Raw genomic sequence first — 101,479 nt, 5'->3', positions numbered from 1 at the left:
AGCTCGATGCAACATGACCGGACGTTTACGCTGACCATCATCTGCTACATATTCCAGATTGAAACGTTCTGGCAGGTTCATATCCACTTGCAAGGTGCCACATTGCCAATCACGACCAATGGCATCGCGTAATACAAACTCAAGCTTGGGTCCATAAAAAGCGCCTTCGCCGACATTCAGCTGATAGGGCAGTTGCATGCTATCCAGCGAATTTATTAAAGCACCTTCCAGCATATCCCAGGTTGCTTCATCGCCCATTCGATTCTCCGGGCGGGTGGAAAGCTTGATATCCACGTTATCAAAACTGAATACTTTATAGATATCCAGCACCATGGAAATGACCTTACGGCATTCATCAAGCAGTTGCTGCTCGGTGCAATAAATATGCGCATCATCCTGAGTAAAATGACGCACGCGAAGCAGGCCATGCAATGCACCTGACGGTTCGTAGCGATGTACCTTGCCGAATTCGCCCATTCTGATCGGCAGATCCCGATAACTTTTCAAGCCATGTTGAAACAATAAAACGCTTCCCGGGCAATTCATGGGTTTTAATGCCAGAGAACGTCCATCTTCTGTGGCCGTGGTAAACATGTGTTCACGATAGTTTTGCCAATGACCGGATATTTCCCAAAGCGAACGATCCATCACATCGGGGCTGTTCACCTCTATATAACCAGCATCTTGTTGCCGACGTCTCATATAAGCGATCAATTGCTGGAAAACTGTCCAGCCGCGACTATGCCAGAGCACTGCTCCCGGGGCTTCTTCCTGAAAATGGAACAGATCCAGTTCACGGCCCAGCCGCCGGTGATCGCGTTTTTCCACCTCTTTGATATGCTCAAGATAGGCATTAAGTGATTTTTTATCTGTCCAAGCCGTCCCATAAATGCGTTGTAATTGCGCATTTTTGGCATCACCGCGCCAATAGGCACCGGAGAGTTTGGTGAGTTTGAAGTGTTTGAGAAAACGGGTGTTGGGTACATGAGGCCCACGGCACATATCAACGTATTCTTCATGAAAATACAGATTGATTTGCTGCGCTTCAGGCATATCCTCAATCAAGCGTAATTTGTAATCTTCGCCACGCTCTGTAAACAGCTTGATGACAGCTTCACGGGCTGTGACTCGTTTAATAACGTCGTAGTCTTTGGCAATCAATTCCTGCATTCTTTTTTCGATGGCCAGCAGATCCTCCGCTGTAAAAGGACGGTCCAAAGCGATGTCGTAATAGAATCCATCGCCTATCACCGGGCCGATAACCATTTGTGCCGTTGGATAGAGTTGTTTGACTGCATGGCCGATCAGATGGGCGCAACTGTGGCGAATAATATGCAATCCTTCGGCATCGCTTGCAGTGATGATTTGGACTCTGGCGTTGTCAGTAATGGGATCGCTCAAATCCACCAGTTGATCATTTAATTTCGCTGCCACGGCTTGACGGGAAAGCCCTGAACCAATAGCCGCGGCTATTTCACCGGCAGTGACTGGTTGATTGAAATCGCGTTGCGATCCATCCGGCAAGGTGATTGAGAAATTTGATTTGTCTTGTATGTTCATTGTTAAAACTCGTTCTGAATGTTTTTGTAGCCCAGAACCAGTTCATTATTGGTACGTGCAACATCTTCGGAAAAGTCAGAGGCATCCGCTGATACCTGAGCCAGACGGGACAGATCCGTATCAGGACCAATACGTTCAGTTGAGGGCACGTAGAAGTTTTCTGGCAGATGACAGCCATCGACCACGGCGTTGTAACGCACCACGCAGCCATCATCAACGATACAATTGAACAACACACTGTTAAAGCCGATAAACACCGAATTACCCACTTTACATGGACCATGCACAATGGCGCGATGGGCGATTGAAGTGTGCTGACCAATGGTGACTTCAGCCCCTGATTTTGAATGAATCACCACCCCATCCTGAATATTGGAATGCGCACCAATAATGATTGGATCGATATGGCCATTCTCATCCATTTCATCAGCACGAATGACCGCATAGGGGCCGATAAACACGTTCTCTTCGACGATCACCAATCCACACAGAATGGCGGTAGGATCAACAAAAGCACTGGGGTGAATCTGTGGCAGGTCGCCACGGGGATTTTTACGAATCATATTTTTTTCTGAGTTTGGATAATAAGGGAACTGTCAGGCTGTTTGAGTTAAGCAACATATAGCGCAGCGCAGTCAGGTGTGGGAATTCCAGCAACATACCAATCACAATTGCGGCATAGATTAGCGGTTGGCCGGGAAGGGCTACCATCGTCACTGCCAGCATCAGCGGCGCATTTCGTGCCGCAATGGTCATGGTGAGCAATGCATGTTCGGGATAGCTGAGTCGGAATAGACGGCTGATCACTTCGCCCAACAGAAAAGTAGCGACAAAAAAGATGAAAACACCCAGTAACAACCAGCTGAACACCGTACTGTTTTGCAGAATCACCGTAATATTGCTGGCAAATATTTCCAACACCAGCAGGGCAATGACCCAGGGTGTCAGTTGATCGACGCGTTGCAGAATGTGATTGAAAACATCGCGTTTTACTAAAAATCGTAAAAGATAATGCAAGCAGATCGCCAATAGCAGTGGCAGTAAAAACCATTGCAATAAGGTGCTGCTGATAATGCCCGGATCGACTTGCACAATGTTATTGGTAAACAGCTGCAGGTAAAGCGGGTAAAGCAGTAATTGCAGCAGCATATTAATAGGTATCAGCGCGGTGCCCAGCGCCACATTGCCTTTTGCTAATTGGGTGAACCCTAAAAACCAGTCGGTACAGGGTGACATAAAATAGATCAGCAATCCGACCATGATCAGTGGATAGTCAGGCATTAAAACAGAGGCAATGGCGTAACCTATCAAAGGCACCAATACAAAATTGGCGAACACGGCAATACTGATAAACCGAAGATGGCCAAACGAGCGAACGATGGCTTCAAATCTTACCCCGAAGAAAAGCAAAGTGATCAGCACTAATAAGGTCATATCAATTCGATCTCCCAGCCATTCGCCGGCAGAAGGGGAGAAATAACCCGTCGTGGCACCGATAGAAATACCCGCCAACAGCAGCATGGAAATATTCACGAATAACAGTCGGTTTAATAGTTTCAACATTCGCATCCCTCACAACATTCGCTGTTTCCAAACGGTCCCCACACGCCGGGTCCCGGGTCTAATTCACTACTATTGAGGTTTTTGCACAGGGCCAGATTTTGAGCGAGCATCGCAAAGCGCTGCCGGAACTTGTAAATAAAACAATAGATACGATCTTCCTGACGAACCTGTGGGCCAATCAAAAACAAGCCGGGCGTTTTGCTCGACTCATCCGCCTCGGTCAGCATGATCTTTCCTGACTCATCCCACTCCCACAGATCGGCTATCTGCTTGGCACCACCGCCACTGACAAAACCGGTTGCCAGGATCGGTTGGCTGTTTTCCTGCCAGGATCGACCATCAGCGGAATCAACACGAAAACCACCATCAGCCAGTTGTTCAACCTGTGTCACATCTACCCCAAACACCACTTCCAGCAGGCCACTGTTCAGCGCCTGTTCAAGTAGTTCCCGACTGTAAGGCGAGAGGGCAATGCTGGGGTCATCACTCTTGCGGTCCCAACTGGGTTTTCGAACCAGCAACCGTACCTGGCGACCCAGTTTCACCAGATTAACCGTTGCATCAACACCGCTCTCATAACCACCTATCACGGTATAGCGTGGTGCTTCAAAATCCTTCCAGGTCACAACCTGCGCATAGTGCGCACAAAGATTTGCACCGGGGAAAGCGTCCAGATCCGGAAACTGATATTCACCTGTGGCCCATATCACAAACTGTGCGGTCAACGGGCCTTGCTCTGTTTTCAGAACAAATTGTTTTTCAGCAGAACGGTTCAGTTCCAATACCTTGCAACCTGTGACCACAGGTAATTTATGAAACTGAACTATCATGTTCAGATAGTCGGCATAGAGTTCACCACTTAAGTGTTCCATAGCAGAATAATGGGCCGGTGAACTCAGTTCGTTCACCGCATTCAGATCGGCCATGCCAAAGGGATTGCTATAAAACGAAGGGGTGATAAACCGGGTTTCCTGGGGCCAACGTCTGAATGATTCACCGATACGGCCACTCTCGATCAGCCCGAAATGTAAGCCGGGTATTTTTTGTAATGCGAGCGCCATACCAATGCCGGCAGGGCCAGCACCTACTATGGCGACATCCAGATGCTGCATCAGGCGTTTCCTTTTAAGCTTGCAAGCGATGGTTTTATAAACAATGTATTGCGGATCATGCGTTGTGTTTGCTGGCAGCTAGGCAGGAAGCCGCATACTCACGGATCTGTTGGATCATGCTCATCAATCCGGTGGATCGTTGGGAAGACAAGTGGTCGATTAAACCGGTTTGAACAATAAAATCCGGTTGCAGAGTAATGACTTCTTCTGCAGGTCTATTCGAGAAAACTTTCAGAATAACGGCCATTAACCCTGAAACAATCAGTGAGTCACTGTTTCCCTTAAAGCGGACTATGCCGTTTTGACATTCAGCGGTCAGCCAGACATTGGCCTGACACCCATAAAGGCGGTTTTCTTCACATTGTGGAACATTGCTATCCCGATTTAATCTACGTCCTAAATCGATGAGATATTGATAACGTTCATCCCAGCTTCCCAATATGTGGAAGTCTTCGATAATCTTTTTTTGCACATCATCGGTGCTGAATTTCGCGGGTGTAGAATTCATATAAAGTGACATTTAATGGTTGGAGATCACCCTATGCAAAGGGTTATTAACTTAGGTATTTCACTGAGATTGGCGCCGTCATAATGGCTTATTAATGATATGTTGTATCATATCTAGGTGGGGCTTTCAAATTGGCTAGCTAGTGTTAGGCAGAAATGTCAGTACTGATAAAACATGGTCTTTACGGTTATTACTTGTGTGAACTGGCTTGGTTGTGCTAACAAGGAGACAGGAATCAGCAAGGAGCCGAGGTCTATGAGCAAAGAAATAGAACAAAGCATGATTATTCTGGCGCGCCATCGTTTGAAATGGTTAAGGGTGGCACTGGCGGGGCGGGACGCCGATTTAAATCTGGTGCAAAACACCTTTCATCAACTGACAGGGCTGACCAGTTTACGCTTTGTGCAGGACAATGGGCTCAGCGCAGCAACAGCAAAAGAGCTAGGTATTATCGATAACCTGGCGATCCTCAATGTCCAGAATCAACACCCTGAAGTACTGGAAAAGTTTTCCAATGAATCACAAAAACTGTCGAAATATCTGGATATGCCCGCCCGGGAATTAATCGATTTGTTATTTAAAGAAGGTGAGCGGTTTCATAATCAAGAAGCTATTTCTGTCGCCATGCATCGTGGTTTGATTATCGATATCCATCATGAAAAAGAGGCGTATGCCAGGCTGGATGAGCGAGAACAGAAAAGAGATGGCTGAGGAGTTTGCATCACCATTTAATCGACTTACCTTGCCAGTCAACAAAGGACAACTCACCGTCAGCAGGCAAATTTTTTAATATTTCAAACAGCCTGTCGGCTACAAAACTTGGGCTGAATAACTGGTCTTCGGGTACGTTGGCACTATAGGGACGGGAAAGCGGGGTATCAGTAGTACCGGGATGAAAAGCAATTAGTTTTACTTGTTTGGCTCGACGGGCATATTCAATAGCAGTCGTTTTTAACAACATATTCAACGCAGCTTTGCTGGCCCTATAACTGTACCATCCGCCCATCTGATTATCTTTGATGCTACCGACTCTTGCACTGAAGATGGTTAACTGACAGGTTACAGATTGTTTAAGCACCGGTAACAGATGTTTTAGCCAGAGCACGGGTGTTATCGTATTAATATTGAGTATGTGGCTGATTGAATCAGCAGAGAGTTCTTCCAGGCGTTTTTCAGGTTTTATCTCACCATCATGTAATACGCCGTGACAGATAAAGACTTTTTCAAAATTACGCTGTTCATCATAAAACTGCATGGCCAGATTGTTCATACTGGCCTCGTCATATTCAGACTGATGCCAGATGACATTGGCAAATTTATCTGGTCGCTGCCCACGACTGATAACAACAATGTTTTCTGCCGTGAGATAAGTCAAAAGTTTATCAATAATGGCCTGGGCTATTTGCCCACTGCCTCCAATCACTAATACGGATGTTTTCATTAAGTGAGTATGGTCCTGATGATGTGAATTTTGTGTGTTAGAAAAATTAAATCATCAAGAAATGCCAGAATTTTCGGCGAACGATAGCGATACGTTTTTTATAAACGGCATTTTTGAGTCAGTGATGAGTCATGGCTGTATCATGAGACTTGGTAAGGAAATTAATTATCGTTATTCAGCTACCAGCTGGCTAGGGTCTGTTGATCTTTCAGAGCCACCACTGCTGGAGGCTATTTTTTCGTCCTACAAGGCGGAAATGATGCGATGTAGTTGTTCTACATAAGTCATTTTCAACGCCGTAGGGCGGAAAAATAGCCCCAGCCCTGCGGGTTGAGGCTGAAAATGCACCACTCTTCGTTACTCGTCGTTTATTTAGAATGACTAAACTGCTCTCCTCGCGCCTTGATTGGTGCATTTTCAGTCACAACAGAGGCGGCTATGAAAGATCAACAGACCCTAGTACTTTGTATGATGTGTGTTGTCTGAAAGAATAAGTGAAAAACTTATGCACGGTGTTTGCTGACAAATGTTTTACCTAGTAACTGAATAACAATAATTCTCTATTTTTTTCCTGTAAGTGTTAATGGATTAGTGCGCAATCTTATGAAAATACTTAAACAGCGTTATCTGGATTTCCTGAGTTTATTCTCATTGAATAAACTGATGGGCCTGATATTGTCAGTATTAATGATTGGATCTATAACGGTTCACGCGGAAGAGGCAACAAGCTCTGCGGATGAATGTGGCAAAGCTGATATCCGTTACAGTGATAGTCCTGAACTCACCAGAGCAGAACGCATAGCATTAATGGAAAAAGCTTTTTTTGACTCGCTTAACCGCTTTGAATTATGCAAATTAACCGATCCTAATAATACTTCTGCAGATAGTGGCGGTGGTGCCGAGCAGGGAGGTGGTGGTCTGGAAGGCAGTGGTAATAATTCAGTCGCCAGTCAGGAAATGCAGGGAACCGAAGCGGAAACTCAGGATTCAAGGCCGCCTGAGATGGGGAGTTCCGGAGATGAAGACAGTATCACAGGTTCATCTGGCATTCCGGTTAACGCTGCTAACAATGGTGCGATTCCAGAAGATATCCCATCCGCCAACAATGACGATGCCATTGCTTCACAAATCAGGGTAGCCGCCGAAGCGGAGCAGGATCCGGAAATTAAAAAGAAACTCTGGAATGAGTACCGCAAATACAAGGGGATGAACGTTGTTAAAGATTGAAAATTTTAGAGCTCCCTCTAAATTCCTGATCTACATGATCATTATGATGCATGTATTGACGGGCTGTGCGACGACGTCGGGTACTACCGGTGATGTAAAAACCGGTCCGCAACTTGCTTCGGCTCAGGAAGCCCCCAAAGAGATCCCTTATCAGGGCATCAAGCTGGATGTCATTATTCCGGTATTTTCACCTGGGCTTTCAGGTAAAGCAGCTGATTATGAAGAAGAAGGTATCTGGCCTGAATTACGCCGGGCTGAAGCAAATAGATTTGCCTATAAATTAAAAACCGCTCTGGATGAAACGGGCAAATTCGGTGCCGTTCGTGTTGCGCCGAACAGCACGGCATCAGGCGATTTATATGCTGTGGGTGAAATCCTTGAATCTACCGGTCAAGAGGTCAAGTTTCGTCTTAATGTAGTGGATGCCAGCAGCAAACAATGGTTAAACAAAACCATTGACCACGAGGTCAGTGAAGGTTTTTATAAAAATCCACGTAATGCTGGCAAAGATCCTTATGATCCTGCATTTGCCGAAGCCGCTCAGGCCATCGTAGAAGCATTACTAAAGCAACAACAACGCGAGCTAGCTCAGCTGCAGAATATTGCTGATCTACGCTTTGCTGCCAGTTTTAACGAGCAGGCCTTCATGGAACATCTTGATAGCAGCGGTCGGCAAATCAAATTGGTGAGCATGCCAAGTGATTCCGACCCCATGTTTGAACGGGTGAAATCAGTTCAGGTTCGGGAACAGCTGTTTATTGATAATTTGCAACAGAATTACAGCGCTTTCTCACAGCAAATGGACGACAGTTATCTGGCTTGGCAACAAGCCAGTGCTGCGGAAATGCAACTTCGCAAAGAAGCCAATACCAAAAGTATGTGGAAGATGATCGGCGGAGCTGTGCTGATTGGTGCTGCCGTTGCTGCGGCTACTTCGGGCAATTCGCGTAATCCCAATATTGGCAGAGATTTAGCAACGGTTGCCGGCGGTATCGGTGGTGCTGTGCTGTTGACCAGTGGTTTTAAATCACGTGAAGAAGCCAAATTTCATCAGGACGCTTTAAACGAACTTGGTGAGTCCATCAATTTGGAAATGGCGCCGCAGGTTTTGACTTATGAAGAAGAGTCGGTGGAATTAACCGGTGATATTGATGAGCAGTTCCGTCAATGGCGTGCATTTTTGAATCGCATGTATCAACTGGAATCCACGCCTGATGTACAACTGTAAGAGATAAGAATGATCACGCAGAAAATTGCTGAAGCTAAACTCGCCAAAAGAAAGCTATTCTTCCAGACACTGATCATTATCCTGCTGCTGAGCGTGTTATGTGTGGCGTTAATTATTTGGGCTTCGATGCCCAAAACTATTATCGAAGCAAGCGAAGCTGAAACAGCACAACCCTTGGAAAGTGTTGAAATCCCGGCATCAACCGACAGTACGCAAGATAAAGAAATGCTGCGGCAGGCTTATCTTGAAGCGTATGCTTATTATGAAAACACCCTGAAACCCGAGCTGAACAAGATTGATCTGCAACAGTGGGATAAAGCTTTGGCAGAGCGTTTAAAAACCAATGAAACAGCGGCTGTCAAACAGTTTGGTGAAGCAAAATACGCGCAGGCAAAAGCCACATTGGATGGTCTTATTAAGCTTGCAGAAACAGCGATCACCGACAGCCAGAATCAATTTAAAACGGCAATGCAGGATGCCCAGCAGGCTTTTGATGACAATCAATACCAACCGGCGAAATTAGCGATATCCAAAGCATTGATGCTGGATACCTCTTCTCAGCCAGCCGTTGATTTGGCGGATAGAATCGAGCAGTTACCTGAGATTGCCGCACTGGTGGAGCAGATTAATGTCGCGAAGGTGGAAAATGATCTGCAAAAAGAGCTGACGTTAATCAACAAGTTGTTAACGTTAACGCCGGAAAGGGAAGCTTTCAAACAGCGCGCGCAAACCTTGCAAACTACGCTTAATAATCAGCGGTTTCAGTCACTTATCACACAATCCTATACTGCCATTGAGAATGGTCGTATTGATGCTGCCAAATCAGCATTGAGTCAGGCGAGAAATATTCACCCCAATCGCTCCGAAATTGGCGATGTAAATGCAGCGATACAGCAATATGAAAAAAATCAGCGAGTTCAGACTGCTCTGACAAATGCTTCTCAGGCTGAGTCAAAAGATGACTGGCAAACAGTCAAAACCAATCTTGAGCAAGTGCTTAAGGAAACCCCCAACAATCAGTCGGCAACGGACAAGCTGGCAATGGCAAATACGATTTTGTCACTGAATAAAAAGATTGATGACTACCTTAAGACACCCTATCGGTTGTCAAACCCTGAGCTGGTTGATCAGGCACGATCGGCCATCAATGAAGCCGCAAAATATCGTAATCAAAGTGCGTCGCTGACCAAACAGAGTCGTGAGCTGGAGAATGTGTTAACCGCGGTGAACCGAACCATTCCGGTGGAAGTTCGCTCGGATAATCAAACCCACATTTTGGTGCGTGGAGTAGGCAATGTTGGTGTGACTGATTCAAAAGTGATTCAGCTCAAACCGGGACAATATACCTTTGAAGGCAAGCGTCAGGGATTCAAATCCAAACTGGTTGAGGTGACGATTCCATTCGATCTGAACAGTTACAGTTTACGAATTGTTTGCGATGAGCCAATTTAACCAGCAACTGGAGCTTGCCCGAAAACGCCAGCACCGAATGTATTTGTGGTTGCTGACTTCATTTGCTTTGGTTTTTCTGGTGATAGTGACGATTATCTTTGCCTCGCGCGGCACGCGAATTGAAGTTAAACCAGATGATGCAACCGGAGTATCAATCAATTCCGACTCATGGCTGGCAATGGTGATGTTTGGTTCGGTTTACTCGTTAGCGGATACCACTGAAATCGAAGTCACTGCAGATGGCTTTTATCCACATCAACAAACCATCGAACAGACCGATTCGGGCAAAGTTCTGCACATCACGCTCACTCCATTACCGGCCAAGATCGTGCTTTCCACTTCGCTTGAAGATAATCAAACCAGCTGGATGATGGATGGCCAAATTATTGCAATCGCCAATGTTCTTGAACGTGAATTGCCAGCCGGAGAGCATCAGCTCAGCGTTCAGCACCCTTACTATCAAACAATGACTATCGACTTGGTACTCAGTCGAGGTGAAACCATGGCAGAGGATGTGGAGCTGCAATCATTGCAGGGCGAATTCACGGTCAAATCGGTTCCAAGTGGTGCCATGGTAACCATCGACCAGGCTGAAGTGGGTCAAACACCACTTACTTTACCACTGCAAGGTGGCTTGCATAATGTCAAAGTGGCCTTGGCAAAATATGAAAACATCGAAGAAACCATTGAGATAAAAAACAGCAAACCGGAAGTAGAAAGAAATTATCGTTTATCAGCAGAAACGGCTGGCGTGCGTTTACAACTTCAACCAGCCGGTGGTCAGTTGACCTTAAATGGTTTGCGTGTTGAAAACTCGGGACTCATTTCCGTAGAAGCCGATAAATCGCATCGGTTGACCTATTCCAAACCGGGCTTTATTACCCAAAGCGAAACATTCACTTTGTCGACCAATGAAAAACGCAGTTTTGACATCACGCTAAAGCCTGAAATGGGCAAAATAGAAGTGCTTTCAACACCATCGGCGGCAGTCACTGTCGACGGTAAAACAGTTGGTAACACGCCGATTGAATTAGATTTACAAGCTGTTTCTCATAATATTGAGCTCACTCTGAATGGCTATCGAACTGTGTCAAAATCCGTGACACCATCGGCAGCTGAAATACAGAAACTCTCCTTTACACTGTTGCCAGAAGCACAAACCAAACAAGCCGAAGCACCCAGGCTGTACAAAAACAAAGGCGGGGGTGAAATGGCACTTTTTTCTCCCAATGACATTATCAACATGGGAGCGGGGCGTGATGAACCGGGACAGCGTGCCAATGAGTTTTTAAAACAGGTCCGGCTCGATAGACCTTTTTATGCCGGTACACATGAAGTCACCAATGCGGAATTCCAGCAGTTTGTTAGCAGTAAATCCGGTGACGCCCAATTACCCGTCACCAATGTGAGCTGGCTGGAAGCCGTAAAATTCTGTAACTGGTTAAGCAAGCAGGAAGGTTTGACACCGGTTTATGATGTGCAGGGCAATCAGTTAAATCGAATTAATGTGAATGCTGATGGTTACCGATTATTGATGGAAGCCGAATGGGAGTGGCTGGCCCGCAAAGCTGGTAAGCCGGAACAGACTCTGTTTGTCTGGGGTAATGATCGCGTGATCCCGACGAAAGCAGTGAATATCGCTGATGAGGCAGCCAAAGGCAGTGTCAGCCTCTATGTGCCAAGATATTATGATGGTTTTGCTGGAGTTGCTCCGGTGAAAAGTTTCACCCGCGAAAAGTCCGGGCTTTATGATCTGGGTGGCAATGTCAGTGAATGGGTGCATGATAGTTATTCGTTAACGGCACCCAAATCAGGTACGGTTTATCCACATAGTCTGGATAGCTCAACACTCAGCATGCGCGTGGTAAAAGGTGCAAACTGGCGATCAGGATCGCTGAGTGAATTAAGATCATCCTATCGTGACGGTGCCGAGCAGGCCCGCGATACGCTTGGCTTTAGAGTCGGGCGCTTTGTGAATGGAGGAAATGAATAATGCTTATCTGGAAAAAAGTGTTGCTGATTGGGGCTTCGATCCTGCTTATCGCGCTCCTGTCATTGATGATCCACAACGCCTGGGCAGGTAAATCGGTTATCAGCCTGAACTCTCCCGTTTCCTTCCCGGTGGATATTTAATAATGAGTGATCTGATGAAAAGCTTTGCCGCCTTGATCGTGTCGATCATTGTGGTGCACATGATTTATATCGGCTATGTCCGCCCTGAAGCGGCACAATTAATCGATCTCGCCTTGCAACAGCAAGAGTCTTCACCTCGTAACATTGTGGTGATCATTAAAGATTACGAACAGGAAATCTGTTTTATTTTAATGATGTGGGGCTGTTTTCTCATTGCCAGCTCCTATCGTGAGATTCTGAAAACCAAGTATCTATACAGTGTCGATTTGATTGAAGACCCCAAACTGGAAGATGAAGATACGGAGAGCAAGACGCCCACCGATCTGGATGTCAACCGTATTATTCATCGACTGGATACCGAGATCCCGCAAGATTGCATGTCTTCACCTTTGGTTCAGACATTGCGCTCATCATTATGGCGCTATAGTTCTACCAATAACGTGCAAAACCTGTCGGATGCGATTGAAAGCAATCTGGAAGCTTTGGCCGTCAAGCAGGATTCTGAAAACACCATGATCCGATATCTGATCTGGGCCATTCCCTCAATCGGCTTTATCGGTACAGTGCGAGGTATCGGACAGGCACTTTCTCAAGCTGACAAAGCGCTTGCAGGTGATATCTCAGGCATGACGGATAGTTTGGGTCTGGCGTTTAATTCAACGTTAGTCGCATTACTTATCAGTATATTTTTAATGTTTCTGTTTCATCAGCTGCAACGCATGCAGGACAGTCAGATTGTCGATACTCAAAGCTATTGCGACAAATTCCTGCTGAGACGTATTCGCTAACAGCAAATGGCTTATCGTCGTAAAAAAGCCGAGGGTTCCAATCTGGCATTCCTGGATATCATGTCCTGTGGTCTTGGCGCCGTAATTCTGGTGTTTATGCTGGTCAAACAAAAAATTGATGAAACCCCGGTTGAAATTGACAATCTCAAACAGGACATCAGTCAGCTGGAACAGGCCAGAGATGATGCTGGCTCTACGCTGGAGCAAATCAGGCAACAACTCAGCAGCGAAAATGCCCGTTATCAGGACTTAAAAAAACAGCTGGACGAAAAACAGTCGACCTTAGCCAGCCAGAGTCAGGAAATTCAACGCTCTGAAAGTGCTTTAGAAGAACTGAAGTCCAGCATCACCTCTATCGAAGTACCCAAACAACAGGCTGATTTGGTTGAAGCACCAAGAGTGAATGAAGAAAACTACTTGTTGGGACTAAAGGTCGAGGGTCCGAAAATTGCCATTCTGGTTGATACCAGTGCTTCGATGACCAATGAAAAACTGATTGATATTATCCGAACCAAAAGCAGCTCCCAACAAAGCAAGCAAAATGCACCCAAGTGGCTGCGGACCAAAAATGTAGTGGAATGGTTATTGGCACGCTTACCGGAAAACAGTGAAGTTGTGGTGGTCGCTTTTAGCGAAGACGCCAGAGTATTAGGGGATCAAAAAAGCTGGCAAAAAGCCAGTTCATCACAAACGGTCTCGTCAATCTTACGTGACTTAAATACCGTCATTCCCGAGGGCGCGACCAATCTTCAAAAGGGTTTGAATACAGTCAACCAGTTTTCTCCATCTAATCTCTATGTCATTACCGATGGCCTGCCGACTAAAGGCGAGTCGCAATATCGCAGTTTGAATCCTTTTTCCAGTTGCAGCTCGCTCACCGGCAATGCTCAGACAATTTCCGGTGAATGTCGGGTCAAGTTGTTTCAGCAAACCATCAATGAAAGTGGCAAACGCAGTACGCAAGTCGATGTTATTTTGCTGCCATTGGAAGGCGACCCCGATGCTGTCAATCAATATTGGGTCTGGGCGGCAACCACTGGTGGTCTATTGATTAGTCCAGCGAGTAACTGGCCATGAAATTCCGTAAAAAAGGCCTGGATATCTTCAGTCTGTCTTTTCTGGACGTAATTTCCTGTGGTTTTGGGGCGGTGGTGATGCTGATCCTGATTTCCAAAACCGATGTTGATGTTTCCATTGCAGGTGCTGATGACGTCAGCAGTTTATTAGCATCATTGATTGGCCTGGAAAACTCAGTGGCTGAACTCAGTCAGCAAATTCAGCAAGAGCTTTCCACACTGGATGCGTTATCCAGCGAACAGCAATCCATTGCTCAGGCGGAATCATCATTGGAAAGCCGTCTCAAAGCACTACAACAACGAAATTCTGCACTGGAAGAAAGCATCTCCGGTTTGAGCCTGGTGGAATCACGATTAAAACAAGCCGCCTTGCCGACACCACGCAAACCAACCGACAAACGTTCAGAAGAAGTCGGCGGTATTCCTGTCGATAGTGATTACGTGGTGTTTGTTATTGATACCTCTGGCAGTATGAAACAAATCTGGTCGCGGGTTTCTCGAGAGGTGGTGAATGTGTTGAATATTCACCCGGAAGTAAAAGGTTTTCAGATATTAAACGACATGGGCACATCGATGATCTCCGGCTATGAAGGTCGTTGGATGCCGGATACGCCATCCACCAGAAACAGTGCAATTCGCATGTTTGATAACTGGTCAGCGATGTCTAACAGCAGCCCGGTCGAGGGTGTGGAAATGGCATTGAGAAAATATGCCAAACCCAATATCACCACATCAATTTATGTGTTTGGTGATGACTATACCGGCACATCCTATGATCCTGTGATTGAACGTATAACTAAACAAAACAGGCAACTTAGTGATGGCCGCCGATTGGCTAAAATTCATGGTGTAGGTTTTCTATCGATTCACAGTACCGATAGATACAGCATTCTGATGCGAGAACTGACTAAACGTAATGACGGTACCTATATCGCGTTACCACCCTAGGCTCTGAAAAATAAACAGACAGAGGGGACTCAAACGGAGGACCATTTGAGCCAGAGAAAGTTAAAATACAAGTAAACTCGTTCCCACGCTCCAGCGTGGGAACGCACATGAGCTAATCAATAAAATCATACTTCCAGCGAATCTCATCCGGCTTCATCATTTGCCCGACACTAAAGCGAATCATATTAGTCGGATCCGAAGGTTTGCCAAGCAACACATAACGACTGCCGTCACTATCAAAGCCCACACCGGTTTTATCATTAAATTCTTTGATAGCACTGCTGTTTTGCAGGATAAACGGCAGCAGATCATCTGCGGCATCAGGCGGTGCAAATGGCGGAACGGTCTCTGGCCGATTACACAAACCGACAAAGATTTCCTCATCGGTTGGCAGAATAAGAATGTTCCAATTGAAAAGGGTATGGACCGATTTACCAGCGTTCTTCATTAGATGAACAGCTCAGTTGGGTGATTTCCGCAGAGGGTAGTGGGAATCAGATTAAAAGAAGCTCCCACGCAGAGCATGGGAGCCGAATTAGTCATTTAAACTCGTTCCCATGCTTATGCGTGGGAACGTGTCTGAACACTATTAACGTAAGGTTCTGCTGAACAAATTCAACGCCAGTTGATAACCGATTTGGGCAGTTTGAGCATCGTAACGGCCACCATCACCTTCATCACGCATAAACGCATGTTCGGCATTAAATTCATGCCAGGTGAACGGAATCGTAGTTTCATTGAGTTTGCTGTAAATCAGAGTACGACCTTCGGATGGCACATGGTTGTCCTGCTTGCCCCAGATCATCAGTAATTCACCTTTGATATCCGCCAAACGTTCCATACTGTGTTGGCCCGGCTTGTTTGGGATTTTCTGAATATGCAAATCGGTGGCATAAAAACAGGCCGTACCTTTCACTTCAGGTTGCAGTGCAGCTCGGAAAGCCAGATGACCACCAATACAATAACCCATCGCACCAAACTGACCGTTGCACCAGGATTGTTGCTTGGCGAATTTGATTAACGCTGCATTATCCGTGTCATAGCCTTGCACGTCTTTCGCTTCTTTATCGGCATTGCCTTTATCACGTCCGGCATCGTCATAGCCCAGTACTGTGCCAATCGGATTTAGTTCATGGAATACCTCAGGTACCAATACGGCATAGCCATGGCTGGCCATTAATCTGGCGGCACGTTCGATTGGGCCGGTTTGTTGAAAGATCTCGGAATAAAACAAAATGACAGGGTAGCTGCCTTCGCCAACAGGACGGTGAATATAAGTACGCATCACACCGGTGGGTGTATCAAGATCGGCAAAATGGCTTTGGATTTTCATGAAAGCTCCCTTGAAGTATGGATAGAAAAATAATTGGCTATTGTACAACGAGTAATTGATTTCCAGAGGCCCGATTAAGCGTAATCTTACCCTCGATAAGTTTGCCAAACTTTGATAATCATCGGTTCGAAAATAGTTTAGTATTTATCCCTATTAAATTTAAACATTCTCAAGTAATTGAAATTAAAAACAAAAACACGGATTGTTTCGTAATACTTTAATAATCTCATGTTGGTATAAAGCCGTACCAAATACCAAAGATTTATTACTTAAATTTATCTACAAGGAAAGTCCTATGAAAAAAATAATTGTTAAAATTGGCTTGATATTGGGCATTATGACTTCTTACACACTGAGCGCTAATGAGTTGCCAGTGACAGAAAGACTGGTTGATACACTTTCAGAGCTGGCCGGTGGACCACACCCGGGTATTCGCTCCAATCACGCAAAAGGTCTTATGGCATCAGGTTATTTTGAAGCTTCGAAAGACGCTTCCAGCATCACCTATGCTCCCCACTTTAATACGCCTAAAAGCGATGTTGTAGTTCGGTTTTCAAACGCGAGCGGGGTGCCTGATATTGCTGATTCAAGTCCTGATGGTTTTCCTAAAGGCATGGCGATCAGATTTATGCTGCCCGAAGAAGAATACACCGATATTGTGGTGATTTCGGTTGAGCGATTCCCGGTAAAAGATCCCGAAAGTTTTCTTCAATTATTAACAGCGATTAAAGATTCAGCAAATGCCCAAACTAAACCGACGCCAATAGAAGCTTTTCTTGAGCAACATCCTGAAACGCTGAGCTATGTGCAATTATCAAAACCCGCTCCAGTCAGTTATGCCACGGAAAAATTCCATGGTATTAATGCATTTGAGTTTGAAAATGAACAGGGAAAAACAGTTTACGGACGTTATCTTATTACTCCGGCAAATGGGCCCGAATATATTTCAGATGAAGAAAGAGCTGTTGCAGCAAAAGATTATTTATTAGAGGAGCTGCCAGTACGGTTAAATAATGATGGTGAAGCCAAGTTTATTATTGCTTTGCAAATTGCCGAAGAGGGCGATGCCATTACTGATCCTACCGTCGTGTGGCCAGCGAATAGGAAAATAGTTCAGTTAGGCACACTAACACTTACTGACATCATGACCGATAGCAGTTATGAAAAAGCCAATATGTTTAATCCGTTGGCATTACCTGAGGGTATCAGCCCAACAAATGATCCAATTTTGTTAGCTCGACCAGTCAGTTACGCGATAAGTTTTGGCAGAAGATTAAACCCTTAAGCTGTTTTAAAAAGGCCTGAGTTAGGTTTAACTCAGGCCTTTTTGTATACACCATCCATTAAAAACAGGCTTGAAAAGGTTAAATCGACAGTTTTCCCTGAACCAAACCATTATGCAATTGGAAATAGTTCAAACAATCTGATTCGGCTATCGGTGGGCTATAGAAATAGCCTTGAAAAATATCACAGCCCATGTCGGCCAAAGCTTCACGTTGTTCTTTGGTTTCCACATATTCCGCGACCACATGTACATTTTGTGCCTGACCCAGTGAACAGATCGTTCTGACTATATCGGCATTAGTATCGTTGATAAGAACATCACGGGTGATAGAGCCATCAATCTTGATCGCATCCACCGGAAACCTGCGCATATACAATAATGATGAATAACCCATACCAAAGTCATCCATCGCCAGATGCACGCCAGTATCAACAAGCTGTTGCAGGATAATATCTGTCAGGTGAGTGTCCGGAATTTCTGATGACTCGGTGATTTCGAGTTCAATTTCTTCAGCAGTGATGCCATATTCATTGATGTATTTTGTTAGAAAAAACGGTAAGTCTTTGTCTGTTAGCTGATTGGGCGAAATATTTACCGCGATAGTTAAAGCCTGATAACCGGCCGCATTCCAACGGGCTTTACAGGCACAGGCCTGCTTTATTACCCATCTTCCCAGATGGTTTATTAGCTCGCCGTCTTCAGCCACAGTAACAATAACTATCGGTGAAATCATCCCATATCGAGGATGCGACCAACGCAACAGGGCTTCTACACCAATGATATGGCCCTGACGATCATGTTTGGGTTGGTAAACCAATGTCAGTGCATTTTGTTGTATCGCAACCTGCAAATCAACCACCAGATCGCGGGCAATCATGCCAACCTTATCCTGTCTGGTGACAATTCTTTGCCTATTGTGCCCCACCTTGATAATCGTATCTGATGCTTGCTTGAATGCTGCCATGGTTTGTTGCTGCCGGTTTTTTTCTGCCCTTTTCACGAAAGGTAGATAACACAGCGTGCTGATAGCAATTAACAGCATTTGAAACACCACACCACGCCAGGATTCGGTCAACATCCAACCAGAAAATAATGCCGGGGTTGTCCAGCTCACTTGTACTGAATCAAGAATATGAATAAAACCGAAGTGCACTGCGGCCAGTGTAATCAGCATTAAAAGAAATGGGACCAGAATAAACGGGATAAGGTAAAACGGATTTAAAACAATCGGCAGTCCGTAGATCAGGATGTCATTAATATTGAAGATAGACGGTACGACGGACACTTTGGCAATTTTGTTCTGAATGCCTTGGCGTGTGGTGATAAAAATAGCGATTAACAAACCAAGCGTGGATCCAGATCCACCGATAGTCACAAAATTATCGAATAAGGTTCTGAGGATAAGATTAGTCTCGAATCCTGCAGTCGTACTCGATGCAAATAAAGCACCTTCTGCTGTCCCTAGCAGGAATACGCCGCCATGAAGACCGAAAAACCAGAGCAGCTGATTCGTCAAAATAAAAAATGAACTTAATATCCAGTTTCCATTTCCATCAGCTAACGCCCAGTCGACAATCATCTGAGTAATATTGGGAAACGGTGGCGTTGCTGCCAATAGCATACCGATAGCAAAAAAGAGAATACCGCTAAGAATGACAGAAGGAATCAGACGCATAGCATGATAAAACGTGGTATCCGAATCAACCGGCAACTTAAGTAAATCAAGAGAAGGGCGTTTTACAGCAAAAACCATCAACTCGGCCGACAGTAAACCAATAACAATTCCCAAGAAAATAGTGCCGGCACTAAACGCCATCGGCGAGAGGTTAGGCAGTGCGGTAGTCACGATCAGGAAGTTAATGATGGCACTAAGAGCCACCATTAATGGTGGAACAATCTCGCGATGTTTGGTTGGTCGGGGAATACGGTAAACCAGTTGAGTCGCGACCACGGCAGCCAATAACAGGCCCAAAAAATTAAACGCAGTGTTAATCATTTGTTGCAGCGGTTCACGCCATTCGGCGCCCAGCCAAAGATCCATTGACTGCTGATATTGTGGCCAGGGTAAGTTAAGAATTAATTCAGCGATTACTCGAAGGAAAGTAAGGGGCAAAAGTGCAACAAAACTGTTTCTTGTCGCTATCATCCATAAATACAGTCTTTGCTTCAATCTTGGCTCCCAAAACCAAAAGTTGTTTGAATAGCTTATAAACTACGCACATTGTGCTTAGCAATTGCTTATTAATTGACCACACATTTTATAATACTATCCATAAATGGGAATTTTGCAGGAAATTGGGACAGGATGTTTAATTATTTGTAACAGTTTCTATAAAACTGGGGACTACTTCAAAAAATACGATATATCTATGACTGCTGTGGCATCTTTTGCTCGATATACAACGTTGAAATAATGCTTTAGCTAACAGGGGTTACTGCACGGCATCTTGGAAATGTCGAGCAACCCCAAAATGGCTTGCCAGCATTCACACCTGTTTTGGTCTCCCTTAACACCATCGCATTGCCACATCTCGGGCAAATCTGCTGAGTTTCCTTCTCAGCGATAATGGTTCGAACATGACGCACATGATCACGATTGGTTTTAAAAGAGGGTTGTAAACGCCCAGCTCCAATGGCCTGAGTAACTTCATGTACCTGTTTTGGATCGAGGACCTTATCCGTTTTTGACAGAATATAGCGGATATAGCCCATTCCATAGGTTACGTTATCCGGCAAATCTGTTTTAAAAGTACTACTACCGATAAACACGACAACAGAATGTATCTGATGATCTTCCAGGTTTAAAAGTGATTGAAGGGTTTTACAGTGTTTGTAATTTTGATGCAGCGGGTTTTGGAATTTGTTTTTATGTTTGTAGATTTGCTGCGTCCACATTTTTTGCTTGGCAGAGCCAAATATCCAACCTCTGAGATTTTTGGTTTCCACTACAAATACGCCATAGATAGACACAATAATATGGTCAATTTGAGTGGTGCCATTCTCAGTAGGCAAAGTCACATTTTTAATTAAATGATAAACCGCTTTATCCAGCTTCCATTTAGCGAAAATGTTAACAATAAATTCACCTAATACGCCTTTAAACCAGGAGGAATTAATAATAACGGCAAAAATAAAGAGCGGGATTAAAAACCAGAATGAGAACAGGGAATGATAGATTGGTGAAAAGTCCATTTTTATCAATCCTTTATTAAAAGGTTATATTTACATTTTCAGTCACAGGAATTTGTGGCTTTCAACGAAGCTTATTATCTTTTTCAGCATACATTTTCTTATCGGCGGCAGCTAAAAGGTCATTAATATCAATATGGTTTTCTACTAAGGTGTTAATAAATCCAACGCTGTATTCAATATCATAACCACGCGCGGCCTGCTGATTGTAAGTTGAAATTTCTGTTTTAAACCGTTCAATCACTCTGACAGTATTTTCAGCATCAACATCCATCATCAATACTGCAAATTCATCGCCACCCAGGCGACCAAATACGTCGGATTCACGGAAAACAACTCGCAAAGCATTGGCAAACACGATTAATGCTCGGTCACCCTCAGCATGACCAAATTGATCGTTTATCGGTTTAAATTTATTTAAATCAAACAATAAGATCGATACAGATAAGTCTTTGCGTTTGCAGACATTTAAACTGTGTTTTGCCAAATCCGCAAAACCGCGACGGTTGGAGATTAAGGTTAGATCATCCAAGGTTGCTAATTGCAAAGCTGCAATTTCCTGTTCGGCCATCACGCCGAGATCTTTCAACAGCTGCAGATCCTCCGGCTCAAACTTTCGGGGTTCATCATCGATGATGCAGAGCGTGCCAAGGGCGCTGCCATTATTCACTTTTAATGGATAGCCAGCATAGAAGCGGATTTTGGGGGTTCCTGTCACCAATGGGTTATCTTTAAAACGATGGTCTTCTAGCGCATCTTCAACCACGAAAACATCATTACCCAATATGGCATGTCCACAAAAAGAAATTTCTCGAGACGTTTCATCCGGAAGGTCCATCTCTAATGCTTTGGATTTAAACCACTGACGGCCGTCATCAATCAGACTTAACACAGAAATATCGACACCAAACATACGTTTGGCCATACGCGTCAGCCGGTCAAATCTCTCTTCTGGAGCCGAATCAAGGATTTTCAGCGCCCTCAGCTTTTCGAGACGTTGTTTCTCATCTTCGGGAATCATTGGTGAAGTCATGGAGGGGTTCCTTGCCAAGTGCTCGGCGAATGCTAAACAACAGGCAACTTAATGGATATGAGTTAACCGATGTAAGTAACTGCCGTACATAAACTGGTTTTATATAAGTAGTAGTTTAACGATGTCGGAGTTCAGAGCTGCTCATCAATCCGCTCATAACCGTTTCTAATTGTGATTTCAGTGCCTTTTGGCTGTTTTTCAAGGACCATGCTGTTTTCACCAATGGAGATTTTGAAGCTTTCCCGTGAGACGTCTGAAACGGTGTACTGAGTCTGGTCAAGTAACAGTTTATTGCCTTCTAAGCGCGTAATACTGTCGTCCGTCTGTGACAGATACATCATATTTTCATCGTAATAAGACACCAGCTCAGAAACGGTTTCCATCCCTTGTTCGGTCATGGTGAAGGTTAAAGCAAATGTGTATTGTCCCTGATGACCAATCCATGTCGAATTATCCAACATTGCATAGTCGACACCGCGGGTCAGTGTCATCTCATCAGCTTCGAGATTTCCATCTTCTTTCACTTTAAGCGTATTAGCCGGTAAATCCTGTTCAGAAATCAGCTTAATGATGCGATCGTTACTTTTATATTCGTACTCTGCGGTGCTGACATCCTCTCCCTGAACAACTGCAACGCTTCCGTCTGTTTGAAACTCATAACTGATATTGCCATCCGGCCCGATAAATCTGCCCTCAAATTCATCATAACCACAGCCGGTAAGCAGGAGAGGGAGGCTCAGGCTGAGCAGCATTAAAAGTTGTTTCATTGCGTCAGGTTTCCTTCGTTGGATCATAATTAATGTGACTGAGGATACCTTGAAACCACTAATGCACAAAACCCAGCAAATAAACTGAAAGTTCGATTTTTGCATATCAGCAAAAGCAAATAGCCAACCAAGGCTGATCTGAATTTTGATCAGCCTATAGTCACATAACCTGTTATCCCTGATTTTTCTGCATAATTTCTAAAACCGTTTGCAATCTATCGGCTAATTCTTGATTGTTAAGAGACAATGCGCCATCAATTCCTGAACGAGCGCTTTCCATAAAATTAATGCGGGTTGAATCCGTTGCCATATCAACAGATTGTCCGGTTTCTACTGATATTTTCATCGTCATTAGCAATAAAGGTGAACTCTCATCCAATGTCATTTGGCCACTGCGGATTTGATTATTCATCCAATCAAACATCTCTTGTCGAGTCATATTGGTAAAATCGGTTTGATTACTGTCTTTAGGTTCAATCGAACCAGTTTGCTTAGCTTGTTCAGTTTGGGCGTGCATGATATCGGCGAAAGATACAGCGTCTTTATTTACGTTGGTTGTATGGCTTTGGCTGGAGTTGTGTTGATTTACTACGTTATTGATAAGCATGTTTGAATCCCTTCCTTTGAGTGATAGAAAGTTTGCTAAAGCAAAACTTATTCCATGACTAAAGAGCTAACTATTGCGGTTAATTACAGCAGGATTTGTTTCGATCTATAGGTAATTTTTGCCGTTATTTAGGCAATCATGTGCCGCTATCAGCAGCATCAACTTGCCTAATAACAACATTCGCTGATGCGAGTCACTGAATTAAGCTTATGTAAGGCCAAGCTTTAAAAACAAAAAAGCCGGACAGTTGTCCGGCTTGTTCATATAACAATCAGCATTAAATCAGCTGTATTCCACCCCCAAAGCTGCGATAGATATTCACTAAGCGGATAAAACTTTGTTGCTGTAGTTGTGCCAGCTGATCGCGGCTGCGAAGCAGTTCGCGTTCGGAGTCGAGCAGATCAAGAAATTCGCCGGTGCCGGCATCATAACGCTCGCGGGAGATCTCTACCGCTTTGTTACTGGCCTGCCACTGCAGCTCGGTGCTTAACTGCTGCTCACGGCTGAGATTGTAGCTATTCAGTGCCAGTTGCATTTCATTTATAGCGTTAAACACTTGTTGTTCAAACTCTGCTAGCGCCATTTGCGAGCTGGCTTCAGCCTGACGGATACGTGCTTTCACCGATCCTAAATCTGCAGCCTGCCAGCTTAAAGTTGGGGCAACGGACCAGCTTTTAGTGTTACTACCCAACGTTAAACCCGGACCAGATAAAAAGCCTAAGAAGCCGCTTACTGAGACATTCGGATATAACTCGGCGGTAGCGACCCCAATATCAGCCGTGCGAGCTGCTAATAACCGTTCACTGCTGGCAACATCAGCCCGATACCGCAGGTAGTTTTCACCTTCAACGACGGCTACGGGTTGTTTTAACTGTGGTAGTCGGGGCGCATCATCAAGTCCTAACTGGCCTGGCCGCTGTGCCAATAAAGCTGACAAAGTCGCATCTGCTGTTAACAGTGCTACGCGATATGTTGGAATAGCAGCATTCACCTGATGCAGTTGCACGTCTATTTGTGCCAGCTCCAGCTCAGAGGCCATACCGGCCTCTAATCTTGCTATTACAATAGCGCGGCTTTGCTGCAGATTTTGCAAGTTCTGCTCTGCTACAACTAAGCGTAACTGAGCCCCACGGTATTCACCGTAACTGGTTGCCACCTGGCTGATTAACAGGACCTGGGCATCGTGCCATAAAATATCCGCCTGCTGAGCCTGTGCTTCTGCTGCTTCACTGGCACGGCGTAATTTACCAAACAAGTCCAGATCCCAGCTTAAATTGGCGCCGGTGCTATAGCCTCGGATAATCACATTGTCATTGCCTGGCTGCAGTACAGCATTTTCACTGGCCTGATAACCAGCATCTAACGTGCCTTTGGGCAGAATATCGTTTTCCGCATCCCGAAATACGGCATACGCCCGATCAACGTTGGCTCTGGCTTGTGCCAGTGTCCGGTTCTCAGCCAGAGCACGTTTAATCAGCCTGTTCAGCGATTCATCGTCAAATGCTTGCCACCAACTTTGTGCTAACTCCGCCTGCTGATATGGGCTGCTAACGTTGATATCAGCCAACGTGGCAGGGGACTGATAATCTGGTCCCACTGCACAAGCGCTTAATGACATCACTAATATAGCAATCGTTGTGAGTTTTGATGTATTACGCATGTGTAGTCTCCAGCTTATCTGTAGTTGCAGTTGACGCTGGCAGCGATTTTTTCTCACCACGCTTGGCCAACATGTAATAAAACAGAGGCGTTAAGATTAATCCGAAGAAGGTGACACCTATCATGCCGGAGAACACCGCGACTCCCATAGCCTGACGCATTTCAGCACCGGCACCGGTTGAAAATACCATTGGCACCACACCCATAATGAAGGCGATAGAGGTCATCAATATTGGTCTCAAGCGCAGACGACCTGCTTCCAATATAGCTTCCATGGCAGTCATTCCATGGTCCTGCAGCTCTTTGGCGAACTCGACTATTAGGATGGCATTTTTAGTGGCCAGCCCCACCAGTACAATTAAGCCTATCTGTGTCAGCACATTGTTATCCCCTCCATAGATTAATACGCCGCTAAGTGCTGATAACAAGGTCATTGGAATGATCAGAATGATCGCCAATGGCAAGCTTAAACTTTCGTACTGTGCTGCCAGCACCATAAACACCAACATAATCACCAAGGGGTAAATGAATATCCCGGCATTACCGGCCAGAATTTGCTGGTAAGTCAGTTCAGTCCATTCATAGGTCATACCGTTGGGCAGTGTCTCGGCCAGTATTTTTTCAATAGCGGCCTGTGCTTCACCAGTGCTGTAACCTGGGGCTGGTCCACCGTTGATTTCTGCAGTGGTAAAGCCGTTGTAATGCATTACCCGGTCTGGCCCTGCTGTGTCGGTGATATTGATAAATGAACCCAGCGGGACCATCTCGCCATTGCCGTTACGTACCTTTAACTGGCTGATCTGTGATGCACTCTGACGGAACTGCTCGTCAGCCTGCATATTCACCTGATAAGTACGGCCAAACTGGTTAAAGTCATTAACATACACCGAGCCCATATAAGCCTGCAGCGTTTGAAATATTTCATCAATTGCCACATTTTGTTGCTTGGCTTTAGTACGGTCGATGTCCAGATCCAGTTGTGGCACATTTACCTGATAGCTGGAGAAAATACCGGTCAGTTCAGGCGTAGCCCAGGCTTTTTGCATCACCTGCATGGTGACGTTATACAGCTCATCGTAACCGTGATTAGCGCGGTCCTGAATTTGCAACCTGAAACCACCGATAGTGCCCAGCCCCTGTACCGGTGGTGGAGGGAAGATAGCAATAAAGGCATCTTCAATACCGGCAAACTTCTGGTTTAACGCAGCAGCTATCGCATCAGCCGACATGGATGGATCGGTACGATCTTTGAAGTCGGTTAGTGTGGTAAACACGATGCCGGAATTCGGGCTGTTGGTAAAACCGTTAATGTTCAGTCCGGGGAAGGCGACAGAACTAACTACGCCAGGTTGTTCAAGCGCAATACGTGACATTTCTTTAATCACAGAATCCGTACGCTCTAGTGATGCGGCATCTGGCAATTGAGCAAACGCCACCAGATATTGTTTATCCTGGCTTGGCACATAACCGGAAGGAGTTGTCGCAAACTGCAGACCAGTTAAACCCAGCAGCGCCACATACATGATGCCCACCAGAGCGCCAAAGCGGATCACCTTTTTAACCATCCAGCCATAACCCCGAGATAAACGGGAAAAGAAGCGATTAAATGGACCAAATAACCAGCCACCCAAAAGTTTGTCCATAACGCGCGTCAGCAGATCTTTTTTCTCACCTGGAGCTTTTAACAATAGTGCTGACAGGGCAGGACTCAGTGTTAACGAGTTAATCGCCGAGATAAACGTAGATATGGTAATGGTTAAGGCAAACTGTTTATAAAATTGCCCGGTTAAACCCGACATAAAGGCTGTAGGAATGAATACTGCCGCCAAAACCAAGGTCGTCGCGACGATAGGCCCGGTGACTTCTCTCATTGCTTTTTGTGTGGCAGCAACTGGCGTTAAGCCTTCTCGAATATTACGTTCGACGTTTTCAACCACCACGATGGCGTCATCGACGACGATGCCGATGGCCAATACCAAACCAAATAACGATAAGGCATTAAGCGAAAAGCCCAGCATATGCATAAAAGCAAAGGTACCTATCAATGACACCGGTACGGCTACTAATGGAATAATAGATGCGCGCCAGGTTTGCAAAAACAGCACAACTACCAGTACCACTAACACCAATGCTTCCAGCAACGTTTTTATCACAGCCTCGATAGAGCCACGTACAAATACCGTTGGATCGTAAACGATGTCGTAGGCTAAACCATCCGGAAAGCCTTTTGATAGCTCCGCCATTTTTGCCCGTACATCGTCAGAGATTTGAATCGCGTTAGAACCTGATGCCTGAAAAATTGGAATAGCAACAGCATCTTTATTGTTTAATAACGAACGCAGCGCATAGGTTGAAGCACCAAGCTCAATACGGGCGACATCTTTTAAATAACTGACCTCACCGTTGTCGCCGACTTTGATAATAATATTGCCAAACTCTTCAACGGTAGATAAACGGCCTTTAACGTTGATCAGCAGCTGAAACTCCGCTTCACCACTGGGCTGTGCACCTAAACTACCTGCCGCAGCCTGCTGGTTTTGCTCGCGAATTGCTGCAGTGATTTCTGATGGGGATAAGCCTAGTGCCGCCACTTTATTAGGATCCAGCCAGATCCGCATACTGTAATCACCGGCACCAAACAGCTCTACATTACCTACGCCATTAATCCGTGCCAGCTCATCTTTTACATTTAACAAGGCATAGTTAGACAGATAGAGCATGTCATAGCGATCGTCCGGTGAGCTTAAATGCACCACCATGGTTAAATCAGGGGATGATTTTTCAGTGACCACACCTAAGCGTTGTACTTCTTCAGGCAATCTTGGCATAGCACGATCAACTCGTGCCTGCACTTGAGTCTGGGCTAAATCCACATCAGACCCGATGGCAAAGGTCACGGTTAACGTCATCCGGCCATCCGAAGTGGCTTGTGATGACATATAAAGCATGTCTTCGACACCGTTGATTTCCTGCTCCAGTGGTGAAGCTACTGTTTCAGCAATGACTTTTGGATTGGCACCCGGATAGTTCGCCGTTACAACGACAGTAGGGGGCACCACTTCAGGGTATTCAGTGATTGGCAACTGCCAGACCGCAATGGCACCGGTAATTAAAAAGAACAGTGAAATAACCGCTGCAAAAATAGGTCTTTTGATAAAAAACTGTGAGAACATGTTGTTTTCCTTAACCTTTATCTGCCGCGCTAACTGTTTCTGCAGTCAGCGCGGTGCTGGTTTTATCCAGCAACTGTTGATTTTTACGTAAACCGACTAGTTGTTCTTCGGTTGCCATATCCACCAGCTTTGGTTCTATCTGAATATTCGGCATCACGCGTTGTAAGCCATTCACGACAATTTTGTCTGTTGCCGTTAAGCCTTCACGGACAATACGTAGCCCGTTTATTTTTTCTCCCAGTTTTACCGCGCGATACTCCAACTGATTTTGATCATTTACGACCAATACAAACTTGTTGTTCAGATCGGTACCAATAGCTTTTTCATCAATCAGAATGCCTTGATAAGATTCGCTGCCAACTAATTTGATACGCGCAAATAAGCCCGGTAACAGATTATTGTCGCTATTGGCAAAACTGGCACGAATGCGGATAGTGCCGGTTTGCTGGTTCACGCTATTGTCGACAAAATCAACATTGCCAATGTGCTGGTAATTGCTGTCATCGGCCAGCGCCATATACACAGGATTTGCTGTGGCATCACGGGTATCAGCCCGTTTTCCGTCTTCGCTCAACCGAAGATATTTCAAGTAACTTTGTTCATCCACATCAAAATAGGCATACATTTTCTCAGTAGATACCAGGCTGGTTAGCTGGCTTTGACCTGCGTTGACATAGTTACCGGCAGTTATCTGTGCATATGACACCCGGCCGCTGATAGGAGCGGTAATACGGGTATAACTTAAGTCCAGTTCAGCGCGCTGCAATGCCGCTCTCACCGATGCAACGTTTGCAGCGGTTTGCTGCTTACGTGCTAAACGGGTATCGAGCAGTTCAACAGAAATTGCACGTGCAGCACTAAGTTTTTCTGCACGTAGGTATTCGCTTTCTGCCAGCGTTGAAGCACTTTGCGCACTTTGCAGCTCGGCTTTAAGTCTGGCAACTTCGGCTGCAAAAGGCTGAGGATCAATTTGTACTAATAAATCGCCTTTGTTGACCAAAGCACCTTCGCTGAAATGCACTTGTTCGATATAACCTGAGACGCGTGGCACGAGATTGACTGTTTGGGGTGCCTGCAAACGACCAGTAAATTCATCCCATTCAGTGATGCGCTCGTTAATTACCTGAGCCACGCTGACCTGAGGAGCAGCTGGTGCTTCAGGCTGACTAGCGGCCTCCGGACTGCCACAAGCGGACAACACCATTGCTGCAATACTGCCTAATACAAATGTTCCTACAGTGCTTCTTATACTCATGATGTTGTTCTCCATATGGTTTCCAGATGTCTCATGACAATGCTTCAAATAATGTTTTTGATTAGGTGTGCATCTTTCATACGTTTCGTATGTCAAATGGTGTGCGTAGCATATGTATAATTGACTTAATATAAATGTGGATTTACTCTCTCATACGCGACGTATGTGGTGTATAGTATTTCGCATACGTATTGTATGTCAACTCGCATGCATTACGTATGTAAAAATTTGGAGAAGATAATGGCCCAAAAACGTGAAGAAATGATTGTTGAGACTCAAGCTAAGTTAATTAAAGCCGCGAGGGAAAGCTTTGCCCAACATGGTTTTGCGGAAAGTTGTATGGACGATCTGACAGCAGATGCTGGCTTAACACGTGGCGCGCTTTATCATCATTTCGGCGGTAAAAAAGGATTACTACAAGCCGTTATTCAACAGATTGAAGAAGAAATGACGACACGGCTGACAGCGGTAAAGTCGGAGAGTCCAACCACCTGGGATGGCTTTATTAACGGATCAATCACCTATCTCAATATGGCATGTGAACCGGAAATTCAGCGAATCATTTTATTAGATGGACCCGCGGTACTGGGTGATCCTTCTCAGTGGCCAAGAAAAAACTGTTGTATCCGCAGCACACAGCTAAGTATTGAAAAACTTATGGAAGAGGGAGTCTTGCGAGAAGTTGACTCGCTGGCAATGGCCCGACTCATTAATGGTGCTTTATTTGGAGCCTCATTGTGGATTGCCAATGCAGAGGATCCGCACGCTGCATCACGCAGAGCGGTAGAGGCATTTCTGACGTTGGTTTCGGGGTTGTTAAAATTAAACACTACACCAGTCAATTCTTCTGTTGAGCATGATTCATAACCGCCTTAACTAGCGATCTGCAGAAAACTCTAAAAGAGAATTCGTTGTTAGATTCTGCCTGAATTGAGATGGGTGAAGTTTTAAACAATTGCTGGTTAGAAAATTTAAAGTTCTTCAATATCCATATTAGTCTTTACCTCAGCCTCAAATCTTTAGCTTATAAAGTCCAATAAATGCCAACACGTATTAAACGATGGGGTATGTATATCAGTTCTACTTATCCTGTTACCACACTCAATTTTTAATTCTTATAACCAAATAACTGCTGCGTTTTGATTTTCTCTGCCACAACATCAGGGACTAATTTTTCCCAGCCCGGCTGATTGCTGGTAATCATATTTAATACATCCGGTGAAAAGATGTGCAGATAGTCTTCGTTGAAGGCTTCAATCTGTTTAATGTGATCACCTTGTTTCAGATAGTCGTAGAGATAGGTTTGTTTTTTATCCACATTAAGATTATCGACCTTGAATAAGGTATTGGTTGCCGCATCTTTGTATGGGTAAATATAGAGTTTGACATTGTTCTTAAACAACCGACCAAAGCCTTCCAGAATACCGCCATGCAAGGTGGTGTAATACTGATCGTTAAACAGATCAACCAAACTGTGCGCGCCCATGGCCATACCAATTCGACGGTTGGTGTAGCGAGATAAATAAGTAGCCAGACGATAATATTCGGGGTAGTCAGAAATCATTACGGTGTGACCCGTAGCCTCTAATACCTCGGCGCGGCTGATAAAGTCTTCGAGATCGACACTATCATTATCATCACGTAAATGATGCATGGTGATTTCCATGATGGAAATAGTATCTTCGGGACCGGAATCATCCTCGGCCTCAAATTGTTTTCTGGCCGCATTCAACATATCGATATTGACGTGAGTAACCGGGCGGAAACGGCCTCTTTCGACCAATACATTCTTCTTACGCAAATGCTCTGAAGGTTGGAGTACTTTGCCATCTGCCGAGAACATCGCTGCACCACTCAAGCCAAGCTGAACCAGTCTTAAACTGATAACTCGGTTATCAACATGCAGGAATGCATCACCATGAAAGTCGACCATATCGACTTCAATGCGATCGGTGGTGAGATTATCCAGCAATGATTTCACCAGCATGTCCGGAGTTTGGCTGAGATGAAATGCACCATGGATCAAATTGACACCGAGAATGCCCAGGGCTTCTTGCTGCAGTGCGTTTTCATGATCGAGCATCCTGACATGAATTATGATTTCACTTGGCGCAGCATGAGGTTCGGTTTGAAAACGGATTCCTAACCAGCCATGACATTCGTTGGTGCCATGATAATTACGAGCAGACACTGTGTCGGCAAAAGCAAAAAAAGCGGTGTTCTCACCACGTTGCTCGCTTAAACATTCCACAATCAAGTTATATTCATGGTCCAGCATATCTTCCAGTCGCTCGCGGGAAACATAGCGCGAGGCTTTGCCATAAATATCATCGCTCACCTTCATGTCATAAGCGGAGATGCTTTTAGCAATGGTGCCAGCTGCACCACCGACCCGAAAGAACCAGCGAACTACCTCCTGGCCGGCACCAATTTCAGCAAAAGAACCGTAGCGGATGGCATCAAGGTTTACTTCAAGCGCCTTAGCACCAGTCGATAAGATTTTATTGTCCATAGTTACTCTTGATAATTGTGTTATTTGGTTTGATGGTCATTGCATCGCCAATGCGTATGACAACTACATTGTGAGTTTGTCTTGATTGTAACGTCTTTGGGCTTTAACCGACACTTGAGGTGTCTGGCCAATTTCAGTTTGTTGGGCATTTTTGTCGTCAGTCTATGATTATATATATGGCTATTTGCCCATAGGTGATATATGGTCTCAGAATGGACGAAACACCGCTCCAACCAGTTGATCACGATAAGCTTGTCCGCCTCCAGCGGCAACATCAGGCACTGTATCTTGTTGCTCGTGAACTGCGTCATTATCAAACAGATCTCAACTGTGCACTCCGTGATATCACTGAAACCGCCTCACGTGCACTTGATATTGAACGTGTCAGTATTTGGCGTTATAACCATCAACAGCACACTGTTTTGTGTGCTGAGCTTTACGAGGCAACCCCTAATAGCCATACAGGCGGAGCAAAATTAAGCGCTAAGCAGTATCCAGCCTACTTCAGGGCAATGGAAACCGAAGAAGTCATCCATGCTTCTGACGCGATGACTGATCCTCGCACCTGTGAATTTGCAGAATCCTATTTGAAACCTCAAAACATCGGATCAATGCTGGATGCCCCGATACATGCCGGAAGCAAACTGGTCGGTGTGTTGTGTCACGAACATGTGGGGGGACCACGGACATTTTATGAGGATGAAATCAGCACCGCGACGTTGCTGGCTGACCTGGTTGGCGCGGCTATTGAACATCTGGAAAGCCTGGGGAAAAATCAAAGGATTGAAGTACTGCTGCGGGATGAAGTCACGCTGTGGAATATTCTTTTCGAGCAGTCAATAGACGGCATTGTGATTCTTGAGCAGGACGGCAGCGTATACAGAATGAACAAGCGTTTTATGGAGATGCTGGGTTGTACCATGGAACAAGCCTACACAATGAAAGTGTGGGAGTGGGACTGTCAATTGAGCAAGGAAGACATTATCGAAAGACCTTGGACAGTTAAAGAATCCGGTGCTCATTATGAAACAAAATTGCGTAGCAAGGATGGAACACTCATTGATGTTGAAGTCAGTATCAATGGGGCTGAGTACATGGGTAAAAAGCTGGCCTTCAGTATCGTCAAGGATATCACTGACCGCAAAAAAGTAGAGATGGAGCTGCTAGCGAGTGAAGCCCGCTATCGGACTATTTTTGAAACTGTGGAAGATATTATCTTTACCCTCACACAAGATGGACTCATCTCTTCTCTTAACTTCTCTTTCGAACGAATCACCGGGTGGTTGCCCGAAGAGTGGATTGGTAAACCGTTCCTTCCTATTGTTCATCCGGATGAGCGGCCACTCATACAAGATAATTTTGAAAGGCTGTTATTAGGAGAGTCAGTGGCCTCGGTTGAAGTACGAGTTTTGACAAAATCAGGTTCGTATATTGATTTTGAAACCAACCCAACCGTCAGTAATAACAATGGTCAATCTACTGTTTTTGGCGTTCTCCGTGATATAACCGAGAGAAAGCAGGCCGAGGAACAGATACGCTGTTTTGCCACTTTCGACAGCCTCACTGGTATCTTGAATCGAAGAGAATTCACCGGGATAGTGGAAAATGAAATTGAGCGTGTGAGAAGGTATGGCATGCCATTTTCTATAATTATGTATGATCTGGATCACTTCAAATGGGTGAATGATACCTTTGGCCATAATGTGGGCGATGATGTATTGCAAACCGTTGTCCGGGTGGTAAATAAAAATATGCGATCTACTGATGTTGCTGGGCGCTGGGGGGGCGAGGAGTTTATGGTGTTGTTGCTCCAGACAGATCTTGATTCAGCAATGAAAGTGGCTGAGGGGCTGCGACAGGCTATAGAGCTGTGCACGTTTGATAAGGTAGGCCAGCTTACGGCAAGTTTTGGTCTAACACAACTTGTGCCTGAAGATAATATTGATTCACTGACCAAAAGGGTGGATGAAGCGCTCTACCAAGCGAAACAGCGTGGGCGTAATCGTGTTGAAGTGCGGTTGGCTGACACCGCCCATTCCTGAACCGGGCATGAGAATGGCCAAATATTCATTGTTACTCTTGATAAAGATGTTATCTGGTTTGATGGCTACTGCCTCTTTGGGCGTTAGTGTTTGGCTATGTCTGGCTCGGCGCGCATCATTTGCAATACACCGCACTACCTGACTGGACCGGTTCATTAGGTGCGGCTATTTCGCTGGCCATGATAATTCCTTCATGGGGCGGGGCACTTAATGGGATGTTCACCTTAAGTGGGGCCTGGAACAAGCTGCGTACTGACTATATCTTACGTTTTCTGATTGTCTCTTTAGCCTTTTATGCAATGTCCACCTTCGAAGGCCCGGTGATGTCTTCAAAAACGGTAAATGCTTTATCGCATTACACTGATTGGACTATCGGCCATGTGCATTCAGGTGCATTAGGTTGGGTCGCGATGATTTCAATAGGCGCCATTTATCACATGACAGAACGCATGTGGAACACGCAAATGTTTTCAACAAAGCTCGTTAACGTGCATTTCTGGTTTGCAACAGTGGGAACTGCCTTATATATCACCGCCATGTGGATCGCCGGCATCATGCAAGGGTTGATGTGGAGAGCCTATGATGATTATGGGAATCTCTCTTACACCTTCGTTGAGTCAGTAGCTCAAATGCATCCTTATTACGTGATGCGTGCACTTGGCGGTTTCATCTTCTTTTGTGGTGCCGTGCTAATGCTCTTTAATGTGGTTCGAACCATTCGCCAGGGGACTTCAAAAGCCGGCGCTGAATCGGTTGCTTTGCCACAACAAACCTAAGGTGAGAATTCAGCAGTTAATCACTTGGTGACTAACTGCTGTTTTATTTTAATGGGGTAAAGGGGGATTGTTTATGCGACAACTTGTAGTTGATTTAAAAACTCAGACACATCCATATCAATAATTTCCAGACCTTTCTTCTCACAATAACGTAATTCTTTGGCCGTCGGATTTTTGTTTAATACCCAGCCACGGTGCTCTTGAGAATCATAGGTTATATCACTCATAACCATACGCTCTGAATCGCGATTCAGTGGCATTCCCAGCAACAGATATTGTTTATCTTTACGATAGTTTTTTAGAAAATCAGGAATGGCAAAGCCACCCATTAATTCGGTGATGTAATCAACATAGTCAGCATCTGAGGCAACATAATTCGCATCAGGGAGTGGCGTACCCATAGGTTTAAACAGAATAGGGAGGTCAAGGGAAACTTCATCCTGTGTTATCTCATGATAGGTATCACAATCATAGTGATAAATGCGAAAACGAAATTGCGTTTCCGTAATACGAGCCACACCACAAATTAAAGTATGTTCTTCATCACTATAACTTTGTTGTAGTTGAGTATCACGATTGATATCAATTACATATTTTGGTTTCCACTCCACTAACCAATCATGTAACGCGGCACGTGTCCATTCGGTTTCTGCATAGGTTTTGGTAAAAAACTGGCTTAAAAAGTTACGGCCTTTTTTTAACTCTTTATTCATTGCTGCCCGTGGAAACTCATACATAAGCTTAGGTGCCATGGGGTGACCATCATTCATGGCGTATATAAGGCTATTACTATCAGCAGGCATTGGCTGGCCTGTTTGAACATTTACTGCATCATACAAAACACCTGGCCCTAAGTACGGCACAACACGGTTATCAAACAGGCCGGACAGAATTTCATTTATCACATGGTCAGTCATTGCTTATCTCCGAAATAGAATCATTTTAGAAGTGAAAGCAAAAACTACTCCATATAGTAATTAGCGTAAGCCATGCGTTATAGAGCGGTTATTAAGTGATTGAATTGGATGGTAAAAACAGGTTGTTGATAAAGGGCTTGTAAGATTGTTTCAATAATAACCCTACTGTAAGTAAGACTACAACCAACAAACAAAATGTTGGTTATGTTACGAGGTCTGTAATACTTTATTTTCAGTAAAAATATATATAAATCAATATATTAAAAAATATTTTCGATATGGCACACCGTTTGCAATTCTCTGTTCGTGTTCATTCCAAACACTTATAGATAGGAGAAAAACCATGGCGTTACGTCAATGTGCAATATACGGTAAAGGTGGTATCGGTAAATCAACAACAACACAAAACCTGGTCGCAGCTATCGCTGAACAAGGCAAAAAAGTCATGATTGTTGGCTGCGATCCTAAAGCTGATTCTACCCGTCTGATCTTACACTCAAAAGCGCAAACAACGATTATGAGTTTAGCTGCTGAAGCAGGTAGTGTTGAAGATCTAGAACTCGAAGATGTATTGAAAGCGGGTTACGGCGATGTTAAATGCGTCGAGTCAGGTGGCCCAGAGCCAGGCGTTGGTTGTGCTGGCCGTGGTGTTATCACTGCAATCAACTTCTTGGAAGAGGAAGGCGCATACGACGAAGAGTTGGATTTCGTTTTCTATGATGTTCTGGGTGATGTTGTATGTGGTGGTTTTGCGATGCCTATTCGTGAAAACAAAGCACAGGAAATCTACATCGTATGTTCAGGTGAAATGATGGCGATGTATGCAGCAAACAACATTGCTAAAGGTATCGTTAAATATGCGACATCAGGCAGCGTGCGCTTAGCTGGTTTGATTTGTAACTCACGTAATACTGCTCGAGAAGATGAATTGATCATGCAACTGGCAGCAAAAATGAATACACAAATGATTCATTTTGTACCTCGTGACAACATTGTTCAACGTGCTGAAATTCGTCGTATGACAGTTATTGAATACGATGGCACTGCAAAGCAAGCTGATGAATATCGGGCTCTAGCAACAAAAATCATCAATAACACAGATCTACGCATTCCTACTCCAATCACGATGGATGAGTTGGAAGATCTATTGATGGAATTTGGCCTAATGGACGAAGAAGACGAGTCTATTGTTGGTAAAACGGCGACTGCTGAATAAGTTGATATTCGTTTAAGTCTACACCTAGGAGGGTAAGAAATTACTCTCCTAATCCTTAAAAAGCATGTCGGGGGATTACCCGCAGCGATAGGAGAATGATTATGTCTGCTTTAACTAAAGAAGAAACAGAAGCGCTGATTCAGGAAGTGCTGGAAGTCTATCCTGAAAAAGCCAAAAAAGATCGGGCGAAACACTTGGCGGTTAACGATCAAAGCCTGGAAAAATCGAACAAATGTATTACCTCTAACCGCAAATCATTACCCGGAGTTATGACAATTCGTGGTTGTGCATACGCTGGTTCTAAAGGTGTGGTTTGGGGCCCCATCAAAGATATGATTCATATCTCACATGGCCCTGTTGGTTGTGGTCAGTATTCACGTGCTGGTCGTCGTAATTACTACGTTGGTACTACAGGTGTAAATACCTTTGGCACCATGAACTTTACTTCAGATTTTCAGGAAAAAGACATTGTATTTGGCGGTGATAAAAAACTGGCCAAATTGATAGATGAAATCGAAGTGTTATTTCCATTGAATAAAGGGATCTCTATTCAATCAGAATGTCCAATCGGCTTGATTGGGGATGACATAGAAGCAGTAGCGAAACAGAAGAAAAAAGAACACGGTAAAACGATTGTTCCTGTTCGCTGCGAGGGTTTCCGTGGTGTGTCTCAATCATTAGGTCATCATATTGCGAATGATGCAGTACGTGACTGGGTCCTGGATCCTGCTGCTGAAAAAGAAACACCCTATGAAACGTCACCATATGACGTTGCTGTTATTGGTGACTACAACATCGGTGGTGATGCGTGGGCTTCACGCACATTATTAGAAGATATGGGCCTGAACGTTGTGGCTCAATGGTCTGGTGATGGCACGATTGCTGAAATTGAAAACACATCAAAAGTTAAATTAAATCTTATTCATTGTTATCGTTCAATGAACTATATCTCTCGTCATATGGAAGAGAAATATGGCATTCCCTGGATCGAGTATAACTTCTTTGGCCCAACCAAGATCGCTGAATCCTTACGTGCAATTGCGGCGCATTTTGATGACAAAATCAAAGAAGGTGCAGAACGTGTAATTGAAAAATATAAAGCTGAATACGACGCGGTTATTGCTAAGTACAAACCTCGTCTACAAGGCAAACGCGTGATGTTATACGTTGGTGGTCTGCGTCCTCGTCACGTCATCGGTGCTTATGAAGACTTAGGGATGGAAGTTGTCGGTACCGGTTACGAGTTTGGTCATAACGATGACTACGATCGCACTATCAAAGAAATGGGTAATGCAACCCTGCTTTACGATGATGTAACTGGTTATGAATTCGAGGAATTTGTTAAAAAAGTTCAACCAGATCTTATCGGTTCAGGCATCAAGGAAAAATACATATTCCAAAAAATGGGTGTGCCTTTCCGTCAGATGCACTCTTGGGATTATTCAGGCCCTTATCATGGTTACGATGGCTTCGCTATTTTTGCCCGCGATATGGATATGACTATTAATAATCCATGTTGGAAAAGTATTAAAGCACCTTGGAAGCAAGACGTGGCAACTGATGTCGCTGTTGCTGCAAGTGCCTGATACTTTTTTAAAAAAGGTAAATGTCTGTAGTCGGGTGCGGTTGCCGTACCCCACACAGATAATTGAAAGTAGCTTAGCTACCATTTCTCTTAATACGTCGTCCACAGATTAGTGGCGCGGAGGAGTTTATCATGAGTCAAGATGTTGAAAATATTAAAGCAAGTTACCCCTTATTCAGAAATGATGAATATAAGGAAAATTTGGCAAACAAACGTGCAGCGTATGAAGAACGTCATTCTGATGACAGAATTAATGAGATATTTAATTGGACAACCACTGCTGAATATCAAGAAATTAACTTCAACCGTGAAGCATTAACGGTTAACCCTGCTAAAGCATGCCAACCTCTGGGTGCGGTGTTGTGTGCATTAGGTTTTGAAAAAACAATGCCTTATGTTCATGGTTCTCAGGGTTGTGTTGCGTATTTCCGTACTTACTTCAATCGTCATTTTAAAGAACCGGTTTCATGTGTATCTGATTCTATGACAGAAGATGCTGCGGTATTTGGTGGTCAGAAAAACATGATGAATGGTTTAGAAAATGCTAAAGCATTATACAAACCAGACATGATTGCTGTTTCCACTACCTGTATGGCAGAAGTTATCGGTGATGATTTGAATGCGTTCATCAATAACAGTAAAAAAGAAGGCTATGTTGAACAGGAATACCCGGTTCCATTTGCACATACCCCCAGTTTTGTTGGGAGTCATACAACCGGTTGGGACAATATGTTTGAAGGTATTTTAAGTTACTTCACTCGTAACTATATGGACGACAAAGAAGTTGGTTCAAATGGCAAAATCAATCTTGTTCCTGGGTTTGAAACCTATTTGGGCAACTACCGAGTCATGCATCGCATGATGAAAGAAATGGGCGTTGACTACACCTTGTTAAGCGATCCAACTGAAGTATTAGATACACCAGCCGACGGTGAATTCCGTATGTATGCCGGTGGTACAACAATGGATGAAATCAAAGATGCACCAAATGCGATTGATACATTATTGTTGCAACCGTGGCAGTTAGATAAAACGAAAAAGTATGTTAAAGGCGTTATGAATCAGCCTGCAACAGCCATCAATATCCCAATGGGTCTGCAATGGACTGATGAGTTTTTGATGACGGTATCTGAACTTACCGGTAAACCAATTCCTAAATCCTTAGAAGTTGAACGCGGACGTTTAGTGGATATGATTACCGACTCACATGCATGGTTACATGGCAAAAAGTTTGCTCTGTACGGTGATGCGGATTATGTGATGGGTATGACTAAATTCTTGCTGGAATTAGGTGCAGAACCAACAGATATTCTGTGCAACCATGCTAACAAACGCTGGATGAAAGCAATGGATGCGATGTTACAAGCATCGCCATACGGTCAGGATTCTAAAGTACACGTTGGTAAAGATTTATGGCATTTCCGGTCATTAGTTTTTACGAACAAACCTGATTTTATGATTGGCAACTCATACGGCAAATTTATTGAACGTGACACGTTTCATAAAGGAGCTGAGTTCCAGGTGCCATTAATCCGTATTGGCTTCCCAATCTTTGATCGTCATCACTTACATCGTATGACTACGCTAGGTTATGAAGGTGCTATTTATATATTAACGACTTTGGTTAATGCCGTACTGGAGCAACTCGACAAAGAAACAATGGGTATGGGAACAACAGACTATAACTACGATTTAATTCGCTAGTTATTAGATCTAATCATCTACCGGACTTTTTTTAAGTCCGGTAGATATCCTACTTAAGGACTGTGTTATGCCTAGTGTAATGTTAAGAAAAAGAGATGACGGCAAGTTACTTTTTTATGTTGCTAAAAAAGATCTCGAAGAAACGGTTGAATCAATTGAATTTGATACTGAAGAAAAATGGGGGGGGGAAGTCGTGTTAGGCGATGATTCACGTTATTACTTCGAGCCAATGAGTCCACCGCCTGTCATTCCGATTACCTTACGTGCTAAGCGTATTTAATATCAGTGGGGGATTTAAAATGGCTTTATATATTGTTGAAGAAGAGTGTATTTCCTGTGGTGATTGTGAACCAGTTTGCCCAACGGTATCCATTAAAGAAGGTGCAATTGTTTTTGCCATAAATGCTAAAACTTGCACCGAATGTAAGGATGATTTTGATTCACCTGAATGTGTTCGGGTATGCCCTATAGACAATTGCATTTTGCCTTTGGAGGCTTGATGTTATGAGCCAGTCAACCTTATCACGGGAACTGGCTTTAGGTATTGGGCTTGCTGCCAGGGCATTGCCCAATACTGATCCTAAGCAGCTGGTTACTAGATTGACTAAAGCTTTGGGTCTGCCATTAACTGCACCAAAACTGCATGCTTTGACTGTATCAGAGTACCAATCTTTGTTAGAGCAAACAGCCAGCGAACAATACAGTCAAGCAATACTATCAAACTCACTCGATTACCTTCACTCGATTCATGTTGCCGACGAGCAGCACTCACATCTGCCAACCATTAAAGCCTACCAGGATGGCGATATCCCATATTCCATTCGCTTAGCCATTGCCAGCGATAACGGTATTAACATCAATGGTCAATTCAGCACCTGTGAGCAGTTCTATATTTATCAGCTATCGTCCCAGGAACAACGCCTGATAGATATTAGAAAAGTCGATGTGGATCCAACTCTGAAAGCCGAGCAAAAGCAACAATATCGTGCTGAGTTAATTCAAGATTGTCAGGTGCTTTATGGCATTGCTATCGGTGGGCAGGCTGCAGCAAAAGTGGTTAAGCAAGGCATTCACCCGATGAAAATAAGTGGTCAGGCAGAAATAGCCGACATCATTGCACAACTTCAGCAGGTATTAGTTACATCACCGCCACCCTGGTTAGCCAAAATAATGGGCTTGACGCCAAAAAAAGTCTTACTGAAAACAGAGAAAGTAACCGTATGATTGAACCGCAAACACTAACAGAAATTGTCAGCTCAATTGCAGACAGTGGTCTTGATGAAACCATCATATCGTCTTTACGAAGCCAGTATAAAGGCATTCATTTTACCTACTGCAATGATGATGACATCCCGAATAATGAGCCAGTGGTCGAACATGATGGTTTCAATTTATACCTGGTTGATGGTCATGATCATTGCATGTGCTTAACCAATAGTTTCGAAAATGCAACAGGCATTGTTGTTGCCGAAATTTATCAGGACTAAGCAAAACTCTATGGCGGATATCCCACTACCTCCATCAATAGCTGATTGTAGTTTTTGTCGGTTTAGGTCGAAAACCCTGCTAGCCGGTCGCTGTATGCCGGGGGATACCTGTGTTGCTGTTGAGAGTGGCCGCCAAATAGATCGTTTTTTCAGAATAAACCCAGAATACGCACAGCTTTATTTACAAGATGAATTTTGGGAACGACGTGCCATTGCTGTGCGTTATGTGCCTTTATCAGCATTAAAAGTAGTGATGGATGATGAAGATGAGGTAGTACGGCGTGCCGTTGTTTATCGACTACCTGCACATAAACTGAAAGCCTTTATTTATGATCTTGATCGTGAAGTCAGAATGACAGTTGCTGATCGCATTGAAAGTCAAGATGTAGAGCTACTGGCAAATGATGAAGACTATCTGGTGCGACTGACTGTTGCCAGGCGACTGCAGCCTGGGCGTTTATTCCGCTTTATTAACGATCCTGATTTGCAAATCAGAAAAGTGGTGGCCGAAAAAATACCAGATGTCAGCCTGGGCCTGATGAAAGACGACCCAGCTCCCGAAGTCAGACGCATCATTGCCCAGCGAATGTCAGATGAAGAAGCCGTGTGTTTTCTTGATGATGAAGACTGGTTAGTCCGTTATACCGCCGCTCAACATGTGCCATTAACTGCGGTAACACACGTATTAAATGATGAAGAACAAGATATCAGACTGTTAGCAAAACAACGTTTGGAAGCAAAAGATGAGTGAAGCATTACAGTTAACAGGACAACAGATCAGTCATCTATGTAAGGATCTGATTGCGACGAAAGATGACGCATCGTTACTGATTAAATTACAGAAAGTCTGCCGTGACTATCCAGTTCGTTTAGCTCGCACCAGCGATGAATGGTATAAACTCGGAGGTGTCGTTGACCGTAGAGGTAAACGTATAGCCGGTGATTTAACCGAATGGGTTGAACGCAGCTTTCTGGAGTGTGGTCAGAATTTTCAAACCCTGATCGAATATGGTTTAGAGCAAGATTATATCGCAACCAAACATATAGGACGCACCCTGTATTTTGTTGTAGAAACCGGTCTTACAGCACAACAGTTTATCTTAATCGAAATTGATAAAACCCATGAAGTTGCCGACAGGCTTCTGATGAATGAAGATGCGTTGCCAGAAGATTTAGAAGATATTATCGATCCAATTACACCTGCATTAATCGAACAATTTAATGTCGGACATTCGCACTATCAATACCGACGTAAAACCGATATGGCACTGTTTATTAGCACCTTGAATTCACACCACAACGAACATCCAGTGAAACGCTTTCTGGATGATTGGAATAATAGTACATCTGCAACTGCCGCACATTTCTGCAATTATTGGATCATTCAGCCTTACTTCCATACGGGACGTTATGGTGAACAAATCATCAATGCTGATATTGTGAATTTAACCTCCGTTAATTTACCGCAGCTGGAAGATTTCGTAGATAAACAAGGCAATAATCTGCATAGTCTTTTGACACGCTTTGATCGTAAAGCAGGTTATAGCTTTGCATGGTATTTCTACATGGTGAAAGGGATGTTGGTATCGGCTCATAATGGCGAAGCGGTTTATCAAGATATTTCGGGTGATTTTGCGTATCTACCACAACGCGATGCAGCGGTGCTTAAATCATGGATAGCCATGCCCTATAACGTTTAACCATCACTATGATCAACCTGGAGAAGCAGGGCATCGTTTATTGGTTCCCTAAAGCGATCGACGGTGATCTCTCCTTATACAAAGCTATAAACCGTTAATTGAAACAAAGACAACGCAGATTTTTGCAGCTGCTGTCATTGTTGATGTCACACGAAAAAGCTTAAATTGTCGTATTTGCTACAAAACAAAATACGCCAAACCCCAATAAAAACAGCAATTTATCAAGTGGCACACTGGTTGCTATACCTCTATTAAACAATTTAGGTATGGTGCTATGAAGTCAAGCAAAGACATTGCCGAATTACTGGATGAACCGGCATGTGAGCACAACAAAAAGGAGAAATCAGGTTGTGCAAAACCTAAGCCGGGTTCTGCTGCTGGAGGCTGTGCATTTGATGGTGCTCAAATTGCTTTGTTACCCATTGCAGATGTGGCACATATAGTTCATGGGCCTATTGCCTGTGCTGGTAGTTCATGGGACAACCGTGGTACACGTTCATCAGGATCCCAGTTGTACCGTATTGGTATGACTACGGATTTAACCGAGCAAGACATCATTATGGGGCGTGCTGAAAAACGCTTGCTTCATTCAATCAAACAGGCGATTGATACCTATAATCCTCCTGCCGTATTTATCTATAACACCTGTGTGCCAGCGCTGATTGGTGATGACATCAATGCAATCTGTAAAGCGGCACAGGAAAAATGGGGAACTCCGGTTATCCCAATTGATTCTGCTGGCTTTTATGGCACCAAGAATCTAGGTAATCGTATTGCTGGTGATGCCATGTTTAATCATGTCATGGGCACACGCGATCCCGATCCCTTACCGGAAGGGACACAACGACCAGGCATTACAGTCCATGATGTCAATTTAGTCGGTGAATACAACATTGCTGGTGAATTCTGGCATGTATTACCGTTGCTTGATGAATTAGGCCTACGTGTGCTGTGTACATTGTCGGGTGATGCACGTTTTCGTGAAGTGCAAACCATGCATAAAGCCGAAGTCAACATGATGGTGTGCTCAAAAGCCATGATCAATGTTGCTCGCAAACTGCAAAAAGCGTTTGGTACTCCTTGGTTTGAAGGCAGTTTCTATGGCATTACTGATACCAGCCAAGCATTACGTGATTTTGCTAAAGTCATTAACGATGAGGGTTTGACTGCACGTACTGAAGCGCTTATTGAACGTGAAGAAACACGGATTCGGGAATTACTGATCCCCTGGAAGCAACGGTTGAACGGTAAACGAGTGCTGTTGTTTACTGGTGGTGTTAAGAGTTGGTCGGTTATTTCAGCCTTGCAAGATCTGGGTATGGTCGTTGTTGCAACGGGTACCAAAAAGTCTACCGAAGAAGATAAAGCCAGAATTCGTGAATTGATGGGTGAAGACACATTGATGTTAGAAGATGGCAGCCCGAAAGCATTATTGCAGGTAGTTAAAGACTATAAAGCCGACATATTGATTGCTGGTGGACGCAATATGTACACCGCCTTAAAAGCCAAAGTGCCATTTTTAGATATTAACCAGGAACGCGAGTTTGGTTACGCTGGCTACGATGGCATGTTGGAATTGGTACGCCAATTAGCGTTAACCATAGAAAGCCCCGTCTGGCCTGCGGTTCGAGCAAAAGCCCCCTGGCATAAAGATAAGGCGGCGTAGTATGGCCGATATCATCAAACGTAACAAAGCCTTATCGGTTAATCCATTAAAAGCCAGTCAACCTATTGGTGGCTCTTTGGCAACCTTAGGGTTTAATCGTGCAATGCCTATGTTGCATGGTTCACAAGGTTGTACTGCCTTTGCAAAAGTGTTTTTTGTTCGTCATTTTCGCGAGCCAATCCCTCTGCAGTCTACTGCCATGGATCAAGGTAGTTCCGTTATGGGCGCTGATGAAAATGTGGTTGAAGGTTTGCGGGCAATTGCGGAAAAGAATCATCCAGCTTTAATCACAGTGCTTACTACTGGCCTGGCAGAAACACAAGGCGCAGATGTACATGGAAGTGTCAAAGTGTTTAGAAACACTTATCCACAATTTGCCGATGTAGCCGTGGTGGCCGTCAATACACCTGACTTCAGTGGCTGTGTTGAAACGGGTTATGCCGCAACGATCACTGAAATCATTAAAACCTTAGTGCCGGATGCTAAGGATGCTGGCACCAAGCCTGGGTATCGAAAACGTCAGGTCAATGTGCTGTGCAGCGCGATGCTGACGCCCAGTGACATTGAATCACTGACAGAATGGATTGAACAATTTGATCTGCGTCCGGTATTTATTCCCGATATTGCCAATTCTTTAGATGGTTCATTGACCGAAGAAGAGTTTTCACCAGTGACAATTGGCGGAACGGCGGTTTCTGAACTGGCAACATTAGGGGATGCTAAAGCAAGTATTGTGATTGGTGCATCACTGCAAAAAGCCGGTGAAATATTAGCAAATAAAACCGGTGTGCCGAGTTATCAGTTTGATCATCTTTATGGCCTGGCAGCCAATGATGCATTGGTTGCTGCACTCGCAACTATCAGTGGCAATCAGGTACCTGAACGTATTGAACGTCAGCGTATGCAGTTACAAGATGCCATGCTAGATACCCACTTCATGTTAGGTCAGCTGCGAGTTGCGATTGCAGCCGATCCGGATCAACTCAATGCCTTTACGCATTTACTGCAGGAAATGGGTTCAGAAGTGGTGGCAGCTGTTGCCCCAAGTATGGCTGACAGCTTAAGCCAGTTGCCAATTTCAAGCGTGAAAATTGGTGATTTAGAAGATCTAGAGTTTATTGCCAAAGACAACAAAGCCCAATTGTTGATTGGTAATTCACATGCAGTTGATACGGCAGAACGTCTTGCTGTACCTATATTGAGAGCAGGTTTTCCACTATACGATGTAATTGGCGGTTATCAAAAAACGTGGATTGGTTATCGAGGTACTCGCCAAGCCTTATTTGATATAGCCAATCTAGTCATTAACTTTGCTCATGAAGATATAGCCGTTTATCACTCGGTCTATGACCAGAAACCATTACATGAAAAAACACCGTCATGTCATTAACTAGACGTATGTACGTGGTTCACAGTGAACCACAGAGGATTTTTATGGATATTTCTATAAAAGTAGCTTTTGCTACAACTGATATGAAACATGTCAATCAGCATTTTGGCTCGGCCAAATCGTTTGCTATTTATGCTGTGAACCCCGAACAAACAGAATTTATTGAGGCGGCACAGTTTGGCATGCAAGAACAGGATGGTAACGAAGACAAGCTGGCCGTTAAGTTTGATTTACTAAAAGACTGTGCTGCAGTTTATTGCCTGGCGGTGGGGGCCTCTGCGGTGAAACAGTTAGTTGGGAAAGGCATACAGCCTGTCAAAGTTAATGATGACAGTTCTATAAAAGTCTTATTAGACGATTTAAGAAACGAATTACGTTCAGGGCCATCAAGCTGGCTTGCCAGAGCAATAAAACAACAAAGCGGAAGCGATATGGGACGTTTTGAAGAAATGGCCAATGATGATTGGCAAGAATAAATAACGCCCAATTGTTTTAGCAAAAATTAACTATTAATCAGGAGAAGTCACATGGGTTCAGCACAATTAGTAGTAGCAGAAAACGATCCATATTTAGATAAGTATTTTGTTGATCAAATGATCCAACAGTTAAACGCTTTAGATTCTTACGGCACCTATGACGGCTGGTCAAAAGCAAAGATTGTTGATCCTTTAGTGCTGACAAAAGAACGTAAACAAGCTATTCCAATAATTGGTGACCCTGATGAGATCACCATTGCACGGGTCAAAGCCTATTACAGTGCTCTGGCAGCCAGTATTGAACGAGAAACAGGTTTAATGGCGGTGTCGTTAGTCAATATATCTCATGAAGGTTTTGGTCGTGCCTTGATCATGATCGGCAAATTAATTGTTGTCGATAAAGTGTTGCGTGACATACACCGATTCGGTTTCCGTACATTGGAAGAAATGTGTGAACAAAGCGACAAGCTGATTGCGAGAGCCAAGGAGCTGGTTGAGAAGTATCACAATGCCGCAACAGATTGATCGCAAAGCATAAGAGCGTGTTGAAAATATAAACAACGCTGTAGCAGATTTAGAGGTGGAACATGAGCCCGGAAGAACTCAAAAAACTCGAAAAAACAGTTAAAAAAACAAAACGATTAGCCAGTGAACAAGCGATGGAACTTCATGATTTGATCGAAGATCGCCTGCCGGATGCATATAAAGAGTTAATGCCAATTGCTCAGGCAACATTTGATGCATGTAAAGCTTGGGATGAAGCAAATCAAGCTTTAGTTAATGCGGGCGCAGGAGATCGATAATGGTCAATGTAGTCACGGGCGTGACCTATGGCGGCACCGAGTGGACGCCATCGTATGTATCGGATTTAGATCAGACTACCTGCATAGGTTGTGGACGTTGTTTCAAAGTATGTCCACGTGATGTGTTTGATCTAATTGAGAAATCAGAAGCGTTCGATTCGGAAGATTTTGATGATGATTTTGACGACGATGACAACACGATGGTGATGAGTCTGAAAAATCGCAATGATTGTATAGGCTGTGAAGCTTGCTCAAAAGTCTGTCCAAAAAGTTGTTTCACTCACCAACACAAGCAAGCTGCATAGGGGGACTATCATGCCTAAACCTGAAAAACATGTGTTTATTTGCACCCAAAACCGAGCTCAAGGCCATCCTCGCGGATCATGTGTAAGTAATGGCTGTGCAGATGTTATGAATGAATTCATGAGTGAGATTCAATCTCAAAACCTGTTTGACAGAATCGGCCTAACCAATACAGGTTGTATAGGCCCATGCAAACTGGGACCGAGTGTTCTGGTATATCCGGAAGGCGTGCTCTATGGAAAGGTGACAAAAGACGATGTGAAAACAATCATAGTGGAACATCTGCTTGGTGATAAACCGGTAGAAAAATTACTCGTTCCAACGGAGATTTGGTAGCAGTATGAATCAGGTAGCGTTTACTGATGAAGCAGTAGTGTTTGATATCAATATTCCTGATTCAGTAAACAGTCTCTTACAAGCAGGAGTCGTCGCAACCAGACAAAACAAACTTAAGGCCGAACTGTTATTCAGACAGGCCTATCAATTGGATCGACATTGCTTACAAACCTATTACGCCTTGTATAAGTTTCATTTTCATCACAAGCAGTTTCTTGAAGCGGAATATTTTGTATTAGCTGGTATGGAAGAAGCGGCGACACAAGATGGTTTTCCATCGGATTATCATCAACTGTTTCGGGAAAATGCACAGTGGAACATGTATGAAAACAAGGCCAGATTGTTTTATCTATATTGTCTAAAAGCTTTGGCATTTATTAAGTTACGCCGCGAACAAATTATACAGGCACAAATAATATTAGCGATTATCAAAAAACTTGATCCAGAGGATAAGTCCGGTGCATCGGTTGTGATCACCATCGCCTCAGCGATAGAAGAAGATTAATATGAATACAACTACAGACTCATTAGCAGACACTATCGACAACATGAAAGACTATGGAAATCATGTCTGTCAAACCATGAACGAGGCCATAGATAAGCTTGGGTTTAAAGATGGCATCGTTACAGAACTACCTGTGTTTAGTCATGCAACATTCAGTTTAACGACAGATCCCTATACTGCAGACGATAATTTAACCGGTATCTGGTATGACAAAAACAGGCAACGCATCGGACAAATTCAATTTAACAGTGATGGATCGTTTTATGCTGAATATGACATTGTTCAGCCACATCCCACTAAAAACCAGTGGTTTGTGGAAGGAATAAGTGCATGGGGTAATCGTGACCTCATTAAAACAGAACCTAAATTGTTACCATCGTTAGCGTGATGTCCGAATCTGATGGATGATCCCAAACGACTCTATGACTGTTTATTAGACTATTGCAGTAGCCAGACAATACAACGCATCGCACTTGGACAGGTCTGGACAGTCTGTCAAACACGAGATGACGATAAGCTAAGCTCTGGTTTAGCAATGACATCTGCTTTGGCATCACGAACCTTGCAATGGCCGGGTACATTGGTTGGACGCCCACTTAAAGACATTGCAGCTTGGGTTAATGATTGGCAGCCTTCACTGGCAACTGTTGGGATGGCAGCAATAAACTGCGGTATCAATAGTGTTATTAAACAGCCAAAGGGCATCATTCTGGATGTTCAATCCAGTGCTGCTAATCTGAATGTATTTGAACACTTTCTGCCACAGACTATAGACAAAAAAGTGGTCGTAATCGGCCATTATCCCGGCATTGAATCTTATGTTGAACAGTATGGTTGGACCGTATTGGAACGTAGTCCGGTCAATGGTGATTATCCAGATCCTGCCAGTGAATTTATCATTCCTGATGCTGATTGGGTGTTTTTATCTGCCAGCACTATTCCTAATAAAACATTCCCACGATTGGCAGAGTTAGCACAATCAGCAACAACGGTATTAATGGGGCCAACCACACCATGGTTGCCGGAGCTATATCAATTTGGCATTGATTATCTGGCCGGCGTGAAGGTAGTTGATGCTGAAGCCTTATATCAAACGGCATGCGAAGGTGGTGGCGTACGTATTTTTGAAACCGGTGTGCGCTACAACATTGTTGAACTATCACAACAACACAATCTCGACTGGTTGAAATGCGGAATTTCTGACAGTTATCAAGCCAAACAAACATTAACCAGCGAAATGGAACAGTGGTATGGCCAAGGTCACTGCAAACGCTATCCTCAATATGATCAACTTAACGATATCAATCAACGACTGTCACGCATGGACAGTGCCTATAAAACCTTATGGGACTCACAACAAAAATGAATACTACCAGCCATATCATGCTTTATTACAAAGGTGATATCAGTGCGTTGACATTATTTTGTCAGTTTGAGGATGGCGGAATTTGTTATCCACCTTTACCTAAACTAAGTTCAATCCTGGACGCAGGTGACGTTCAACCTGAAGTGATGGATTTAGACGGCACCAAATTAATCAAACAAATCAATGAACTTTGGGGATTGGATGATGAATTAGTCGTGCCAGAACCGGGTTTTTATCAGCAAATTGAAACCGCCAAAGGTATTGCCACAGTCTATTTGGCACGCTTTAAGATATTAGACCCACCAAATGAGATTGTGCTTCAGAACAATGCAAAGCTGCTGCGACTAACTGAACTTGTGGGACGTTTACCAACGGAAATGGAATTATTACGCCGTGCTTACACGGTGTTAATGGAAGGCTAATGAGTGACAGCATGTTTGATTTCATTATGGATGATAATGCTGATCTGTCTTATCAATCATCTGGCCCTCATGTTCCTGACGTTATGGATTGTATGCGTTGTGGCCTATGTCTTCGTCAATGTCCAACTTACATATTGACTCAAGATGAACAAGAAGGGCCTCGTCAAAGAATTAGAACATTAAATACATTAGTCATAGAAAATAAGGTGGTCGCCCCCCAAGCGTTGGAGCATTTACAAAACTGTATTCAATGTCGGGCATGTGAAGCCATTTGTCCAAGTCAAATGGATTATTCGCTATTATTTGATCAGGCCCAACAGCAGTTATCAGCCAATAAAATACTTTCATTTAAAGCCAAAACTGGCTTATGGCTGATTCAACATAAAGCGGTATTTAATGTGTTTTTGCCACTTATAAAACTATATGTAAACAGTGGCTTACAGAAACTGTCCAGAAATATTGGCATTATAAAAAAGTTGGGTTTTGAGCGGGTTGAGCAACTGGCAACTGTCAAGCCCGTGCTCAAGCCAATAAAGTCCAAGTATCCCGTAAGTGAGTCAAGAGGAACGGTCGCATTATTTGCTGGATGCATTAGTGATCGGTTTGATCGGACAACTCTCGAGGCGGCAATCACTGTGTTAAATGCTATTGGTTTTAGCGTGATCGTGCCGGAGCAGCAAACATGCTGTGGTGCAATGCATTGGCATAATGGTCAACATGCTACGGCTAAGGCAATGATGACAAAAAATGTAAACCAGTTTGCTCAATCGACGGTCACTGCCATTGTTTATTGTGCAAGTGGTTGTGGAAGCCAGTTAACTGACTATCAGATTCTATTAGAAGGGCAGGATGATGTTACGGAGTTTCATCAAAAGCTCACTGAAATAAGTGACTTTGTTTTACAAAACTGGCCAGCCTCTTTGACACTCCACACGACAAACAAACATGTATTGGTTCATGAGCCATGTAGTCATCGTAATGTACTGAAAAATCAGGCTGCTGTGTATCAGCTATTGGCCAAAATTCCATCAATAACCATCAATACATTGGCAGATAATCACCTGTGTTGTGGAGCAGGGGGCAGTTACATGTTAACGCATCCAGACAGTGCCGATGCTTTACGTACTATGAAATGGCGCCATATTGCTCATGCTCAAGGGGATTATGTGGCGACAACTAATATTGGCTGTGCACTGCATTTGATGGCAGCTAAGTCGAATGCAAGCATGGTACAAATAATCCACCCGATTACATTAATCGCAAATCAGCTTTAGCCAGTGCTCAGGTGATAAGGACTTAACTCATTCGATAATCGCCGCTGATTTGACCTGAGCCCAGACTTTATCACCAACCTTAATACCCAGACTATCCAACGAGCGATTGGTCAGACGGGACAATAAAAAATTAGCGCCGACTTTGAGCCTGGCTATGGTAATAGCAGGGTGTTCGCCTGGACAGAGTTCTTCAACTTTGGCAGGTAACATATTGGAAATACTACTGTCAGTTTCCTGTGACAACGAGATACTGATATCACTTGCCATAATTCGAAAACGTACTTGCCGGCCTATCACAAAATTCATATCACGAACCCAGATCCCCCCACCATCAAATGAGGCGAAGGCCAAATGCCACTGCTGTTGAATTTCCGTAATGGTGGTTTCAACAATGATGCCAGCCTTGTCAGTTAACTGAATTGGTAAATCAATATGTGACACAGTTTCATTCAGGCCTCCACTGGAAATTAGCTTGCCTTGATTCATGATAACGACATGGTCTGCCAGCCTTGAAACCTCATTGTGTGAGTGAGTCACATATATCACCGGCATTTCGAGTTCATTATGTAGCGTTTCCAGAAACGGTAGAATTTCACGTTTACGAGCCATATCCAGAGCCGATAATGGTTCATCCATAAGTAATAATTTAGGATTAACGGCTAGGGCTCTGGCGATAGAAACGCGTTGTTTTTCCCCGCCTGATAGCGTGTCAGGCTTCCGGTTTAACAGCAGCGATATGCCTAATAAGTCAATGATATGATTCATTGAGAAGCCATTGTGATTCAGTGTTTGACGTTTGAAACCATAATTGAGATTAGCCATTACCGTTAAATGTGGAAATAAGGTGGCATCTTGAAATACATAGCCAATAGGGCGTTTGTGAGGGGCTAAAAAAAACTTGTCATCCTGCCAAACCTCACCATTAACAATCAACTGTCCCTGCGGTTTTTCTAATCCGGCAATACATCGGAGTAGTGTGGATTTACCCGAACCAGAAGGGCCATATATTGCGGTAACGCCATGAGCAGGGAGCATGACATTTACATTAAGAGAAAATTCGGAATAATCGAGTTTGAAATTAGCGTTGATACCTGAGGACACTGACATCAGGTTTTGCGTTTATTTGGGTTAAAGGTATAAAGCAATAACAAAGTCACAAAAGAAAACATCAGCATTATCATAGCTAAATTATGCGCTTCGCCATATTCAATTGCTTCGACATAATCGTAGATCTGAACCGAAACGACACGTGTTACTCCAGGAATATTGCCGCCTATCATCAGAACCACTCCAAACTCACCAACAGTATGTGCAAAGCCTAATACTGCCGCCGTTAAAAAACCTGGCAAGGCCATTGGGACTGCAATACTAAAAAAACGATCGATAGGACCCGCTCTAAGCATTGCAGCGGCCTCATAGTATGATCTGCCAATATTTTCAAACGCGATATGAATAGGCTGAACAACAAACGGTAGGGAATAAAATACTGACGCAATAACCAATCCGGAAAAGCTAAATGCCAGGGTTCCAAGGCCAATAGCCTCGGTAAATTGACCGACAGGTCCATGTGTTCCCATAGCAATTAATAGATAAAAGCCGAGAACAGAGGGTGGTAATACAAGCGGTAGTGCAACCAGTGATTCAATCACCACTTTTAGACGACATCGGGTATGTGCCAGCCACCAGGCAATAGGTGTGCTGATTAACAGCAATAGTATTGTGACAATAGTGGCAAGCTTTATTGTCAGTTGTATCGCTACCCAATCAGCCTCATTCAGCATGATGACTCCCGTGTTTCATCGTCTATTTAGCTACAAGCTATACCCGTATGATTGGATAATCGTTTTCGCTTTGTCTGACTTCATGTAATCAAGAAACTCCAAAGCAACGGGGTTGTTTTTACCAAAATTGAGTAACACTGCATCTTGTTTGATCGGGGAATGCATCGACGCTGGAACAATCCAACCCGAGCCTGTAGTTATTTTGCCATTAGCCATAACCTGAGTGAGTGCTACAAAGCCAATTTGTGCATTACCTGATGCAACAAATTGATAGGTTTGAGCAATATTCTCACCTTGAACCAATTTGCTTTGCTGCTCGGTCCAGACACCAAGTTTTTCCATGACTTGTTGTGCTGCAGCGCCATAAGGCGCCACTTTAGGATTAGCTATCGCAATATGCCGAAATTGATTTTTAAATAAAACATCACCATTTTTATCGACAATACCGCTGATTGGCGACCATAAAACCAATGCCCCTATAGCATAAGTAAACCGTGACCCGGTTACGCTAAGACCACCTAGTTCAAGTTGTTCCGGTTTGTGAGTATCTGCAGAGAGAAAGACGTCAAATGGAGCCCCGTTGTTAATTTGTGCAAATAGCTTTCCTGACGAAGCAAAAGACAACAACGTTTTGTAACCGGTGTCTTTTTCAAATTCAATAGCAATTTCTTTCATTGGGGCAGTAAAGTTTGTTGCGATGGCAACATTCACAATGTCGGCATAAGAAACCCCAGTGAAGAGTTGTATAAGCAGAACAAGTGCAAACCAGGTTTTTTTTAATGTAGTCATTATTTTTTATTCTCTAAATAATGCCTATGGTTAACAGGTTGAGGATGACAACACTGCTGAACGCTAGACAAGGTTGTAAAAGCGTCTAAGCAAGTTCAGTGCCGTGATTCAAGTGGTTGAAAAACAATAGGATTTGTTGATATTGAATTGTCGTAAACATTACAATTCATAAACGGCGAGACAATATTGGCAGCTACCACAGCTGCGGCACGTTCACTGGTAATGCTGACTAATAGCTTGGAAAATAGGATTGCTCGTTGTAAATCGGCTTAGTATCAGAGGTCAAACTGCAGTGAAAAGCTTCTGCCCATATTAAGACTCAGTTTAACCACAATGGGATATAACTGAGTCTTAATATCTTGATGGCAGAAACTATACGCGTAATAAGGCTTTTACTAATCTTTCTGAAAGTTGATCTTCGGTAAATTGTGGTTCATTTGGTGGATACAGTGAATCTTCATGAAGTTCAAAGCCATGTTCTTTTGCTACAGCAAAAAGCTCCTTCATTTTTTGACATGCTTTTAACTGTTCAGCCAATACAGGATCTGCTTTTGCTTTTTCCGAAAATTCTTTAATAACGGCAACTGACATGTAAATTTCCTCTGTTATAACGTGATATAAACTTTTCACTTAGCCCGAAAAGCAAATTCCGAACCAGTTCAATTGCAATATGATGCTGAATGCCTTTTAAGGTTTTTAACAAATTGATAATTAAATAAAATATTCAGATCATGGTGATATGAAAATATGGGTAAGCCATAAATATGATGGTGATAGACACAAGAAATTGTGTAAGGAATGAAACATTTTAGAAGTAAGCTTACAAAAAGCTGGTCTTTCGTTTCTCAGTCGTAAATAAGACCTTGTTACCTTTTGATATGAGCAACCAGGGCGCTGTCCATTGTCTTAACATGCAGATCAAACCAAGCCGGCAGGCTTTCCGTCACAAATGAACGACCAAATTGAATCAGTCCTTTGTCAACCCGTCGATGAAATTGCTTAAATTCGTTAAGGATTCTTTGATGTTCAGCATTATGTTCGGTGCGTGCGGGAAAATGCGTGTTATCCATTAATAGGTTTTCACGATCAAAATGTGTTTGTGTATGTACCATTAAGTCTACAAACAACGCTTTAAATTCAGTGTTACCAGCCTGATTAAGTCGATTAATAAACTCTACAAATTGAGCATGGTCATCGTCTAGTTCGGGGTAGGACAGATTAAATACAGTTGATTGCTCAATTAATCTCATATTGATATTCCACCATGTAAATACTAATCCATAGTAAGCAGGCTCTATGCCAGACGTATGCTAGTCGGAAGAGTGAGCTATGGGTGCAATTTACTCGGCGATAAACGAAGTTGCTCTGTCAGTTTGTCGTTAACCTAGCAAATGATCTTTTTAAGATTGTCGTGTTTGCTACAAAATCAACTTGCTACAGCTGTAATACGAGGTTCACTTTATACTGGCAATGCCATCGATGTGATCTTAATTATTTGATAAATAAGTGTTTTTAAGTTTGTTTTGGATAATTTTGAAAAAATATATTCAGATGGCAAGCGTCTTGCTATTCATCCAATGAAACCAACTTTTTTGAGGTGATTATCATGACTTTATCTATCGGCGCATGTTTACCTGACATTGAATTAGACGCAAGTTCATTCTGCAAAGCATTAACAGGAGTTGCTATTGATCTGGCTCAGTTCAGACAGCATCCACTGCAATTAAATAAGCCCAATATCAGCTTATTTTTTCTCATGCCCGGCCGAGAAGAAAAACCTGATTTTGAGGGAATGCGTTTTCATTCATTTGATGTTGCTTCTAATACATTGAAAATTGAATCTGCCGTGCCAAAACAAATGATTCAATCCACACATGCAAAACATTATGTAGTAGCAGCAATGCAAGATGCGATTGATGGGGCTTATGATTTTTTTGAAGCAAACAAAGTTAAGTTTGAACGTGAGGATTATCTACAGCTAATCGACATAATGACGACTAAACATAGTGTAGAACCGTCGATTCATCAAATCTCACTCAGGAGAATGTAAATGTTACTGGATACATACAGTAGTCAAGGTTTGTTATCTATTACTTCGGTATTAGGTGCAACATCGACCAGTGATTTGTTTGCATTTCGTGGTGACTTGATTTTGAAAGAAGGTGAAATGCGTTCCGGCTCTGAAAGAGAGCAAGATCGTAAACCACCTGAATTTTTACTCCACCAGGCCGCCATCTTAACTGACAACGATAAGTTGGTATTTGTTAATGGCTTACTCTATGAGTTAGGTACTCTGGCACTTTTTGTGGATAAGTTTAAAGCGGACTTAACGGCCGATACACTGGTGTTGCTTTACATTGAAAATATCAGCGAAAAAATGGTTGTTGAATACCAAGGCTTTAGCTTCCAATTACTACCTTATGTAGGCGGCATGGTCTGGAATGAAATGCTAGAACAACTTTATGTTGAAAAGAGTGATTTGAAAGGGCAATCGGCTGAGGACAAAGTTGTTGTTGCTTATGACGCAGCAAAAGACTTTGCTATTAAAGCAGATACATTGAGTTTTGCTGATGCGTTGGATAAAACCTTTATTGTGGAAAAAGATCTGGCTGTAGGTCCCGTTTAATCTCAAGACAATATTAACGAGGCAAATATGGCAAAGTTTCAAACGATCACAGTGCCAGATATGCAAACCATGTTGCAAGACGACGCAGTGATGTTACTAGATTGTCGAAAATTGCAAGATTATCGAGCAGGCCACATTGATAACGCAATGTTTATGCATGAAGATTTGAAAGAATCTTTGCTAAAAAAAGCAGATAAAAGCAAAAAATTGATTATTTATTGCTACCACGGTCATTCAAGCGAACATTTAGCTGAGATGTTCGCTGACTTTGGATATAAAAATGTATTCAGTCTTCAAGGCGGATATGAACAGTGGCAGCAACAAACGGTGGTTCAATCGACTAGCAGAAATTAACGGGTAATACGGCTGCTTTAGCCGATACCGCATCGAAAAGACAGCATTGTTAAACCAGATTGAGATGGTTGCGATTTATGGTGATATCACATGGATCGCCGAAATTATTGCGAACTGTAATATGGGCATAGGCAATAACTGCTATCCCGTTAACCCTTGAATAAGAGGTTTTTTATGGAACAGTTGGATCGTGACCTGGCCTTACGTATTGCACTTGCTTCACGTATTTTGCCCGGTGTTTCTGTCGGAGATCTGGTCAGCATATTACACGAACGTGTTGGCGCACCCTTAGACGATGAAAAACTCAAATCCGTGACAGTAACTAATTTGAAAACAGGCATAGGCAGTCACGATGGTGAAGAGGATGGTGAAGACATAGGTATCGGTCTTGAAAACATCAAATTAGCTGTGCGTTATCTTTGGGGGGAAGAGGCCGAAGATGAACAGATCCCAGAAATTCAACTGTATAAAGATGGTGATATTCCTGAATCGATACGTGTTGCTATTTCATCAAATAGTGGTGCTACATTAAATGGTCATTTCGGTTCCTGTCTGCGTTATCTGGTATATCAATTATCAAAAAATGACATGCGCTTGATTGATATTCGTTCTGCATTTGGGGCCGATGACTCGGATGATCGAAATCTATATAGAGTGAATTTGATTAAAGATTGCCATGTTGTTTTTGTGCAGTCTATTGGTGGTCCTGCGGCGGCGAAAGTGGTGCGAGCAGATATTTACCCGTTAAAAGTGCCTGATGTAATTGAAGCACCAGAGCAGCTAAAAATATTTCAGCAAGTCTTTGATTCCCCCCCACCGTGGTTTGCCAAGATCTTAGGTGTTTCACCTGAAGCACGTAAACGCTTTCACTATGAAGAAGCATAAAAGGAATAACAATGAGTGATTTGCATAGTCAATTTATGCCTCCTTATGCGGCCGGTGGTCTGGTGCCGATGGTTATCGAACAAACATCCCGTGGTGAACGTTCATTTGATATTTATTCACGTTTACTTAAAGAACGTGTGATATTTCTGGTGGGTCAAGTCGAAGACCATATGGCGAATTTAGTGGTGGCTCAATTATTGTTTTTAGAGTCTGAAAACCCTGATAAAGATATTCACCTCTATATCAATTCACCTGGTGGTTCGGTCACTGCTGGTATGGCGATTTATGACACCATGCAATTTATCAAACCTGATGTCAGTACGATGTGCATTGGTCAGGCAGCAAGTATGGGATCCTTGTTGTTGACTGCTGGCACAAAAGGTAAACGCTATAGTTTGCCTAATTCACGAGTGATGATTCATCAACCATTAGGTGGTTTTCAAGGTCAGGCATCTGATATCGCCATTCATGCTCAGGAAATCCTCAGTATTCGTGAAAAACTTAATCATATTCTGGCAACTCACACTGGGCAAAGCGTTGAAAAAATTAAACAAGATACCGATCGTGACAACTTCTTAACATCGTATGATGCTGTTGAATACGGACTGATTGATAACGTGATGGAAAACCGGGCTTTGCCTGAAGAGTCATAAACCGTTCAATTAGCCAGTTGGCTGCTGCAAATGCTATGGCAGTTGATGAGCAGTGATCAACGTAGTCAGTGTTCATGCCCGTCAATTTGTCACTGCTTGAATCAGTTCCAGTTCATCACCCCGCACCTGAGAATCTCACTGGTCAAACTGCTGTCACCATTAATTTGCCATAGTTTTAACTGACATCAAATGCACGTTGTCTTACTTGCTACATCCTTGAGAGTTTGTTTACATTCGTTGTGTGGCTTTTGCCTACATCACTACATTGAACCGTATTTATATCTTTATAAATCAACTGGATACATTAAATAATTTGCTGGCATCTATTTTGCTCATACCCTGTTATTAGATTGCAGGGGTGTTATGAAAACACGCGCGTGGTACAACAATTGGCAGCAATGTCCTGACAGGTTTTATCGGCATGTGACGCCAACGCCGCTAGATTCAGCCTACTTTATTCATTGCAATAAGCTAGTAGCCCAATCCTTAGGCTTGGATGTTGATACCGTTATGAGCCAAACGTCACTGGCTTGTTTTAATGGTGAAACAGTATTTCCTCAACTGCGACCTATCGCGACAGCTTATGCTGGACATCAATTTGGTATCTATACCGCAACTTTAGGTGATGGTCGTACCATTTTGCTGGGTCAAATAGAAGCCACTGATGGCCAATGCAATGATTTGCAGGTTAAAGGTGCCGGATTAACGCCATATTCTCGTGTTATGAATGGGCGCTATGCTTTGGCTGAGGCGATTCGTGAATATTTGGCAAGTGCTGCTTTAAAGGCGCTTGGTGTTCCCTCTGCCATGGGACTTTGCCTTATTGGCAGTAAGACTACACTTGATGAGAATGGCACTACAGCTGCTTTACTGGTAAGAGTTGCCACAACTCACATTCGTTTCGGTCATTTTGAATATTATTATCATCGCGATGATATTGATGGCTTAACAAGATTGTTTAACTTTGTGGTTGATCAGTATTTTCCTGAACTATTAAAACAAACCGTACGTGATCGACCTTTAATGTTCCTGGAAATCGTTATTGTTCGCACCGCGAAACTTATCGCACAGTGGCAAAGTCTTGGTTTCACACATGGGGTGATGAACACTGACAACATGGCAATCAGTGGCGATACATTAGACTTGGGCCCATATGGGTTTATAACGAATTATGATCCCCGGTTTTCGCCTAATACTTCAGATGAATTCGGTCGCTATCAATTTGATCAACAAGCAGACATAGGTCGCTGGAACTGCTTGGCATTAGCTCAGGCATTAACACCTTTGCTACCCAAACCTGTTGTACCTGCAAATTTATTACGCCTTTTTAGACAAACCTATCAACAGCACTATTTAGCATTGATGCGAGCCAAGTTAGGTTTACAACAAAACGAGCATCATGATGCTGAATTGATTTCAGCCTTACTTGCCATCATTAGTCAAACGAGGTGTGACTATAGTAATTTCTTTATCGACTTATCTCAGTTTTCAGCCGCCCCCAATGATGATAATCAGAGCTTATTTGAAACTGGTCAGCATCGAGCATTGCTTGAAAATTGGTTGCAACACTATCGCGCTCGTTTGGGGCGTGAATCACAATCTGAGTTACACCGACAAGCCATGATGAAAGCGGTTAATCCGCAGGTTATCTTGCGAGAAGATATGTTGAGTTCTGTTATTAAAGCAGCCAATAACGGAGACTTTTCAGAACTGATCAATGTGATGCATCAATTGCAAAATCCATTTCGTTACCACCAGGCAGACCTTGAACAACAGCCAGGCCAAGCAGTAGCCATGGGATCAGCAGTTTTTCAAAAATCAAACGAAGTCATGATGTAAGAGGAATAAGCGATGAAGTTGCAGATTGAAAAAAGTTACGTTGATGCAATGCTGATTGAGTTTCCTGCATTAACGCACCTTAAAGACCAATTGCGCTTTGGGAATAAAGCAGAAGTGTTATTTACCCATTTATCCGATGAGCAATTAGGCTTCTTACATACTCTGTATCAAGAGTCTGGTTCGTCCATGACCAGTCAGGCCGCATTGGTCAAAACGTTACAGCAGTCACGTCACGATGACGACATCAAATATGCGCAAGATGATCTGGAAAAACTCGTTCCAGCAATTACTCAATATTTGCTTAAAGATGCGTTAAAAGGCTGGTTATTTCAGGTTGATGCTTCTGGTGCGACCATGCCGTATTTGATCACACGCCTCGATTACACCCCGCCCGGAGAAGAAGATGCCGGGCGCATTTTGATTGAGCTTAAGGCAAACACGAAAGGCAAAATTGCTATTGAAAATCTGATTATAAGAACCAAAGATATCAATCATAATTCAATTAGCGAACTCTTTTTGATGAAGGGGTATATCAAGGAAACAGCTGAACTGATGGCGGCTTATGATGAATCAATAGGCCGTTATTTTGATTGGCGATCACGTTATGGCGAACAGTTTTCAGCCAGTGGTATAGGAATATACACCGATGATCCTGCAGCAACACATCGTAGCAGTGACTGGACTCGTAAAAACAGTGTTGTATTGTCTTCTGGTGGCGGTGAAGCGCGACTGGTTAATGATGAAGATATTTTGAGTGATCGTGTCTTAACTCTGGATGCCTCAGGCGATATTTTGGGTGGTTTCTTACGCCGTGCCGGTAAAAGTGCCCGTTATGATCTCGACATAGAAAAACAAGTCGAACAATCAAAAGCCGACATACCTAAGGGCTTATTCACCGAATTACCAGTACACGGTTATATCTTAATGTTTCATCTGGAACTGCATCATCATGTCTGGGTGCATGTAGATACGATGCAGCCTTACCAGTATCAACCTGAATTAAAAGACAAGCTGGTATTACCGGCCGAACAGATTGATTTAATTGACATCCTCACGGCAGAAATGGATGTGTTAATGGACGACATTGTTGCCGGAAAGTCTGGTGGCACTACCGTGTTATGTGCTGGCCCGGCTGGCGTGGGTAAAACCCTGACAGCAGAAGTCTATTCAGAAATCATCAAACGTCCACTTTATCGGGTTCATTCGGGTCAATTAGGTTTAAATGTGGCCGAAATGGAAAAAACCTTAAAAGAAACCCTGATACGTGCCCAACGGTGGGGGGCCGTCATGTTGATTGACGAGGCCGATGTTTATATCCGTAGACGTAGCGATAGTCTGGAATCAAATGCCGTTGTGGGCGTGTTTTTACGTGTGCTGGAATATTTTAATGGCCTGTTGTTTCTAACAACAAACCGCATCGATGATATTGATGAAGCCATTATTTCACGCTGTATTGCCATGATTAATTATCATCCACCACAACGGGAGGACAGGGTTAAAATCTGGCAAGTGATGGCAGATCAGTTTGGCCTTAATGTTGAACCGAAGCTTATTCCGGAACTTGCCGACATTTTCCCGAAGGCTACGGGGCGTGAAATTAAAGGTTTAACCAAACTGGCAGCCAAGTTCTGTCAACAAAAACGCTTGGATCCGACTCTGGATGTGTTTAAACGTTGTGCGGTGTTTCGAGGCATGGACTCATAATGAAAGCACATGTTGAGGCATGGTTGGCATGCCATTGCTTATCACCTCAACAGATTGATTGTGTTATTGCTGTTATGCTTAAAATTCTTGATGGCAAGTGCAAAATGAAAGCTGATGAGAAAGTCATTATGGCTGAGCTATACCAGCAAGTTAAGCATTTGCAGGGAATATTGCTGGGTAGTGAATGTCACCACCTTATCTCGGTTGCTGTGGCCGGCATGGATGAGGCCATGAAAAATAACCTCTATGAAATGCGGGTATTGGCTGAAACTCGAATTTCACGTCCCGTGATGAAAAAATTCAAAACTATGATTCGTGAGCAGGGATTAGTCGAAATAATAGCTTTGGAACATGAACAATGACCATGAAGTTTTATCAAACACCAGGTTCTGCAGAACGCTAATCCATATTTTGCTGGAAGTTGTCAGGGCACTTTAAAGCCATTGTTCTCGCTTTTATATGAGGAATGTTATGCGTGTATTAATACTTGGGGCAGGGGTGGTCGGGGTCAGCAGTGCTTATTATTTAGCAAAAAAAGGCTATGAAGTTACCGTTATTGATCGTGAACCGATGCCAGCAATGGAAACCAGTTATGCCAATGCCGGTCAAGTCTCACCTGGCTATTCTGCACCGTGGGCGGCCCCGGGAATTCCTCTAAAAGCATTAAAGTGGCTTTTTATTAAGGATGCACCACTCAGCATTAAGCCTGATGGCAGTTTGTGGCAATGGCAGTGGATGTATCAATTTTTACTTAACTGTAATGCGGCGAGTTATAACCGTAACAAAGAACGAATGGTGCGATTAGCTGAATATAGTCGTGATTGTTTGGATGACTTGCGTAACAATCTAGGCATTCAATATGAAGCCCGAAGCCAAGGCACACTACAACTGTTTCGTACTCAAAAACAACTTGATAGTGCTGAAAAAGACATCACCGTTTTACAACGATGTAATGTGCCATTTGAGTTATTGGATAGGGATGGCTGTGCACAAGCTGAACCTGCATTAGCATTGGTAAAAGAACGCTTGGTCGGTGGGCTTCGTTTATTAAAAGATGAAACTGGCGATTGCCAAATGTTCACAACTCATTTGGCGGAAGAAGCGATCAAACTTGGCGTGCAATTTCGTCAGAATGTCACCATTAAAAGTCTGTTGACGACCCAACAAGGCAAAATACAAGGTGTCTTTATTAATGATGGTGATGAGACTGAGCTATTGGACGCGGATCAATATGTGATCGCATTAGGTAGCTATTCGCGCCAATTGTTGCTGTCATTTGCTATTAAAATTCCGATCTACCCAGTTAAAGGCTATTCATTGACTATCCCTATAATTGATGCAAAAGCTTCTCCTGTCTCGACCGTTATGGATGAAACTTACAAAGTCGCAATTACCCGTTTTGATAATAGGATTAGGGTGGGGGGAATGGCTGAATTAGTAGGGTTTAACTTAACACTTGATCAACGACGGCGTCGGACTCTGGAAATGGTGACAGAAAGTTTATTTCCTTATGGTGGTGACATTGCCAGCGCCGATTTCTGGACAGGTTTGCGTCCGATGACACCAGATGGAACACCGATCATAGGCCGGGTATCTGATAAACCAGAGCATGCCAATCTTTGGCTTAATACCGGACATGGCACATTAGGTTGGACAATGGCGTGTGGTTCGGCTCAGATTTTGGCGGATTTAGTCGCGAATCAGTCACCAGAAATTTATGCTGATGATCTTAATTTAAGTCGATATCACTAGTTTTTAACACTGGAAAACAGACAACGCTGATAAGCCATTGCAACGTTGTAGGGCCATAACAATATCGTCAGTAATAAAGTCGAGTCTCGTCCCCGGAAAACATCTTGAGAATGGGTCGGGCCGGGCACATCTTGTTCATCATACACTTGGAATCTCAGACAACTTCAACCGTAACATCTGTGCTTAACAGTTGAGGTAAGATGCCAGCCAACCAGACTTTTATGCGTTCATCAGTCAAATCAGCCTGACCACGTTGATCGAGCACTAAGCCAACAAATTCACCATCAATGATCGCATCAGAATGATTAAATTGATAACCATCAGTAGCCCAGCGGCCGATAATATCAGCGCCATTCCCATAAAACAGTTGATACAGTTTTATCAATGAGCTGGCAAACCGATCGGGGTAACGTTCTTGATGACCTAAACCAAACAGAGCGACTTTTTTACCTTTAAGGCTATAACTCTCTAAATGAGGAGCAAACTCAGCCCAATTAGCTTCGAGGCAATCAACCGCCCGCCCGGGTAAATCACCAATCCCGTAACTTGGGGTACCTACAATCAGAACATCATATTGCACCAGTTCATCAGGACTGGTGCGATTAATATTTTTAGGTTTATCAGCGAGTTGGTCACCTAACTGATTATAGATTTTTTTGGCGACTAAACGTGTGCTACCCGTTTCTGTTCCGAAAAAAATACCAATTTTGCTCATACATCACCTTTTCAATACGCAATAACAGTGTATGAGCAAAATAAATGCCAGTCGCTGAGCGATGGTATGTTATTGATTTATATAAAAATGACGACAAATAAATGTTGCGTTACAGACAAAAAAACATAATGAATGTAAGCAAGCTCTCAAAGATGTCAGTAACAAGACATCGTAACGTTCAATGTCTGTTAGATGTTGGACAAACTAATCGGGGCAGCTCAACAGACCCTAGATGTCAGTCTGTTAACTCAAAATGAATAGTAACGATGGAAATAAGTTGTTCGAGGCTCAGGTTTTCATTTTCCCCAATGATGTCGTTTTCGGGCAGGGGATATTTCAAATCGACAGCATATTTATCGAGCGGTTGGGCAAAGGTATAGACATAAACGCTGATGTCAGGATTAGTCGCTGAATAAATTTCTACAGCTTGAAATTGTTGACTGTCTCCATCCAGATAAAACATGTTTTCGCCATAACGGTGCACTAATTCGATTAAAAACAGTTTAATGGCTACGGCTTTGTTAATGGCCCAAACGTTCATCGCTTAGTCTTTTCTTAAGAGGGTTGGAGCCGCCATAAAAAAGTGAATGAAATACGCTTGAATGCGGTGGATAAGGTATAAGCAGACTGCCAAACTTCCAAATGCCAACAAAGCAGCGATGGTTTCATTAGTCTCAGCTGAACTTGCATCGTATAGGCCGACGATGATTAGCATAATGATGATTGGTAATAAATAAAGCAGTATCGATGCTCGCAATACCCCTGTTTCACTGATACTGATAACAACGGTGTCTCCTACGTTTACTGGAATCGTGGAGCTAAGTTGCATTTGTCTTCGCGGTAATAGTTTGGTGTATAACGATGAGGCACAAGATGATTTTTGTGCGCATTGTTCACAGGCACTCGTTTGCAGGCTTTCGACAGTGATACGATTGCCATCAACACGTTTCACCTTAACCTGTTGTTCAATCATCTTGTTAGCATGCTCATAATGATTTTAATCATAGCCCAAGCGATCTCATGTGATTGCTTATCATTGAATTTGTAACAAACCATTCTGGTCAGCATTCGCGCCTTGTATTTCCTGCCATTTTTCCGGTGTATAGGTTTTTACAGTGACAGCATGTAACCGCCCGGAGCTTAATGGTGCTTCCAATGCTGCCATCACACCTTGTTGCTGTTTGACCATGGTTAAACCTTCAAACAGTGAACTCACAACTGTAACTTCTAAATAACAACCTTCACCATTGATATAAACAGTGGCATCGTCATAATCAGCTTTGATTAAGCGTTCAATCTCGCCGACTGAAATGATTTCTCTGTCATCACTGTCTGCAACAGCTTCTTGTAATGCCGGTAGCAATAAACCTTCTGCGGCCATTGATTCAATGATGTCACTGCCGCCAACAAGTTCACCACGGATAAATAATTGTGGGAAAGTCGGCCAGCGTGAAATTTTGGGTAGGCCTTCTCGAATAAAAGGTGAAGCTAATACATTTACAAAAGCAAAGGGAATACCGGTTGCTTTTAACGCCGCAACTGCTTTGCCTGAAAAACCACATTCAGGATTGTCGGGCACACCTTTCATGTACAGGATAATGGGATTTTCACTTAACTGTCTTTCAATCTTTTGTTGTGTATTCATGGTTTATTCCAGTTTGCCAGGCGGGTTTATACAGCGACTTGTTGTTCAGTATTTTCACTATGAATAAGTTCTATTTCTGCTTCACCTTTAACAACTTGTTCACTAATCAGGCAGGTTTCAATACCGTGCTGTGAAGGTAATTCGAACATCGTTTTTCGTAGGATTTGTTCCATAATGCTACGCAAACCACGGGCACCGGTATCGCGATCAATAGCTTTTTCTGCAATGGCAATTAATGCCTCGTCAGTGAATTCCAGAGCAACGCCTTCGTAGGCAAAGAGTTGTTGATATTGTCTGACTAAGGCATTTTTGGGCTCGGTTAACACCTGTATCAGTGCATCAACATCAAGTGGTTCTAGTGGTGCCAGAACAGGGAAGCGGCCAATAAACTCCGGAATCAAACCAAAGCGTTTCAAGTCTTCAGGTTCAGTGGCATTAAGCATGTCTTCTATATCAGGTTTAAGATCAGGATTACTCACCGTTGCGTGAAATCCAATAGCCGTATCTTTAGGCAGCAAGCGTTTTTGTACGTGTTTTTCAAGTTCAGGGAATGCACCACCGGCAATAAACAGAATATTGCTGGTATCAATGACCGTGTGGTCAGCGTTGCTGCCGTCTTTTCTGCGACTTTTACTGGTGACTTTTACCTGTGAACCTTCAACAAGCCTTAACAACGCCTGCTGAACACCTTCTCCAGAAACATCACGGGTACCATAGTGTGATTCTGGACTACGGGCTATCTTGTCAATTTCATCAATATAGACGATGCCCCATTCAGCTTTTTCGACCTGACCTTCAGCAACATCCAGTAGGCGAACCAGAATGTTTTCGACATCATCACCGACATAACCTGCTTGAGTCAGTGTTGTTGCATCGGCAATAACAAAAGGCACACCAACAATTTTAGCCAAGGTACTGGCGAGTAGGGTTTTACCTGTACCGGATGGACCAATTAACAGCAGATTAGACTTACCAATTTCTACGTCTTTATCAAGTTTGCCTAGACCGTTATCGCCATTATCAAATTTAAGACGTTTAAAATGGTTATAAACAGCTACAGCAAGGATTTCTTTGGCCAGATCTTGCCCAATGACATACTGATCCAGCATGTCTTTAATCTCTTTGGGTTTGCGTAGGGGCTCTTGCATTTCATTAAGCACTTTTTTACGGCCCCAACTGTTGACAACCTGGCTTGCCAGGTTGACGCAAGCTTCACATATATAACCATCGGTCCCTGCAATAAGAGGTGTTGAAGGGGATTGCACTACATCACAAAATGAACAGTGTTTTAAATCTTTCTCAGCCATAATCCAACCTCTTTTTAATCAGTTATTTGTTTATGTGGTGTCACTGGTGGCAAACTTGCCAGCCATGCACGTTGGCAATTGCGTTGCGAACGTTCTTGCATCAGTTTCAGAATTTTTGGTTTCGCTTTCTTCATCGAAATAGTTTCAGCGTGTGCAATGTTGTTACATTTCACAATATGGAAACCGACTTCACTTTCAAGAACATCGCTGATCTGGCCCTTTTTCAATGTAAACAACACAGCATCAATTTCCGGATAGAGTTGCCCTTTAGGAAATGTGCCGAGTTCACCCCCTTGCAAGGCACTGGGACATTCCGAATGTAACATCGCTAAATCAGCAAATTTATAGGGAGTTTTTTGTAAACTTCTGGCAATGCTTGTAATGCGGGACAATGCTTTATCACGTTGATTTTCCGTATATTCATCATTGATAGTAATGAGGATATGACTGGCATTTCGACGTTCAGGTCGGCGGAATTTTTCTGGGTGTAGATGATAAAAAATACCAACTTCTACATCAGAGATACGAGCGCTTTTAGAGCCAACAATATTGAGCACATTCTCTACTTTACATTGACGTTTCAAGGCTTCTCTCAAAGAGGTGATATCAAGCTCGTTTTGTTGAAGAACGAACAGAAAACTTTCTTCATCTTCAAAGCGTTCACGAATCTGCTGTACGGCTTTTTCTACTTCTATGTCATTAACAACAACCGATTCGGCTTCTTTTGACGTTAATACTCTTAATTCCAGATCATGTTCGTTACGAGCTTGCTGTTTGATGATCTCTAGCTCTTCATCATCTAAATCTCCAGGGGTGCGTTTGAAGATTGCCAATGCCGAACGCAATAAACTGTAACTATCAATATCTGATTTTTTTACTGCTGTAGTCATAATGTCTCCGAATTACTCGGTGTTTTTCCCGGTTAACCCTGGTTCTAACGATGGTTCAGGTATTTGCAATGTGATGCCAGGAAAACGCACGTGATAGAGAATGGGATCTGAATCCCTAATGACTTTTTCGATCTCACCTTCGGTACCTTTGGCAACACGTACTTCGCCATCAATGGAAAAATCAAAGGCACTAAGCACCTTGTCCCTGAACTCAAAAATACTTGGGTTCCAGGGTTCATCGGCACCGATAAGCTCTTCAAGCCGACAGCCCACCATGCGTCCTTCATCTAGAAAATGCACGGTGTAAATAATCTGATCTTGCAAGAATGTACCCACTTCAATGACATTGCCTATACAACCCCGGCGTATTAGTAGCTCACCTATTTCCTTACCGGGATAGGTCCCATCATTTCGTACATTGCGTGTGATACGGACTGCTTCACCATAGTCAAAGCGGCCTTCATCATAACGATCGGGGTTCATGACTGAATGTCTTCCAATGCAACAAAGGCTGTTTGTGGTTCGCCCATTTTGAAGACCTTAAATACTTTTTCAGTTTGTGCATCAGACGTAACAAAATCGTTGTATGCCTGAAGTAAAAGCTTGGTATATATCGCTTTTTGTAATTCTTCATCATCAGGTATGGCATCGGCTGACTGTGAAAGATAGTCATGGAAACGTTGCAGAATATGCAAGCGGTTAACATGAACAATATGTTGGTCGTAATCCAATTTGAAATAATTCAAAAAGTCTTCTGCTGACTCCAAATCTTCTAAATCATCTTCAAAACTCATCATTTCGTCCGCCTCTAAAATTTAAAATCGAGTCAAGTAATGCACTTGAACGTAAATTAGGCTAGTTGTTACTGCTCATAATTTAGCCAAGGTTATAGATATTGTTATTTTCATTAATCTTTCGATTAACGATGTCCAGTAAACCACTGGCTCCAATGCGGTTTTCCTGATCGAGTCCATTAAGTTTTTCAAAAATTTGTTTACTGGTATCTAAATCGTGCAATCGCATTTTGAGAAACCCTATGGATTTAAGCGTGAATAAATAAAGCCGTATCCAGGTTAATTGGTCTTTGGGAGCAGACGTTATTGCGTCACCATCGATTTGTTGCCAATCTGTCGGAAAATCAATATTGCTGGCTATGATCTTCAAGGCTTTCTCAGAGGTGAGAAGGGCTTCAGACAATCGATGTTGGTAGTAATAAAATCGATTTAATGCCACCAAGACATTGAGCGAATCTGGGGCATGAAAAAATGCCTTTAATAACGGTAATTCAGCATCACCATCTGCATAGGATGAGCCTGCTTGTTGAATCAACTGCTGTACTTCAACACTGTCTTCTTTTTGAAAGTACAATTCAGCTGTTGGATCAAAGTCGAGTAGTAAGTCCATTGTTAACCTACCGCCTTTTCCAAAATAGCCGGTTCGGATTGGCTTTTGCAGACATCGTCAGCTTCACACCGCTCACAGGATTCGTCCGGTTTAACGGCAAAGTTTTTTTGAGCAGCTTCAAGCTTATCGATACGTTCTATTAAGCAACTAATCGCCTTGCCAACAGGATCTGGCACCAGATGGTGATCAAGGTCGATACCGTTATCAAGCTTAATTTTTAAGCCTTTACGTTGAATAATCCGCCCCGGAATACCAATCACGGTGCAGCATGCAGGTACATCTTTAACAACGACTGAGTTCGCCCCAACGCGAACACTGTCGCCAAGCGTGATATTGCCAAGAATTTTGGCACCGGCACCGACGAGCACTGAATTACCCAAGGTTGGGTGACGTTTTTCTTTGTTCCACGTTGTGCCCCCCAATGTCACACCATGATAAAGCGTGACATCATCACCAATAACAGCGGTTTCACCAATGACGACTCCTGCACCGTGGTCGATGAATAAACGATGTCCAATAGTTGCCCCAGGGTGGATATCAACATTACTTATGGTGCGGCATAAAAATGCCAGGAAGCGGGCTAAACCAAAGAATTCTGCTTGCCATAATCGATGGGTTAACCGATTGACTAAAAGTGCATGCACACCGGGATAGGTAAGTAAGATCTCAAATGTATTACGTGCTGCCGGATCACGGTCGAATACACATTTTATGTCTTCAGACCATTGGCTCCATAAGGATTGACGTGATGGACTGGCGTTCATGACTCAGTCACTCTTCAGAAAAGTGATGTTCCAGATAGTTGTTCCGGTCGGAATGCTGGAAAGTTTATAAGAGGCATCAGAGTATTTAATTCTGGAAAACAAACGATAGAGTTTGTCGACCAACAATTCTTTGTGTTGCTCAAGGCGTGTTGCTTGATCCCATTTCTGAACAGTTGCCATGATGACTACCTCCTAAAATACAGCTAAAAATTCGTTCAGTTCTTGCTGTTGTGGAGACCGTTTATGATCTGCCACAAATTGCCTCACTACGGGTAACAACAAACTGGCCTGCATTTTGTTTAGTGTGATGCCAATTTGCTGATAGGCGTGAATAATGCCTTTGCTGCCTGAATGCTTACCCAAAATAAGTTGGTGTTGACGGCCAACTATTGCTGGGTCAATTCCTTGATAATTGAGAGGGTTTTTTAAAAATCCATCAACATGAATGCCGGCTTCATGGCTGAATACATCACGGCCGATCAGGCTTTTACGACTTCCAATCGTGTCACCCGAAGCTTTTGCTACAAAATCAGATAGGGCACTGAAATTGTGTAGTTCAATATTGGTGTCGATGTTGTAGAGTTGTTTTAATCCAACCACAATTTCTTCTAATGCCGCGTTGCCTGCACGTTCGCCCAAACCATTAACAGTTGTATTCACATGGCTGGCACCAGCAACGACAGCCGCCAAGGTATTAGCCGTGGCCAGACCCAAATCATCATGAGCATGCATTTCGATTTCAAGATCAGTAATGGCACGCAACCGACGTATTGATTCAAACACCCTGAAGGGCTCCATAATGCCGACAGTGTCAGCAAAGCGAATACGCTTGGCACCAGCGTTTTGTGCTGTTTCTGTCATTAATGCCAGGAAGTCAGGATCAGCACGAGAGGCATCTTCCATACCAACGGACACATCAAAGCCAAAATCCAATACCTTGCTAACATGATGGTGCAAGGTTTTTAAAACCCAATCACGTGATTTAGCAAGTTTGTGCTGAATATGCTGATCTGAAGCGGAAATGGATAAATCCACCATATCTGCTTTGATATGACGACAAAATTCGATGTCTTTGTCCGTCATACGTGACCAAACCACTAATGAGCATGGCAAGTTCAAGTCTGCGATGGCATTAATTTCATCACATTCCTGGGCTCCCATAGCAGGGATCCCGATTTCTAATTCAGGTACCCCCATACTGACCAGGCTCGATGCTATGGTGATCTTTTCCTCGAGAGAAAACACAACTCCGGCAGACTGTTCACCATCTCGTAGGGTGGTGTCGTCAATGGTGACTGTGCGAACTTGACTAGTCATGGCGTAATTAAGCGTAAGTAGGTGCAAAGGCTTTTTCAGGATCGGTCACCGGCTCATTGTTCACGCTATCCCAATAGGGTGAGAGTTTGCGTAGCGTGGCAACGATTTGTGGCACAGCTTCAATTACAGCTTCCATTTCTTCCATTGTGTTGTAGCGAGACAATGAGAAGCGAATCGTGCCATGTGCCGCCGTGTAAGGAATATCCATTGCACGCATTACATGAGAAGGTTCTAAAGAACCGGATGTACACGCTGAACCGCTTGATGCTGCAATACCGGCTTTGTTAAGCAGCATCAAGATGGCTTCACCTTCAATATACTCAAACGCAATATCAGTGGTATTAGGTAAGCGGTTTGTTATATCACCCGTGGCAAAACAATACGGTACTGAATCAAGGATTCCTTGTTCCAGACGGTCACGCATTGCTTTAACGTGAGTGTTTTCAAATTCAATATGTTCTTGGGCGAGTTCACAGGCTTTCCCTAAGGCGACTATTGAGGCGGTGTTTTCAGTTCCGGCACGACGTCCGCGTTCTTGATGACCACCACGAAGCAAGGGTCTGTAACGGGTACCGCGACGAAGATAAAGCACACCAATACCTTTAGGCGCATGTAATTTATGGCCTGAAATAGACAACATATCAATTTTGGTATCTTGCAGATTCATGGGGATTTTACCGACCGCTTGCACTGCATCAGTGTGAAACATAATGCCTGCTGCATTGGCCATCTCTGCCATTTCAACAACTGGGAAAATGGTGCCGGATTCATTGTTAGCCCACATCACAGATACGATAGCGACCTTATCTGTTAGCAGCTTTTTGTATTCATTGAGATCCAGTCGACCCACCTTGTCAACTTTCATACGATGAATGGTGTAGCCGTCTTTTTCCAGATAGTCACATAGGCTTAGAATCGCAGGGTGTTCAACCACCGTGGTGATAATTTCTTTACGTTCTGGTTGTGCTTTTAACGCTGACAAAATGGCAGTTGAATCAGACTCTGTACCACAGGATGTGAACACGATTTCTGAATCATGCTCGGCACCAATAAGCGCCTGAACTTGCTGACGAGCTTTTTTCAGGGCTTTACCCACACCATCAGCAAACTTGTGGATGGAAGATGGATTACCAAATTGTTCTGTGAAAAATGGCAACATCTCTTCAACCACTGATGGATCGACCATGGTGGTTGCATTATTGTCGAGGTAGATATCTGACCTAACAAGGGGTTGTTGTACTTTCATATACGCCTCTCTTGTAATCTAAAAAAGCACCTGTCAAGGCACGAGGAATAAAGTTTAGTTGTGCTAAATGTATGACGAGTAACACAGAGAGGGGCTGTTTCAGATACAACCTTGCGGACTGGCGCAATTTTTTATGTAGAGTTCCTACATTGTGTGCCTTACAGCTTGTTAAGCACAAAAACAGCAACCAGGTGAGGCGTATATGAAAGAGCATCTACCCCTAGGCTCCTGCAGCAATTTGTGTAGGCATTTGTGATGCTGGAACGACTTTGAAGAATTCACCTAAATCTTCAATCAAACGTTGTTGAACACCACCAAGTGTTGCAGAAGCCATTTGGCATCCACTACACGCACCAATCATATTGACGTAAACCGTATTGCCAACGACGTCTACCAGTTCAACGTCACCACCATCGGCTTTTAGCATAGGACGCATGCTTTCCAGCACCATTTCAATCCTTTTGATTTTTTGCACGGTGGTCAAAGGTGCTACTGCTGGTGTCGATTTAGCAGCAGGTGCTGCAGGTTTAGCTGTCGCATCAAATGATTCACCACGGACAGCTAATACATCAGCCAGTATTTCTTCAATGCCTTCATGGCAAGAGCTACAGCCGCCACCAGCCTTGGTATAGTTAGTGACTTCTTCAACGGTGCTCAGATTATTTTTAATGATGACATCACGAATCATCGGTTCATCAACAGCAAAACACCTGCAAATTAATGCACCTTCTTCATGATCATCTTTCCACACTTCACCACGGTAGTTTGCAACTGCTGCCTGTAAGGCTTCACGGCCCATTACGGAACAGTGCATTTTTTCAGGTGGCAATCCTTCCAGTTCATCTGCAATATCCTGGTTAGTGACTTCCAGTGCCTGATCAACCGTCATCCCTTTAATGATTTCAGTTAATACTGATGATGAAGCAATGGCAGAACCACAACCAAAGGTCTGAAAACCTGCGTCTTCAATGATTTCAGTTTCATCATTAACCCTTAATGTCAGGCGCAATGCGTCACCACAACTGATAGAACCTACCTCACCGATGGCATTCGCATTTTCAACAGCACCGGCATTCTTAGGGTTGAAAAAATGATCTTTAACTTTGTCTGAATAATCCCACATGTCGATTTCCTCTATATCTTAAGAACAGGTTTTGGTAGGTTGACCATTATCTTCAGTTGAAAATGATGTACCGCAAGCACAGCTTTTAACTGCATTCGGGTTAGTGAATTTGAAGCCGGAACCATCTAAGCTATCGACAAAATCAACTGTCATACCATCAAGCATGGGCATGCTTTCTGCATCAATTAATACTTTTACTGCACCGTATTCTGTAACCGTGTCGTTCTCACCAGCCTGATCCTCCAAACGGAGACCATACTGCATACCAGAACACCCGCCATCAGTTACTTCGATGCGTAATCCGGCAGTGGGTTTGTTAGCACTCTCGAGATAGCGGCTTACAGCAGTAATGGCGTTTTGGGTCAATGTAATCATGTTTATCTCCTGCAAAATGGCTTGGCACTGTTTTTGTAATTACCCTTTTGCAACCAGTGTGCCATCTCGAAAATAAACTGTAAGGTGCTGATTTTGATAAATAATGTGTTCGTATTGTTTTGGAGCTAACAGGACATAAATAACAATTCAGATGTTTTTGTAAGATTTACTACAAAGGGGAAAGCGATGAAATTTGAAGATTTGGAAATTGGGGATGTGGTCTATGCAGCCCATGATATTGTTGACGATGGCTCAATGCCTGACAAAGAAATGGGGGATATCCTGGCAGAGAAAGGTTCACGTGGTGTGGTTGTAAATTTAGGTCATCTGGAAGAGCAACCCACCACAGCAGTGTTTCTTGTTCGATTTGAAAACGAAGCGTTAGTTTTAGGCAGCCCGATTGGTTGTTTAAAAGAGGATTTAAAACTTGAAGCTTAAAACATGAAGTCAATCACAGCCTATCATCAGCGTACCAAACATAGCTTGCAACATGGCTATGCACGAGGACCTGAAACCTTAGATTGGGATGACCAACCCAATGCGTTTCGTTATTTTGAAGGTTGTCCGAACATCAAGTTACCCGCACCCGGTCAGCAGCGAATGGTGAGCTGGTCACAGATACACGCCAACACGGTCAAGCCCGCTGAGCTTAATCTGGAAAATCTAGGCTTATTATTAGAACTGTCGTTTGGCTTATCTGCGTGGAAGCAGGTGGGGCCGGACCGGTGGGCAGTACGTAATAATCCATCCAGTGGTAATTTACATCCAACCGAAGCCTATCTCATTACAGAGAATGATCAGCTGTTACCAGCAGGTGTATATCATTATGTCAGCCATGACCATATGCTAGAACAACGCTGTCTTTTTGAAAGTCACGTTGTTTCAAATCAATTATTAATCGGTTTAAGCTCAATACATTGGCGTGAAGCATGGAAATATGGTGAAAGGGCATATCGATATTGTCAGTTAGATACGGGACATGCCGTTGCCGCGATACAGTACGCTGCTGCCACATTAGGTTGGCGCGTTGAATTAGTAACAGGTTTTTCGGATGACGATATAGCACAGATATTAGGCTTAAATCGTACTGACGACTTTGTAGCCAAAGAATATGAAACCGCGGAGCTTATCTGTCGCATTAATTACAATAATGAAGCAGAACCTACACACAAACCAGACTTATTAACCTTGGCTGAAGATGGAAAGTGGCAGGGTAAAGCCAGATCATTAGGTGCCTGTCATGTATTTGACTGGCCAGTGATTGAACAAGTCTCACAAGCCACTCAAAAACAGCCTGCAGACACTGAATATGATCCTGACGCACCACAGAAATGGCATGCAGGATCTGCTCAACTGCTTGAAACAGATTCAACTGAATTAGCCATAACATTAATACGCCAACGTCGCAGTGCCCAGCGTTTTATCCCTAATATGACTGCAATGCGCCAGCCAGCATTTTTTAGGATGTTATCGGCCTTATCAGTCCGTAATAATGTTGTATTAGGCAGTTGGCCGTGGGCGCCAGCCGTACATCTGTGTTTGTTTGTCCACAATGTTGAAGGTTTGGCTCCAGGTTTGTATTGCTTGCCACGATCAGAGTTGGGCATTAACACCTTAAAACGAAGTATGAAACCGGAGTTTCTCTGGCAGCCAGTAGCGGCTTTTCCTCAGCTTTATTTGCTGTATCAGGCTGATGTGAGACACGTTGCCAAGAAGCTATCGTGTCATCAGGCAATCGCTGCGGATGGCGTTTTTAGTTTGGCAATGATAGCGGAGTTTCATCAAAACATTCATCAGCAAGCCTGGTATTACCGGAGGCTGTTTTGGGAATGTGGCCTATTGGGACAAATCTTATATTTAGAAGCTGAGGCCGTTAAGTATAGAGGGACAGGTATCGGCTGTTTTTTTGATGATGATGTTCACCGTATCCTTGGCATCGACACTGATGAACTGCAGAGCCTATATCATTTTACCGTTGGTGAACCTTTTGAAGATGCACGTATTGAGACATTGCCAGCTTATTATCATCTGCAGTCGCAACGTTAGTGCCCCGACTTAGCTCGACATATCTGAAACCCGCTTCAGGCTCAAACTGACAGCAGCTGAGCGCTTGAATATACAAGTTAAAGCCGCCAGTTTGAACACCCGTTACTACTAGGTAATCGGTAAGATTAAGCTCATTAACTATATTTTATGAATAAGTTCATACACTTTGTATTCAGTATCATGGAGTACATTTTCTACTGTAGGGACTAGCCCCATAGCATTTTCAACACAAGTCAGTTTGATATCGAATTTGCTTGAATAGAGAGTGGTGATTTCACTATCGATAAGTGAGGTGGTGGTGGATTGTTCAATATCTTCAACGGTTAGCAAAAATATATTGCAGCTAGTGGGTATTAATGTGTGTAGATGGTGGATATACGGCTGGCGTAAATCTTCCGGCAAGGCGGTTAAGGCGGCGCGATCATAAACACTATCAATATGGCCTAAATCGCTTTGGCTTAAAGCAAAAAAATCACCACATAAGATACTGATATTTTGGTGTTGCCACAGAGTGAAAAGTCCGGACTTTTGTTGTGTAGAGACCAGGTTATTTTCTTCAAAAAAAGCACGGACGGCGATGGGACTTAATTCGACTCCAATCACCTGATGACCTTGTTGGGCAAGCCATAATATATCAAGGCTTTTTCCACATAATGGGATAAACACCCGGCTGTTTTTATTGGCGTCAAATTGAGGCCAATATTTTGTTAATAGGGCATTGACGGATGTTTGATGGAAAGCGGTATGGTTTTCTTGCCATAGTTGCAACCAGAGATAGTTGTCACGTGTATTAGACATTCAGTTTTTCCTTATCAATTACTCTCAGGAAAATGATGTGTTCAGATCAACACGCAGTCTAATGAGATAGTTGGGAGAGGGTTACGCTCAATTAATCTTCAGGACCAAAGCACTTTGCATAATCAGTGCATACTTCACAGGAAGGCGCACGACAAAGGTAAATACCCTCGGCATCGCATAGCTTTTTGTAGATGAATTTTTTCCATTTCATGTTTTTGCTGTTGCTTTCAGCTAATTGAGGAAAGTTGTAACTGATTAAGGCGCTAAGTTCTGAACGTTGCCATAGACCAAGATCCTCCCATAAGTGATCAAGTCCCATGCAGGCGATGACGATTATGCTGATGATCCAATCATTTTCTTGATCACGGGTTCGGCTGTAAGCTTGTAATAACTGGATCAGATCATCTATTTCAGGCATACGGCGATAATCAGGCACGATACCTGATACCGCTTTTGTTGAAATGTCAGCATCAGCAAAATAGAACTGACACAAGGCCTTAAACTGTTCTGGTTCCAGTCCTATAAAATCAGGTAGCACACTATTACCGGTTAACCATGATGCAATTATTTTTGCCAGCCAGGGTTGATTTGGACTGGGGTGTGTTGTCGTTAACAGTCGCTCAACAATGTCTTCTCTACTGTCTGTCGGGAGGGCAGAGTGCGTGGCCGTTAAGGGGGGGAGCATCGTTTATTTGACCTAGTATTCGATGCGAATATCTTCATCACGTACAATCATTTGGCATGCTAAACGCCATGGTGTTGGTAGATCGTCAACGATCATCTGTTCCATTTCAGCTTTTGATAATTTTCCCATGGAGCTTAATACGGATTTTTCTTTTTCAGTGAGTGGGCCACCCATTAAGCCTTTGTCATCCAAGCTGGTGACTTTGACAACACAGGTGCCACACTCGCCATCTTCGCATTCAAAATCAATGGGAATTTTATTTTCTCTGGCTAATTTCAAGATAGTTTGGGTGTGGCTGCCAGCAGTGGCATAGACGGATTTATCTTTGTATTCTGGACTGGTAAAGGTTACGACGGCCATGGTGATCTCCTTGGGATATAGATGAGTTATTGCTCAGGCTGGTTTAACTGAAATATTGCCGCCTAAGACTTGTGCCTGACAGGCCAGGCGATTGTGTTTGCCAGCCATGTTTTCTCTTAATATTTTGTCTTCGAGCACGGAGGGTTCACTTAGGTTTTGGTAGCCTTCAGCGACTTTCATGATGCAGGTGCCACAATCACCTTCACGGCAACCATAGGTAATGCCGGCCCCCACTTTTTCAGATACTTCAATGATGCGTGTTCCGGCAGGAACAGAGACAGTGATATTAATATCTTCAAAGGTTACGTTTGCTTTTGCCATGAGGTTATCCTTGGTTTTATTATTAAAAAATCAGACTAGTTCAGCAAAATCGATCATTTTGGCTTGTCTCAGCCCCATGAGTTCTTCTGCTAATTCATGTCCAAATCGGGTGCAGTTTTCTAGCTCTTCGTCGGTCGGTATCAATTTGATACGTAAACCTTTAATCGGAACACGTAGTTTCAAGCCGCGTAAACGATCTTCAACAAGGGTGACTGCTTCACCTGTCCAACCATAGGATCCAAATACGCCACCAAGTTTGTTTTTCAGATTGATAACGGTGAGTGATGACAGCAGATCCCAAACGGGTTTGACCGAGTCACCGTTAATGGTTGGTGTGCCAAATAAAATGCCATCAGCATCTTCAATCAGATCAATGAAAGGCTCTATTTCACTGCCTTCCAAGTCATAAAGTGAGGCACGAACATTGGCAACAGACATAGCACCTTCATAAATTGCTTCTGCCATTCGGCGTGTACTGCCATAAGAACTGATGTAAAAAATCAGTAATGTTTTCTGATTTTGCAAACTTTCTATAGCAAGCGATGGCTGTGACATCTCGTGATAACGTTGTACATAACGCATGGGACGATCCCGTAAGATCGGGCCATGCGTTGGTGCAATCAGATCCGGTTGTAATGGTTCGATTAGTTTCAATGCACGAATCACGTATTCTTTGAACGGTCGCATGATGTGTGCGTAGTAATATTCAAACGAAAAACGAAAATCACCAGATAGATCATTGAATAGCCGTGTATCACAGAAGTGACAACCAAAGACATCACCTGAGAATAAGGTTTTTTCTTCAGGTAAATAGGTGCACTGGGTGTCTGGCCAATGTAGATAGGGCGTATGCAGGAATCTAAGCGTGCGATCTCCTAGTGAGACTTCATCACCAGTGAGAACAGGGGTGTAATTTAAGTTTTCCTGTTTTAATAATGCCTTCAGCATCGATTGTGCTTTTTGCGAGATATAAAGCTGTGCTTGTGGTGCACGACGCATTAACTCTGGTAAAGCACCCGTGTGATCGGGTTCTAGATGGTTTAAAACGATAACTTTGATTTCAGAATAGTCGGCTACTGAACTGAGTCGACTAAAGAAATCATTTGAAAAGTTTTCTTTGACAGTATCGATGATGGCAACACCTTCACTGCCACGAATCAAATAGGAGTTATAGGTAGTGCCATTGGCTGTTTTTAGAATAATGTCAAAGTTGCGTAAAGTAGGATCAAACGCTCCAATCCAATAAACACGCTCCGATATTGCTACAGCAGTTGGTGTGTTTGACTCACCAAGGGCATCGTCAGCTTTAACCATGAGCGGCTACCTTGTTGTGTGTTTTTGGGCAATTTTCTAGATCAGAAGTGTCACGATTACTGTTCAGACCAATCCAGTGTTCTATGTCTTGTTTATTAAAACCGGCGCGTTTTTCATTGCCAACTTGTATCAATGGACGGCGAATTAATAATGGATCAGACAACATCACATTGATTGCTTGATGCAGATCTAATGCTTCTGGGTTGATAATGCCTTGTTTAATGGCTGGTGCACTGCGATTAAACCATTCACTGACTGGCAATTTATTAAGAAAAGTCATTAGATTTAACGGGTTTTCAGACCAGTTTTCAGTAAGCAGGTTTTTTGCAATTACACAGTGCCCGGCTTCACGAAGCAGTTTTTTTTGCTTTGTGTTGTTAATGCAGCCGGGCTTCTCGTAAAAAATGATTTGTGCCATAGCTAATGTGCTTGCAGTTCAGCCATGGCTTCTGCCATTTTTTCAGGTGGTATACCGGTTAATGAACCTGGCGGATTAACAGCTTCGTTGGCAGCATTCAAAATTGCACCTTCAATCGGACAGATACTTGCACACTGCGGCTCTGCAAAGTCACCTTCACATTCGGTACATTTTTTACTATCAATTAAAAAATGCGGTGCCGCTTCATAAATAGCATCACTGGGACAGACGGGTTCACAGGCAAAACAATTTACGCATGAAGCAATGATTGATAAGGCCATAGGTCACACTCCTAAGCTGAGATACGTCGTTGCTCAGTTGAATCATCCAGTTTTCCTGCAGCCACCATTTCAAGGTAGACAGCCATAACGGCTTGTTCGATGTCTTCCATGGCATGTTCACCATTAGGCTGGATACCGGCTTGTTCTAATTGCTCCCATGGTTCATAACCAATTTTTGAACAGAGCACGACTTCACAACCCGCTAAAGTGCGAATATTACGTTCCAGTGCTGTTTCAGCATCACCACAGCTGTCATCACCACTGCAATAAAGCTCTGTTTTACGATGACTGATGAAGCGCACCCCAGTTGGTGATGCTTCATAAATTAAGAATTCTTTGGCATGACCAAAGTGCATGTTGACCAAACTCTGACCACTGGTTGCAACTGCCATTAACACTGGACGAGTGGTGAGTTCAGGCACATCTGGTTTGTGTTGTTCTTTAGCCAGACGTTTCTCATTCATTTCAGCTTCGATGGCCTGGTGAATCACTTTGCGTTTTTCCATCGCTGCCTGATAATCGATGTCCATCTCTTCAATTTTATCGAGCGTGAATTCATCACCACGATCTTCACCTAACATGCCCACAGCATCAGCTCGACATTGACGACAATGACGCATCATGTTCATGTCACCAGAGCAGGCATCCTGTAGATCCTGTAGCTCATCAGCTGTTGGCCCGCGTTGTCCCATCACACCATAGAATGTGCCGTGTTCTGCTTCAGCAATAAGTGGCATCACGTTATGCAGGAAAGCACCTTTTTCTTTTACAACACGGCTAACTTCAGCAAGATGTTGATCATTAACACCTGGAATCATGACGGAGTTAACTTTTACTAAAATGCCTTTGGCAACCAGCATTTCCAAGCCTTTCTGTTGTTGTTCAATAAGTATTTTTGCAGCTTTTTTGCCTTTGATCCGGCGGTTGTTCCAGTAGATCCAAGGGTAAATTTTTGCGCCCACCTCAGGATCTAAACAGTTGATAGTGATCGTTACATGATCGATATTGTGTTGGGATAATTCTTCAACAGCATCAGGCAGGGCCAGGCCATTGGTAGAAACACATAGCTTGATATCAGGTGCCTGTTCGCTGAGCATTCTGAATGTTTCAAATGTACGTTCTGGGTTAGCTAATGGATCACCGGGGCCAGCAATGCCTAATACCGTCATTTGAGGTATGTTTGCTGCAACAGCCATGGTTTTCTTAACTGCCTGATGTGGTGTAAGCAGTTCGGATACGACACCGGGTCTGGACTCGTTGGCGCAGTCATATTTTCTATTACAGTAATGACATTGAATGTTGCAGGCTGGGGCAACAGCCACGTGCATACGTGCGAAATAATGATGTGCATCTTCTGAATAACAGGGATGATTTTGCACTTTTTCACGAATGTTATCTGCAAGATGGGCTAACTGATCGTCGGTTGAACCACATGAGCCGGCTGAGCAGCCACCCTTACTTTCAGTTGCAGGTTGGTCATTGAGTACTGGCAGTTCCATGAATACACCTCTTGAGTTTTTTTGTACAAGGTATATAGCAGGGGGTGTGCCAATATTTAACTATATGTTTTATAAGGGAAATGTATTTTTTGTTTATTCAGATTGTCTTACAACTAACAATGCAAATGTGGTGTTTTGTTTGAATAGATACAAATAGCAAAGGCTATCTAATCGAAGAATGATGTTTAAATTTGTTTAAGATTTATATTCAAGGTTTGAATGCGATAGGCAATTTGACGTGGTGTCATATTAAGCAATCTTGCTGCTTTAGCCTGTACCCAACCACTTTGTTCTAACGCTGCGATAACGCGTTCACGATCATCAAGGTTTTCATCCTGAAGATCGACATTAAGTGTTTGTTGCTGTGAAGCAGGGGCCAGGTTAATTTTATCGTCAAGGCCACTTAGGCTGATCACATCACGATCAATGATGCCGTCGTGACTCATAATGGCAGCCCGTTCGAGTCGGTTTGCCAGCTCTCGTACATTACCTGGCCAGTTATATTTCATCAGAATACGTAAGGCACTCTCTTTGATTTCTAGTGGTCTGCCACCTTGTTGCCTGGATAAACGATCAAGAAGAAATTTAGATAATTCTGGAATGTCGACGATTCGGTCACGCAGTGCAGGCATATGGATTGGCATTACATTAAGACGATAATACAAGTCTTCTCTAAATGTACCATTGGCGACGGCCTGTTCTAAATTACGATTAGTGGCGGCGATAATTCGAATATTAGTGGTAAGCGTTTTGCTGCCACCAACACGCTCAAATTCACCTTCCTGTAGGATACGTAACAGTTTTGCTTGGAAAGAAGCTGATATTTCACCAATTTCATCAAGAAAGATGGTGCCATTATCAGCAAGTTCAAATCGGCCTTTACGCATGCTGACAGCACCACTAAAAGCGCCTTTTTCGTGACCAAATAATTCTGATTCAAGTAAGGTGTCTGGAAGGGCGGCACAGTTCAGTTTCAAAAAGGGTCCGTTGCTGCAACTTGAATTAAAGTGAATGGCATTGGCAACCACTTCTTTACCCGTACCTGATTCACCGCGAATTAAAACGGTAGTGTTCCATTTGGCTACTTGGCGGATAACGTCAAATACTTTGAGCATTGGTTCTGAATGACCAATAATATTTTCAAAACGATAATTTTTGACTAAGGTTTGTTTGAGATTGTCACGTTCAGTTGTGAGTTCTTCATGTTTTTTCTCGATAGTACGCAGTGTGTTTACACTATGAGCAATCAGTTTTGCAATCATTTCGAGAAAGCGGGCTTTTTCTCCAAGAAATTCAGCATTATCTGGCTGTACAGTAAGCACACCAACAACCTGGCTTTCGTCAGCCATTATTGGAGAACCGATAAAGGGTAACTCCATATCATATATATCAAGGCGACTGGCAAAACGTGGCTCGTCAGATAATTTATCCACAACCAGAGTCATTTCAGCATCTAAGATAGTACCGACTAAACCTTCACCTGCTTTATATTTTATTGAGGTATCTATATTTTCTGCATGGACTTCGCAGACGCTAAGACTATCGTTTGTCATATCGCGTAAGGTGACCATGCCGGAAAGCATATTGGCTTCAGTATGCAGCACTTGAAGAATTTGACGGAGTGTTGCCCTTAACTCTAAAGTGCCATTTAATATTTGGCTAACTTTAAATAAGGTTTCTAATTCAGTTTCGATTAGATAGCAACGATCATTCATGCATCATACTCACTTAAATAATCGTCGTAATTAATCGACTGGGAAAGTAAGAATAAATCTGCAACCATCTTTATAGTTACGGTCTATTTCAATACTACCGTTCATTTGATATACGATTTCTTTTGCCATCACTAAGCCCATACCTGCTTGTGTGCTACCTCTTTTCAACGTTGAATAAAACGGTTCAAAGACTTTAGCGTGCTGATTAAGGGGAATGCCTGGCCCTGTATCTTCGAGATATACAACAACTTTGTCGTTGGATGTATGGGTCTTAATTCGAATACATCGTTCAATAGCATTACTGTGATTTATTGCATTAATGGCGTTATCAATCAATTGCTTAAATAACATTCTTAATTTGTTTTCAGCACCTATAATCTTTGGTAAAACGGCTGAAGGCGCCCATTCAATAACAATACTATTGGCTAAAAATTTCGAATTATTAAGTGACAATATTTCATGAAGAATCTGGTTTAAATTAACCGGTATAACGGCTGCTGTAACAATTTCAGGAACACAGTTATCTAACGTTTTAACGGTGTTGAGGCAGCTTGTTTCCAGCTGTTTCAGTAAATCAAGTAAGTGACCATGTTCATTTTTTTGTTGCATTAAATTAATGGCCGCTTGAATTTGATTAAGCGGTTGTCTGACTTGATGAATCGTGCCCAGTAACGTTTCTCGAATGCTGCGGATTTGTTCTTCTTCAGATAACATTATTTTGAGTGAATTCAGATGAATTTTTTCTTGTTGCTGTTTATGATTCGTTATATTCGAAATACTTAATAACAAGTAATGTTGACGGGTATCTTCAAAAAAGTTGCTTGCGGTAATAGCCTGTTCCTGAAAAATTTTACTGGAACATGAAAACCACTGCGGAGCATGGTTGAGTCGGCCGTCTATTCTGACCTCATAGTTATTAATGCCTTCAGGATGTTTTGCTAAATAGCTATGAATATTCCCAAAATCTTGTGTCAGTAAATCAATAAACAGGTTGGCTGGTTCTTGATTGTCGAGATCACTTACCAAAGATTTGTACTGTAAGTTGTCCATTACAACGCGGTTATTTTCGTCTATAACAACCATCGCCACGGATGAGGCATTGATCACCGATTCGATCAGATGCTTTTGATTTTCCAGCTTTTTCTTGGCTTGATAGTGCTCTGTAATGTTGTGATGAATGCCCAAATAGTGAGATATGTTCTTTTCTGAATCTAACATAGGAGCAACTGTCAGATCAGCGATATAGGGTTCACCATTTTTTTGTTTATTTAACAGCTGGCCATGCCAGATTTTTTTCCGGCTAATGGTATGCCATAAATCATAATAAATATGTCTGGGTGTTTTTTTATAGGATAAAGCCGACTGGTTTTTGCCTATGAGCTCATCAGCCAGATAACCGGTTGCTTCACTGAATGCTTGATTAACGTATTGAATATTGGCTTTTTTGTCGGTAATGGATATGGCAACAGGTGCTTGTTCAACGGCTTCAACAAAAAACCAGGCTGGCAATAGTTTTTTTTGTTTATTGCTGATTTTCGTGATGATATTGCCTTGGCTGGCACTCAACAGGCCCGGTTCAAGATCGTTGATGATCTTTTCAATTTCACTTTGAATTTCCAGATATTTCAGCGAGGTTTTTTCCATAGCTTGCCATTACCTTGTATGCACTGAATTTAAACGAAGAGACTGTCGTTTGAGTCAATTTTAAGAACAACACCTTTGCTATAGCTGTTGCATTGCAATTTCAACGCCACAATTTGTGCGGTTATATCAAATCATCTAGCAATCCTTATTTATCCTCTCTTAAAACAAACCATGGTCTTATTCCACGCGAATAATAATTGTCGTGTTTGCTACAAAAAAACCTAATGATCAGTAATTTATGTGCTTATTACGACATGAATATGCACAAAAAATGGATGTGGAACGCACAAAATTAGTACGGTGTAGCGAGAAGCATGATTTGGCATGGTTGATGCTGAGTTCCAGAAAAACAGCAATCAGGATTGGTCACTGTGACTGAATATTTATTACTTATCTTTGGGACGGCATTAGTTAACAACGTAGTGTTGGTTAAATTCCTGGGTTTATGTCCATTTATGGGGGTATCAAACAAGCTTGATACGGCCTTGGGGATGGGAATGGCAACAACTTTTGTTCTGACTCTGGCTGCAGCAGCCAGTTGGTTACTCGAGCACTTGGTCTTAATACCGTTGGATATTGGCTTTCTCAGAATTATCGGATTTATTTTGGTGATTGCTGCTGTTGTGCAATTTACTGAAATGGTGATTCATAAAACCAGCCCGGTGCTTTATCAGGTTTTGGGTATTTTTTTGCCATTAATTACCACCAATTGTGCAGTATTGGGGGTTGCTTTACTCAATGTGCAGCAGCAATACAACTTTACTGAAAGTTTGTTTTTTGGCTTTGGTGCTGCAGCCGGATTTACCTTGGTAATGATTATTTTTGCAGGTCTTCGTGAGCGTCTGGCATTAATGTCGGTTCCCGAAACTTTTGCAGGTACTCCCATCGCATTTATCACGGCAGGGATTTTGTCGTTAGCCTTTATGGGTTTTGCAGGCCTATATAAATAACCGGGAGGCAATAATCATGTATGTATATTCAGCTATTATTAGCCTCACTTCAGTTGGCTTGGCACTGGGGTTTTTGTTGGCTTTTGCCGGACGTTATTTAAAAGTTGAAAGTAGTCCGGTTGTTGATGAACTTGAAGCATTGATGCCAGGTTCACAATGTGGTCAGTGTGGCTATCCTGGTTGTAGACCTGCTGCAGAAGCCGTTGCTTCAGGTAATGCTCCGGTTACTTTGTGTCCGCCGGGGGGGAGTGCTCTAGCGGAACAGTTTGCCAGAATTTTAGGGGTTGAAATTGATTTAAGAGGCATTGCAGAACCAGAGTTATTGGTTGCTAGAGTGAGCGAAGAAACCTGCATTGGCTGTACGCGTTGTTTCAAAGTTTGTCCTACCGATGCAATAGTCGGTGCACCTAAGCAAATACATTCGGTTGTAGCCGACGCCTGCACTGGTTGTAATAAGTGCGTTGATGTTTGCCCAACCGAATGTTTACAAATGCATCCGGTGGAAATTACGTTGAAAAACTGGCGCTGGCACAAACCTGTTGCTAATGACAAGTTAGAGGCCGCTGCATGACAAACTGGTTGAAGCTATTAAGAATTCGCGGCGGTGTCCATATTGAAGAGCGTAAAGATGCCACGTTAGAGCTTCCTATCGTATCGAGTTTTCCGGTTGCCAAAAAGCTCTATATTCCTTTGCAACAACATATTGGAAAAGCAGCAGAGCCGATTGTGAAAGTGGGGGATAGCGTTTTAAAAGGTCAGCTGTTAGCCCATAGCCAAGGCCTGATTTCTGCCCCCGTGCATGCTCCCAGTTCTGGTGTAATTACCGATATCAATTTTTATCCGGCTCCGCATCCTTCAGCTTTACCGATACGGACAATTGTTATTACCACTGATGGCAAAGAACAATGGATTCAACGTGTTCCTGTAGCTGATCCTTTTGCATTAGAACCGGAAGAAATTTCCGCACGAGTAGCTGCGGCAGGAATCGTAGGCTTAGGCGGGGCAACATTTCCATCGGCGGTAAAGTTGAATTTAGGTCGACAGAATAAGATCCATACCTTACTTATCAACGGTGGTGAATGCGAACCTTATCTGACGTGTGATGATCGATTAATGCAGGAACGTGCAGATGCCATCATTGATGGTATTCGATTGATGTTACATGGCATGGAAGCAAACATTGCCAAAATTGGTATTGAAAGTAATAAACCTGAAGCCATCAGGGCAATGACTAAGGCATGTCAGCCGTATGACAAGATTGAGGTCGTAACGGTACCAACACGTTATCCAATGGGGTGGGAAAAACAGTTAATTCGATTTATGACGGGTAAGGAAGTACCTGCTGAATCACGAACTACTGACATTGGTATGGTTATGCATAATGTGGCGACAGCTTATGCAATTCATCGTGCCCTTAGAAAAGCAGAGCCATTGGTGAGTCGTGTCGTTACCATTAGTGGTAACGCAACTAAAAGACCCATGAATATTGAAGTCGCAATCGGGACGTTAATCTCAGACATATTCGATATTTGTTTGACTGACAAAGAAAATACAGTCCGTATCGTCATGGGGGGGCCCATGATGGGGGAGGCATTACCACATAGTGATATCCCTATTGTTAAGGCAACCAGTGGTGTGTTGGCATTAACTCTTGATGAAATTACCGTTGCTGAAGAAGCGCCATGTATTCGGTGTGCACGTTGTATTCAGGCTTGCCCAGTTGGCTTGTTACCAGTGGATATGGCGAATTTGATTCGGTCTAACCAATTAGATTCTGCTGTAAATATAGGTCTTAAGGATTGTATCAGTTGTGGCTCGTGTTCTTATGTGTGCCCATCGCATATCCCATTAGTTCATTATTTCAAGTATGCCTCGGGTGAGTTGGTCTCACGTCAACAATTGCAGCATAAATCTGAACAGACCAAAAAATTAGCTGATGATCGTCGTAAGCGTTTGGAAAAAATAGAGCAGGAAAAAGAAGAGGAGGCCGCTCGTCGGAAAGCTGAAAAAGAAGCTAGAGATCGTGCCAAAGCAGAACAAGAACAAGGTGTTGCAGTATGAAGGTTCAACCGATTATTGGGCCTCATACTGGTGTTAAAAGTCATGTTAGTGACATTATGCTGCAAGTCATTTTTGCACTGATACCGGCTACTTTGTTTGGCCTGTATTTTTTTGGTTGGCCTGCAATCAATTTATTTGTTATCACGCTGGTATCGGCAGTGGTCTTTGAGTTTTTGTGTTTACGGTTAGCCGATAAACCCACGATCACCCTTCGTGATAATTCAGCACTGTTAACTGGCTGGTTGTTGGCGATGACGTTACCGCCATGGGCTCCCTGGTGGATCGGTGTTGTTGGGGCAGGTATTTCGATCATACTCGGCAAGCATGTGTTTGGTGGCTTGGGCCAAAACGTATTTAACCCGGCAATGTTGGCTCGTGTGGCCTTACTTATTTCGTTTCCGGTTGAAATGACAACATGGGCGAATGTAACACCTTTGTTTACCTCCCAAGCCCCCGACTTTATTCAAGGCCTGCAGATCACGTTCATGGGGTTAGGACAGCCCGATGCTTATACTGGTGCAACGGTAATGGGCCATGTCAAAACTGAATTACTGCAAGATCGTTTATTACCCGAAAGTCTCAACGGAATGTATCAGCAACCTCAGGCATGGCTTGGGTTTATGCCGGGCAGCTTGGGTGAAACTTCAGCACTTTTATTAGCTCTTGGTGGTGTCTGGCTGCTATATAAAGGCGTCATTAAGTGGCAGATCCCGTTTGCCGTGTTATCGGCGGTATTTGTATTTGCATCCGTGTTTCACTGGATAGATCCCCAACATTATTTGAGTCCCTGGATACATTTGAGCTCTGGGGCGTTAATCTTGACGGCTTTTTTTATTGCAACGGACTACGTCACATCACCCAACTCGGCAGTAGGACAATTGGTATTTGGTTTTAGCTGTGGCGGCTTGATTTTTATCATCCGCACATGGGGGGGATATCCTGAAGGTGCTGGTTTTGCAGTGTTATTGATGAATGCAATGACGCCATTAATTGATCACTATATTAAACCTCGGATCTATGGCCGGAATCGTAAAGGTCTACCCTTGGAGAGTGAACAATGAGCAAGTTAGCAGAACTTAAATCACGCGTCAGTTATCAAGGTTTGTTATTGGGTGGTTTTGCCTTGTTGGCCAGTGCACTATTGGGTTTTGCTGATTACAACACGCGAGACGAGATTAACTTACGAATGGAAGAAGATCTGCGTGCCTCATTGGCGCAGGTGATTCCTCAAGTGTTTTATGACAACGATTTGCTTGCTGAGACCACTTATATAGATGCAAGAGGTGCCAACCTGGGAAGCGATCAGGTCTTGGTTTATCTTGCACGCAAGAATGGCAAGGTTAACGCCGTGTCTTTTCGATTGGTTGCAGCGGATGGATATTCTGGTGCTATCTCTCTGATCATGGGTATAGACAAGGAAGGCAATGTACTCGGGGTTCGAGTGCTCTCCCATGCTGAAACACCCGGTTTGGGCGATAAGATTGAAGAGAATAAATCGAATTGGATTTTGAGTTTTAATAACCGCTCATTAGACAATCTGACAAAGAAGCAATGGACTGTAAAGAAAGACGGTGGCGAGTTTGATCAATTCAGTGGGGCAACCATCACACCAAGAGCAATTGTTCATGCGGTGTATCGCGGGCTTGAGTTTTTCAAACGTCATCAAGTCGAATTATTAGCATCATAGGGTGAGTCAGAACATGAGTGCACTAGTCGAAACAATCAAAAAAATCAGTAAAGATGGGATTTGGAACAATAATGTTGTTCTGGGTCAGAACCTGGCATTGTGTCCCTTATTAGCCGTGACGGGTACAGCAACAAATGGCCTGGGAATGGGCTTGGCAACACTGGTTGTTCTTGTATGTTCTAATGCTATCGTGTCACTCAATAGGCATATTATTTCTGCTGAAGTAAGAATTCCTATTTTTGTATTGTTAATAGCTACCTTGGTGACATTAGTCGATATGAGCATGAATGCGTGGATGCATGAAATGCATAAAGTATTAGGGCTTTTTATACCGTTAATTGTAACGAACTGTGCCATTTTGGGTCGTGCTGAATCGTATGCTTCTCGTCAACCTATCCATTATTCAATTTGGGATGGTGTAATGATGGGCTTAGGCTTTACCCTGGTTTTAGTTGTCTTGGGCGCGGCACGCGAAATAACATCAGCAGGTACCTTATTTGCCAATGCCACCTTGTTACTTGGTGACAGTTTTGCCTTTCTTGAACTCAAGTTAATTCCAGACTATCAAGGTTTTCTATTGATGGCATTACCTCCGGGCGGTTTTATCATGCTTGGCTTTATCATCGCGGCTAAACGTATTCTCGATAGAAAATGGGCTATAAAACGCGCTCTATTAGCACCAGTTGTATAGGAGTAACGTATGAACGTTGGTGTATGTTATGCCGAAGCAGAGCGTCAATTATGGATGAGATTAGAAGTACCAGATGGGAGTAATGTTGAAAAAGTAATCGAACTATCGGGGATTTTGAAGCAGTATCCGGAGATCGATCTCAGCAATCAGAAAGTGGGTATTTTTGGAAAAATCGCTAAACTTGATGCTGAGGTTAAAGAGGGTGATAGAGTAGAAATATATCGTCAAATAACAGCAGATCCCAAACTGGTTAAACGCCGGGATACAACAGCCTAAGTTTCACCGACATCCATATCATTCAGAGTTTTATCATATCCCCATCGCCTGAAATAATGTGTTTCTTAATAAAGCTATGAATGCTGGAATAAGGCCAATCAACCGCCTTATCGACATAACCATGTTTCACCGGATTGAAATGAATGTAATCAACATGTCTTTGATAATCCAAATCATCACGGATTAAATGTTCCCAATACCGGCGTTGCCAGATGCCGCGTTCAGATTTTTGTTTTCGTGAGTTATTGATTCGTTCGGTAGAGGGAAGACCGCGAGAAAAATTCGATTTAATCAATCGCCAGCGCGTAGCAAAATCCGCATCATTTACAGGTAAAGTCCAGATAGTATGAAGATGATCAGGCAACACTACGATCGCATCAATATCAAAAGGGTGGGCGAGTTTAACTTTGCGAAATGCGGTTTTTAAAAGATCGATATGAGCAGTCAGCATGATTTATTTCGTTCCAGCAGATTGACCGTGAAGAAATAAGACCCACCGGCAACAAAAGTCCGTCGATATTGCATCAATCACCATCCATGTGATTATAAAAATAAATAAATGTAGGGTAGAGCTTGCGAAACCCAACAAATCCAGAATGTTATTTCATTAATAAAGGGTTAGGCTTTATTCTTCAATCTTACCTACTATTTCTCATTCTCTAACATATTCATAAAATCTACTGCGTCGTTGAAATCAGATCGCTTTATAAGGGCCAAAACTGCAAAAAATCCTAATGATATCGAAATAATAAAAAATTTTAAATCCAGCAGATTGGTGTCATGGTTTAATAGAAAAAGCATTACTGCTAAAAATGCTGTGACTGTATAAGTCATAACTAAAAGTTCAGATATTATTTTTCTAAACCACGATCTCTTATAAATACCATTCCAAATGTACAATTGTGTTTCTAAGTCAAAATATACGATTTTTTTACTAGATGCCCGAAGGTAAATTAGCTCCATAGGTTCATCCTGGGATAAAAGATACTTTATCTCTTCAACAGAATAATTATTATTAGTAAGTGCTCGAAATCCTTTCTCAATAATAAATCTATGTGTATTTGGATTATTTAAATCATCTAAATAGTTTTTAGTGAATTCATAGTCATCTCTGTGTTTTGAGGTTCGTGATAACGTGATTTCATTAACTATTTTGAAAATGCCGAATATCCCAGCAATCGCCACAATGATTGTTAAAAAATTATCCATAATTGATTAATAGTCCAATATCAAACGAACAGTAATAATTCACTTGCTCGAAACTTAACGAATGGCGAATGTTGGGTTTCATTCTTCAACCCAACTTACGGGATTACTGTTTGATTTAGTTTCATATAGTGAAGCCTTACATTTCGATATGACTATTTTTAGGGTTTGGCCAATTCTCTGAAATGAGTGTGTACACTCTCTCAATCCACTCATCGTCTTTAGCTGCAATTTCACCTACGTATCCATTCCCTGCACATAGTGTTTCGATTCTAAAAGCCAGATCATTTGTATTTAGGTTACCAACTTCATCGGATAGATATAACTCTCCGGATTTTGTAACTCTTAGTTGCCGATGTTGAGAGTCATCCTTACTAGCTAAAAGTCTGGCAAGATTATTTTTATTGAATTCCTCAGGGTTATTTAAATCTATTTTCATGCCTTCTACATCTGAAGTTTCAGATTTTATGAGATCTGAAAATCTTGAGTACCTTGTCTGATATAAAAGTCGGATAGTTCCAATATGACCATTGTTATTTTTGGCTATGATGATTTCTGCATTAGCATTATCCATAAAATCATAATCTTCGTAGACTTCTCCTCTGTATATAAAACCAATTATGTCAGCACAGTTTGTTAGGTTTTCGAATTCGGAAAGGTCATTCAAGTGAGGACGCTTATTTGGTCTGTTTTCTACTGATCTAGGTAGAGATACAGTTAAAATTATTGGCAATTGCACCTCCATAGCTAGGTGCTTAAGCTTATGTGCATACTCAGAATATGAAAGGTCCGTGTTCAGAGATTTTTCTCGGTAGGCCAAGTCTTGTAATGAATCAATTATTACCGCTTTGAGGTTGTGCTTTTGCTTGAAATTTATCAACTTAAGACGAAGCTCATCTACAGAGGATAATATGCTTTCATCTATAAATAGTGGAGCTTCATTAAGTAGTGCAATTACTGATGTCAATCTAGGCCAGTCATCATCCTTTAGATTTCCTCTAAGTAGATCATTACTATCAATACTTCCAACTAGAGACATCAATCTCCTTGTCGTATGTTCTACAGGTGTGTTCATCGAAAAATAAGCTACGGCTTCCTTTTCATGAATAGCTATATTCGCAGCAAAATTCAGAGAAAGGGCAGTTTTACCCATTGCAGGCCTAGATGCCAATACGATTAACTCTGCGGGGTGTAAGCCGTCAATAACATAATCTAGATCCGAAATCCCTGTTGATAGGCCGCTACACTTTTCCGAGTCTACTTTTTCAAAAACTGTATCAATACGATCAATTTCTCTTGATAGAACATCCCTTATGCTCAGTAAGCCAGCTCCTTCTCCAACTCTTTTTTTGAATTTTTTTATTTCTGCAATGGTTTTCTTTATTCCTTCAATAACATTAAGGCAAGCTTCATCCTCGTTGTTCCATTTTGTTATTGGGAGGCCATCTGTCGGAAGACCCTGAATCTTCGCAAAGGTTGTTTCATGCCAATCACAAGGTCTTAATATTATTGGCAGAACCACAGATAGATTTGAATCATGTCTTTCTAAGGCTATGGATAATTCTTTTTCATAACAATAATTTGAACCAATAAAGTCTGAACTAACCAGTAAAAGTACTAGATCAGCAGTCCTTATTTTATCGTCAATTTCTCTTTGCCAATCTTTTCCGGGCACAATTGCTCTATCGTTCCACTCATCAATTAGCTTTTGCCTTTTCAGCGTTGCTAAGTGATTAAGAAGCTTATTTTTGAGCTCCTCGTCTTTATGAGAGTAACTACAAAAAACAGAGACAGCGTATTCATCCATAAGCAATCCTTGGCGAATAAAAAAGCCGACATAAAGTCGGCTTTCTAATCAAACAATCAATCCCATTTCAAACCGCCACCGGTTTGATATTCGGTGACCTTGGTTTCGAAGAAGTTTTTCTCCTTCCGCATGTTGGCTTGTTCATCCAACCAGGGCAGGGTGGCTTCTGCGCCGGGGAAAGGTTCTTCAAAGCCGAGTTGTTTGGCACGGCGGTTGGCGGTGTAGCGGAATTGGCCGTGGTGGGCTTCTTTTGAGTAACCCAAAATCGGGTCACGCAGAATGTAGCCTGCGTAGGTTGCTTCTGCTGCATCGGCTTCTTCAAACATGGTCTGGATTTTCTTTGGATCCAGTTTGACGTTTTCTTCTTTGATGATTTGTCTGCACACACGAATACCAAACGAGGCGTGCATGACTTCATCACGCATGATGTATTGCAGCTGTTCGCCAGTACCTTTCATGAGGCCGCGACGTTGCAATGCAAAGATCGGTGAGAAGCCGTTGTAGAACCAGCTGCCTTCGAAAATGCCAGCGAAGAACGCGTAAGACATGACGAAGTTTTCCAGTTCGTCTTTATCACGCAGATCGATATCACTACGCATAACTGTACTAAGACGGTCATTGGCGAGTTTGATCTTTTGGTAAATCTCCGGCACTACGCGATAGCGGTTGTAGATTTCACCTTGGTCCAGGCCGATGGTTTCGATGCAGTGCTGGTAGGTCCAGGTATGCAGCGCTTCTTCATAAACCTGACGGGCTTGGTAAATCTGCAGTTCCGGTGCGGTCATTTTTTCCATAACCGCCAGACCGATATTACGCATCGCAAGAATATCGGAGGTGGTCAGGTATGACAGTACGTTTTCATAAACATGACGTTCTTCTAACGTCAGTTTATGACGGTAGTCGTGAACGTCCTGCGCCATGTTGATATCAAGTGGCGTCCAGTGGTTTTTGTTGGCATTTAAGAAGTAGTTCCACGCCCACGGGTATTTGAACGGGGCAAGCTGATTGATATCAGCTTGTCCATTCACTACACGTTTGTCATCAGCATTAACGGCTTTTGCGTTTAATGGCGGCAATTCACTGACACTGGCTTTGGTTGGCTCAGGCGTGTCGAGTTCATTGGCGGCTTGTTGTGACGGCGGCAACAGTGCGTTGTCAACAACATCGGTTGCCGGTTTTTCGGCAAGTGGATCGTCCCAGTTAAACATTATTGGCAAGCCTCGCAGTCTGGTTCCAAGATTGAACAGGCTTTCGGTGCGTCCATACCTTCACCTGAAATAAAGTCATCTTCTTGTTTGGCAACCGGCTTTAACACAGGTGGTGCAGACGGTTTAGCTGTTGTTGCAGTAGTCGGCGCGGTGCTGGTTTTCTCGGCACCGGTTGCGCCCATTGAACGCAGGTAATAAGTAGTTTTCAGACCACGTACCCACGCCAGTTTGTACAGATTGTCCATTTTCTTACCGGATGGTTCAGCCATGTACAGGTTTAAGCTTTGAGCCTGATCCAGCCATTTTTGACGACGTGATGCAGCTTCAATCAACCAGCGTGCATCCATTTCAAAAGCGGTGGTGTACAACGCTTTCAGTTCAGCTGGAACACGGTCAATCGACAGCAGGCTGCCATCATAGTATTTGAGGTCATTGATCATGACATCATCCCACAAACCGCGTGCTTTCAAATCTTCAACCATGTACGGGTTGATAACAGTGAATTCGCCAGACAGGTTCGATTTAACAAACAGGTTTTGGTAAGTCGGTTCAATCGACTGGCTGACACCACAGATATTCGAGATAGTGGCAGTCGGGGCAATCGCCATAGTGTTTGAGTTACGCATGCCTTGACGTTTGACTTTGTCACGCAGCGCATCCCAATCCATGGTTTTGCTTTCGTCTTGTTGCAGATACTCGCCACGCGCTTCTTTAAGGATCTTGATGGAATCAATCGGCAGAATGCCTTTGCTCCACAAGCTGCCTTCGTAAGATTTGTATTTGCCACGTTCTGCAGCCAAATCAGAAGACGCATCGATGGCGTAGTAGCTGACTGCTTCCATTGATTCATCAGCGAATTTCACGGCTTCTTCGGTGCTGTAAGGAATACGCAGTTTATATAACGCATCCTGGAAGCCCATGATGCCCAGACCAACAGGGCGGTGCAGCAGGTTGGAATGACGAGCTTGCGGCACACTGTAATAGTTGTATTCGATAACGTTATCCAGCATACGCATCGCGGTTTTTACCGTGCGGTTAAGCTTTTCTTTGTCCAGTTTGCCGCTGGCATCAATATGTTGAACCATATTGACCGAACCGAGGTTACACACCGCGATTTCTTGATCAGATGTGTTCAGGGTGATTTCGGTACACAGGTTTGAGCTGTGAACGACACCAACATGTTGTTGCGGGCTACGCAGGTTACAAGGATCTTTGAACGTGATCCAAGGGTGGCCGGTTTCAAACAACATGCCGAGCATTTTGCGCCACAGGTCGGTGGCAGGCATGGTTTTGAAGTTACGGATTTCACCGCGAGCGGCTTTGGCTTCGTATTCAGCGTAAGCTTTTTCAAAACCCAGACCGGTCAGATCATGCAGATCTGGCACTTCTTCTGGTGAAAACAATGTCCATGGACCTTCTTCAGCCACACGTTTCATGAACAAATCAGGGATCCAGTTGGCAGTGTTCATATCGTGGGTACGACGACGATCATCACCAGTGTTTTTACGCAGATCCAGGAATTCTTCAACGTCGATGTGCCAGGTTTCAAGATACGCACAAACCGCACCTTTACGTTTACCACCTTGGTTAACCGCAACAGCAGTGTCGTTAGCGACTTTCAGGAACGGTACAACACCTTGTGATTTACCGTTGGTGCCTTTGATATGAGCACCCAGGCCACGCACACGGGTCCAGTCATTACCCAGACCACCGGCATATTTAGACAGCAGGGCGTTATCACGCATAGCACTGTAAATACCGCTCAGATCATCAGGCACGGTTGTCAGGTAGCAAGACGATAATTGTGGACGCAAGGTACCGGCATTAAATAATGTTGGAGTTGAGCTCATGAAGTCGAAAGATGACAACAGGTTGTAGAACTCAATGGCGCGGGCTTCACGATCGATTTCGTTGATAGCCAGACCCATTGCGACACGCATATAAAAGGCTTGTGGCAATTCAAAACGGGTGCCGTCAAAGTGAATGAAATAACGGTCATACAACGTTTGCAGGCCGAGGTAAGTAAAGCTGAAATCGTTTTCCGGTTTCAAAGCGTTACCCAGGCGTTCCAGATCATATAAACCCAGTTCTGAGTCGATCAGTTCGTTTTCAATGGCAGTGCGAACGTAGGTTTTGAAATAGTCTTTGTATTGATCAGCCATTTCACCTTGTGAGGCTTGGCGAGGTGTTTTGTAAACAAAACTCAATGCTTCACGACGGATGCTGTCCATCAGCAGGCGAGCAGCCAGGGTGCTGTAGGCAGGATCTTTTTCGATAAACGTACGGGCTGACATGATCAGCGCTTTTTCGACGTCTTTTTCAGACACACCATCAAAGATATTACGTTGGGTATCACGCAGGATGGCAGCGTTATCCACTTGAGCAAGGCCTTCACAGGCTTCATCAATCAGGTTGCGCAGACGTTCGATATCTAATGGCTGGCGAGTGCCATCAGCTAACGTAACGTGCAGTGTAGATTCGTTGGCAGGTTGCGGGTGCTTGCGTTCTTCTTCAGCACGTTTTTGTGATTGTTGTTCACGGTAAACCACATACGAGCGGGCGACTTTGTATTCACCAGCACGCATCAAAGCGAGTTCAACCTGATCCTGAATATCTTCGATATGCACGGTGCCACCATCGTCTAACCGACGCAGCAGATTTTCACTGACTTGGCTGGTAAGTTCGGCAACCGTTTCGTGAATACGTCGGCTATCTTTTGCTGCTTGACCTTCGACAGCTAAGAAAGCTTTGGTCAAAGCAACAGCAATTTTGCTGCTATTAAACTCGGTGACTTTGCCGTTACGACGAATAACTTTGTAGCCGGTTTCAGAGGAGGGTTGGGTGTAGTTTTCTGCTTCGCTCGCCATAGTGATTTTCCCTGCATTGTGTGGTAAGACTTAAAAAACGGTAAACCACAACAAATTGTGGTCACAACGTGATTGAACCACAAGATAATGTGTTTTTGAAGTCTTAGCAAGGGGATAAGTTGCACATAAATTGTGCATTAGATGTGGATAACTTTAGGGTGATCGGGCGGTAACTGAGATGTCATGCGCGATCACCGAAAGTGATCCAATTTGGTGATGAAATAAATTATTTTTTTATTGTGGCGGGTATATGAGAACAACTTGTGGTCATTCTCCTCAACGAGCCGGAAAGTACCGACTCGTTGGGAGATGAAAATACCAAAAGTTAGAGGGTTTCGCTCGTTGAGACGGCAGAATTTTCCAATAATTCTTTAACCAAATCGATATCATCTTGATCGTCTGTTTGCACAACGACCGTCCAACGATGTTCCTGACTGGTTTCAATGGTTTTGGTTATCAGCGGATCATGGTCCGGACGGATTGAAATCAAACCCGCCAGCATCATGCCGAAAATCAAACCGAAAAAGATAAATACAATGTAAGTAAACATCGGGCTGGACTGGGTCATTTCAGGGCCACTGGTCACTAAAATCGTCGCTATCAAAATACCGGCAATCATCCCAATCAAACCCAGCCAACCATGTGATTTAACGATGGTTTTGGCAATGCCATGACTCTCGGGTTCAATTTTTTTACTGATATTGCTGTCATCAGGTCTAACAATATTAATGATGCCGGGGGCAATACCATTATCGATGAGTTTTTGTTTGGCCGCTTTAGCCGCTGCTTCATTGTTATAGACGGCAGCTACACGACCAGTATGTTTTTCATCTTGAATTTCTACTTCCATATTCCTTCCTCCTGAGATACATAAACATTATTCATTCGGTGAACTTGATTCAGGTTAGCAGTGTTATCAGCGAATAACGTTTCAAAATCGATAATAAAAGACGTTGTTCATAACAATGTCTTATATAACCATGACAACTGTCAGGATAAACAATTCATTACTCGGCTTGCTTAACCTATGTTTAAGTGCAGTTTATTGGTGTAACTGAAAAAAAGTTGATCCCAGTCAATTATGTGTCGCACTTCTTATGATATTTTGAGTCTGAAATTTGAATGTAAACGTAGCTTAAGCTGTGCGTGTTATCAGATCTGTCTGCAGCATTATTAAACTGGAGTCACCATGGAACTCGATCCGCTCTTACTATCACGAATTCAGTTTGCGTTCGTGGTGTGTTTTCATGCCATCTTTCCTGTCTTTACCATTGGTCTGGCGAGCTTCATTGCTGTATTAGAAGCCTTGTCATTAAAGACCGGCAATCCGTTGTGGCAGCGGCTTTCAAAGTTCTGGATCCAGGTGTTTGCCGTCGTGTTTGGTATGGGTGTGGTGTCGGGCATTGTGATGTCATTCCAGTTCGGCACCAACTGGAGTAATTTTTCCTATTCAACCGCCAACTTCCTCGGACCGGTACTTAGCTACGAAGTTATCACTGCATTCTTTTTAGAAGCCGCATTTCTTGGCGTGTTGTTATTTGGTCGCGATAAAGTCCCACAAGGCGTGCATTTATTTGCCGCGATGATGGTGGCGCTTGGCACCTTTATTTCTTCTTTCTGGATATTGGCCGCCAACTCATTGATGCATACACCGGATGGTCTGGTGCTACGTGATGGCCTTTATTATGTTGTTTCATGGCGCGATGCGATTTTCAATCCTTCATTTGGTTATCGCTTCCTGCACATGGCCGTTGCCTCATTTTTAACCGCTTCCTTTGTAGTGGCCGGCGTTACGGCCTGGTTTGTCATGCAAAAACGCGAGTTGGAAGCGAATAAAAAAGCATTGTCTATTTCATTATGGTTGATTTTGATTCTGGCTCCGACCCAAGTGGTGATCGGTGATTTTCATGGATTGAATACACTCAAACATCAGCCGATGAAAGTGGCGGCGATGGAAGGCAACTGGGAAACCGGAACCGGTGTGCCATTGTTGCTGTTTGCCTTACCTGATCAAGAGAATCAGCAGAATCTTTTTGAAATCAAAATCCCTAAACTGGCGAGCTTTATCTTGACCCATGAATGGGACGGTGAAGTACCAGGACTAAATGAAGTTGCTCCGGAAATGCAGCCCCCTGTGTTTATTGTGTTCTGGGCTTTCCGGGTGATGGTGGCAATGGGATTATTGATGGTGTTATTCGGGTTGGCAGGGCTGTGGTTGCGTAGAGGTGATCGCTATCTTGAAAACAAACCCTTCCTCAATGGTTTACGGCTGATGAGTCTGTCACCGTTTATTGCTGTGTTATCTGGTTGGATTGTGACAGAAACTGGCAGGGCACCCTGGTTAATCTATGAGCAGATGACGCATGCACAGGGATTAACCCCATCACTTACCGGTGGCATGGCCTTGTTTACCTTGATTGGTTATGTGCTGGTTTATGCCATGGTGTTCAGTGCTGGGGTGTTTTATTTGATGAGCGTGTTCCGTGGCGGACTGGAAACAGCCAATGCTGAACAAACTGATTCTGATGTTGAAAAAGCCCAACGGCCGATATCCGCAGCCAATGCCAATTTAGACGGAGGTCTATGATGGAACAGCCATTTGATTTAGTGATTATCTGGGCCGGCATTATTGGCTTTTCGGTGATGATGTATGTGTTGA

108 protein-coding genes and 2 pseudogenes are annotated in these 101,479 nt (G+C 43.3%); 54 read left to right on the top strand and 56 right to left on the bottom strand.

Annotation, left to right across the window (positions count from 1 at the left end; translation table 11 throughout):
- The 5 genes from thrS to Q7V21_RS16170 form a co-directional block, all read right to left on the bottom strand.
- Positions 1 to 1,560: threonine--tRNA ligase (thrS, locus tag Q7V21_RS16190; protein WP_304918269.1), on the bottom strand; the 1,560-nt coding region annotated here is incomplete at its 3' end.
- Between the two features lie 2 nt (positions 1,561 to 1,562).
- Positions 1,563 to 2,123: a carbonate dehydratase gene (locus Q7V21_RS16185; RefSeq protein ID WP_304918268.1), complete on the bottom strand. Its 561-nt coding sequence runs from the start codon at positions 2,121 to 2,123 to the stop codon at positions 1,563 to 1,565.
- Positions 2,113 to 3,123, bottom strand: coding sequence for an arsenic resistance protein (locus Q7V21_RS16180; protein ID WP_304918267.1), 1,011 nt, complete (start codon positions 3,121 to 3,123; stop codon positions 2,113 to 2,115). Before Q7V21_RS16180 ends, Q7V21_RS16185 begins: the two co-directional genes overlap by 11 nt.
- A complete protein-coding gene (locus tag Q7V21_RS16175) occupies positions 3,117 to 4,235 on the bottom strand; it encodes an NAD(P)/FAD-dependent oxidoreductase (RefSeq protein ID WP_304918266.1) in 1,119 nt (372 codons plus the stop codon). The genes Q7V21_RS16180 and Q7V21_RS16175 overlap by 7 nt, the downstream gene beginning before the upstream one ends.
- A gap of 55 nt (positions 4,236 to 4,290) precedes the next feature.
- A complete protein-coding gene (locus Q7V21_RS16170; RefSeq protein ID WP_304918265.1) occupies positions 4,291 to 4,743 on the bottom strand; it encodes a SufE family protein in 453 nt (150 codons plus the stop codon).
- A 255-nt stretch (positions 4,744 to 4,998) separates the two neighbouring features.
- Here Q7V21_RS16170 and Q7V21_RS16165 point away from each other — a divergent pair, with 255 nt between their 5' ends.
- Positions 4,999 to 5,454, top strand: a complete 456-nt coding sequence (locus Q7V21_RS16165) for a hypothetical protein (RefSeq protein WP_304918264.1) — start codon at positions 4,999 to 5,001, stop codon at positions 5,452 to 5,454.
- A 10-nt stretch (positions 5,455 to 5,464) separates the two neighbouring features.
- Here the strand turns inward: Q7V21_RS16165 and Q7V21_RS16160 are convergent, their stop codons facing one another.
- The gene (locus Q7V21_RS16160; protein ID WP_304918263.1) at positions 5,465 to 6,184 is read right to left on the bottom strand and encodes an SDR family NAD(P)-dependent oxidoreductase; all 720 of its coding nucleotides are present in this window, start codon (positions 6,182 to 6,184) and stop codon (positions 5,465 to 5,467) included.
- Between the two features lie 34 nt (positions 6,185 to 6,218).
- On the opposite strand from Q7V21_RS16160, the gene Q7V21_RS16155 reads away from it, so the two are divergent.
- The 9 genes from Q7V21_RS16155 (at position 6,219) to Q7V21_RS16115 (ending at position 15,036) form a co-directional block, all read left to right on the top strand.
- On the top strand, positions 6,219 to 6,467 hold the full coding sequence (locus Q7V21_RS16155; protein WP_304918262.1) for a hypothetical protein: 249 nt from the start codon (positions 6,219 to 6,221) through the stop codon (positions 6,465 to 6,467).
- 320 nt (positions 6,468 to 6,787) lie between these two features.
- Complete coding sequence (locus Q7V21_RS16150) at positions 6,788 to 7,411, top strand: hypothetical protein (RefSeq protein ID WP_304918261.1); 624 nt, start codon at positions 6,788 to 6,790, stop codon at positions 7,409 to 7,411.
- Between the two features lie 34 nt (positions 7,412 to 7,445).
- On the top strand, positions 7,446 to 8,639 hold the full coding sequence (locus Q7V21_RS16145; RefSeq protein WP_304918260.1) for a hypothetical protein: 1,194 nt from the start codon (positions 7,446 to 7,448) through the stop codon (positions 8,637 to 8,639).
- A 9-nt stretch (positions 8,640 to 8,648) separates the two neighbouring features.
- On the top strand, positions 8,649 to 10,091 hold the full coding sequence (locus tag Q7V21_RS16140; RefSeq protein ID WP_304918259.1) for a hypothetical protein: 1,443 nt from the start codon (positions 8,649 to 8,651) through the stop codon (positions 10,089 to 10,091).
- On the top strand, positions 10,078 to 12,084 hold the full coding sequence (locus tag Q7V21_RS16135) for a PEGA domain-containing protein (protein WP_304918258.1): 2,007 nt from the start codon (positions 10,078 to 10,080) through the stop codon (positions 12,082 to 12,084). The genes Q7V21_RS16140 and Q7V21_RS16135 overlap by 14 nt, the downstream gene beginning before the upstream one ends.
- Positions 12,084 to 12,224, top strand: a complete 141-nt coding sequence (locus Q7V21_RS16130) for a hypothetical protein (RefSeq protein WP_304918257.1) — start codon at positions 12,084 to 12,086, stop codon at positions 12,222 to 12,224. The genes Q7V21_RS16135 and Q7V21_RS16130 overlap by 1 nt, the downstream gene beginning before the upstream one ends.
- 2 nt (positions 12,225 to 12,226) lie before the next feature.
- Entirely contained in the window at positions 12,227 to 13,012 is a 786-nt protein-coding gene (locus tag Q7V21_RS16125; RefSeq protein ID WP_304918256.1) for a MotA/TolQ/ExbB proton channel family protein, read from the top strand.
- Positions 13,013 to 13,018: 6 nt separating this feature from the next.
- Positions 13,019 to 14,089, top strand: coding sequence for a VWA domain-containing protein (locus Q7V21_RS16120; protein ID WP_304918255.1), 1,071 nt, complete (start codon positions 13,019 to 13,021; stop codon positions 14,087 to 14,089).
- Positions 14,086 to 15,036, top strand: a complete 951-nt coding sequence (locus tag Q7V21_RS16115; RefSeq protein WP_304918254.1) for a hypothetical protein — start codon at positions 14,086 to 14,088, stop codon at positions 15,034 to 15,036. The genes Q7V21_RS16120 and Q7V21_RS16115 overlap by 4 nt, the downstream gene beginning before the upstream one ends.
- Before the next feature lie 112 nt (positions 15,037 to 15,148).
- Here Q7V21_RS16115 and Q7V21_RS16110 read toward each other — a convergent pair whose 3' ends face one another.
- Together Q7V21_RS16110 and Q7V21_RS16105 are read right to left on the bottom strand one after the other, a co-directional pair.
- A complete protein-coding gene (locus tag Q7V21_RS16110) occupies positions 15,149 to 15,484 on the bottom strand; it encodes a hypothetical protein (protein WP_304918253.1) in 336 nt (111 codons plus the stop codon).
- A gap of 141 nt (positions 15,485 to 15,625) precedes the next feature.
- A complete protein-coding gene (locus tag Q7V21_RS16105; RefSeq protein WP_304918252.1) occupies positions 15,626 to 16,369 on the bottom strand; it encodes a dienelactone hydrolase family protein in 744 nt (247 codons plus the stop codon).
- A 295-nt stretch (positions 16,370 to 16,664) separates the two neighbouring features.
- Here Q7V21_RS16105 and Q7V21_RS16100 point away from each other — a divergent pair, with 295 nt between their 5' ends.
- Positions 16,665 to 17,654, top strand: a complete 990-nt coding sequence (locus Q7V21_RS16100) for a catalase family peroxidase (protein WP_304918251.1) — start codon at positions 16,665 to 16,667, stop codon at positions 17,652 to 17,654.
- 79 nt (positions 17,655 to 17,733) lie between these two features.
- On the opposite strand, the gene Q7V21_RS16095 is transcribed toward Q7V21_RS16100, so the two are convergent.
- From Q7V21_RS16095 to Q7V21_RS16060, 8 genes are all read right to left on the bottom strand, one after another.
- Positions 17,734 to 19,824 (bottom strand): EAL domain-containing protein, encoded by a 2,091-nt coding sequence (locus tag Q7V21_RS16095; RefSeq protein WP_304918250.1) that lies wholly within the window; start codon positions 19,822 to 19,824, stop codon positions 17,734 to 17,736.
- Positions 19,825 to 20,072: 248 nt separating this feature from the next.
- On the bottom strand, positions 20,073 to 20,846 hold the full coding sequence (locus tag Q7V21_RS16090; RefSeq protein WP_304918249.1) for a nuclease-related domain-containing protein: 774 nt from the start codon (positions 20,844 to 20,846) through the stop codon (positions 20,073 to 20,075).
- A 61-nt stretch (positions 20,847 to 20,907) separates the two neighbouring features.
- Positions 20,908 to 21,876 (bottom strand): sensor domain-containing diguanylate cyclase, encoded by a 969-nt coding sequence (locus Q7V21_RS16085; protein WP_304918248.1) that lies wholly within the window; start codon positions 21,874 to 21,876, stop codon positions 20,908 to 20,910.
- A gap of 131 nt (positions 21,877 to 22,007) precedes the next feature.
- On the bottom strand, positions 22,008 to 22,643 hold the full coding sequence (locus Q7V21_RS16080; protein ID WP_304918247.1) for a hypothetical protein: 636 nt from the start codon (positions 22,641 to 22,643) through the stop codon (positions 22,008 to 22,010).
- A gap of 172 nt (positions 22,644 to 22,815) precedes the next feature.
- Positions 22,816 to 23,250, bottom strand: a complete 435-nt coding sequence (locus Q7V21_RS16075) for a hypothetical protein (protein ID WP_304918246.1) — start codon at positions 23,248 to 23,250, stop codon at positions 22,816 to 22,818.
- Positions 23,251 to 23,527: 277 nt separating this feature from the next.
- Positions 23,528 to 24,910 carry an efflux transporter outer membrane subunit gene (locus tag Q7V21_RS16070; RefSeq protein ID WP_304918245.1) on the bottom strand — a complete coding sequence of 461 codons (1,383 nt, stop codon included), beginning with the start codon at positions 24,908 to 24,910 and terminating at the stop codon, positions 23,528 to 23,530.
- The gene (locus Q7V21_RS16065) at positions 24,903 to 28,082 is read right to left on the bottom strand and encodes an efflux RND transporter permease subunit (protein ID WP_304918244.1); all 3,180 of its coding nucleotides are present in this window, start codon (positions 28,080 to 28,082) and stop codon (positions 24,903 to 24,905) included. Before Q7V21_RS16065 ends, Q7V21_RS16070 begins: the two co-directional genes overlap by 8 nt.
- A 10-nt stretch (positions 28,083 to 28,092) precedes the next feature.
- Positions 28,093 to 29,337 (bottom strand): efflux RND transporter periplasmic adaptor subunit, encoded by a 1,245-nt coding sequence (locus Q7V21_RS16060; RefSeq protein WP_304918243.1) that lies wholly within the window; start codon positions 29,335 to 29,337, stop codon positions 28,093 to 28,095.
- 240 nt (positions 29,338 to 29,577) lie between these two features.
- Between Q7V21_RS16060 and Q7V21_RS16055 the strand changes: the two genes are divergently transcribed.
- A complete protein-coding gene (locus tag Q7V21_RS16055; protein WP_304918242.1) occupies positions 29,578 to 30,204 on the top strand; it encodes a TetR/AcrR family transcriptional regulator in 627 nt (208 codons plus the stop codon).
- 241 nt (positions 30,205 to 30,445) lie between these two features.
- Here Q7V21_RS16055 and Q7V21_RS16050 read toward each other — a convergent pair whose 3' ends face one another.
- Entirely contained in the window at positions 30,446 to 31,849 is a 1,404-nt protein-coding gene (locus Q7V21_RS16050) for a TonB-dependent receptor (RefSeq protein ID WP_304918241.1), read from the bottom strand.
- A gap of 212 nt (positions 31,850 to 32,061) precedes the next feature.
- Here Q7V21_RS16050 and Q7V21_RS16045 point away from each other — a divergent pair, with 212 nt between their 5' ends.
- Positions 32,062 to 33,891, top strand: a complete 1,830-nt coding sequence (locus tag Q7V21_RS16045) for a diguanylate cyclase (protein WP_304918240.1) — start codon at positions 32,062 to 32,064, stop codon at positions 33,889 to 33,891.
- 65 nt (positions 33,892 to 33,956) lie between these two features.
- Positions 33,957 to 34,667: pseudogene (locus Q7V21_RS16040) on the top strand (cbb3-type cytochrome c oxidase subunit I); the annotation flags it as partial.
- Between the two features lie 71 nt (positions 34,668 to 34,738).
- Here the strand turns inward: Q7V21_RS16040 and Q7V21_RS16035 are convergent.
- The gene (locus tag Q7V21_RS16035) at positions 34,739 to 35,584 is read right to left on the bottom strand and encodes an SIR2 family protein (protein ID WP_304918239.1); all 846 of its coding nucleotides are present in this window, start codon (positions 35,582 to 35,584) and stop codon (positions 34,739 to 34,741) included.
- A gap of 343 nt (positions 35,585 to 35,927) precedes the next feature.
- Between Q7V21_RS16035 and nifH the strand changes: the two genes are divergently transcribed.
- The 21 genes from nifH (at position 35,928) to Q7V21_RS15930 (ending at position 51,817) form a co-directional block, all read left to right on the top strand.
- Complete coding sequence (gene nifH, locus Q7V21_RS16030; RefSeq protein ID WP_304918238.1) at positions 35,928 to 36,800, top strand: nitrogenase iron protein; 873 nt, start codon at positions 35,928 to 35,930, stop codon at positions 36,798 to 36,800.
- A 101-nt stretch (positions 36,801 to 36,901) separates the two neighbouring features.
- Positions 36,902 to 38,386 carry a nitrogenase molybdenum-iron protein alpha chain gene (gene nifD / locus Q7V21_RS16025; protein WP_304918237.1) on the top strand — a complete coding sequence of 495 codons (1,485 nt, stop codon included), beginning with the start codon at positions 36,902 to 36,904 and terminating at the stop codon, positions 38,384 to 38,386.
- 131 nt (positions 38,387 to 38,517) lie between these two features.
- A complete protein-coding gene (gene nifK, locus Q7V21_RS16020) occupies positions 38,518 to 40,089 on the top strand; it encodes a nitrogenase molybdenum-iron protein subunit beta (RefSeq protein WP_304918236.1) in 1,572 nt (523 codons plus the stop codon).
- 67 nt (positions 40,090 to 40,156) lie between these two features.
- A complete protein-coding gene (gene nifT / locus Q7V21_RS16015; RefSeq protein ID WP_304918235.1) occupies positions 40,157 to 40,369 on the top strand; it encodes a putative nitrogen fixation protein NifT in 213 nt (70 codons plus the stop codon).
- 19 nt (positions 40,370 to 40,388) lie between these two features.
- The gene (locus Q7V21_RS16010) at positions 40,389 to 40,589 is read left to right on the top strand and encodes a 4Fe-4S binding protein (protein ID WP_304918234.1); all 201 of its coding nucleotides are present in this window, start codon (positions 40,389 to 40,391) and stop codon (positions 40,587 to 40,589) included.
- 4 nt (positions 40,590 to 40,593) lie between these two features.
- Positions 40,594 to 41,313, top strand: a complete 720-nt coding sequence (locus Q7V21_RS16005) for a NifB/NifX family molybdenum-iron cluster-binding protein (protein ID WP_304918233.1) — start codon at positions 40,594 to 40,596, stop codon at positions 41,311 to 41,313.
- Entirely contained in the window at positions 41,310 to 41,576 is a 267-nt protein-coding gene (locus Q7V21_RS16000) for a DUF6129 family protein (RefSeq protein ID WP_304918232.1), read from the top strand. The genes Q7V21_RS16005 and Q7V21_RS16000 overlap by 4 nt, the downstream gene beginning before the upstream one ends.
- 10 nt (positions 41,577 to 41,586) lie before the next feature.
- Positions 41,587 to 42,327, top strand: coding sequence for a 4Fe4S-binding leucine-rich repeat protein (locus tag Q7V21_RS15995; protein WP_304918231.1), 741 nt, complete (start codon positions 41,587 to 41,589; stop codon positions 42,325 to 42,327).
- Positions 42,320 to 43,276: a hypothetical protein gene (locus tag Q7V21_RS15990; protein WP_304918230.1), complete on the top strand. Its 957-nt coding sequence runs from the start codon at positions 42,320 to 42,322 to the stop codon at positions 43,274 to 43,276. The genes Q7V21_RS15995 and Q7V21_RS15990 overlap by 8 nt, the downstream gene beginning before the upstream one ends.
- A 274-nt stretch (positions 43,277 to 43,550) precedes the next feature.
- Positions 43,551 to 44,942 (top strand): nitrogenase iron-molybdenum cofactor biosynthesis protein NifE, encoded by a 1,392-nt coding sequence (gene nifE / locus Q7V21_RS15985; RefSeq protein ID WP_304918229.1) that lies wholly within the window; start codon positions 43,551 to 43,553, stop codon positions 44,940 to 44,942.
- Between the two features lies 1 nt (position 44,943).
- Positions 44,944 to 46,332: a nitrogenase iron-molybdenum cofactor biosynthesis protein NifN gene (gene nifN / locus Q7V21_RS15980; protein ID WP_304918228.1), complete on the top strand. Its 1,389-nt coding sequence runs from the start codon at positions 44,944 to 44,946 to the stop codon at positions 46,330 to 46,332.
- A 44-nt stretch (positions 46,333 to 46,376) separates the two neighbouring features.
- Positions 46,377 to 46,808 (top strand): nitrogen fixation protein NifX, encoded by a 432-nt coding sequence (gene nifX / locus Q7V21_RS15975; RefSeq protein WP_304918227.1) that lies wholly within the window; start codon positions 46,377 to 46,379, stop codon positions 46,806 to 46,808.
- A 51-nt stretch (positions 46,809 to 46,859) separates the two neighbouring features.
- Positions 46,860 to 47,333 carry a NifX-associated nitrogen fixation protein gene (locus Q7V21_RS15970; RefSeq protein WP_304918226.1) on the top strand — a complete coding sequence of 158 codons (474 nt, stop codon included), beginning with the start codon at positions 46,860 to 46,862 and terminating at the stop codon, positions 47,331 to 47,333.
- A gap of 62 nt (positions 47,334 to 47,395) precedes the next feature.
- On the top strand, positions 47,396 to 47,611 hold the full coding sequence (locus Q7V21_RS15965; protein WP_304918225.1) for a CCE_0567 family metalloprotein: 216 nt from the start codon (positions 47,396 to 47,398) through the stop codon (positions 47,609 to 47,611).
- Positions 47,611 to 47,916 carry a ferredoxin III, nif-specific gene (gene fdxB / locus Q7V21_RS15960; RefSeq protein ID WP_304918224.1) on the top strand — a complete coding sequence of 102 codons (306 nt, stop codon included), beginning with the start codon at positions 47,611 to 47,613 and terminating at the stop codon, positions 47,914 to 47,916. Before Q7V21_RS15965 ends, fdxB begins: the two co-directional genes overlap by 1 nt.
- Positions 47,917 to 47,926: 10 nt before the next feature.
- Positions 47,927 to 48,250, top strand: a complete 324-nt coding sequence (locus tag Q7V21_RS15955) for a ferredoxin (RefSeq protein ID WP_304918223.1) — start codon at positions 47,927 to 47,929, stop codon at positions 48,248 to 48,250.
- A gap of 4 nt (positions 48,251 to 48,254) precedes the next feature.
- Complete coding sequence (locus Q7V21_RS15950) at positions 48,255 to 48,755, top strand: hypothetical protein (RefSeq protein ID WP_304918222.1); 501 nt, start codon at positions 48,255 to 48,257, stop codon at positions 48,753 to 48,755.
- 1 nt (position 48,756) lies between these two features.
- Positions 48,757 to 49,143 (top strand): hypothetical protein, encoded by a 387-nt coding sequence (locus Q7V21_RS15945; protein WP_304918221.1) that lies wholly within the window; start codon positions 48,757 to 48,759, stop codon positions 49,141 to 49,143.
- Between the two features lie 12 nt (positions 49,144 to 49,155).
- Entirely contained in the window at positions 49,156 to 50,121 is a 966-nt protein-coding gene (locus Q7V21_RS15940; protein ID WP_304918220.1) for a DUF364 domain-containing protein, read from the top strand.
- On the top strand, positions 50,118 to 50,543 hold the full coding sequence (locus Q7V21_RS15935; RefSeq protein ID WP_304918219.1) for a hypothetical protein: 426 nt from the start codon (positions 50,118 to 50,120) through the stop codon (positions 50,541 to 50,543). The genes Q7V21_RS15940 and Q7V21_RS15935 overlap by 4 nt, the downstream gene beginning before the upstream one ends.
- Positions 50,543 to 51,817, top strand: a complete 1,275-nt coding sequence (locus tag Q7V21_RS15930) for a (Fe-S)-binding protein (RefSeq protein ID WP_304918218.1) — start codon at positions 50,543 to 50,545, stop codon at positions 51,815 to 51,817. Before Q7V21_RS15935 ends, Q7V21_RS15930 begins: the two co-directional genes overlap by 1 nt.
- Positions 51,818 to 51,844: 27 nt before the next feature.
- On the opposite strand, the gene modC is transcribed toward Q7V21_RS15930, so the two are convergent.
- The 5 genes from modC to Q7V21_RS15905 all read right to left on the bottom strand — a co-directional run bounded on the left by modC (position 51,845) and on the right by Q7V21_RS15905 (position 55,637).
- Positions 51,845 to 52,924, bottom strand: coding sequence for a molybdenum ABC transporter ATP-binding protein (gene modC, locus Q7V21_RS15925; RefSeq protein ID WP_304918217.1), 1,080 nt, complete (start codon positions 52,922 to 52,924; stop codon positions 51,845 to 51,847).
- Positions 52,924 to 53,598 carry a molybdate ABC transporter permease subunit gene (gene modB / locus Q7V21_RS15920; RefSeq protein ID WP_304918216.1) on the bottom strand — a complete coding sequence of 225 codons (675 nt, stop codon included), beginning with the start codon at positions 53,596 to 53,598 and terminating at the stop codon, positions 52,924 to 52,926. The genes modC and modB overlap by 1 nt, the downstream gene beginning before the upstream one ends.
- A 30-nt stretch (positions 53,599 to 53,628) precedes the next feature.
- Entirely contained in the window at positions 53,629 to 54,387 is a 759-nt protein-coding gene (modA, locus tag Q7V21_RS15915) for a molybdate ABC transporter substrate-binding protein (RefSeq protein WP_304918215.1), read from the bottom strand.
- Between the two features lie 372 nt (positions 54,388 to 54,759).
- Positions 54,760 to 54,978 (bottom strand): Nif11-like leader peptide family natural product precursor, encoded by a 219-nt coding sequence (locus Q7V21_RS15910; protein ID WP_304918214.1) that lies wholly within the window; start codon positions 54,976 to 54,978, stop codon positions 54,760 to 54,762.
- A gap of 275 nt (positions 54,979 to 55,253) precedes the next feature.
- Complete coding sequence (locus Q7V21_RS15905; RefSeq protein WP_304918213.1) at positions 55,254 to 55,637, bottom strand: hemerythrin domain-containing protein; 384 nt, start codon at positions 55,635 to 55,637, stop codon at positions 55,254 to 55,256.
- Positions 55,638 to 55,993: 356 nt separating this feature from the next.
- Between Q7V21_RS15905 and Q7V21_RS15900 the strand changes: the two genes are divergently transcribed.
- The 9 genes from Q7V21_RS15900 to Q7V21_RS15860 all read left to right on the top strand — a co-directional run bounded on the left by Q7V21_RS15900 (position 55,994) and on the right by Q7V21_RS15860 (position 64,200).
- Complete coding sequence (locus Q7V21_RS15900; protein ID WP_304918212.1) at positions 55,994 to 56,437, top strand: hypothetical protein; 444 nt, start codon at positions 55,994 to 55,996, stop codon at positions 56,435 to 56,437.
- Positions 56,438 to 57,013: a hypothetical protein gene (locus Q7V21_RS15895; protein WP_304918211.1), complete on the top strand. Its 576-nt coding sequence runs from the start codon at positions 56,438 to 56,440 to the stop codon at positions 57,011 to 57,013.
- A 27-nt stretch (positions 57,014 to 57,040) separates the two neighbouring features.
- Positions 57,041 to 57,367: a thiosulfate sulfurtransferase GlpE gene (locus Q7V21_RS15890; protein ID WP_304918210.1), complete on the top strand. Its 327-nt coding sequence runs from the start codon at positions 57,041 to 57,043 to the stop codon at positions 57,365 to 57,367.
- Between the two features lie 174 nt (positions 57,368 to 57,541).
- Entirely contained in the window at positions 57,542 to 58,252 is a 711-nt protein-coding gene (locus tag Q7V21_RS15885) for a dinitrogenase iron-molybdenum cofactor biosynthesis protein (protein WP_304918209.1), read from the top strand.
- Between the two features lie 11 nt (positions 58,253 to 58,263).
- Positions 58,264 to 58,905: an ATP-dependent Clp endopeptidase proteolytic subunit ClpP gene (clpP, locus tag Q7V21_RS15880; RefSeq protein ID WP_304918208.1), complete on the top strand. Its 642-nt coding sequence runs from the start codon at positions 58,264 to 58,266 to the stop codon at positions 58,903 to 58,905.
- Positions 58,906 to 59,268: 363 nt separating this feature from the next.
- Positions 59,269 to 60,744: a protein adenylyltransferase SelO family protein gene (locus Q7V21_RS15875; RefSeq protein ID WP_304918207.1), complete on the top strand. Its 1,476-nt coding sequence runs from the start codon at positions 59,269 to 59,271 to the stop codon at positions 60,742 to 60,744.
- A gap of 12 nt (positions 60,745 to 60,756) precedes the next feature.
- Positions 60,757 to 62,448 (top strand): AAA family ATPase, encoded by a 1,692-nt coding sequence (locus Q7V21_RS15870; RefSeq protein WP_304918206.1) that lies wholly within the window; start codon positions 60,757 to 60,759, stop codon positions 62,446 to 62,448.
- Positions 62,448 to 62,810, top strand: a complete 363-nt coding sequence (locus Q7V21_RS15865; protein WP_304918205.1) for a hypothetical protein — start codon at positions 62,448 to 62,450, stop codon at positions 62,808 to 62,810. Before Q7V21_RS15870 ends, Q7V21_RS15865 begins: the two co-directional genes overlap by 1 nt.
- A 109-nt stretch (positions 62,811 to 62,919) precedes the next feature.
- Positions 62,920 to 64,200 (top strand): D-amino acid dehydrogenase, encoded by a 1,281-nt coding sequence (locus tag Q7V21_RS15860; RefSeq protein WP_304918204.1) that lies wholly within the window; start codon positions 62,920 to 62,922, stop codon positions 64,198 to 64,200.
- Here Q7V21_RS15860 and Q7V21_RS15855 read toward each other — a convergent pair.
- From Q7V21_RS15855 to Q7V21_RS15775, 17 genes and pseudogenes are all read right to left on the bottom strand, one after another.
- Positions 64,197 to 64,346, bottom strand: coding sequence for a hypothetical protein (locus tag Q7V21_RS15855; protein WP_304918203.1), 150 nt, complete (start codon positions 64,344 to 64,346; stop codon positions 64,197 to 64,199). The genes Q7V21_RS15860 and Q7V21_RS15855 overlap by 4 nt on opposite strands.
- An 8-nt stretch (positions 64,347 to 64,354) precedes the next feature.
- A complete protein-coding gene (locus Q7V21_RS15850) occupies positions 64,355 to 64,915 on the bottom strand; it encodes a flavodoxin (protein WP_304918202.1) in 561 nt (186 codons plus the stop codon).
- A gap of 235 nt (positions 64,916 to 65,150) precedes the next feature.
- Positions 65,151 to 65,456, bottom strand: a complete 306-nt coding sequence (locus Q7V21_RS15845) for a hypothetical protein (protein WP_304918201.1) — start codon at positions 65,454 to 65,456, stop codon at positions 65,151 to 65,153.
- A 3-nt stretch (positions 65,457 to 65,459) separates the two neighbouring features.
- Positions 65,460 to 65,888 (bottom strand): SoxR reducing system RseC family protein, encoded by a 429-nt coding sequence (locus tag Q7V21_RS15840; RefSeq protein ID WP_304918200.1) that lies wholly within the window; start codon positions 65,886 to 65,888, stop codon positions 65,460 to 65,462.
- A 60-nt stretch (positions 65,889 to 65,948) separates the two neighbouring features.
- Entirely contained in the window at positions 65,949 to 66,296 is a 348-nt protein-coding gene (locus Q7V21_RS15835; RefSeq protein ID WP_304918270.1) for a BolA family protein, read from the bottom strand.
- A pseudogene (gene grxD, locus Q7V21_RS15830) lies at positions 66,276 to 66,560 on the bottom strand (Grx4 family monothiol glutaredoxin); the annotation flags it as partial. The pseudogene grxD and the gene Q7V21_RS15835, both read right to left, overlap by 21 nt.
- Positions 66,561 to 66,586: 26 nt before the next feature.
- Positions 66,587 to 67,867, bottom strand: coding sequence for an ATP-dependent Clp protease ATP-binding subunit ClpX (gene clpX, locus Q7V21_RS15825; protein ID WP_304918199.1), 1,281 nt, complete (start codon positions 67,865 to 67,867; stop codon positions 66,587 to 66,589).
- 14 nt (positions 67,868 to 67,881) lie between these two features.
- Positions 67,882 to 68,757 carry a nitrogen fixation protein NifM gene (gene nifM, locus Q7V21_RS15820; RefSeq protein WP_304918198.1) on the bottom strand — a complete coding sequence of 292 codons (876 nt, stop codon included), beginning with the start codon at positions 68,755 to 68,757 and terminating at the stop codon, positions 67,882 to 67,884.
- A 12-nt stretch (positions 68,758 to 68,769) separates the two neighbouring features.
- On the bottom strand, positions 68,770 to 69,240 hold the full coding sequence (locus Q7V21_RS15815; protein WP_304918197.1) for a nitrogen fixation protein NifZ: 471 nt from the start codon (positions 69,238 to 69,240) through the stop codon (positions 68,770 to 68,772).
- Complete coding sequence (nifW, locus tag Q7V21_RS15810) at positions 69,237 to 69,554, bottom strand: nitrogenase-stabilizing/protective protein NifW (protein WP_304918196.1); 318 nt, start codon at positions 69,552 to 69,554, stop codon at positions 69,237 to 69,239. The genes Q7V21_RS15815 and nifW overlap by 4 nt, the downstream gene beginning before the upstream one ends.
- 79 nt (positions 69,555 to 69,633) lie before the next feature.
- Complete coding sequence (locus Q7V21_RS15805) at positions 69,634 to 70,161, bottom strand: hypothetical protein (RefSeq protein ID WP_304918195.1); 528 nt, start codon at positions 70,159 to 70,161, stop codon at positions 69,634 to 69,636.
- Between the two features lie 2 nt (positions 70,162 to 70,163).
- Entirely contained in the window at positions 70,164 to 70,925 is a 762-nt protein-coding gene (gene cysE, locus Q7V21_RS15800; protein WP_304918194.1) for a serine O-acetyltransferase, read from the bottom strand.
- A 3-nt stretch (positions 70,926 to 70,928) separates the two neighbouring features.
- Complete coding sequence (locus Q7V21_RS15795; protein ID WP_304918193.1) at positions 70,929 to 71,105, bottom strand: hypothetical protein; 177 nt, start codon at positions 71,103 to 71,105, stop codon at positions 70,929 to 70,931.
- A gap of 12 nt (positions 71,106 to 71,117) precedes the next feature.
- Complete coding sequence (gene nifV / locus Q7V21_RS15790) at positions 71,118 to 72,242, bottom strand: homocitrate synthase (RefSeq protein ID WP_304918192.1); 1,125 nt, start codon at positions 72,240 to 72,242, stop codon at positions 71,118 to 71,120.
- A 7-nt stretch (positions 72,243 to 72,249) separates the two neighbouring features.
- On the bottom strand, positions 72,250 to 73,488 hold the full coding sequence (nifS, locus tag Q7V21_RS15785; protein WP_304918191.1) for a cysteine desulfurase NifS: 1,239 nt from the start codon (positions 73,486 to 73,488) through the stop codon (positions 72,250 to 72,252).
- A 220-nt stretch (positions 73,489 to 73,708) separates the two neighbouring features.
- Complete coding sequence (nifU, locus tag Q7V21_RS15780) at positions 73,709 to 74,611, bottom strand: Fe-S cluster assembly protein NifU (protein ID WP_304918190.1); 903 nt, start codon at positions 74,609 to 74,611, stop codon at positions 73,709 to 73,711.
- Positions 74,612 to 74,629: 18 nt separating this feature from the next.
- Positions 74,630 to 74,986 carry an iron-sulfur cluster assembly accessory protein gene (locus tag Q7V21_RS15775; RefSeq protein WP_304918189.1) on the bottom strand — a complete coding sequence of 119 codons (357 nt, stop codon included), beginning with the start codon at positions 74,984 to 74,986 and terminating at the stop codon, positions 74,630 to 74,632.
- 186 nt (positions 74,987 to 75,172) lie between these two features.
- Here Q7V21_RS15775 and Q7V21_RS15770 point away from each other — a divergent pair, with 186 nt between their 5' ends.
- Entirely contained in the window at positions 75,173 to 75,424 is a 252-nt protein-coding gene (locus Q7V21_RS15770; protein WP_304918188.1) for a nitrogen fixation protein NifZ, read from the top strand.
- A gap of 3 nt (positions 75,425 to 75,427) precedes the next feature.
- Positions 75,428 to 77,032, top strand: coding sequence for a SagB/ThcOx family dehydrogenase (locus tag Q7V21_RS15765; RefSeq protein WP_304918187.1), 1,605 nt, complete (start codon positions 75,428 to 75,430; stop codon positions 77,030 to 77,032).
- A 138-nt stretch (positions 77,033 to 77,170) separates the two neighbouring features.
- On the opposite strand, the gene Q7V21_RS15760 is transcribed toward Q7V21_RS15765, so the two are convergent.
- From Q7V21_RS15760 to nifL, 10 genes are all read right to left on the bottom strand, one after another.
- On the bottom strand, positions 77,171 to 77,830 hold the full coding sequence (locus tag Q7V21_RS15760) for a thiopurine S-methyltransferase (RefSeq protein WP_304918186.1): 660 nt from the start codon (positions 77,828 to 77,830) through the stop codon (positions 77,171 to 77,173).
- Between the two features lie 91 nt (positions 77,831 to 77,921).
- Positions 77,922 to 78,515 carry a nitrogen fixation protein NifQ gene (locus Q7V21_RS15755; protein WP_304918185.1) on the bottom strand — a complete coding sequence of 198 codons (594 nt, stop codon included), beginning with the start codon at positions 78,513 to 78,515 and terminating at the stop codon, positions 77,922 to 77,924.
- Between the two features lie 12 nt (positions 78,516 to 78,527).
- The gene (locus Q7V21_RS15750; protein WP_304918184.1) at positions 78,528 to 78,875 is read right to left on the bottom strand and encodes a 2Fe-2S iron-sulfur cluster binding domain-containing protein; all 348 of its coding nucleotides are present in this window, start codon (positions 78,873 to 78,875) and stop codon (positions 78,528 to 78,530) included.
- Between the two features lie 33 nt (positions 78,876 to 78,908).
- Positions 78,909 to 79,196: a 2Fe-2S iron-sulfur cluster-binding protein gene (locus Q7V21_RS15745; RefSeq protein ID WP_304918183.1), complete on the bottom strand. Its 288-nt coding sequence runs from the start codon at positions 79,194 to 79,196 to the stop codon at positions 78,909 to 78,911.
- Positions 79,197 to 79,226: 30 nt separating this feature from the next.
- Complete coding sequence (locus Q7V21_RS15740; protein ID WP_304918182.1) at positions 79,227 to 80,510, bottom strand: FprA family A-type flavoprotein; 1,284 nt, start codon at positions 80,508 to 80,510, stop codon at positions 79,227 to 79,229.
- Positions 80,503 to 80,928, bottom strand: coding sequence for an ArsC/Spx/MgsR family protein (locus tag Q7V21_RS15735; RefSeq protein WP_304918181.1), 426 nt, complete (start codon positions 80,926 to 80,928; stop codon positions 80,503 to 80,505). The genes Q7V21_RS15740 and Q7V21_RS15735 overlap by 8 nt, the downstream gene beginning before the upstream one ends.
- 2 nt (positions 80,929 to 80,930) lie before the next feature.
- Positions 80,931 to 81,209 carry a ferredoxin gene (locus tag Q7V21_RS15730; protein ID WP_304918180.1) on the bottom strand — a complete coding sequence of 93 codons (279 nt, stop codon included), beginning with the start codon at positions 81,207 to 81,209 and terminating at the stop codon, positions 80,931 to 80,933.
- Between the two features lie 11 nt (positions 81,210 to 81,220).
- Positions 81,221 to 82,708, bottom strand: coding sequence for a nitrogenase cofactor biosynthesis protein NifB (gene nifB, locus Q7V21_RS15725; RefSeq protein ID WP_304918179.1), 1,488 nt, complete (start codon positions 82,706 to 82,708; stop codon positions 81,221 to 81,223).
- A 185-nt stretch (positions 82,709 to 82,893) separates the two neighbouring features.
- Positions 82,894 to 84,423 (bottom strand): nif-specific transcriptional activator NifA, encoded by a 1,530-nt coding sequence (nifA, locus tag Q7V21_RS15720; RefSeq protein ID WP_304918178.1) that lies wholly within the window; start codon positions 84,421 to 84,423, stop codon positions 82,894 to 82,896.
- Positions 84,424 to 84,453: 30 nt separating this feature from the next.
- A complete protein-coding gene (gene nifL, locus Q7V21_RS15715) occupies positions 84,454 to 86,067 on the bottom strand; it encodes a nitrogen fixation negative regulator NifL (protein ID WP_304918177.1) in 1,614 nt (537 codons plus the stop codon).
- Positions 86,068 to 86,438: 371 nt separating this feature from the next.
- Here nifL and rsxA point away from each other — a divergent pair, with 371 nt between their 5' ends.
- From rsxA to Q7V21_RS15680, 7 genes are read left to right on the top strand one after another with little or no spacing between them, the layout of a single operon-like run.
- Positions 86,439 to 87,017: an electron transport complex subunit RsxA gene (rsxA, locus tag Q7V21_RS15710; RefSeq protein ID WP_304918176.1), complete on the top strand. Its 579-nt coding sequence runs from the start codon at positions 86,439 to 86,441 to the stop codon at positions 87,015 to 87,017.
- Between the two features lie 16 nt (positions 87,018 to 87,033).
- Positions 87,034 to 87,588, top strand: coding sequence for an electron transport complex subunit RsxB (rsxB, locus tag Q7V21_RS15705; RefSeq protein WP_304918175.1), 555 nt, complete (start codon positions 87,034 to 87,036; stop codon positions 87,586 to 87,588).
- Positions 87,585 to 89,078 (top strand): electron transport complex subunit RsxC, encoded by a 1,494-nt coding sequence (gene rsxC, locus Q7V21_RS15700; RefSeq protein ID WP_304918174.1) that lies wholly within the window; start codon positions 87,585 to 87,587, stop codon positions 89,076 to 89,078. The genes rsxB and rsxC overlap by 4 nt, the downstream gene beginning before the upstream one ends.
- On the top strand, positions 89,075 to 90,139 hold the full coding sequence (locus Q7V21_RS15695; RefSeq protein WP_304918173.1) for an RnfABCDGE type electron transport complex subunit D: 1,065 nt from the start codon (positions 89,075 to 89,077) through the stop codon (positions 90,137 to 90,139). The genes rsxC and Q7V21_RS15695 overlap by 4 nt, the downstream gene beginning before the upstream one ends.
- Positions 90,136 to 90,765: an electron transport complex subunit RsxG gene (gene rsxG, locus Q7V21_RS15690; RefSeq protein WP_304918172.1), complete on the top strand. Its 630-nt coding sequence runs from the start codon at positions 90,136 to 90,138 to the stop codon at positions 90,763 to 90,765. The genes Q7V21_RS15695 and rsxG overlap by 4 nt, the downstream gene beginning before the upstream one ends.
- Positions 90,766 to 90,778: 13 nt before the next feature.
- On the top strand, positions 90,779 to 91,456 hold the full coding sequence (locus Q7V21_RS15685; protein ID WP_304918171.1) for an electron transport complex subunit E: 678 nt from the start codon (positions 90,779 to 90,781) through the stop codon (positions 91,454 to 91,456).
- 9 nt (positions 91,457 to 91,465) lie between these two features.
- Positions 91,466 to 91,732 (top strand): RnfH family protein, encoded by a 267-nt coding sequence (locus tag Q7V21_RS15680; RefSeq protein WP_304918170.1) that lies wholly within the window; start codon positions 91,466 to 91,468, stop codon positions 91,730 to 91,732.
- Positions 91,733 to 91,754: 22 nt separating this feature from the next.
- Here the strand turns inward: Q7V21_RS15680 and Q7V21_RS15675 are convergent, their stop codons facing one another.
- The 6 genes from Q7V21_RS15675 to Q7V21_RS15650 all read right to left on the bottom strand — a co-directional run bounded on the left by Q7V21_RS15675 (position 91,755) and on the right by Q7V21_RS15650 (position 99,670).
- A complete protein-coding gene (locus tag Q7V21_RS15675) occupies positions 91,755 to 92,183 on the bottom strand; it encodes a transposase (RefSeq protein WP_304918169.1) in 429 nt (142 codons plus the stop codon).
- A 194-nt stretch (positions 92,184 to 92,377) separates the two neighbouring features.
- Positions 92,378 to 92,941, bottom strand: coding sequence for a hypothetical protein (locus Q7V21_RS15670; RefSeq protein WP_304918168.1), 564 nt, complete (start codon positions 92,939 to 92,941; stop codon positions 92,378 to 92,380).
- Between the two features lie 136 nt (positions 92,942 to 93,077).
- On the bottom strand, positions 93,078 to 94,745 hold the full coding sequence (locus Q7V21_RS15665; protein ID WP_304918167.1) for a DnaB-like helicase C-terminal domain-containing protein: 1,668 nt from the start codon (positions 94,743 to 94,745) through the stop codon (positions 93,078 to 93,080).
- A 56-nt stretch (positions 94,746 to 94,801) separates the two neighbouring features.
- The gene (locus tag Q7V21_RS15660) at positions 94,802 to 95,953 is read right to left on the bottom strand and encodes a ribonucleotide-diphosphate reductase subunit beta (RefSeq protein WP_304918166.1); all 1,152 of its coding nucleotides are present in this window, start codon (positions 95,951 to 95,953) and stop codon (positions 94,802 to 94,804) included.
- Entirely contained in the window at positions 95,953 to 98,820 is a 2,868-nt protein-coding gene (locus Q7V21_RS15655) for a ribonucleoside-diphosphate reductase subunit alpha (RefSeq protein WP_304918165.1), read from the bottom strand. The genes Q7V21_RS15660 and Q7V21_RS15655 overlap by 1 nt, the downstream gene beginning before the upstream one ends.
- A 325-nt stretch (positions 98,821 to 99,145) precedes the next feature.
- Positions 99,146 to 99,670 carry a hypothetical protein gene (locus tag Q7V21_RS15650; RefSeq protein ID WP_304918164.1) on the bottom strand — a complete coding sequence of 175 codons (525 nt, stop codon included), beginning with the start codon at positions 99,668 to 99,670 and terminating at the stop codon, positions 99,146 to 99,148.
- Positions 99,671 to 100,009: 339 nt separating this feature from the next.
- Between Q7V21_RS15650 and Q7V21_RS15645 the strand changes: the two genes are divergently transcribed.
- The gene (locus tag Q7V21_RS15645) at positions 100,010 to 101,407 is read left to right on the top strand and encodes a cytochrome ubiquinol oxidase subunit I (RefSeq protein ID WP_304918163.1); all 1,398 of its coding nucleotides are present in this window, start codon (positions 100,010 to 100,012) and stop codon (positions 101,405 to 101,407) included.
- Positions 101,408 to 101,479 lie beyond the last annotated feature (72 nt).

The organism is Methylophaga sp. (assembly GCF_030651745.1).
The sequence above is the reverse complement of the archived record's forward strand: the minus strand, read 5'-3'. Positions and strand labels throughout refer to the sequence as shown.

Bases quoted from the DNA above. Each gene is read 5' to 3' on its own strand.
- Q7V21_RS16165 (WP_304918264.1), top strand. From the start codon at position 4,999: ATGAGCAAAGAAATAGAACAAAGCATGATTATTCTGGCGCGCCATCGT.
- Q7V21_RS15760 (WP_304918186.1), bottom strand. From the start codon at position 77,830: ATGTCTAATACACGTGACAACTATCTCTGGTTGCAACTATGGCAAGAA.
- nifS (WP_304918191.1), bottom strand. From the start codon at position 73,488: ATGAAAGTACAACAACCCCTTGTTAGGTCAGATATCTACCTCGACAAT.
- clpP (WP_304918208.1), top strand. From the start codon at position 58,264: ATGAGTGATTTGCATAGTCAATTTATGCCTCCTTATGCGGCCGGTGGT.
- Q7V21_RS15910 (WP_304918214.1), bottom strand. From the start codon at position 54,978: ATGTCAGTTGCCGTTATTAAAGAATTTTCGGAAAAAGCAAAAGCAGAT.
- Q7V21_RS16055 (WP_304918242.1), top strand. From the start codon at position 29,578: ATGGCCCAAAAACGTGAAGAAATGATTGTTGAGACTCAAGCTAAGTTA.
- nifE (WP_304918229.1), top strand. From the start codon at position 43,551: ATGAAGTCAAGCAAAGACATTGCCGAATTACTGGATGAACCGGCATGT.
- Q7V21_RS15895 (WP_304918211.1), top strand. From the start codon at position 56,438: ATGTTACTGGATACATACAGTAGTCAAGGTTTGTTATCTATTACTTCG.
- Q7V21_RS16070 (WP_304918245.1), bottom strand. From the start codon at position 24,910: ATGCGTAATACATCAAAACTCACAACGATTGCTATATTAGTGATGTCA.
- Q7V21_RS15745 (WP_304918183.1), bottom strand. From the start codon at position 79,196: ATGGCAAAAGCAAACGTAACCTTTGAAGATATTAATATCACTGTCTCT.
- Q7V21_RS15680 (WP_304918170.1), top strand. From the start codon at position 91,466: ATGAACGTTGGTGTATGTTATGCCGAAGCAGAGCGTCAATTATGGATG.
- Q7V21_RS15765 (WP_304918187.1), top strand. From the start codon at position 75,428: ATGAAGTCAATCACAGCCTATCATCAGCGTACCAAACATAGCTTGCAA.
- Q7V21_RS16180 (WP_304918267.1), bottom strand. From the start codon at position 3,123: ATGTTGAAACTATTAAACCGACTGTTATTCGTGAATATTTCCATGCTG.
- clpX (WP_304918199.1), bottom strand. From the start codon at position 67,867: ATGGCTGAGAAAGATTTAAAACACTGTTCATTTTGTGATGTAGTGCAA.
- modA (WP_304918215.1), bottom strand. From the start codon at position 54,387: ATGACTACATTAAAAAAAACCTGGTTTGCACTTGTTCTGCTTATACAA.
- Q7V21_RS16075 (WP_304918246.1), bottom strand. From the start codon at position 23,250: ATGCTTATCAATAACGTAGTAAATCAACACAACTCCAGCCAAAGCCAT.
- Q7V21_RS16050 (WP_304918241.1), bottom strand. From the start codon at position 31,849: ATGGACAATAAAATCTTATCGACTGGTGCTAAGGCGCTTGAAGTAAAC.
- Q7V21_RS16145 (WP_304918260.1), top strand. From the start codon at position 7,446: ATGATCATTATGATGCATGTATTGACGGGCTGTGCGACGACGTCGGGT.
- Q7V21_RS16010 (WP_304918234.1), top strand. From the start codon at position 40,389: ATGGCTTTATATATTGTTGAAGAAGAGTGTATTTCCTGTGGTGATTGT.
- Q7V21_RS15970 (WP_304918226.1), top strand. From the start codon at position 46,860: ATGGGTTCAGCACAATTAGTAGTAGCAGAAAACGATCCATATTTAGAT.
- nifA (WP_304918178.1), bottom strand. From the start codon at position 84,423: ATGAATGATCGTTGCTATCTAATCGAAACTGAATTAGAAACCTTATTT.
- Q7V21_RS15660 (WP_304918166.1), bottom strand. From the start codon at position 95,953: ATGTTTAACTGGGACGATCCACTTGCCGAAAAACCGGCAACCGATGTT.
- nifN (WP_304918228.1), top strand. From the start codon at position 44,944: ATGGCCGATATCATCAAACGTAACAAAGCCTTATCGGTTAATCCATTA.
- Q7V21_RS15655 (WP_304918165.1), bottom strand. From the start codon at position 98,820: ATGGCGAGCGAAGCAGAAAACTACACCCAACCCTCCTCTGAAACCGGC.
- Q7V21_RS15805 (WP_304918195.1), bottom strand. From the start codon at position 70,161: ATGGACTTACTACTCGACTTTGATCCAACAGCTGAATTGTACTTTCAA.
- Q7V21_RS15905 (WP_304918213.1), bottom strand. From the start codon at position 55,637: ATGAGATTAATTGAGCAATCAACTGTATTTAATCTGTCCTACCCCGAA.
- Q7V21_RS15650 (WP_304918164.1), bottom strand. From the start codon at position 99,670: ATGGAAGTAGAAATTCAAGATGAAAAACATACTGGTCGTGTAGCTGCC.
- Q7V21_RS16130 (WP_304918257.1), top strand. From the start codon at position 12,084: ATGCTTATCTGGAAAAAAGTGTTGCTGATTGGGGCTTCGATCCTGCTT.
- nifL (WP_304918177.1), bottom strand. From the start codon at position 86,067: ATGGAAAAAACCTCGCTGAAATATCTGGAAATTCAAAGTGAAATTGAA.
- Q7V21_RS15900 (WP_304918212.1), top strand. From the start codon at position 55,994: ATGACTTTATCTATCGGCGCATGTTTACCTGACATTGAATTAGACGCA.
- fdxB (WP_304918224.1), top strand. From the start codon at position 47,611: ATGGTCAATGTAGTCACGGGCGTGACCTATGGCGGCACCGAGTGGACG.
- Q7V21_RS15685 (WP_304918171.1), top strand. From the start codon at position 90,779: ATGAGTGCACTAGTCGAAACAATCAAAAAAATCAGTAAAGATGGGATT.
- Q7V21_RS15930 (WP_304918218.1), top strand. From the start codon at position 50,543: ATGAGTGACAGCATGTTTGATTTCATTATGGATGATAATGCTGATCTG.
- Q7V21_RS16100 (WP_304918251.1), top strand. From the start codon at position 16,665: ATGAAAAAAATAATTGTTAAAATTGGCTTGATATTGGGCATTATGACT.
- Q7V21_RS15795 (WP_304918193.1), bottom strand. From the start codon at position 71,105: ATGGCAACTGTTCAGAAATGGGATCAAGCAACACGCCTTGAGCAACAC.
- Q7V21_RS16125 (WP_304918256.1), top strand. From the start codon at position 12,227: ATGAGTGATCTGATGAAAAGCTTTGCCGCCTTGATCGTGTCGATCATT.
- Q7V21_RS15990 (WP_304918230.1), top strand. From the start codon at position 42,320: ATGAGTGAAGCATTACAGTTAACAGGACAACAGATCAGTCATCTATGT.
- Q7V21_RS16150 (WP_304918261.1), top strand. From the start codon at position 6,788: ATGAAAATACTTAAACAGCGTTATCTGGATTTCCTGAGTTTATTCTCA.
- Q7V21_RS16105 (WP_304918252.1), bottom strand. From the start codon at position 16,369: ATGAAAATCCAAAGCCATTTTGCCGATCTTGATACACCCACCGGTGTG.
- nifV (WP_304918192.1), bottom strand. From the start codon at position 72,242: ATGACTAGTCAAGTTCGCACAGTCACCATTGACGACACCACCCTACGA.
- rsxB (WP_304918175.1), top strand. From the start codon at position 87,034: ATGTATGTATATTCAGCTATTATTAGCCTCACTTCAGTTGGCTTGGCA.
- Q7V21_RS15940 (WP_304918220.1), top strand. From the start codon at position 49,156: ATGGATGATCCCAAACGACTCTATGACTGTTTATTAGACTATTGCAGT.
- Q7V21_RS16060 (WP_304918243.1), bottom strand. From the start codon at position 29,337: ATGAGTATAAGAAGCACTGTAGGAACATTTGTATTAGGCAGTATTGCA.
- nifT (WP_304918235.1), top strand. From the start codon at position 40,157: ATGCCTAGTGTAATGTTAAGAAAAAGAGATGACGGCAAGTTACTTTTT.
- Q7V21_RS16185 (WP_304918268.1), bottom strand. From the start codon at position 2,123: ATGATTCGTAAAAATCCCCGTGGCGACCTGCCACAGATTCACCCCAGT.
- Q7V21_RS16000 (WP_304918232.1), top strand. From the start codon at position 41,310: ATGATTGAACCGCAAACACTAACAGAAATTGTCAGCTCAATTGCAGAC.
- nifB (WP_304918179.1), bottom strand. From the start codon at position 82,708: ATGGAACTGCCAGTACTCAATGACCAACCTGCAACTGAAAGTAAGGGT.
- Q7V21_RS16140 (WP_304918259.1), top strand. From the start codon at position 8,649: ATGATCACGCAGAAAATTGCTGAAGCTAAACTCGCCAAAAGAAAGCTA.
- Q7V21_RS15995 (WP_304918231.1), top strand. From the start codon at position 41,587: ATGGCGGATATCCCACTACCTCCATCAATAGCTGATTGTAGTTTTTGT.
- Q7V21_RS15885 (WP_304918209.1), top strand. From the start codon at position 57,542: ATGGAACAGTTGGATCGTGACCTGGCCTTACGTATTGCACTTGCTTCA.
- Q7V21_RS15875 (WP_304918207.1), top strand. From the start codon at position 59,269: ATGAAAACACGCGCGTGGTACAACAATTGGCAGCAATGTCCTGACAGG.
- Q7V21_RS15735 (WP_304918181.1), bottom strand. From the start codon at position 80,928: ATGGCACAAATCATTTTTTACGAGAAGCCCGGCTGCATTAACAACACA.
- Q7V21_RS16175 (WP_304918266.1), bottom strand. From the start codon at position 4,235: ATGCAGCATCTGGATGTCGCCATAGTAGGTGCTGGCCCTGCCGGCATT.
- Q7V21_RS16115 (WP_304918254.1), top strand. From the start codon at position 14,086: ATGAAATTCCGTAAAAAAGGCCTGGATATCTTCAGTCTGTCTTTTCTG.
- nifU (WP_304918190.1), bottom strand. From the start codon at position 74,611: ATGTGGGATTATTCAGACAAAGTTAAAGATCATTTTTTCAACCCTAAG.
- rsxC (WP_304918174.1), top strand. From the start codon at position 87,585: ATGACAAACTGGTTGAAGCTATTAAGAATTCGCGGCGGTGTCCATATT.
- nifM (WP_304918198.1), bottom strand. From the start codon at position 68,757: ATGACTACAGCAGTAAAAAAATCAGATATTGATAGTTACAGTTTATTG.
- nifW (WP_304918196.1), bottom strand. From the start codon at position 69,554: ATGATGAGTTTTGAAGATGATTTAGAAGATTTGGAGTCAGCAGAAGAC.
- Q7V21_RS15775 (WP_304918189.1), bottom strand. From the start codon at position 74,986: ATGATTACATTGACCCAAAACGCCATTACTGCTGTAAGCCGCTATCTC.
- Q7V21_RS15890 (WP_304918210.1), top strand. From the start codon at position 57,041: ATGGCAAAGTTTCAAACGATCACAGTGCCAGATATGCAAACCATGTTG.
- Q7V21_RS16035 (WP_304918239.1), bottom strand. From the start codon at position 35,584: ATGACTGACCATGTGATAAATGAAATTCTGTCCGGCCTGTTTGATAAC.
- Q7V21_RS15750 (WP_304918184.1), bottom strand. From the start codon at position 78,875: ATGGCCGTCGTAACCTTTACCAGTCCAGAATACAAAGATAAATCCGTC.
- nifD (WP_304918237.1), top strand. From the start codon at position 36,902: ATGTCTGCTTTAACTAAAGAAGAAACAGAAGCGCTGATTCAGGAAGTG.
- Q7V21_RS15860 (WP_304918204.1), top strand. From the start codon at position 62,920: ATGCGTGTATTAATACTTGGGGCAGGGGTGGTCGGGGTCAGCAGTGCT.
- Q7V21_RS16135 (WP_304918258.1), top strand. From the start codon at position 10,078: ATGAGCCAATTTAACCAGCAACTGGAGCTTGCCCGAAAACGCCAGCAC.
- nifK (WP_304918236.1), top strand. From the start codon at position 38,518: ATGAGTCAAGATGTTGAAAATATTAAAGCAAGTTACCCCTTATTCAGA.
- Q7V21_RS16090 (WP_304918249.1), bottom strand. From the start codon at position 20,846: ATGGACTTTTCACCAATCTATCATTCCCTGTTCTCATTCTGGTTTTTA.
- rsxG (WP_304918172.1), top strand. From the start codon at position 90,136: ATGAGCAAGTTAGCAGAACTTAAATCACGCGTCAGTTATCAAGGTTTG.
- Q7V21_RS16120 (WP_304918255.1), top strand. From the start codon at position 13,019: ATGGCTTATCGTCGTAAAAAAGCCGAGGGTTCCAATCTGGCATTCCTG.
- nifX (WP_304918227.1), top strand. From the start codon at position 46,377: ATGGATATTTCTATAAAAGTAGCTTTTGCTACAACTGATATGAAACAT.
- Q7V21_RS15935 (WP_304918219.1), top strand. From the start codon at position 50,118: ATGAATACTACCAGCCATATCATGCTTTATTACAAAGGTGATATCAGT.
- Q7V21_RS15840 (WP_304918200.1), bottom strand. From the start codon at position 65,888: ATGATTGAACAACAGGTTAAGGTGAAACGTGTTGATGGCAATCGTATC.
- Q7V21_RS16005 (WP_304918233.1), top strand. From the start codon at position 40,594: ATGAGCCAGTCAACCTTATCACGGGAACTGGCTTTAGGTATTGGGCTT.
- Q7V21_RS16110 (WP_304918253.1), bottom strand. From the start codon at position 15,484: ATGAAGAACGCTGGTAAATCGGTCCATACCCTTTTCAATTGGAACATT.
- Q7V21_RS15755 (WP_304918185.1), bottom strand. From the start codon at position 78,515: ATGCTCCCCCCCTTAACGGCCACGCACTCTGCCCTCCCGACAGACAGT.
- Q7V21_RS16065 (WP_304918244.1), bottom strand. From the start codon at position 28,082: ATGTTCTCACAGTTTTTTATCAAAAGACCTATTTTTGCAGCGGTTATT.
- Q7V21_RS15945 (WP_304918221.1), top strand. From the start codon at position 48,757: ATGAATACAACTACAGACTCATTAGCAGACACTATCGACAACATGAAA.
- Q7V21_RS15870 (WP_304918206.1), top strand. From the start codon at position 60,757: ATGAAGTTGCAGATTGAAAAAAGTTACGTTGATGCAATGCTGATTGAG.
- Q7V21_RS15670 (WP_304918168.1), bottom strand. From the start codon at position 92,941: ATGGATAATTTTTTAACAATCATTGTGGCGATTGCTGGGATATTCGGC.
- Q7V21_RS16080 (WP_304918247.1), bottom strand. From the start codon at position 22,643: ATGAAACAACTTTTAATGCTGCTCAGCCTGAGCCTCCCTCTCCTGCTT.
- Q7V21_RS15730 (WP_304918180.1), bottom strand. From the start codon at position 81,209: ATGGCCTTATCAATCATTGCTTCATGCGTAAATTGTTTTGCCTGTGAA.
- Q7V21_RS16170 (WP_304918265.1), bottom strand. From the start codon at position 4,743: ATGAATTCTACACCCGCGAAATTCAGCACCGATGATGTGCAAAAAAAG.
- cysE (WP_304918194.1), bottom strand. From the start codon at position 70,925: ATGAACGCCAGTCCATCACGTCAATCCTTATGGAGCCAATGGTCTGAA.
- Q7V21_RS15815 (WP_304918197.1), bottom strand. From the start codon at position 69,240: ATGAACCCCGATCGTTATGATGAAGGCCGCTTTGACTATGGTGAAGCA.
- Q7V21_RS15955 (WP_304918223.1), top strand. From the start codon at position 47,927: ATGCCTAAACCTGAAAAACATGTGTTTATTTGCACCCAAAACCGAGCT.
- Q7V21_RS15645 (WP_304918163.1), top strand. From the start codon at position 100,010: ATGGAACTCGATCCGCTCTTACTATCACGAATTCAGTTTGCGTTCGTG.
- Q7V21_RS15845 (WP_304918201.1), bottom strand. From the start codon at position 65,456: ATGAACGTTTGGGCCATTAACAAAGCCGTAGCCATTAAACTGTTTTTA.
- Q7V21_RS15865 (WP_304918205.1), top strand. From the start codon at position 62,448: ATGAAAGCACATGTTGAGGCATGGTTGGCATGCCATTGCTTATCACCT.
- Q7V21_RS15835 (WP_304918270.1), bottom strand. From the start codon at position 66,296: ATGGCCGCAGAAGGTTTATTGCTACCGGCATTACAAGAAGCTGTTGCA.
- Q7V21_RS15770 (WP_304918188.1), top strand. From the start codon at position 75,173: ATGAAATTTGAAGATTTGGAAATTGGGGATGTGGTCTATGCAGCCCAT.
- Q7V21_RS15675 (WP_304918169.1), bottom strand. From the start codon at position 92,183: ATGCTGACTGCTCATATCGATCTTTTAAAAACCGCATTTCGCAAAGTT.
- Q7V21_RS16045 (WP_304918240.1), top strand. From the start codon at position 32,062: ATGGACGAAACACCGCTCCAACCAGTTGATCACGATAAGCTTGTCCGC.
- nifH (WP_304918238.1), top strand. From the start codon at position 35,928: ATGGCGTTACGTCAATGTGCAATATACGGTAAAGGTGGTATCGGTAAA.
- modC (WP_304918217.1), bottom strand. From the start codon at position 52,924: ATGTCAGTGTCCTCAGGTATCAACGCTAATTTCAAACTCGATTATTCC.
- Q7V21_RS15965 (WP_304918225.1), top strand. From the start codon at position 47,396: ATGAGCCCGGAAGAACTCAAAAAACTCGAAAAAACAGTTAAAAAAACA.
- modB (WP_304918216.1), bottom strand. From the start codon at position 53,598: ATGCTGAATGAGGCTGATTGGGTAGCGATACAACTGACAATAAAGCTT.
- Q7V21_RS15695 (WP_304918173.1), top strand. From the start codon at position 89,075: ATGAAGGTTCAACCGATTATTGGGCCTCATACTGGTGTTAAAAGTCAT.
- Q7V21_RS15665 (WP_304918167.1), bottom strand. From the start codon at position 94,745: ATGGATGAATACGCTGTCTCTGTTTTTTGTAGTTACTCTCATAAAGAC.
- Q7V21_RS15740 (WP_304918182.1), bottom strand. From the start codon at position 80,510: ATGGTTAAAGCTGACGATGCCCTTGGTGAGTCAAACACACCAACTGCT.
- Q7V21_RS15850 (WP_304918202.1), bottom strand. From the start codon at position 64,915: ATGAGCAAAATTGGTATTTTTTTCGGAACAGAAACGGGTAGCACACGT.
- Q7V21_RS16160 (WP_304918263.1), bottom strand. From the start codon at position 6,184: ATGAAAACATCCGTATTAGTGATTGGAGGCAGTGGGCAAATAGCCCAG.
- Q7V21_RS16085 (WP_304918248.1), bottom strand. From the start codon at position 21,876: ATGACTTCACCAATGATTCCCGAAGATGAGAAACAACGTCTCGAAAAG.
- Q7V21_RS15950 (WP_304918222.1), top strand. From the start codon at position 48,255: ATGAATCAGGTAGCGTTTACTGATGAAGCAGTAGTGTTTGATATCAAT.